Here is a 110,154-nt window from a genome sequence, read left to right as displayed (position 1 = left end):
AGACCGCGGCCCTCGGCATCAGCAACGCCGAGTGGGAGGTCCTCAAGGCCCTCGTCCTCTCCGGCGCCCCCTACCGCCTGGGCCCCAGCGACCTCGCGAAGCGCCTCGGCCTGACCCCGGCCGCCATGACCCACCGCATCGACCGCATGGTCGGCGAAGGACTGGTGACCCGGGAGCGGGACGAGTCCAACCGGGTCCGCGTCATCGTGGAGCTCACGCAGGGAGGTCGGGAGAAGTGGCTGGAGGCGATGCGCCTGGCGTCGGTCTTCGAGGAGGACCTGCTCCAGGACCTGTCCCCGGACGAGCGCACCGCGCTCGGCGAGGTCCTCACCCGCCTCCTGCGCCGGGTGGAAGACGCCCAGCCGGACGCCGGCGGCCGCCTCTCCGACCTGGACTGACGCCCGCACAAAAGATGTTGACAGGGGACGCTTGACAGCCCCCTCGCCGATCCGTAAAGTTCTTCGGGTTGCCGCGGAGCCGTAACGGTTCTGCGACAGCACTTCCGCCGCACCAGCGGCACCCAACCACTAGCAAGATCGCTCCCAACGGGGTTGATTTCGGCTTGCCCGAATTCAATTCGAATTGGGACTCGACAGACTTGATTCGGCGCCGAACGGCTCCGATTTGGGAATCGCCGAGAGAACGCGCTAAGGTTGGACACGTCGGAACGGCCCAACAGCCGCGAAGACGAACCCCGCTGACTGGGGGTCAGGTCGAGAAAAAGATCTGATAGAGTCGGAAACGCAAGACCGAAGGGAAGCGCCCGGAGGAAAGCCCGAGAGGGTGAGTACAAAGGAAGCGACCGTTCCTTGAGAACTCAACAGCGTGCCAAAAGTCAACGCCAGATATGTTGATACCCCGTCTCCAGCATCAGCTGGGACGAGGTTCCTTTGAAAAAACACAGCGAGGACGCTGTGAACGGTCGGGCCAATTCCGCCTGACCGTTCCGCTCTCGTGGTGTCGACCGGATTACCGGTAAACATTCACGGAGAGTTTGATCCTGGCTCAGGACGAACGCTGGCGGCGTGCTTAACACATGCAAGTCGAACGATGAACCACTTCGGTGGGGATTAGTGGCGAACGGGTGAGTAACACGTGGGCAATCTGCCCTGCACTCTGGGACAAGCCCTGGAAACGGGGTCTAATACCGGATACTGACCACCTTGGGCATCCAAGGTGGTCGAAAGCTCCGGCGGTGCAGGATGAGCCCGCGGCCTATCAGCTTGTTGGTGAGGTAATGGCTCACCAAGGCGACGACGGGTAGCCGGCCTGAGAGGGCGACCGGCCACACTGGGACTGAGACACGGCCCAGACTCCTACGGGAGGCAGCAGTGGGGAATATTGCACAATGGGCGAAAGCCTGATGCAGCGACGCCGCGTGAGGGATGACGGCCTTCGGGTTGTAAACCTCTTTCAGCAGGGAAGAAGCGAAAGTGACGGTACCTGCAGAAGAAGCGCCGGCTAACTACGTGCCAGCAGCCGCGGTAATACGTAGGGCGCGAGCGTTGTCCGGAATTATTGGGCGTAAAGAGCTCGTAGGCGGCTTGTCACGTCGGTTGTGAAAGCCCGGGGCTTAACCCCGGGTCTGCAGTCGATACGGGCAGGCTAGAGTTCGGTAGGGGAGATCGGAATTCCTGGTGTAGCGGTGAAATGCGCAGATATCAGGAGGAACACCGGTGGCGAAGGCGGATCTCTGGGCCGATACTGACGCTGAGGAGCGAAAGCGTGGGGAGCGAACAGGATTAGATACCCTGGTAGTCCACGCCGTAAACGGTGGGCACTAGGTGTGGGCAACATTCCACGTTGTCCGTGCCGCAGCTAACGCATTAAGTGCCCCGCCTGGGGAGTACGGCCGCAAGGCTAAAACTCAAAGGAATTGACGGGGGCCCGCACAAGCGGCGGAGCATGTGGCTTAATTCGACGCAACGCGAAGAACCTTACCAAGGCTTGACATACACCGGAAACGTCTGGAGACAGGCGCCCCCTTGTGGTCGGTGTACAGGTGGTGCATGGCTGTCGTCAGCTCGTGTCGTGAGATGTTGGGTTAAGTCCCGCAACGAGCGCAACCCTTGTCCCGTGTTGCCAGCAGGCCCTTGTGGTGCTGGGGACTCACGGGAGACCGCCGGGGTCAACTCGGAGGAAGGTGGGGACGACGTCAAGTCATCATGCCCCTTATGTCTTGGGCTGCACACGTGCTACAATGGCCGGTACAATGAGCTGCGATACCGCGAGGTGGAGCGAATCTCAAAAGCCGGTCTCAGTTCGGATTGGGGTCTGCAACTCGACCCCATGAAGTCGGAGTCGCTAGTAATCGCAGATCAGCATTGCTGCGGTGAATACGTTCCCGGGCCTTGTACACACCGCCCGTCACGTCACGAAAGTCGGTAACACCCGAAGCCGGTGGCCCAACCCCCTTGTGGGGAGGGAGCTGTCGAAGGTGGGACTGGCGATTGGGACGAAGTCGTAACAAGGTAGCCGTACCGGAAGGTGCGGCTGGATCACCTCCTTTCTAAGGAGCACTTCTTACCGATCCCTTCGGGGTGAGGTCAGAGGCCAGTACATCAGCGAATGTCTGATGCTGGTTGCTCATGGGTGGAACGTTGACTATTCGGCCGGGATTCCGGGTCGGAGGCTGCTAGTACTGCTCGTAAGAGCGTGGAACGTATGATCTTCGGACGGGAGTCGGCCGGGCACGCTGTTGGGTGTCTGAGGGAATGGATTTTTCCTCAGTCGCCGGCCCCGGTAAAAGTTCGCGTGAGCGGGCTGTGACGGGTGGCTGGTCGTTGTTTGAGAACTGCACAGTGGACGCGAGCATCTGTGGCCAAGTTTTTAAGGGCGCACGGTGGATGCCTTGGCACCAGGAACCGATGAAGGACGTGGGAGGCCACGATAGGCCCCGGGGAGTCGTCAACCAGGCTTTGATCCGGGGGTGTCCGAATGGGGAAACCCGGCAGTCGTCATGGGCTGTCACCCGCTGCTGAACACATAGGCAGTGTGGAGGGAACGCGGGGAAGTGAAACATCTCAGTACCCGCAGGAAGAGAAAACAACCGTGATTCCGGGAGTAGTGGCGAGCGAAACCGGATGAGGCCAAACCGTATGCGTGTGAGACCCGGCAGGGGTTGCGTATACGGGGTTGTGGGATCTCTCTTTCATGGTCTGCCGGCCATGAGACGAGTCAGAAACCGTTGATGTAGGCGAAGGACATGCGAAAGGTCCGGCGTAGAGGGTAAGACCCCCGTAGTCGAAACATCAGCGGCTCGTTTGAGAGACACCCAAGTAGCACGGGGCCCGAGAAATCCCGTGTGAATCTGGCGGGACCACCCGCTAAGCCTAAATATTCCCTGGTGACCGATAGCGGATAGTACCGTGAGGGAATGGTGAAAAGTACCGCGGGAGCGGAGTGAAATAGTACCTGAAACCGTGTGCCTACAAGCCGTGGGAGCGTCGGGCAAGCACTTGTGCTTGCCTCGTGACTGCGTGCCTTTTGAAGAATGAGCCTGCGAGTTTGCGGTGTGTTGCGAGGTTAACCCGAGTGGGGAAGCCGTAGCGAAAGCGAGTCCGAATAGGGCGGTGGAGTAGCACGCTCAAGACCCGAAGCGGAGTGATCTAGCCATGGGCAGGTTGAAGCGGAGGTAAGACTTCGTGGAGGACCGAACCCACCAGGGTTGAAAACCTGGGGGATGACCTGTGGTTAGGGGTGAAAGGCCAATCAAACTCCGTGATAGCTGGTTCTCCCCGAAATGCATTTAGGTGCAGCGTCGTGTGTTTCTTGCCGGAGGTAGAGCACTGGATAGGCGATGGGCCCTACCGGGTTACTGACCTTAGCCAAACTCCGAATGCCGGTAAGTGAGAGCGCGGCAGTGAGACTGTGGGGGATAAGCTCCATGGTCGAGAGGGAAACAGCCCAGAGCATCGACTAAGGCCCCTAAGCGTACGCTAAGTGGGAAAGGATGTGGAGTCGCAGAGACAACCAGGAGGTTGGCTTAGAAGCAGCCACCCTTGAAAGAGTGCGTAATAGCTCACTGGTCTAGTGATTCCGCGCCGACAATGTAGCGGGGCTCAAGCGTACCGCCGAAGTCGTGTCATTCACACAATAGGGCCAACGCCTGTGTGGATGGGTAGGGGAGCGTCGTGTGCCGGGTGAAGCAGCCGCGTAAGCGAGTTGTGGACGGTTCACGAGTGAGAATGCAGGCATGAGTAGCGATTCACACGTGAGAAACGTGTGCGCCGATTGACTAAGGGTTCCTGGGTCAAGCTGATCTGCCCAGGGTAAGTCGGGACCTAAGGCGAGGCCGACAGGCGTAGTCGATGGATAACCGGTTGATATTCCGGTACCCGCTGTGAAGCGTCAAACATTGAATCCACTAATGCTAAGGCCGTGAAGCCGTTCCGGACCCTTCGGGGAAAGGAAAGTGGTGGAGCCGCCGAACCAAGGTGGTAGTAGGTGAGTGATGGGGTGACGCAGGAAGGTAGTCCAGCCCGGGCGGTGGTTGTCCCGGGGTAAGGGTGTAGCCCGTCATCTAGGTAAATCCGGATGACATGAGGGTGAGACCTGATGCCGAGCCGATTGTGGTGAAGTGGATGATCCTATGCTGTCGAGAAAAGCCTCTAGCGAGTTTCATGGCGGCCCGTACCCTAAACCGACTCAGGTGGTCAGGTAGAGAATACCGAGGCGTTCGGGTGAACTATGGTTAAGGAACTCGGCAAAATGCCCCCGTAACTTCGGGAGAAGGGGGGCCATCACTGGTGATCCGTTTTACACGGTGAGCTGGGGGTGGCCGCAGAGACCAGCGAGAAGCGACTGTTTACTAAAAACACAGGTCCGTGCGAAGCCGTAAGGCGATGTATACGGACTGACGCCTGCCCGGTGCTGGAACGTTAAGGGGACCGGTTAGTCACTCTTCGGGGTGGCGAAGCTGAGAACTTAAGCGCCAGTAAACGGCGGTGGTAACTATAACCATCCTAAGGTAGCGAAATTCCTTGTCGGGTAAGTTCCGACCTGCACGAATGGCGTAACGACTTCTCGACTGTCTCAACCATAGGCCCGGTGAAATTGCACTACGAGTAAAGATGCTCGTTTCGCGCAGCAGGACGGAAAGACCCCGGGACCTTTACTACAGTTTGATATTGGTGTTCGGTTCGGCTTGTGTAGGATAGCTGGGAGACTGTGAAGCGCTAACGCCAGTTAGTGTGGAGTCGTCGTTGAAATACCAGTCTGGTCGTGCTGGATGTCTAACCTGGGTCCGTGATCCGGATCAGGGACAGTGTCTGATGGGTAGTTTAACTGGGGCGGTTGCCTCCTAAAGAGTAACGGAGGCGCCCAAAGGTTCCCTCAGCCTGGTTGGCAATCAGGTGTTGAGTGTAAGTGCACAAGGGAGCTTGACTGTGAGACCGACGGGTCGAGCAGGGACGAAAGTCGGGACTAGTGATCCGGCGGTGGCTTGTGGAAGCGCCGTCGCTCAACGGATAAAAGGTACCCCGGGGATAACAGGCTGATCTTCCCCAAGAGTCCATATCGACGGGATGGTTTGGCACCTCGATGTCGGCTCGTCGCATCCTGGGGCTGGAGTCGGTCCCAAGGGTTGGGCTGTTCGCCCATTAAAGCGGTACGCGAGCTGGGTTTAGAACGTCGTGAGACAGTTCGGTCCCTATCCGCTGTGCGCGTAGGAGTCTTGAGAAGGGCTGTCCCTAGTACGAGAGGACCGGGACGGACGAACCTCTGGTGTGCCAGTTGTTCTGCCAAGGGCATGGCTGGTTGGCTACGTTCGGGAGGGATAACCGCTGAAAGCATCTAAGCGGGAAGCCTGCTTCGAGATGAGGACTCCCACCTCCTAGAGAGGGTAAGGCTCCCAGTAGACGACTGGGTTGATAGGCCGGATATGGAAGCACGGTAACGTGTGGAGTTGACCGGTACTAATAGGCCGAGGGCTTGTCCTCAGTTGCTCGCGTCCACTGTGTTGGTTCTGAAACCACGAACAGCCCCATGCCATGGCCACGGTATGGTGCGGCATAGTTCCACAGTTTCATAGTGTTTCGGTGGTTATAGCGTAGGGGAAACGCCCGGTTACATTCCGAACCCGGAAGCTAAGCCTTACAGCGCCGATGGTACTGCAGGGGGGACCCTGTGGGAGAGTAGGACGCCGCCGAACAAATTTTAAAAAAGGCCCACACCTTACGGTGTGGGCCTTTTTTGTGTTTCCACGACGGTCTTTCACGACGGCTGGACCAGCTTCGTGTCGTACGCCAGGATCACCGCCTGAATGCGGTCGCGGGAACCGGTCTTCGCGAGGATGCGGCCCACGTGGGTCTTCACCGTCGACTCGGCCAGGTGGAGGCGCGTGGCTATCTCCGTGTTCGTCCAGCCCTTGCCGATGACCGTGAGGATTTCCCGTTCCCGGTCGGTGAGGGACGCGAGGCGTGGGTCTTCCTGAGGCGAGGTTTCCGCAGTCGGGTCCGTCGGCAGGTGGTGGACGTAGGCGTCGAGGAGGCGGCGGGTCAGGCTGGGGGCGACGACAGCGTCGCCGGTGGCCACCGCGCGGATGCCGGAGAGGAGCTCCTCGGGCTGGGCGTCCTTGACCAGGAAGCCGGAGGCGCCTGCGCGGAGGCCGGCGTAGGCGTACTCGTCCAGGTCGAAGGTGGTGACGATCAGAATGCGGGTGCGGTCGCCGGCAGCGGTGATGCGGCGGGTCGCCTCGATGCCGTCCAGGCCGGGCATGCGGATGTCCATGAGGACGACGTCGGGATGCAGTTCTGCCGCCATGCGGACCGCTTCACTGCCGTTCGCCGCCTCGCCCACGACCGTCATGTCGTCCTGGCTCTCCAGGAGCATGCGGGAGCCGAAGCGCTGGAGGGGTTGGTCGTCGGCGATGAGGACCGTGGTCACTGCGGGGTTTCCTCCGGGAGGTGTAGGCGGACGCGCCAGCCCTGCTCGGGGTGCGGGCGGGGGCCGGCCTCAAGTGTGCCGCCGTACAGGGCGGTTCGCTCGCGCATTCCCGGTAGTCCACGACCGTCTCGGGACGGGCTGTCGGTTCTGCTGCCGTTGCCTGTGTCCGTGATCGTCACGCTCACGGCTCCCTTGTCCTCGTAGGACAGCTCTATCTCCGCGGTGGCGCCCGCGCCGGCGTGTTTGAGGGTGTTGGTGAGGGCTTCCTGGATGACGCGGTAGACGGTGAGCTGGCGGCCTGGAGGGAGGGTGGGGTTGCCGTGGGTGGTGGTGCGGACGGGGAGGCCTGCGGAGCGGACGCCGTCGAGGAGCTGGTCGAGGTCGGTGAGGCCGGGCTGGGGGGTCAGGTCGGCCTGGTCGTGCTGTTCCTCCTCCCGCATGACGTCCAGGAGGCGGCGGAGTTCGGTGAGGGCCTGGCGGCCGGTCGTGGCGATGGCGTCGAGGGCCTGGGCGGCGCGTTCCGGGGACTTGGCGGCCGCGTATCTGCCGCCGTCGGCGAGGCCGGTGATGACGGAGAGGTTGTGGCCGATGATGTCGTGCATCTCGCGGGCGATGCGGGCGCGTTCCGCGGCGGTGGCGAGTCGCGCCTGCTGGTCGCGTTCGGTCTCCAGGCGGCGGGCGCGGTCCTCCAGGGCCTCGGTGTAGTTGCGGCGGGTGCGGACCGTGACGCCGATGAGGACGGCCACGGTGATGGACATCAGCTGGGAACCGATCTGCTGGTCCCAGGTGCCTTCCCCGTGGCGGGCGACCGATACCAGGACCGGGGCGAGCACCAGGGCCGTAGCCCACCACAGGTCGCGCAGGGCTCGGCGCAGGGCGATGTGGTAGACGACGGCGAGCTGGAGCAGGGCTGCCTGGAGTGCCGCGCCGGTCCAGGCGTTGACGAGGGCGAAGAGGGCCATGGCGGCGAGGACGGCCCGGGGGTGGGTGCGTCGCCAGAGGAGGGGGAGCGAGAGACCGAGGCTCAGGGTGAGGAGGAGCCAGCTGGGGACGTCGAGGTTGTGGGCGTTGTGGCGCCAGCCGCCGCTGACGTAGTCGATCAGGGCCGCTGTCACCCAGAAGCCGGTGATGTGCGCGTCCCACAGCAAGGGGTGGCGTCGGTCGAAGGCGCGCAGCCTGCGGGTGAGGCGGTGCGCGTACTCGGTGAGGGGCTCCGGCGCCCGGTCTTCCGTCACGGGGTTCATCGTGCGGGTTTCCGATGCCGCTTGTCAGACGTCTCGGCGTCGTAGGACCGCCGCCGCCAGCGTGAGGGTCGCCGTCGTCCACAGGATCATGGCGAGCAGGGCGGCGCCCGGGGAGGCCGTGCCGGGCAGGGGCTGGGCGGTGGTGAGGGTTTCCAGGGCCTTGCCGGGGAAGTACCGGACGGCGTCGTCGACGATCTCGTACGGGAGCATGGCCAGGACCTCCGGGACGATCATGATGAGGCCGATGAAGGCGCCGATGGCCATCGGGACCGAGCGGACCAGGGCGCCGATGCCGAGGGCGAGGACGGCGAGGAGGGTGAGACCGGCCGCGTTGCCGGCGAGGGCGCGCAGGACGCCGGGGTCGCCGAGGGAGGCGGACTGGTCGGTGCCGACGAGGAAGGACTGGGCGAGGGGGAAGGTGACCAGGTTCGTCAGCAGGGTGAGGGGGAAGGCGATCGCGGCCAGGACGGCTGCCTTGGACCAGAGGACGGGCAGGCGGCGGGGGACGGCGGTCATCGTGGCGCGGATCTGGCCCGTGGAGTACTCGCCGGCCGTGGCGAGGATGCCCAGCACGCCGAGATTGATCTGGGCGAACTGGGTGCCGAGCAGGACGAAGACGACCGTGTCCATGCCGCCTTCGCCGGTGCCGTCGTAGGCGGCGCCCAGGCCCGCGCCCATGGCGGCGGTGAGGGCGCTGGTGGCGATGAGGGTGATCCAGGTGGAGCGCAGGGTCCAGAGCTTGTGCCACTCGGAGCGCAGGACGCGGGCCGGTGTCACGCGGTAGGGGAGGGTGGCCGTGGTCATGCTGCCGCTCCTTCGAGGGTCGCCGTGTACTCCACCGCGTCGCGGGTGAGATCCATGAAGGCCTCCTCCAGGGAGGAAGTGCCGGGTGTCAGTTCGTAGAGGGGGATGCCGTGCGCGGCTGCGGCGCGGCCGATGTGCTGGGCGTCCGTGCCGCGGACCTGGAGGGTGCCGGGGGTGTCGGTGGTGATGTCGACGCCGGGTGCGGTGAGGAGGCGTACGAGGTCGGAGGCCTGCGGGGTGACGACCTTGACGGTGCCCGCGCCGGAGTCGCGGACGAAGTCGGTGACCGTGGTGTCGGCGAGGAGGCGGCCGCGGCCGATGATGACCAGGTGCTCGGCGGTGAGGGCCATCTCGCTCATCAGGTGGGAGGAGACGAAGACCGTGCGGCCCTCGGCGGCGAGGGACTTGAGGAGGGTGCGGATCCACAGCACGCCCTCGGGATCGAGGCCGTTGACGGGCTCGTCGAGGATGAGGGTGGCAGGGTCGCCGAGGAGGGCGGCGGCGATGCCGAGGCGCTGTCCCATGCCGAGGGAGAAGCCCTTGACGCGGCGGTGGGCGACGTCGGTCAGGCCGGTGAGGCCGAGGACCTGTTCGACTCGTGCGCGGGGGATGCCGTGCGTGTGGGCGAGGGCGCGCAGGTGGTGGTAGGCGGTGCGGCCGGGGTGGACCGAGCGGGCCTCCAGCAGGGCACCGACCTCCGTGAGGGGCGCGGGGTGGGTGGCGTAGGAGCGTCCGCCCACGGTGGCGTGGCCGCGGGTGGGGGCGTCGAGGCCGAGGATCATCCGCATGGTCGTGGACTTGCCGGCGCCGTTCGGGCCGAGGAAGCCGGTGACGGTGCCGGGGCGGACGGTGAAGGACAGGTCCGTGACGACCGTCCGGTCGCCGTAGCGTTTGGTGAGTTCGTGTGCCGTCAGCATGCTTCGATGGTCGTGCGGGCGGGGGCGGCGGTCGTCGGACCGGCGGCGGTAATCGGGGTGAGGGGTGTCGTACCCGGGTACTACCGTTGCCGGCATGAGCTATGTGATCCGGTCCGTCCGTGCTGATGAGTGGCCTGCGGCGAAGGAGCTGCGGCTCGCGGCGCTGCGGGACCCGGTGGCGCACCTGGCCTTCCTGGAGACGTACGAGGAGGCCGCGGCCAGGCCGGACTCCTATTGGCAGGAGCGGACGGCCGGTGCCGCCGAAGGGGCGGACGCGAGGCAGCAGATCATCGCCGAGGGGCCGGACGGGCAGTGGGTGGGGACGCTGACCGTGCTCGTGGAGGAGCCCGGGACGACGGACTGGGCCGGGTTTCCGGTGGAGCGGAAGCAGGGGCACGTGGTCGGCGTGTTCGTACGGCCCGAGGAGCGCGGGAGCGGGCTGACCGAGGTGCTGTTCGACGCGGCTCTGGAGTGGGCGTGGGGGCGGGGTCTTGAGCGGGTGCGGCTCATCGTGCACGAGGAGAACGGGCGGGCGCAGCGGTTCTATCGCCGGGCGGGGTTCCTGCCGAGTGGGCTGACCGTGCCGCTGGGGGACGCCCGGGAGTTGGAGTTCGTGCTCGAGCGGAGCTCGGCGGGGGTGCCCTTTTCAGACCGGTAGTTCGTCGTGCGGCCAGCGGGCGCGGCCCTGTTCGCGGGACCGGAGCAGGGCCAGGGTCGGCATGCCCCGGTCCGCTCCGGTGGCCAGCAGCTCCGGGAGCTGGGGGAGCGGGGCCACGGCGGCGACGTCGTCCAGGACGAGCGTGAATGGTGGGTCGAGGCGACCGGAGGATGACCGTTCGGCCATGTGCCGGCCGCGCTCGACCACGCTGGAGACGAGGGCCGTCAGGAGGGGCATCGCGCCCGGGTTCGTCCTGGGGTCCTCGATGGATTCACCCACCACATAAAGCGTGCCCCCTTCGTGGACGAAGGAATCCAGGGCGAGGGCATCAGTTCGGTTGGGTGTGCAGGCCTCGCGGATGTTGACCGTGGAGAGGGCCGCCAGGGCACGGGTCGTCAGCTGCTGGGCCATGTCCCGGCGTTCGGGGTGGGCGGTGAGGGCGCCTTCGAGTTCGCCCGCGGAGCCCGGGGCGGCCTTGGGGTTGGTACGGAGGATGCGTACGGCGTCCTGGATCTGGGTGCCCTGGGACCAGCGGTGGACGTGGCGGATGGTGCGGCCGTCGATGGCGGCGGCGTGCAGGTAGCTCCGCAGGAGGGTCTCGGCCGTGTCGCTGAGGGCTTGGTCGAGTTTGGCCGTCGGGCGGACGGGGGTGAGGAGGGCGGTTGCCCTTCCCGTGGCTGTGGCCTTGTCCTCGCAGCCGGCTGTGGGGGACCAGTGGAGGCGGGCCGGGGTGGCGCAGAGGTGGGTGGGGTCGTAGAGGTGGGTGGGGCCCAGTTTGGCCCGGGCGTCTTTCGTCTCCTGCCAGAGGGCGGGGTTCGAGGTGACGATCAGGGCTGGGCCCTCCGCGTCGCGTACCGCCTGGATGGCGGTGGTCTGGCGGGACTCCCTGGGGGCCACGAGGATCTTTTCCCAGCCGCCCACCCGTTCCCGGCCGAACAGGGAGGCCGGGGTTGTGGGCGCGGCGGCCGGGGCCGGGGCGAGGGGCGCCGTCGGCTCCAGGACGTGCGTGGGCTCGGGGACCGCACGGCGGGGGGTGGGGACGTCGTGCGGCGTGGATGCCGGCGGCAGGTGCTGCGCCGGGGTCGGCGCGCTGTGCTGCTCCGCCGCCGGCACCTCGTGCTGCGTAGGTGCCTCGTGGACGGCTCCTCCGGCGGATGCCGCGCGTTCCTCCGCGGCCGCCCGCTCCGCCCTGCGTCTCGCCCGGACCGCCCGCCACCGGGCCAGTGTGCCCATCACGAACACCGTCAGGACGACCAGGATCATCAGCTGGCCGATGAACAGGCCCCAGAACAGGCCGTAGCCGGAGAGTTCGCCGGGGGGTGTGTCGGGCCAGGCGCCGGGGATGTCGTGGGGCTGGGCGATGAGGCCGCGCATGGCCAGGGGCGTGCGGGTGAAGGTGACGCCGGACGGCCAGGAGCCGTGGGCGAACAGGGCGGCGAGGCCGGTGGCTGTCCACACCAGCAGGGTCATGCCGAGGATGAACGCGAGTATGCCGACCAGCAGGCCGTCGGGGATGCCCCCCTGGTGGTCCCGCTGGGTGCGGTCGTCCGGTCTCACGCGTCCTCCCCCTACGCCACCGTCGATTCGGAGTCGCCCAGGCGGTGCTCCACGAAGGCCGCTGCCCGTTCCTCCGCCTCGAGTTCGGCGGCGTGCAGGGCGTCGTCCTCCGCGAGGTCGGCGGAGGACTCGGTCATCGCGCGGTCGGTGAAGACCAGTGGGCGTTCGGTCTCCGTGACCAGGTGTTTGACGACCTGGACGTTGCCGTTGACGTCCCAGACGGCGATGCCGGGGGTGAGGGTCGGGATGATCTCCACCGCCCAGCGGGGCAGGCCCAGGACGCGGCCCGTCGCTCTCGCCTCGTCCGCCTTCTGGGCGTAGATCGTTCTCGTCGAGGCCATCTTCAGGATCGCCGCGGCCTCCTTCGCCGCCGCGCCGTCCACCACGTCGGACAGGTGGTGGACGACCGCCACGAAGGACAGGCCCAGTCGCCGGCCGAACTTCAGCAGGCGCTGGAAGAGCTGGGCCACGAAGGGGCTGTTGATGATGTGCCAGGCCTCCTCGACCAGGAAGATGCGCTTCTTCCGGTCGGGGCGGATCCAGGTGTGTTCCAGCCACACGCCGACGATTGCCATGAGGATGGGCATGGCGATGGAGTTGCGGTCGATGTGGGACAGGTCGAAGACGATGAGCGGGGCGTCCAGGTCGATGCCGACCGTGGTGGGGCCGTCGAACATGCCGCGCAGGTCACCGTCGACGAGACGGTCCAGGACCAGTGCCACGTCCAGGCCCCAGGCCCGGACGTCGTCTATGGCGACGTTCATCGCCTCGGCCGACTCGGGTTCGGGGTGGCGCAGCTGCTCGACGATGTCGGACAGGACCGGCTGGCGATCGACGATGGTCGCGTTGACGTAGGCGTGCGCGACCTTCAGGGCGAAGCCGGAGCGTTCGTCGAGGCCGTGGCCCATCGCGACCTCGATGATCGTCCGGAGCAGCGCGAGCTGGCCCGTGGTCGTGATCGCCGGGTCGAGCGGGTTGAGGCGGATCCCCATGTCCAGGGCGGCCATCGGGTCCAGGCGGATGGGAGTTATACCCAGCTCCTGGGCGACGAGGTTCCATTCGCCCACCCCGTCCTCGCCCTGAGCGTCCAGGACGACGACCTGGCGGTCGCGGAAGCGGAGCTGGCGCAGGACGTACGTCTTCTCCAGCGCCGACTTGCCGTTGCCGGACTCGCCCAGGACCAGCCAGTGGGGGGCGGGGAGCTGCTGGCCGTAGAGCTGGAAGGGGTCGTAGATGTAGCCCTTTCCGGAGTACACCTCGCGGCCGATGATGACGCCGGAGTCGCCGAGGCCCGGGGCGGCCGTCGGCAGGTAGACCGCCTGGGCCTGGCCCGTGGACGTGCGCACCGGGAGCCGGGTCGTCTCGACCTTCCCGAAGAGGAAGGACGTGAAGGCGTCGGTGAGGACGGACAGCGGGTCCCGCATAGGTCCTACCTCCGAATGCCGGTGGCGAAGGGAAGGGTGTTCACGAAGGCGCGGTGGTGCTCGCGGTCGCACCACTCCAGTTTCAGATACGACTTTCCCGCCGAGGCCCTTATCGTCCGCTTGTCGCGGGCGAGGGCCTCGGGGGAGCGGGAGGAGACGGTGATGTAGCCGACGAGGTTGACGCCGGCGGCGCCGCTGGCGAGGTCCTCGCCGCGCTGGTCGAGCCGGGAGTTCGCGGCCACGTCGCGCGGGTCGATGGTGCGGTTCATCTTGGCGGCGCGGGACGCCTCGGCCTCGTCGTTGGTCTTCTCCGTCAGCATGCGCTCGATGGCGACCTCGGTGGGTTCGAGGTCCATGGTGACGGCGACCGTGCGGATCACGTCCGGGGTGTGGACGAGCAGCGGGGCGAGGAAGTTGACGCCGACGGGGGTCATCGGCCACTCCTTCACCCAGGCCGTGGCGTGGCACCAGGGGGCGCGGGTGCTGGACTCGCGGGTCTTGGCCTGGAGGTAGGTGGGTTCCATGGCGTCCAGCTCGGCCGGCCAGGCATTACGTTTCGTCATCGCCTGGATGTGGTCGATCGGGTGGTCCGGGTCGTACATGGAGTGGATCAGCGAGGACAGTCTGCTCTGGCCGAGCGGCTGCCGTACGCGGATGTCGGCCTCCTGGAGGCGCGAGCAGATGTCGGTGAGCTCGCGGGCCATGACGACGGCGAGTCCGGCGTCCCGGTCGGCCTTGCCGCCGTGGGCGCGGGCGGCCCGGGCCATGGCGTTGGCCTCGGCGGCGAGATCGCGGGTGTAGTGCATGCAGGCGACCAGGTAGGCGCGGTGCTGCTCGCTGCTGGTGGACACCATCGACTGGAGCTGCTCGTACGACTGCTGGAGCCACGGCGGTGCCTTGTCGTCCCCGCGCACGGCGACGTCCTTGGCGTGGGCGTCCGGGTCGGCGGGGAGGGTGCGGGCGAGCATCTGGAGGCGGGTGACGAAGCCGTCGCCGTTGGCCACGTGCTTGAGCAGCGTGCCGAAGCGGTCGACGAGGGCCTCCTGGTCCTCGCTGTCGCGCAGGCCGACGCCGGGGCCCTCGATCTCGATGGCGGCGGTGACGGTCTTGCGGTCGGCGTGCAGCAGGACGGCGATCTCGTCGGGGCCGAAGGGGGCGGAGAGCCAGGTGATCCGGCCGATGCCCGGGGGCGGTCCGACCTCGATCTCCCGCCCGTCGAGCCGCGTTCCGGCCTCGATGACGGAGGAGCGGTAGGTGGCGCCCTGCTTCAGGGTCCGCTTGTAGCTGCGGTTGATCTCGAACCACTTGTAGAACGTGCGGTGCTTGTACGGCATGTACACGGCGGCCAGCGCCAGCATCGGGAACCCGGCGAGCAGCACGATGCGCAGGGACAGCACGGGGACGAGGAGGCCGCACATCATGCCGAGGAACGCGCCCACGACGATCAGGGCGATCTCGCCGGTCTCGCGGTTGCGGCCGATGATCGCGTTCGGCCGGGCGCGGCCGATCAGATATGTACGGCGGGGCGTGACCGGATGGGACACGTGGGACTCGGTCGTCAACGCCCTTCACCTCCCGTGCGATTGGTACTGCTGTTGCGGGTGCTGCTGGCGTGGGGAGTGTTGACGGGGCTGCTCGAACGGGGTGCGGGTGCGGCGGAGGGGACAGATCCGCCGCCGTTCGAGGTGCGCGAGCTGTGCGCGGCGACTCCGCCGGAGGCGGGGTTGCTGGGGCGGGGGGCGGAGGACTGGCTGCCTCCGCCGTTGTGGTCGGCGCGGGTGCTGTGGGTCTTGATGCCCTGCGCGACCAGGGAGGCCGGGGAGCTGATGACGGCGGCGGCCTTGCTCTCGGCGCCCTGCATGAGGCGGTTGTTGCGGGAGCCGGCGATCTCGTCGCCGAAGCCGGGGACGAAGCGGTAGATCATCGCGCTGGCGAAGATGGCGAGCAGGATGATGGCGAGGCCGGAGACGACGGCGGAGAACGCGTCCGGGCCGTCGTCGGCGGAGAGTGCGCCGGCGAGGCCGAGCACGATGACGATCACCGGCTTGACCAGGATCACGGCGATCATGATGCCCGCCCAGCGGCGGACGTGGCCCCACAGGTTCTTGTCGACGAGGCCGGCGTAGACGACGGTGCCGAGGAGGGCGCCGACGTAGAGCAGGGCGGCGCGGATGACGAGCTCCAGCCACAGCACGCCGGCGGCGAGGATGCTGACCAGGGAGACGACGATCAGCATGATCGGGCCGCCGCCGATGTCCTCGCCCTTCTTGAGGGCCTCGGAGAACGTGCCGAAGAAGGCGTCGGTCTGGTCGCCGGTGGCTTTGGCGAGGACCTCGGTGATGCCGTCGGTGGCCGATACGACCGTGTAGAGGATCAGCGGGGTGAAGGCGGAGGCCAGCACGGTCAGCCAGAGGAAGCCGATGGCTTCGGACAGGGCGGTGGTCAGGGGGACGCCGCGGACGGCTCGCTTGGCGACGGCCAGGAGCCAGAGCAGGAGCGTGAGGATCGTCGACGCGGCGAAGACGACGGCGTACTGCTGGAGGAACTTGGGGTTGGTGAAGTCGACGTTCGCCGTGTCCTTCACGGCCTCGCTGAGCTTTTCGACGGTCCAGGAGGCGGCGTCGGCACAGCCCTTGGCGAGGGAGGAGAGGGGGTCGAGGGTGGAGGTGGGGTTCAGACGGGAGGTGCCGCCGCCGGAGCCGCCGCCGCTGCCGGTGTCGCCTTCGCAGATCTCCCGGGCCCTGCCGGAGAGCAGGGAGCAGTTGTCGTTGCTGGGTGTGGGCGACGGCGTGGGGGCGGCGACCGCTCGGCCGGCGAGCAGGACGACGGCGGTCTGCACGGCTGTGAGGGTCGCGGCGAGCTTGGCTGCGCGGCGCGGGCTACCGGGCATACGTGAACCCTCCGAACTCCTCGACGGCCTTGGAGATGTCGTCCGACGTCGACACCTTGTTGTCGCCGTTGACCGGCGCGGGGCCTTCCTTCTGGGAGAAGCTGTCGACCTTCCAGTCGCCGTCGGTCCAGCGCAACTGGAGGGTCATGGTGAACCAGTCGCTGGTGACCGGGTTCTCCGAGCTCTCCCCCGTCATCCCGTAGACGCCCGTGCACCAGACCTCGACGGTGGCGGTGCTGCCTCCGTATTCGGTGACCTTGGTGCCGACGGGCATGGTGCGGGAGACGTAGGTGCTGCCCTTCGGCGCGTTGCCGCTCTCGTCGAGGCCGACCTTGTCCAGGAACGCCTTGTCGTACACCTGGTCGAGGTTTCTCTCCAGTTCGGAGACTCTGCCGGCGTCGAACACCTGACGGACGATCTCGGGGCGCCGCGCGGGCTTGAGGATGTCGGCCGAGACGAGCACCACCGCGTAGTTCGCCGCCGCGCTCTCCACCCCTTCCTGGTCCTGGGCGAAGCCCGACGGGATGCCGGCGGCTGACTTGGACTTGACGGGGCGTTGGCCGGAGGGGGCCGTTGCTGCTGTTTCCGGTTTGGTGCCGGCGTCGTCCGACGAGGAGGAATCGTCGCCACCCCGGTTCGCGAAGGCGATGGCCGCGATGAGGAGGACGACTACGCCGACCACCGTGACCAGGCTGCGGGACGACGAGCGGCGGCGGGGGGTGCCGTAGGGGTCGGCTCCGGTGTCGGGCAGGCGGGTGCGGGTCTGGCCCGTGCCGCCGTAGCCCCCGGAGGCCTCGTGCTCGTCACCGAGACTCATGCCGCGTACGCCCCCTCGACGTCGTGCGGAAACACCTCGTACCGGTCGTACTGCTCGTACTCCTCGTACGACGGTAGCCGTGCTGGTTCCCGCGCGGGCGCGGTGTGGTGACTCGACATCAGGGAAACGCAACCTTCGCCGGTGGGCACGACGGGCGGGTGGGATGGAGGGGGAGCCGGGCGTGCCCGGCCGGGGCGGGTGGGGCCCGGCCTACACGGCCATGCCGTAGACGATGGTGAAGAGCGTGCCGAGTGAGCCGATGATGAACACGCCCGTCAGGCCCGCGATGATGAGCCCCTTGCCCTGCTCCGCGCTGAAGGTGTCCCGCAGGGCGGTGGCACCGATGCGCTGTTTGGCGGCGCCCCAGATGGCGATGCCGAGGCACAGCAGGATGGCGACCGCCATCACGACCTCGATCATCACCTTGGCCTCGTTGCCCAGGCTGCCGAAGGGGCCCCAGTCCGGAGCGATCCCGCCGATGATGGTGTTGATGTCTCCCTTATCGGCCGCAAAGAGCATGTAAGTCACCGCCCCTGTTGGGTAGTTCCGCACCCTCTGCGGTCGTGCAGAGGTCAGGCCTCATTCTCGCCGACGATGACGCTGTCGGATGTCGACTTGGCGTCATTGATTGGCGGGTTTCGTACGAATACCTTGCCACCGTTCCGCGTCGACCCCTAAGGGAGGCGCCGGACGGTGTACAAAGGATCGTATGGTCACTCTGTGTATCACGGCAGGTCACGCCGGGCAATGAGGCCTGAGCGAAACCTGTCGTGTGGTTCCGTCGTTGTGCCCTTCTACGACCTGCGTCACCTTTTCGGACCGTTTCTGACGGTCAGTCGGGTGAGCGGTCGACCCCGGTGTTCTCCGGGTGAAGGCTACCTGGCGCGGCGAACGGGCCGCGGCTGGGTTGCCTCGGCCCGTTCGTCCGGCGCTTCTTCGGTGACGGTCTGTCACGAGCGGGAGGGGTCAGCCGGTGAAGGCGCCGACTCCGTTCGGGGTGCCCATCCGGTCGGACCGTCATAGCCCGTTCGGGCGGCGCGGAAGTGGCCGGCGGCACACGTTTCTCTCACCTTCGCCGGGCCCAGTGGCGCCGATGAAGCGCGTCCTCTGCATTGCCGTGGTTCTCGTCGCCCTCACCTCCGCGTCCACCGCGGTGGCCGACGACGGGGCCGGGCCCTTCGGGGTGACCGTCACCGCGGGGCCGGGCGCGGGGAGCGGCCGGGTCGGGGTGCTCGTCCCCGCCGGGCGGGCGACTCGGGCGGACGGAGGCACTTCTGTACCGCGTCCGTCGTGCGCGCTCCGTATCGGAATCTGCTCGTCACCGCCGCGCACTGCCTGGACGGGCGCGGGGAGCTCGTGTTCGTGCCCGGGTATCGGGACGGCCGTGCGCCGTACGGGATGTGGAACGTCGAGCGGGGACGGGCAGGTCGTGGGGATTCTCGGCGGCCATGAAGAGGGCGGGACGACCCCCGATGTGTCGTACAGCGTGGTGCTCGGTGCGCAGGCGGGGCGGCTTTACCGGGAGGCGGCGGGTGACCCGTGACGGGACCGTGCGCCGGTTGCCCCCCGCCGTGCAGACCCGTGCAGCCCCGTGCTCTTGGGTGTTCCCCTTTCCGCCCCGACTCTCCTTCCCGTGATCATTCCGGCGCACGGCGGCCGCCTCTACACTGACCAGGCGACGGACTCCTGGCCGGCGAGGGGCGGTTGACGGTGCGTAAGGCATGGATCGTGGCGAGTGTTGCGATCAGCTCCGCCCTGGCCTTCGTGATGCTGCTCGTCGTCGGGGTCTACATTGTCGCCGGGAACCTGGCCAACGGGGTCGGCGGTGGGGCGAAAGCCCTTGCCAAGGGGGCGGTGCCCGCCGCGTACTCCGACCTCGTGCAGAAGTGGGGCAACCTCTGCCCCGCCATCAGCCCGGCCCTGCTCGCCGCCCAGCTCTACCAGGAGAGCGGCTTCAACCCGAGAGCCCAGAGCCACGCCGCCGCCCAGGGGATAGCGCAGTTCATTCCCGGTACGTGGGCCACGCACGGCATCGACGGCGACGGGGACGGGGACCGGGACGTATGGGACCCGAAGGACGCGATTCCCTCCGCCGCGTCGTACGACTGCGAACTCGCGTCGTACGTGAAGAAGGTGGGCGGGAATCTGACCGAAAACATGCTCGCCGCGTACAACGCGGGGGCGTACGCGGTGATCAAGTACGGGGGCGTGCCGCCGTACAGCGAGACCCGGAACTACGTGAAGAGGATCACGACGCTCTCCGAGAGCTTCGCGGCACCCGTCGGGCGGGTCGACCCCTCCGAGCAGGCAGCCGGTGCCATCGAGTACGCGCAGAAGAAGCTCGGCACGCCTTATCTGTGGGGCGGCACCGGTACCGCTGAGCAGGGCGGACGGTTCGACTGCTCGGGACTGACCCAGGCCGCCTACGAGACGGTGGGCATCAAGCTGCCGCGCGTCGCCAACGACCAGTACAACGCCGGGCCGCACCCCGCGCGGGACGAACTGCTCCCGGGTGACCTCGTGTTCTTCTCGGACGACCTCACCAATTCGCGTGCCATCCGGCATGTCGGCATTTATGTCGGAGGTGGGTACATGATCGACGCGCCGCGAACGGGTGCGGTGATCCGGTTCGACCCGATCGACACCCCCGACTACTTCGGGGCCACCCGGGTGACCGAAGATGGCGCGAAAGCACTGCCCACGACTGTGTGAGCCGAGTGTGAACCCGCCCCCTGAGCTGCGAAGACGTGTCTCTCTTCGATAACGTCTGCGTGATCATTCGGTGGAGTGTGGAACGTATCAGCGGGGACCATGCGTTCCTGGTGACGTAGCCGAGCGGACGTGAGTCGGCACGTGTCACGCACGCGTGCAGCGGAAGCGGGTCTACCACCACGGGGGTGGCAGGAGCGGCGCACACACGGGTGCGCCGGGAGAGACGATGAAGGGGCCGCAGCATCATGGCTGGACTCGCCGAATCCGGGTCGAACCCCGACGTCGACCTGCTCTATGACATCAATGGCCTGGCCAAGGACGCGCCGCCGTGGTTCGACCGGGTCATGGAGTTCGTGGGCGAGTACGGGTTGTTGCTCGCCATCGTCCTGCTCGTGCTCTGGTGCTGGTGGTCCGTGCGGCGCCGGGGTGACGAGGACGCGGCGTCCTCCGTCGCGGCGCTGGTCTGGGCGCCGCTCGCGGCGGGGATCGCCGTGCTGGTCAACGTGCCGATACGGGGCTTCGTGGAGCGGCCCCGGCCGTTCCTGGACCACCAGGGGCTCGAGGTGCTCGTCAGCGGCAAGACCGACTACTCGTTCGTGAGCGACCACGCGACGATCGTCATGGCGATGGCGGTCGGGCTGTTCGTCGCGAACCGGAGGTTCGGGCTGGTCGCGTTGGTGCTGGCCGTGTTCGGCGGGTTCATTCGCGTCTACATGGGCGTGCACTACCCGACCGATGTGGTGGGCGGGTTCGCGCTGGGGACGGCTGTGGCGTTGCTGTTGTCGCCGGTGGCGATGGCGCTGTTGACGCCGGTTGTCCGGGCCGTTGAGCGGTCGCCTCGGGTGGGGTGGCTTGTGCGGGGGCGTGGGCGCGGGGTTGGTGGCGACGGGGCGGATTCGGTGGTTCCCGGGGCGCGGAGTGAGCGGGCCGGGGCCGGGGCGTCCGAGCGGGACCTTGCTGCCTAGTTCTCGGCGTTGGTGCTGAGGGCGGGGCGTTTCGCAGCCCGGCGTCGCGGGGTGCCGCTTCTTTGGGACGGGCGCCGTCCTGGGGGTACCTCCCAGGCCCTTAAGGCACTGGGGGAGGCACGACTGCCCGCAGCTCAGCCGTTCCTAGAGCGCCTGGGGATACGTGAAGAAGCGGGTCGGGTCGTACTGCTTCTTCAGTTTTGTCAGACGGGTGGCCGCGTCGCCGTAGTACGCCTTGCGCCAGTCGGTCAGGGTCGGGTCCGTGTAGTTCTGGTAGGCCGCGCCTGAGGCGTGGGGGCGCATGGACTTGTGGGCCGAGGTGAGCCAGGAGCGGGCCGTGGAGCCCGTCGTGCCCGGGCGCCAGGCGGCGATGTACTGGGCCAGCATGCGGGAACGGCGGTGGACGAAGGCCGTGGAGGTCGGGGAGACGCGGTTCACCGCTCCGCCCAGGGCGGTGAGCGCGATGCTGCCCGTGCCGCCGCGTACCGACCCGATCTGGGACAGCAGGGTGCGGATGCCGGCCGCGGACAGGGAGCGGTCGAAGAAGTCCGACGCCGCGGCATAGGTCTCGCGGCCCAGCGCGCCCTTCGGGGAACGGCCCGGAGTGGAGCCGGGCAGATGGCACTGGGCGTCCGTCGGGAACGAGGAGCAGCCGGCGTAGACCTCCATCGACTCCTCGTACGAGCGGCGCCGCAGGGAGACGTTGCTCGCCGGGGCGCCGACGCGGTCGGCGAGGCGGTCGACCGCGTTCTGGAGTTCGCCGTAGGTGCCGAGGGAGAAGGCCGCGACGGAGACGGTCGGCTTGCCGCCGGCCGCGCTCGCCAGGTGGAGGGACGACCAGATCTCGTCCGGCTGCGAGGGTCCCCACTCCTGCCAGGCCTTCACCACCGCGGCCGCCTTCGACCAGGGCCAGGACATGTACGCCGAGACGCCCTGCGGGGCCGGGTGGGTCTTGAAGCGCAGTTCCGTCACCACGCCGAAGTTGCCGTTGCCGGCGCCGCGCAGGGCCCAGAAGAGGTCCTTGTTCTCGCGGGCGTCCGCGACGAGCTGCTTGCCGTCCGCGGTGATCAGGGTGGCCTGGGTGAGGCTGTCGCAGGTCAGGCCGTAGGCACGGGAGACCACGCCGTGTCCGCCGCCGAGGGTGAGGCCGGAGATGCCGACGGTGGGGCAGGAGCCGGCGGGGATCGTGACGCCCTTCGCGGCCAGGGCGCGGTAGACGTCGATGAGTTTGGCGCCGGCACCGATCACCGCGGTGTCGCCGGAGGCCCGGACGCGGTTGAGTTTCGAGACGTCGATGATCAGGCGGCCGTCGCCGGAGGACCAGCCGGCGTAGGAGTGGCCGCCGTTGCGGATCGCCACCCGCAGGGCGTGAGCGCGGGCGTAGGCCAGGGCGGTGCGGATGTCGTCCGGGTGGGACACGTATGCGACCGCGGCGGGCTTGAGAGGGTCGAAACGGGTGTTGTAGAGCTGCCGGGCCGTCGCCCAGGCGGTGTCGCCCGGGCGGATGAGAGGTCCGTCGAGGTCACGGGCGAGAGCGGACCAGTTGGCGGCGGTGACGGTTCTCGTGGTGGTGGCGTGCGTGGTGGTCGTGGCCCTGGAGCGGGTGTCCGAATGCGTGCAGGCGGTGGTGAGGGGGGTCGCGGCCGCGGCGATGCCCGCCGTGCCGACTGCGAGGAATGTGCGCCGTTCCATGGGGCCTCCCGGTGGTTCCGTCGTGGGAGACGGGGTGCTGGGGGTGAGGGTTCCATGGGGACGGCGCCGACGCAGCAGTGCCGAGTCAGCCGGCCATGTGTCTTTCCGCGTCCGTGCGCGCCTGGCTTCTCGCTCTTCTGGCCGGGCCGCGCCAGCCGCAGGTGCAGTGGGCCATGCAGAAGTGGCCCTTCTCCTTTGTAGTCGTGCGGTGTTCGGGGAGGTTGGGGGGAGCCTCCAGCCCGTCCTGCTGCGCCACGACGACCACGTTACCCAGCGCGGGTAAAGGCTTCGTATGCCGGCTCCCGCGGGCTCGCGTGACGAGGGCACATACCGGTCGTTAACCGGAACAACAAGGGGGCCCGTGACGGACGTACCGGCTGGGGGTAGGCAGGCGATGACTGGGCGGCAGCGGGAACGGCGGCACAGGCGGACGGGTGCGGCGGTCGTCGCGGCCGGGGTCATGGCCGGGGTGGGGCTGGGAGCCGGCGGGTGCGCGGGCGGTGACGCGGTGGCCGGGGACGCTCCCGGCGGGGACGCGGTCGTCGAGCTGCACCGGGCCGCGGACCGGCTGGTGGAGGCGGGGAGTTCGAAGGCCCGTACGTCGATGGAGATGGCCACCGGCGGGACCCGGGTGACCATCCGGGGCGCGGGGGTCTACGACTACCGGAAGCGGATGGGGCAGCTCAGGGTGCTGCTGCCGCAGGATCCCGCGGGGGCCACCGAGCGCCGGCCCATCACCGAACTGCTCGCGCCGGGAGCGCTCTTCATGAAGAACCGGGGCGCCGGTGTGCCCCCGGACAAGTGGGTGCGGGTGGACATCCGGACCCTGTCCGACGGGAACCTCGTCACCGGCGGGGCCACCGATCCGTTCGCGGCGGCCGAGGTGCTGCGCGGGACGCGGTCGGCGAAGTTCGTGGGCAGGACCGAGGTCGCGGGCGCCGGCGTGCGGCACTACCGGGGGACGGCGGATCTCGGCGCTGCCGCGAGGAAGGCCTCCGAGGGCAACAAGGAGGCCTTGAAGGCGGCGGCGAAAGGGTTCGCCACCGCCGAAGTGCCGTTCGACGTCTACCTCGACGACGAGGGGCGGATCCGTAAGGTCCGGCACCGGTTCAGCTTCGTGGGCGGGCAGCAGAAGAGCCCCGTGGCCGTCGCCTCGGTCACGCTGCTCTACGATTTCGGGGCCTCGGCGCGCGTACGGCTGCCGGACGCCGACGACATCTACGCGGGCAAGATCGCCGAGGAGTGACCGGCGTGAACTAGCCCGTCCGTGCCATGCGCGGTGTGTATGCCGCTCCCTACTCTAGGAAGTCGGTAACGGCAGAGATGAGGTGATGCACGTGGCTCCGGTCGGCGGTACGGCAGTTCAGGACCACGTGGCCCTCGCCGAGATCGAGCTGTGCGGAGAGCTGATCATCGCGGCCTCGGCCGCCGACGAGGACCGGCTCAGCCTGGAGAGCATCGACGAGGTGCTGAAAGTGGCCGAGGAGCGGGGCGCCTGAGCGGACTGAGCCCGGCTCACGTCCGCAGCATGCGGGCGATCGCCTGGGTCGCCTCCTTCACCTTCGCGTCGATCTCGTCACCGCCCTTGCCGGCGGCGTCGGCCACGCAGTGGCGCAGGTGCTCCTCCAGCAGTTGCAGGGCGAAGGACTGAAGGGCCTTGGTGGAGGCGGAGACCTGGGTGAGTATGTCGATGCAGTAGACGTCCTCGTCGACCATCCGCTGGAGACCGCGGATCTGGCCCTCGATGCGGCGCAGGCGCTTGAGGTGCTCGTCCTTCTGCTTGTGGTACCCGTGCACGCCCCGGTCGTGGTCGGTCACGACATCCGCTCCCGCGGTGACATCCGTGACATCCCCGGCATTCGTAACGTCGGTCACGTCCGTCATCGCGTCCTCCTGGTGGGCTGTGAGCCGACAGATACCCCTACTGGGTATATGGTATCGAACTTTGCTGGGTATACGGGTCTTGGACCGCCCCCGTGCTCATCACTGTGCCCGATGGGCGACACTGGTGGGCGGCCCGATAGCCGTGGCCGGATGATGCGCCTAGCATCAGCCTGACCGAAACCCAAGCAAGCCGAGGACCCCACGTGCGCTTTCGTCTGACCCCCAGGGAGACGAGCTTCTACGACATGTTCGCCGCATCCGCGGACAACATCGTCACGGGCTCGAAACTCCTCATGGAACTGCTCGGGGCGGACGCTTCCGCCCGGGCCGAGATCGCAGAGCGTATGCGGGCAGCGGAACACGCAGGTGACGACGCCACGCACGCGATCTTCCACCAGTTGAACTCCTCGTTCATCACGCCGTTCGACCGCGAGGACATCTACTCCCTCGCCTCGTCCCTCGACGACATCATGGACTTCATGGAGGAGGCCGTCGACCTGGTCGTCCTCTACAACGTCGAGGAACTGCCCAAGGGCGTCGACCAGCAGATCGAGGTACTGGCGCGCGCGGCCGAACTGACGGCCGAGGCGATGCCGCACCTGCGGACGATGGAGAACCTCACCGAGTACTGGATCGAGGTCAACCGGCTGGAGAACCAGGCCGACCAGATCCACCGCAAGCTGCTCGCGCACCTCTTCAACGGCAAGTACGACGCCATGGAGGTGCTCAAGCTGAAGCAGATCGTGGACGTGCTGGAGGAAGCGGCGGACGCGTTCGAGCACGTGGCGAACACGGTGGAGACCATCGCCGTCAAGGAGTCCTGACCTCTTCATGGACACCTTTGCTCTGGTCGTGACCATCGGGGTCGCGCTCTTCTTCACGTACACCAACGGTTTCCACGACTCGGCGAACGCGATCGCCACGTCCGTGTCGACGCGGGCGCTGACGCCCAAGGCCGCGCTGGCCATGGCCGCGGTGATGAACCTCGCCGGTGCGTTCATGGGCTCCGGGGTCGCCAAGACCGTCAGCGAGGGGCTGATCCAGACGCCCGTGGGGTCGAAGGGGATGGGGATCCTCTTCGCCGCGCTGGTGGGTGCGATCACCTGGAACCTGATCACCTGGTACTTCGGGCTGCCGTCGTCCTCCTCGCACGCGCTGTTCGGCGGCATGGTCGGGGCGGCGCTCGCCGGTGGCACGACGGTCTACTGGCACGGGGTGCTGGAGAAGGTCGTCATCCCCATGTTCATCTCCCCGGTGGTCGGTCTGCTGGCCGGTTACCTGGTGATGACCGCGATCATGTGGATCTTCCGGAAGGCCAACCCGCACAAGGCCAAGCGGGGGTTCCGGATAGCCCAGACCGTCTCGGCGGCGGGTATGGCGCTGGGGCACGGTCTTCAGGACGCGCAGAAGACGATGGGCATCGTGGTGATGGCGCTCGTCATCGCGGATGTCGAGGACTACGGCGATCCGATCCCGGTGTGGGTGAAGGTCGCCTGTGCGGTGATGCTGTCGCTGGGGACGTATGCCGGTGGATGGCGGATCATGCGGACACTGGGACGGAAGATCATCGAGCTGGATCCGCCGCAGGGGTTCGCGGCGGAGACGACGGGGGCGTCGATCATGTTCACCACGGCGTTCCTGTTCAAGGCGCCGATTTCGACGACGCACGTCATCACGTCGGCGATCATGGGGGTCGGGGCGACGAAGCGCGTGAATGCCGTGCGGTGGGGCGTCGCCAAGAACATCATCCTGGGGTGGTTCATCACGATGCCGGCCGCGGCGGCGGTGGCCGCGGTGTCGTTCTGGATCGTGAACCTGGCGTTCCTGTAGGTGCTGCTCGGCGCAGCCGAGTGCGTACGCGAACGGGCCCGCCCCTGGGAGAGGGGCGGGCCCTTTTCGGCCTCGCGGTGGCACCGCCATGCAGCACCGCGAGGGGTCTCGGCGGGGGTGACTCAGCCGAAGCGGCCGGAGATGTAGTCCTCCGTGGCCTGGATCGACGGGTTGGAGAAGATGCGCTCCGTGTCGTCGATCTCGATGAGCTTGCCGGGCTGGCCGACCGCCGACAGGTTGAAGAACGCCGTGCGGTCGGAGACGCGCGCCGCCTGCTGCATGTTGTGCGTCACGATGACGATCGTGAAGCGCTCCTTCAGCTCGCCGATCAGGTCCTCGATCGCGAGGGTGGAGATCGGGTCGAGGGCGGAGCAGGGCTCGTCCATGAGCAGGACGTTCGGCTCGACCGCGATCGCCCGCGCGATGCACAGGCGCTGCTGCTGGCCACCCGACAGGCCCGAGCCGGGCTTGTTCAGGCGGTCCTTGACCTCGTTCCAGAGGTTCGCGCCCTTCAGGGACCGCTCCACGATGTCCGACAGCTCGTTCTTCTTGTAGTTGCCGTTCAGCCGCAGCCCCGCCGCCACGTTGTCGAAGATCGACATCGTGGGGAACGGGTTCGGCCGCTGGAACACCATGCCGACCTCACGGCGGACCGACACCGGGTCGATGCCCGACCCGTAGAGGTCCTCGTCGTCGAGGAGCACCTTGCCCTCGACCCGTCCGCCGGACGTCACCTCGTGCATACGGTTCAGCGTGCGCAGGAACGTCGACTTGCCGCATCCGGACGGGCCGATGAACGCCGTCACCGAGCGCGGCTCGACGGTCATCGAGATGTCCTCGATCGCCTTGTGGGAGCCGTAGTAGGCGGTCAGTCCGCTTACGTCGATTCGCTTGGCCATGTCTCTACTTCACTTCCGAAAGTCTGGGGGTCGCTGTGTGGCCCCGCGCGGCGGTAGCCGCATATTGACGCTTTAGCGACCGGTCTTCGGGGCCTTCCAGCGGGCGATCCCGCGGGCCACCAGGTTCAGGATCATCACGAAGGCGATCAGCGTGAGCGACGCCGCCCAGGCGCGGTCGTACGCCGTGACCTCGCCCGATCCGTACTGCTGGTAGATGTACAGCGGGAGCGACGCCTGCGCGCCTTCGAAGGGGTTGGCGTTGATGAACTTGCTGCCGAACACCAGCAGCAGCACGGGCGCGGTCTCACCGGCGATGCGGGCGATGGACAGCATGATGCCGGTGGTGATGCCGCCGAGCGAGGTCGGCAGGACCACCTTCAGGATGGTGCGCCACTTGGGCACGCCGAGCGCGAGAGAGGCTTCGCGCAGCTCGTTCGGGACGAGCTTGAGCATCTCCTCCGTGGAGCGGACGACGACCGGCATCATCAGGATCGCCAGGGCGAGTGACCCGGCGAAGCCGAAGGGCTGCATGTCGAACATCAGCATGAGGCTGAGGATGAACAGGCCGGCGACGATCGACGGGATGCCGGTCATGACGTCGACGAAGAAAGTGACGGCCCGGGCGAGGTTGCCGCGCCCGTACTCCACCAGGTAGATCGCGGTGAGCACGCCGACCGGCGCGGCGATCAGCGTGGCGAGGCCGACCTGCTCCAGCGTGCCGAGAATGGCGTGGTAGATGCCGCCGCCCGTCTCCGCGTCGGTGACCACGCCCATCGAGTGGGTCAGGAAGTAGACGTCGAGGACCTTCGTGCCGCGTTGGACGGTCGACCACACCAGCGAGGCCAGCGGCACCACGGCGAGCAGGAACGCGACCCACACCAGCGAGGTGACCACGCGGTCCTTGGCCTGGCGGCGGTTCTCGACCCGGGCCGCGATGACGTACGTACCGAGGACGTGCAGGATCGCGGCGATCAGCGCCCACTGGACGCTGCTGTGCAGGCCGGCGGCGGCGCTGACGCCGAGTCCGAGGGCGACGGATCCGGCGGCGATGGCCCACGGAGCCCACTTGGGCAGGTGGCCGCCGCGCAGGGTGCTGGGGCGCTTGGCGGCGAGGGAGGGTGTGGTGCTCATGCGTTGGCCCCCGAGTACTCCTTGCGGCGGGCGATGATCGCGCGGGCCGCGCCGTTGACCAGCAGGGTGATGACGAACAGGACCAGACCGGAGGCGATCAGCGCGTCACGGCCGAACTCGCTGGCCTCGCTGAACTTGCTGGCGATGTTCTGGGCGAAGGTGCCGCCGCCCGGGTCGAGCAGGCTGGTGTGGATCAGGAAGTCGGGCGAGAGCACGGTGGCGACGGCCATCGTCTCGCCGAGGGCGCGGCCGAGGCCGAGCATCGAGGCGGAGATGACGCCGGAGCGGCCGAAGGGGATGACCGCCATGCGGATCACTTCCCAGCGGGTGGCGCCGAGCGCCAGGGCGGCCTCCTCGTGCATCTGCGGGACCTGGCGGAAGACCTCGCGGCTCACGTTGGTGACGATCGGCAGGATCATGATCGCGAGCAGGATGCCCACGGTGAGCATGGAGCGCGCGGCGCCGCCCTGCCAGGAGAAGACGCCGGTCCAGCCGAGGTAGTCGTTCAGCCAGCCGAAGAGGCCGTTCATGTGCGGGACGAGGACCAGGGCGCCCCACAGGCCGTAGACGATGGACGGCACGGCGGCCAGCAGGTCGATCACGTAGGCGATGGGGCCGCGCAGCCGGCGCGGGGCGTAGTGCGTGAGGAACAGCGCGATGGCGACCGAGACCGGGACCGCGATGACCATGGCGATGATCGAGGAGACGATCGTGCCGTAGGCCAGGACCGCGATGCCGAAGACCGGCGGGGTGACACCGGTGTTCCACTCGAAGGTGGTCAGGAAGTTGCCGTCGTCCTTGCTGATGGCGAGGACGGCGCGGTAGGTGAGGAAGCCCGCGATCGCGGCCATGATCACCAGCAGCAGGATGCCCGAGCCACGGGAGAGACCGAGGAAGATCCGGTCTCCGGGCCGGGTGGCGCCACGGGCCGCGCGCTTCTGCTCGGCGGTGGTCGGCTGCGTGGGTGGAGGTGCGTCAGCTATCTGTGTTGTGTCCATCGGGTTCTCCGGTCTGCGGAACCGCACGTGCTGTGCGGCCCTTGGCGGCGGTGCACCGGACGGTGCGGTCCGGTCCCGCTGAGGGGACCGGACCGCACTCAGGTCAGCTCAGGCTCTCGACGGTCGTGCGAACCTTGGTGATGATCTCTTCGGGCATGGGCGCGTAGTCGTTCTCGGCGAGGATCTTCTGGCCGTCCTCCGAGGCCGCGTAGCGCAGGAACGCCTTGACCGCGGGCAGGGTCTCGGCCTTGTTGCCCTTGTCGCAGACGATCTCGTACGTCACCAGGACCATCGGGTAGGCGCCGTCGGCCTTGGTGCCGTAGTTCAGCTCCAGCGCGAGGTCCTTGCCGGTGCCGACGACCTTGGCCTCCGCGATCGCCTTGGTGGCGTTGTCGACGGTGGCCTCGACCGGCTCGGCGGCGCCGGTGTCGATGGCGACGGTCTTGATGCCGTCCTTGGCGTACGACAGCTCGAAGTAGCCGATCGCGCCGGCGGTCTGCTTGACCTGCGCGGCGACGCCGGAGGACTGCGGAGCGGACTGGCCGCCCTTGGCCTGCCAGGCCTTGCCGCCCTCGTAGGGGAAGTCCTTCTTGGCGGTGGCGATCAGGTACTTGGTGAAGTTGTCCGTGGTGCCGGACTCGTCCGAGCGGTGGAACGCCTGGATCTTGAGGTTGGGCAGCTTCGCGTCGGGGTTCAGCTTCGCGATCTGCGGGTCGTTCCACTTGGTGATCTTGCTGTCGAAGATCTTGGCGATCGTCGCGGAGTCCAGGACGAGCTTGTCGACGCCCGGGACGTTGTAGCCGACGGCGATCGGGCCGCCGACCATGGGCAGGTCGATGCCCTGGCCGCCGGAGCAGATCTTCTTGGAGGCCGCGACCTCGTCGGGCTTCAGCGCCGAGTCCGAACCGGCCCAGGGGACCTGGCCCTGCGTGAACGCGGTGACACCGGCACCGGAACCGCCGGCCTTGTAGTTGATCTCCACCTGGCAGGCCGCCGAGAACTGCTTCACCCAGGCGTCGACCGCGTTCTTCTGCGCGGAGGAGCCGTCGGCGAGGACCTGGCCCGAGGCGTCGTCACACTTGATGTTGCTCGGCGCGGCGGCGTTGGAGGAGCCTCCGCCCGGGTTGCCGGTCTCGTCGGAGCCGCACGCCGTGAGGGCCAGGGCGCCGGAGACGGCGAGAGCACCGAGAGCGAGGGCCCGCCGGTTCATGCGCTGAAGCTTCACTTGAGTTCCTTCCAGGAGCCGCCGTCCTGAATCGGCGGCGTGCGAAGTCTGGTGACGCTGGACGAGGCCGCGCACAACAGGCGCGGCTCGCATCTGGCACGGCCGAAATTAGACAGATCAGGTGAAGGCGCCGATGGCCACACATGAACGAGGGGTGAACCCCTGCCTAAGGTGCGGTTAGGTCACGGAACGCTTACGGGGAGAGCACGTGCGGGTTCCGCTTCCCGTACCGGAAGGGCTTAGTCCGGTCTTCCGGCCTGTTGTGGCGGGTTCAGCACGGCGAGCAGCGCGTCGATCAAGGGGCGGTCGTGGGGCTGGGTGAGGCGGGCGTGGGCGGCGAAAGGTGTCAGCCACAGCACCCGGTCCACCTCGTCCGTCGGTGAGAACGCGCAGGACGTCGCCTCGGCCGCCCAGTAGCGGACCCGCTTGGGGCGGCCGTTCGCCAGGTAGTGCTGGGTGGGCAGCTCGGCGCCCGGCTCGGCCCGGCAGCCCGTCTCCTCGGCCACCTCGCGCAGGGCGCCGGCGAGCGGCTCCTCGTCGCGCTTCAGCTTGCCCTTCGGCCAGGACCAGTCGTCGTACTTCGGCCGGTGCACGAGGCAGAGCTCCAGCCCGCCGGTGACGGGGGAGCGGCGCCACAGGACGCAGCCGGCCGCCTGAACGGTGGTGTCCTCGGGGGAGCCGGAGCTCACCGGGTGCTCACCGCCTCCGCCTCCTTCTGCCAGGCCTGCTGGAACGCGAAGCGGGCCGCCTCCACCTCGTGCCGCTGGTCGGCGTGGAGCACGCCGAGGGCGTACGCCGTGGCCGGGGCGATACGGGGGGTACGGGCCGCCTGGGCCGCCGCTGCCGCCGCCTCCGAGGCGTCGCGGTGGCGGTTCAGGGCCTGGCCCGCCGAGAGCAGGCGCAGGTCGACGACCGAGGTGCCGTCGGGTTCGCCGCGGACCGCTTCGCGGGCGTAGCGGTGCAGGCGCAGGAGCAGGCGGACCTGGTGCCAGGGGGCGTCCTGCGGGTGCGGGACCGTGTCCGGGGACAGGCCGTGGATGAGGGCGGCGGCGTTGTACGGGTGGCCTGCGGTGACGAGGGGGAGGGCGGTCACGGCGTCTTTGAGGCGGTCCTTCGCGGCGGCGGCCAGGGGGCGGAGGTCCGTGGTGGCTGCCGATCGGGTCAGGGGGACCTCGCTGGCCAGGACGGCGACCTTGTCCGCGATGGCGTGGAAGCGGCTGGAGCCGAGGGCTTGCAGGGCTGTGGAGTGGGCCCGGGTGCGGGCGAGTGTGAGCTGGCGGTCGAGAAGGGCGCCTGCTTTTGCTGCTCCGACTGTGAGGTTGCCGCGCTCCGGTGCTGAGGTCGGGGGCGTGCGCAGCCCGGCGTCGCGGGGTGCCGCTCTCTGTGGGACGGGTGCCGCCCCAGCGGCACGACTGCCCGCAGCCGAGTCGGCGTGCTTGCCCGCTGCCCCGTCCGCGCGGGCGCCGGCGGCTGCGCCTGCCGGCGGACCAGGCAACGCCGTGGAGCCCGACAAGCGGTGCAAGGCGCTCAGCAGGCGTTCCAGGCGCGCCGTGTACGCGTGTTCCATGGCCAGGGTGCCCGAGACCCAGGCCAGTTCGGGGCGCATGCCCTCGCACCAGTCCGTGTCGAGGAGGGACTGGAACGTGTGCAGGCTGGCGCTGATGCGGCGGGCCGAGCGGCGCAGCGCGCGGGCCGCGTCGACGGATCCCTCCGCGCCGTTCGCCCCGGAACCGGTCTCCCGGTGCAGGCGCAGCGCGCGGAGGAACTCCGTGGCCTGGGCCCTCAGGTAGCCCGCGAGGGCGTCCCCGGTGGGGGCAGGGCCGGCCATGGGGTCCGTCGGGTCAAGGTGTCGCTGTGCCACGCCGGCGCCTCCGGGCGTCTATGAGCATCTCCTGGACGTTGCGCAGCGGCTGGCCGTCCGCGTCGGTCGCATGCCGGGTCCACTCGCCGTCCGGGCCGAGGTGCCAGGAGGCGGTGCCGTCGGACATGCCGGTCTCCAGCAGCCGGTTCAGGGCCGCCCGGTGGGCCGGGTCGGTGACCCGGACCAGGGCCTCTATCCGGCGGTCGAGGTTGCGGTGCATCATGTCGGCGCTGCCGAACCAGATCTCGGGCTCGCCGCCGTTGCCGAAGGCGAACACGCGCGAGTGTTCGAGGAAGCGGCCGAGGATGGAGCGGACCCGGATGTTCTCCGACAGTCCCTCCACGCCCGGGCGCAGCGCGCAGATGCCGCGCACCCACACGTCCACCGGCACACCCGCCTGGGCCGCGCGGTAGCAGGCGTCGATGACGGCCTCGTCGACCATCGAGTTGACCTTGATGCGGACGTACGCGGGCCGTCCGGCGCGGTGGTGCTGGATCTCCTTGGTGATCCGGGAGACCAAGCCGTCGCGCAACGACTTGGGGGCCACCAGGAGGCGGCGGTAGGTCTCGCGGCGGGAGTAGCCGGAGAGGCGGTTGAAGAGGTCCGAGAGGTCCGCGCCGACCTGCGGGTCGGCCGTGAGCAGGCCGAGGTCCTCGTAGAGGCGGGCCGTCTTCGGGTGGTAGTTGCCGGTGCCGACGTGGCTGTAGCGGCGGAGCGTCTCGCCCTCCTGGCGGACCACCAGCGACAGCTTGCAGTGGGTCTTCAGGCCGACCAGGCCGTAGACCACGTGGCAGCCGGCCTCCTCCAGCTTGCGCGCCCACTTGATGTTGGCGTGCTCGTCGAAGCGGGCCTTGATCTCGACCAGGACCAGGACCTGCTTGCCGGTCTCGGCGGCCTCGATGAGGGCGTCGACTATGGGGGAGTCGCCCGAGGTCCGGTACAGGGTCTGCTTGATCGCCAGGACGTCCGGGTCGCCGGCCGCCTGCTCCAGGAAGGCCTGGACGGAGGTGGAGAACGAGTCGTACGGGTGGTGCAGCAGGACGTCCCGCTCGCGCAGGGCGGCGAAGATGTCCGGCGCGGACGCCGACTCGACCTCGGCGAGGTCGCGGTGGGTGCCGGCGACGAACTTGCGGTACTTCAGCTCGGGCCGGTCCAGGGAGGCGATGCGGAACAGGCCCGTGAGGTCCAGCGGGCCCGGCAGCGGGTACACCTCGGCCTCGCTGATCTTCAGCTCCCGGACGAGCAGGTCCAGGACCTCTCGGTCGATGGACTCCTCGACCTCCAGGCGCACCGGCGGCCCGAAGCGGCGCCGCATGAGCTCCTTCTCCAGGGCCTGGAGAAGGTTCTCGGCGTCGTCCTCCTCGACCTCCAGGTCCTCGTTCCTGGTGAGGCGGAAGGCGTGGTGCTCCAGCACCTCCATGCCCGGGAACAGCTCCTCCAGGTGGGCGGCGATGACGTCCTCGATGGGGACGTAGCGGCCCGGGGAGCTCTCCAGGAAGCGGGACAGCAGCGGCGGCACCTTGACGCGGGCGAAGTGCTTGTGGCCGGTGACCGGGTTCCGTACGACGACCGCCAGGTTCAGGGACAGGCCGGAGATGTACGGGAAGGGGTGGGCCGGGTCGACCGCCAGCGGGGTCAGCACGGGGAAGATCTGGTGCCGGAACAGGGTGAACAGGCGGGCCTGCTCCTTCTCCTGGAGCTCGTTCCAGCGGACCAGGTGGACGCCCTCCTCCGCGAGTGCCGGGGCGACGTCCTCGTGGTAGCAGGCGGCGTGCCGGGCCATGAGCTCGCGGGAGCGGGCCCAGATCATCTCCAGCACCTCGCGGGGCTGGAGGCCGGAGGCGGAGCGGGTGGCCACGCCGGTGGCGATACGGCGCTTCAGGCCGGCCACCCGGACCATGAAGAACTCGTCCAGGTTGCTGGCGAAGATCGCGAGGAAGTTGGCCCGCTCCAGCAGGGGCGTGTTCGGGTCCTCGGCGAGTTCGAGAACGCGTTCGTTGAACGCGAGCCAGCTGCGCTCCCGGTCGAGGAAACGTCCCTGTGGCAGCTGGGGCCCGTCGTACGGCGACTCCTCGTACGCGTCGAGGTCGGCGTCGATGTCGGGTTCGAGGTCGGAGACGGCCGCCGCGATGGTGTGCGGCCGGTGGGCTGCTATGGAGCCCACGGAGGGCTGCGCGTGCTGGACCTGTGCCTGGGTGTTCGGCTGGCTCATGGACCCATTCTTCCGCGCCGCGAGCATCACGGGCGCGTCGGAAAGCGCGGGCGGGAGCGGGGGCGTCACATGAGTGTTCCCGTTCCCCCCAGGCCCCTCTCGGGGCGGTGAAGGCTCTGGCACGGCGGGAGTCATTGGCCGAGCCTCGCAAGCCCGTCTGAATCGATGGTTACGGAGACATGACGTGTGGGATAGCGCAGGGCGGCTCGCGGGGGTCCCGGAGAGGGTGGTCGGGCCGGGCGCGCGGCCGTCCACAGGGTGTGGACGGTTCCCGCGAGCGCCCCCGGGCGGGCCGCGCGTCCACCCCCCGCCGGCAGGACGCGCGGGCCCGGCTCAGGGGAGGCGGCGGGCCAGGAGGGCGAAGGCGGTTGCCGTCCAGGAGACCTGGAAGCCCGAGCGGGGCAGTTCGATCCCGCCGCGCGACGCGGGTGATCGTCGGCCAGAGGTCCGCTCGGAAGCGTTCCAGGAGGTTGTGGAGGACCAGGGAGACGGCGAGCCGGAAAAGTCAAGCGTGCTTTCGTGAACCGTTCGAGCCGGGCGGTCCGATGAGGTGACGTGAGCGAAACGAGAAGCGACGGGGAGCTGCTGCGGGCCGTTGCCGCGGACGCCGACCGGCGCGCCTTCGAGGAGCTGTACCGGCGGTACGCGCCGTGGCTCCGCGCCCGGCTGCGGGGCCGGTGCGCCGACCTGGGCGTCGTCGACGACGTCGTACAGGAGACGTTCCTCGCGGTGTGGCGGGGCAAGGCCCGCTACCGGGAGGAGGGCGATGTGGCCGGGTGGCTGTGGCGCATCGGGTCGCGGCGGCTGGTGGACGCGCTGCGGGGCGACGGGGCGCGCGGGCGGCTGCGGCAGGCGCTGGCGCGGCTGCGGCACCGGGACGAGGTGTCGGCGGAGGAGCGCGTGCTCGCGGGGGTGGAGCACGGGGACCTCGCCGGCGCGCTGGTCCGGCTGTCGCCGGAGCTGCGGGCGGTGTTGCAGGCGACCGTCATCGACGGCCTGACGACCCGGGAGGCCGCCGTGCTGCTGGGGATTCCGCCGGGGACGGTCAAGACGCGGGCGATGCGGGCCCGGAAGCAGTTGCGGGAGGCGTTGGCATGAGCTGGCACGTGTCTGAAGAGGATCTGCGCGCCTACGCGCGCGGCGAGCTGGCGGCACCGGCCCTGTGGTCCGCCGACGCGCACCTGGGCGCCTGTGCCGTGTGCCGGGGCGTGCTCGCCGAGGTGAGCGACCCGGTCGCGCTCGACGCGGGGTGGGAGCGGCTCGACGCCGAGCTCGACGCGCCCCGCGTGGGGCTGCTGGAGTCGCTGCTGGTGCGGTTCGGGGTGGCCGGGCACACCGCGCGGCTGCTGGCGGCGGCGCCGGTGCTGCGGCGGTCGTGGCTGGGGGCCGTCGTCGTCGTGCTGCTGCTGAGCGTCGGGGCCGGGCACGCCGTGCAGGGCGGGGAGTTCCCCACGCTGTTCCTCGCGCTCGCGCCGCTGCTGCCGCTGGCGGGGGTGGCCCTGTCGTACGGGCCCGCGCTGGATCCGACGTACGAGATGGCCGTCGTCGCGCCGATGCACGGGTTCCGGCTGCTGATGATCCGGACGGTGGCCGTGCTGGGCGTGGTGCTGGGGCTGAACGGGCTCGCGACGCTCGCGCTGCCCGAGTACGGGCTGCGTGCGCTGGCCTGGCTGCTGCCCTCGCTCGCGCTCACCGCGACCGGGCTGGCGCTGACGCCCCGGCTGGGGCCGGTGCTCGCGCCGTCGCTGGCCGGCGGGGCGTGGATCGGGCTGCTGATGCTGGCCCAAGCCCTGCGGGCCGGTCCCGATGTGCCGCTCGCGCCGTTCACCGCCGCTGGGCAGGGCGTGGCGGCGCTGGTCGCCGCGCTCGCCGCCGGGCTGCTCTTCCTCTTCCGTGACCGATTCGATCTCTTCCAGGGACGTGCCGTATGACTCCGACCGTGTCCGCCTCCGGGCTCAGCCTCCGCTACGGCGGCACCCGGGCCCTCGACGACGTGTCGCTGCGGCTGACCGGCGGCGTCACCGGGCTGCTCGGGCCCAACGGCGCCGGCAAGACCACGCTGCTGCGGGTCCTCGCCACGGCCCTGCCCGCCGACCGGGGCGCCTTCACCGTGCTCGGGCACGACCCGGGCACCGCGCGGGGCAGGCAGGAGGTGCGGCGCCGGCTGGGCTATCTGCCGCAGACGCCGGGGTTCCACCCGGACTTCACCGCCTTCGAGTTCGTCGACTACGTGGCGATCCTCAAGGAGATGACCGATCGGGCAGCCCGGCACCGCGAGGTGCGGCGGGTGCTCGACGAGGTGGGGCTCGCCGACGTGCGGGGCAAGCGGATCCGCAAGCTGTCCGGCGGCATGCGGCAGCGGGTCGCCCTGGGGGCCGCCCTGGTCGGGGATCCCGGCTTCCTGGTGCTGGACGAGCCCACCGTCGGGCTGGACCCCGAACAGCGCATGCGGTTCCGGGAGCTGATCGCGGGGGCCGGGGAGGGACGCACGGTGCTGCTGTCCACCCACCAGACGGAGGACGTGGCGATGCTCTGTCACCGGGTGCTGGTGATGGCCGGCGGCCGGGTCCGGTTCGAGGGCACTCCGGCCGAGCTGACAGCGCGGGCCGCCGGGCGGGTGTGGAGCAGCAAGGAGCGCGATCCCGGCGCCAAGGCGGGGTGGCGTACGGGGACCGGGGCCTTCCGGAACGTGGGGGATCCGCCGGACGGGGCCGAGCTCGTCGAACCCACCCTGGAGGACGGCTACCTGCTCACCCTCGACGGCGACGCCGTGGAGGTGGCGGCATGACGACGGTGGTGGAGAGGCCGGTCGTGTCCGATGTGCGGCCCGGGTCCTCGGCAGCGGCCGTGGCGGCCCTGGCCCTTTTCGAGACGCGCCGGCTGCTGACGAGGCTGCCGGTGATCATCGCCTTCCTCGTGTACCTCGGCTGGACCGTGTGGCGCGGCGGGACGGACTGGGACGGCTACCCGGCCCTCCAGGATGTCGACCGCGCCACCCAGGGCGCGCCGATGCTGGTCGGCCTCGCGGTCCTGCTGTCCGTCAACCTCGCCGCGCTGCGCTCGCGACGGCACGGAACGGAGCATCACTTCTCGGTGCTGGTCCTCCCGCCGTGGCGGCGTACGGTCGCCCATGCGCTGTCGGTCGTGGCCGCGGCCCTGCTCACCGCCGTGTGCGTGGCCGCGCAGTTCGGCCGGGAGGCGCTCAGGCCCGGGGCGATCGGGCACGGTTCGGTGGCCGAACTGCTCGTGGGGCCGCTGACCGTGTTGCTGTCCGGGCTGGTCGGACTGCTCATGGCCGGGCTGGTGAGGTCGGCTCTCGCAGGCCCGCTGACGGTGGTGTTCTTCCTGTTCCTGACCCTCTTCGGTACGGGCACGAGCGACGGCTGGAGCCGGTGGCTCATGCCGGTGGTCGTCGAGCCGACCGCCAACACGCTGCCGTCCGACCTGCTGGGCCGGCCCGCCGCCTGGCACGCGCTGTACCTGGCCGGGCTGGCGCTGTGCGCGGGGCTGCTGGCGGTGCTGGCCGCCGGTGGCCGCAAGCCGGTGGTGATGGCCGGGGTCGCCGGGGCGGTGGCCATGACGCTGGTGGGCGGGGTTGCCCAGGCCGGCGGCGACTCGCCCGCGCTGGTCCGGGCCCGGGAGCGGGCCACGGTGAACCCGGGCCAGGTGCAGACCTGTGTCCCGCGGGACGGGTCGACGTACTGCGTGTTCCCCGAGTGGGGACCGCGGGTCGCGGACTGGGCCGGGGTCGTGGACCGGGTGCGGTCCCTGGCCGGTGGCAGCGCCCATGAGCAGAAGGTCGTCGTACGGCAGCGGATCGAGGCCCGTTACGGGCTCTCCGGCGATGGTGCGCTGACGCCCCTGGAGCGTCCGCACGAGGTGACGGTGGGCACCCGGTGGGGCGGAAACCGCGTCCCCGAGTTCTCGGCGGCCGTGGCCGGGGTGCTGGTCGCGGGGAACGAGAAGGCGTCCACCTCGATCTGTGACGGCCGCATGGTCACCGTCATGTGGCTGGCCGTGGGCTGGGAGTCCGACCCGGTGGCGGCCCTGCGCCGCGTCCGCCTCGACGACAGCGCGACCGGCTCGGCCTTGGTGCTCCAGCCGACGAACGGTATGTACATGACGGACGCCCAGACGGAGGTCCTGCGCGAGCTGCTGGACCGGCCCCGCGGCGAGGTCACCGCCCGGGTGAGGTCCCACTGGGCCGAACTGACCGAGCCGAAGGTGACGGCGGCCCGGGCGGCGGCTCTGCTGGGCGTGAAGGCACCCGAGGGGGACGACAAGTGCCTCGACTGAGCGGGGAGTTGGTCTTCATGGCCTGCCGGACCCTGCCGTGGGGCGTGGTCGGCACGGCCGGCGGGGCGGGACTGCTGCTCGCCGCGCTCACCCGGATCACCGGGGAGACGGGCGAACGGCTCTCCCTGCACCTGCTGCGAGCCGCGGTCCTGGCCTTCGCCGCGGGCCTGGTCTTCCTCCTGGACGACCCCGCCCGGCACACGACCGCCACCGTGCCGACCCCGCGCCCGGTCCGCATCGCGCTGCGGGTGGCCCTCGTCGTCCCCGCCACGGCGGCCTGGTGGACCGCGGCACTGCTGCTCGTGCCGACGGAACTACGGCCGCCGGTCGCCGACATCACGCTGGAGGCCGGGGCGGCGTTCGCCCTGGCGGTGGCCGGTGCGGCGGTCGCGGTGCGCTTCACCGAGGTCACGCGGCCCGGCCCCCGGGTCGCGGCCGGCCTGCTGACCTCGGCGGTACTGGTCATGGTGTGCTGGCCCGGGCGGTGGGCGCTGTTCGTGCCGGTGGGGGACGAGCGGTGGGCGGCGGCGCACGACCGGTGGGCGGTGGTGCTGGCCGGGGCCGTGCTGGTGGGGGCGCTGGGGGCGGTGGAGCCGTTGCGGCGGTGGGCATGGCCGGTGGTGCGGGGGCGGTGACATGCTCCAGGGGTGACCGGGCCGCTGCCTACGGAGGGGAGCCGCACTCGGAGGCGCTGAGGTGGTCAAGGCCGGACGGACGCCTCAGCCGGAGGCCGGCGAGCCTCGACGGCCTGCCCCGGTGGCTGCCCCGGTGCGCGGCCTAGGGGCCAGAGCTGCGCGCAGTGCCGGGGTGAGGATGTGGCGGATCTCGGACGGAGTGAGGGCGGCGGGGGTGGGGAGGGGATTGAGGTAGCGGGTGTAGATGAGGCCGCCGAGGATCGTCACCACAGCCGTGGCGCGGGCGGTCGCGTCCCGGCCGCCGAGAAATTCAACAAGCCGGGTCAGCAGCTCGCGTTCCAGGTATTCGCGGATCACCTCGGCGGCCTCGCCGCCCCGAGCGGTGAGCTGGAGGAAGTCGGCGTCCTCCCACAGGTCCGTCACCGCGTCGATCAGGCGGTCGGGGAGGGTGGCCGGGTCGCCGTCCAAGACGTCGTCCACCGTCAGCGCATTGGCGCACTGGAACTGCATCACGTCCGCGAACAGGCGCTTCTTCGAGCCGAAGTGGTACGCGATCAGCGCCGGGTCGACCCCGGCGGCCCCGGCCACCGCGCGCACGGTGGTGCGCCGGTAGCCGCGTTCCAGGAACAGCGCACGGGCCGCCGAGACGATCGACTCGCGGGTCGGCGGGTTGCCCCGGGGGCGGCCTCGGGTGCGGGCGGGGGCAGGGGCGCCGTTATTCATCAGCGTTGAGCCTGCGTTTCGTGATCGGCACAGTCAAGGGCATTCCGGGAACCACACGAAGGGATGTCCCGACACCATGCGTATCGCAGTCTTCGGCGCCAACGGACCGACCGGCCGCCACCTCACCGACCAGGCCCTCGCCGCCGGCCACGAGGTCGTCGCCGTGACTCGTCGCCCCGGCTCCCTCACCTCCGAGCGGCCCGGCCTCACCGTGGCCGTCGCCGACGCCACCGATCCGGCGGCCGTCGACGCCGCGATCACCGGGACGAACGCCGTCCTGTCCGCGCTGGGCGCGCGCTTCAGCAAGGAGAACATCACCACGTACTCGGCGAGCGCCACGGCCATCACCCGGGCCATGACCCGCCAGGGCATCAAGCGGTTCCTCGCCGTCAGCTCCAGCATCGCCGACCCGAACTGGCGCCCCACCGGCGCGCACTTTTTCAACCATGTCCTCGATCCGCTGGTGAACCGACGCCTCGGCCGCACCCTCCACGAGGACATGCGCCGCATGGAGGCCGTGATCCGTCAGACCGACCTCGATTGGACCCTCGTCCGGCCCTCGGGCCTCTTCGAACACCCCGTCGTCACGGACTACCACGCCGCCGAGACCAGCGCTGACGGCGTCTTCACCGCCCGAGCCGACCTCGCCGCGAGCATGCTGCGCGAGCTTGAGGAACGGCGGTACGTCCGTACGGCCATGGGCGTCATCACCACGGCTGTGAAGCCGAACATCGCCAAGCTGATCTGGCACGAGGGCGTGAAGAAGAAGTGAGCCGGGCGACCGTCGAACTCCCGGCCGCCGCACGGGCGTTCCTCACCAGCCCCCACACGGCCGCCTTCACCACCCTCCGTCCCGACGGCACCCCGCACGTCACCCCGGTCCGCTTCACCTTTGACGCGGACACCGGCCTGGTCCGGGTGACCACCCGGGCGGGAGCCCGCAAGGCCCGGAACGTGGCGGCGGGCGGCCCGGCGGCCCGTATCGCGCTCTGTCAGGCGGACGGCTTCCGCTGGGTCACCCTCGAAGGCCGGGCCACTGTCACCGACGATCCCGCGCGTCTGGCCGAGGCGGTCCGCCGCTACACCGATCGCTACGGCGGGGCCCCGCCCGCCCCGTTGGACCTGGTCGTCATCGAGATCACCGTCAACCGCTTCCTGAGCCTCAATCTCAATCGCTGGAGTCTGGGCGACGTCGAGCATTGAGTATTCCGTTTGGTTGTACAGATGGATGAAGAGCCCGATGGCTCCGCGTGAAAGTGGCTAGGTGCTCGTTGGATTAAGCACCCGGCCCGTTCTGAACAACAACTGCAGGTTGTTGCCCCTACCATGTCGCCGTGGACCTCAAAGCCGTACGGGCCTTCGTCGCGATCGCCGATGCCGGGCAGTTCCAGAAGGCCGCCGTGGACCTGTCGCTCACCCAGCAGGCGGTCTCCAAGCGGATCGCCGCGCTGGAGAAGGACCTGGGCGTGCGGCTGCTGGTGCGTACGCCGCGTGGTGCGGAGCTCACCATCGACGGGCAGGTGCTCCTGCCGCATGCCCGGGCCCTGCTCCAGGCGGAGGAGCGGGCGGTGGCGGCCGTGCGCCCCGGGGAGCGCGCGCTACGGGTGGACGTCCTGGGTCGCCGGGCCGCCACGGCCGGACTGGTACGGGACTTCCACCGGGCGCATCCCGAGATCCCCCTGGACGTCGTCACGCTCTTCGACGCGGATACGGCGGTGACCGCCGTGCGGGACGGGGCCGTCGACGCGACGTTCCGTGCCGTCACCATGCCCGGGCGCCGGCTCCCCGACGGCATCGAGGCCGTACCCGTCCTGGACGAGCCACTGCGCCTGTGCGTCGGCCCCGACCACGAGTTCGCCCGAGCCGCCTCGGTGACACCCGCGCAACTGGCCGGCCAGAGGATCTGGATGCCGGGCAACGCACCCGGCACGGAATGGTCGGCCTACTACGACGAACTCGCCGAGACCTTCGGCCCGTCCATCGACACGATCGGGCCCAACTTCGGCGTCGAGGCCCTCCTCGACACCATCGCGGGCTCCCCGACCCTGGCGACCTTCCTCAGTGAACGAACCCCACTGGTCTGGCCGGCCGACCACGACCTGCGCCTGGTCCCCGTGTGCGACCCGACCCCGGTCTATCCGCACTCCCTCCTCTGGCGCACGGACAATCCGCATCCCGGCCTGGCAGCACTCCGCACCCACCTGCTGGCGACGCGCCCCCGGTTGACCGAGGGGGAGGTCTGGAAACCGGCGTGGGCGACAGTCACTTCGTGACGTACGTCAGAAAGGAGGCCCACGAGCCCGACATGAACATGAGCACGGGGCCGTCCGACTGCTTGCTGTCGCGGACGGGGACTATGTGGGGGTGGCCGTCGGCGACCTCAAGGCAGTTCGTGCCACCCCCGTCGCTGTAGGACGACTTGCGCCAGACGGTCGTGCTCCTACCGAAGTCGGGGATGGGCTTCATTCCTGTGCTCCTTCAAGGATCGACAGCAATGACGCGGGCGCACTCCCGGCCGTGCGGGCCTTCTCGGCAGCGATCCTGTAGACGTTGCCGAGCACGTCCGGCGCCTTGTCGAACTCCTCGTCGCTGATGTCGGCACCGATCACCTCACGGGCGACCTTCCGGTCTGCCGCCACTTGGTCGGTCATGACTCCAGTTTGGGCGCGCCAGAACTCCAACCGGGGCGTTCGGCACCCGAGTCACCCGGAGATGTGCACAGAGCTTTCGTCCTTGACGCCAGCCAAGAACGACGCCCAGGGGCTCGCGCCGAACACGAGTATCGGGCCGTGCGGCTGCTTGCTGTCGCGGACGGGGACGATGTCGGGGTGGTTGTCGGAGACTTCGAGGCAGTTGTTGGCTCCCCCGTCGCTGTAGCTCGACTTGCGCCAGACGGCGGTAGTGAGATCCAGGGTGGGCTTCATGATCCGTACTCCTCCAGTACGCCCCTGATGAACGTCAGTGAGTCCGACGGGGACAGCGCCAGATCCCTCAACTGATCGTAGGACAAACGGTGGTGCAGGACTTCCTCTGGATCGTCCATCAAAAGGCCAAAGCTGTGGCCCTCTGTATAGGCCACGGCACTCCCGTCCTCTTGCCATAGAAGGGTCAAGGATCCCTTGCCCATGAGGTGGTGCACCCCTGCTGAGAAGGGCAGCACCTGAATGACGACGTTCGGCCACTGGGCGGCGGCCTCGATGTGCAGCAACTGGCTCTTCCAGGTGTCCGCGTTGGCGGAGGGGCGGCGCAAAGCTGACTCGTCGACGATGAAACGGGCACCGGGTGCCGGGTCCTTGCGTAGCAGGAGCTGGCGTCCCATGCGCGCGGCCACCTGCTCCTCGACCTCCTCGCCGTTGCCAGCTGTTGCCTGGGGGCCAGACAACACCTCCCTGGCGAACTCCTCCGTCTGAAGCAGTCCCGGAACATCCGGTGTGTACACGTGCAGAAGCCGCGCCGTCGCCTCCAGCCCCATGTACCTCTTGTACTTGTCCTTGAAGGCGTCGTACCGAGCGATCCTCCAGTGGCGAACCAGCAGGTCACCGCACCCGTAGTAGCTGTCCAGGTCTTCCATGACAGCCAGCTTGGACAGCCGCTCGCCTGACTCCAGTCGGCTCAAGTAGCTCTTGTCGTAGCCAGTCTCGTCGGCCAACTGCCCCAGGGTCTTCCCTGTGTGCTCCCGCAAGAACTTGAGCGTCCGCCCCAGGACAGCGCGGCCCGACTCCCCGTCTCCGTCAACAACTTGCTCCACGTCACCCCTCACCGTTGCCTGGAGCGCCAGGCAACACCTGGCCCCTTCCGCAGCGTACGCGCGAGCAGTGACGATGAAGGCACGAACGGTAATCACCGCTCGTCACACCCCTGTCGCCTGCCCTGAGAAGGGACGCTTCCGTGCGCCTGCGCATCGCCGAACTCTGCGAGTCCGCCCTGCTCCTCCTCGTGCGGATCCTGCTGCCCGCCCGGGGGCGTCACCGGGCGGCGCCGGCCCAACGGTCGTGGACCATCCCTCACTCCCCGCCGACATCCGCACCCCGACCCCTCGCCGCGGAAGAGCCCCTCGTGATGGACACCCCGCTCGTACGGCCGTACCTGCACACCGTGGAGGTGTACGCATGAGGCTGCTCCCCTGGACCGGCACCGACGGCAAGCCCTGTTACCTCTCCACCGACAACCCCGACAGCCTCCTCTCACGGCTCGCCGACGACGTCGAGGCCGCTCAGCTCGCCTCCGCCGAGCAGGTCCTCGCGGGCGCCAAGGCCGTACTCGGGGACCCCAAGGCCGGTGAACGCGCCGTGCGCTTCGCACTGGCAAGGGCGGTGGAGGCCCTGGGGGACGTGTTACGTGTCGCGGTCAGTCGTAGCCGGGAGGGCGACGGCCGATAGAGCAGGAGGCCGATAAAGCCGGATATGAAGCCCGGTCACCTGTCGATGTCCTGTCATACTCACCAGTACTGCAAACTCCTGCGCCCGTTCTGGCATCTTCACCGCCGTAACAGACCCCCACAGGAGTGAGCGACCCCCATGCGTCTCATTCGTAAGTCAACTCTCAGAAAATACGGCGTCGTTGCCGCTACCGCCGCCCTCGCGGTATCCGGTCTGCTGGCCGGCGCGGGGACCGCGACCGCCGGGCCCGCCGGGGCGACCAACATCCGGGGCGTCGACCCCGGTGACACCGACCGGATGATCGAGCGGCTCTGCGACCAGGAGGCGAGCCTGACGGGCGTCTACGGCGCCCTCAACGTCGAGACCGGTGAGTTCAAGACCCAGGACGAATACCTGCGGGACGTCTTCGGGCTGTGGAAGCCCGCCGGGCCGTGGGAGCTGTTCCGCGGCTGGTGCGGGTACGCCGAGGCCTCGACCTGGTCCATCAAGGGCGACACCGTCCGCACCTCCCGGTGGATCGGCAACCAGGGCTCCGCCGACGACAAGGAGACCTTCGTCAGCAGCTACAGCACCAAGACGTTCGCCAAGAAGAGCGTCGGCGGGACCATCAGCCTCTCCCTCGCCAAGAGCATCTTCTCCGGCACCGTCGGCGGCAGCGCCGGCTATGAGTGGGGCTGGGAGAAGGAGTCCAAGTTCGAGACCCGGAGCGAGAAGACCATCCCGCCCTGCCGACAGGTCGCCGTCACCTGGACGCCGTACCAGCGCGTGGTGCGCGTGAACCCCGTCTTCCACGTCGAGGACTACGAGTGGAACAAGGGCGACGGCGACCACACCGTGCACAGCTGGCGTGACCGGGGATACCAGACCATCTACTCCCACGGGTATTACATCGACGGCATCTCCGACAAGCTCCTCCCCAGCGGCCAGCCCGACGGCCGCGAGGACAAGATCGAGCAGAAGCTCGACCCCAACTCCTGCGTGAAGTAGAAGACATACGCAGTAAGGAACATACGCACGGCACGGCAACCTTTCCGTGCGGGGCGGCGACCCACCCCCGGATCATCCCCCCGCACGGAACGGATTCGCCGCATGAGTGAGCTGCGCAGCAAGCCCCGGCACCGCAGAAGCCGCACGGCCCTGGCGGTCGGTGTCCCGCTGGCCCTGACCGCCGCCGGCACCCTCGCCTACGGCACCGACCTCGGCGTCCTCGGCTCCACCGCCCGGCAGGCCTCCGCCGCCGCCCCGGCCTGGGCCGCCGACACCGCCGACGGGTTCGCCTCCGTCAACTCCCTCGGCCAGAAGGGGACGTACGGCGGCCGGGACGGCAAGACCGTCACCGTGAAGACGCAGGCCGACCTGGAGAAGTACGCCACGGCCGCCGAGCCGTACGTCATCGTCGTCGCCGGCACCATCAACATGAACCCGGTCGGCAAAGAGATCAAGGTGCAGTCCGACAAGACCATCGTCGGGTCCGGTACCTCCGGGCACATCGTCGGCGGTGGGTTCTTCCTCGGCCAGGGCGTGCACAACGTGATCATCCGGAACCTGACCATCCGGGACTCGTATAAGGGGGTGTGGAACGACAAGGACCACGACTTCGACGCCATCCAGATGGACGGCGCCCACCATGTGTGGATCGATCACAACGATCTGCGGCACATGGCCGACGGGCTGATCGACGTCCGCAAGGACAGCACGAACGTCACCGTCTCCTGGAACAAGCTGAGCGACAACAACAAGACCTTCGGCATCGGCTGGACCGAGAACGTCAAGACGGACATCACGATCCACCACAACTGGATCCGCGAGACCGAGCAGCGCAACCCGTCCACCGACAACGCCGCCCACGCCCACCTCTACAACAACTTCCTCGAGGACGCCCCGGGCACCGACATCAAGTCGTCGTACGGCAACTACTCGCGCGGCGCGACCAAGATGGTCCTGGAGAACTCCCTGTTCCAGGGCGTGAAGAACCCCGTCATCAAGGACAGCGGCGCCGCCGTCGTCCAGCGCGGGAACTCCTTCTCCGGCACCAGCGGACGCAACGAGAGCGGCGGGACCGCCTTCGACCCGAAGGCCTACTACCCCTACACCCTCGACAAGGCCGCCGACCTTCCGTCGATCCTCAAGTCCGGTGCCGGGCCCCGCACTTCCATCGGTACGACCGCCGCCGCCTCCACCAAGGCCGCCGCCGCGACGACCCTCACCGTGGCCAAGGACGGCAGCGGGCAGTACACGACCGTGCAGGCGGCCGTGAACGCCGTACCGGCCAACAACCCGTCGCGGGTCGTGATCGCCGTCAAGCCGGGGACGTACCGGGAACTCGTCAAGGTGCCGTCCAACAAGCCGCACGTCACCATCCAGGGCACGGGCGGCAGCCGCAAGGACACGACGATCGTCTACAACAACGCCTCCGGTACGCCGAAGCCCGGCGGCGGCACGTACGGCACGGGCGGCAGCGCCACCGTCGCCGTCGAGGCCGACGACTTCCAGGCGCGCAACCTGACCATCTCCAACAACTTCGACGAGAAGGCCAACCAGCAGCTCAGCGGGCATCAGGCCGTCGCCCTGCGGACCGCCGCCGACAAGGTGTTCCTGGACGGGATCATCGTCAGCGGCGACCAGGACACGCTGCTGCTCGACACCGCCGCGAAGGACCGGCTGGGCCGGGTCTACGTCAGCAACTCCTACGTCATCGGCAACGTCGACTTCATCTTCGGACGGGCCACGGCCGTCGTCGACAGGTCCGTCATCACGCTGAAGAAGCGCTGGGACGGCACCTCGGCCGGCTACGTCACCGCCCCGAGCACCGCCGCCAACCGCAAGGGCATTCTGATCGCCAACTCCACGGTGAACGGCGATGTGTCGGGCGGCAGCTTCTACCTCGGCCGGCCCTGGCACGCGGGCGGTGACGCCTCGCTCGACCCGCAGACCACGGTCCGCAACACCAGCCTGAGTGCCGCGATCAAGTCCACGCCGTGGACCGACATGAGCGGCTTCTCCTGGAAGGACGACCGCTTCGCCGAGTACAAGAACACCGGCGCGGGCGCGGGTGCGGCGAGCACCAACCGTCCTCACCTGACGGACGCGCAGGCCGCGAACCAGGAGGTCGCGGACTGGCTCGCGGGCTGGACGCCTTCGGCGTCCTGACGACTCCCTTCCGGGTCCGGCTGACGAGCGGCGCCGGACCCGGAAGGGCCACCATGCCTACTGCTTCCAGGCGTAGTGCAGCCGGTCCAGACCGCTCTGGTTGTTCACCGTCAGGCTGAGGTTCGTGCCCGTGCCCTGGAGCGTGGTGAGCGAGTAGGTGTCACCGTTGCGCAGGCCCGGCCAGTAGACCGAGCCCAGGCCCAGCTCCCGGATGGTGTCGGTCGCGGCCTGGATGTACGCGACCTCGTTGGAGCCGTTGACCGGCCCGTTGTAGTCCAGGCCGGTCGTCATCGAGGCGCCGAACTCGTCGAGGATCGTGCGCGAGGCGCAGTCGCCGATGCGCTCCTTGAAGTCGGCCTTCCACTGGTCGACGCTGGTCCAGTCGGTGTGCCAGAAGCCGTAGTTGTGCAGGGCGATCCGGGTGCCCTTGAGGCGCGGGTCGGCGCAGACCGGCTTGACGTCCTCGCTGTACTTGTACCCGCCGATCAGCATCCGGTCGCGGGGCACGTTGCGGTGAGTGGTCACCCACTTCGCGGCGATGTCGGTCCACTCCTGGGCGGTGTAGCCGAACGGCTCGTTCATCGGCTCGAAGTACACCTTGGAGTTGCGGGCGTAGGCGGAGGTGATCCGCGCCCACATCTGGTCCCAGGAGGCCTGGTTGTCGATCTTGCCGTCCTTGGCGTTGTCGGCCTCCCAGTAGCCCAGGATGACCTTGAAGCCCTTGGCGGTGGCGGCGTCGATCGCGCCCCGGTAGGACTTCCAGAACGGGCCGTTCACGGAGGTCGGGTTCACCGGGAGGCGGACGGTGTTGGCGCCCAGCTTGGAGAAGCCGCCGATGATCGCCCGGGACTTGGCGTAGGTCGTGGCGTAGCTGTCCGAGGTGGACAGGCCCGAGGGCACGACCGCGTCGTCGGCGTAGTTGTCGCGCGGGTCGGCCCAGTTGACGCCCTTGAAGTCGCTGACGGGCGGCGGGGCGGTGGGGGAGGCGGCTGCGGGGGAGGCGAGGGCCCCGCCGAATGCCGTGGCGCAGGCGAGCAGCGCCCCCAGACCGGCTGTCCCCCGGTGAGTCTTTCGTGACACGACGTCCCCTTCTGAGCAGTTGCGTCCGCGGAACTCGCATGCAGATCGGCGGCTCGTTGGCTCCCGCAAACTAGAAGAGAACTCGAACAGAGGTCAACACATCTGCACACCAAATCTCATCAGGAACGTAGATTGCCGACGCGCGGGGCTACGACCCCACGGTCAGCCCCGAGCCCGACACCCGCACCCGGATGCCGTCCTCCTCCACCCGCACGTCGTCCAGCCGTACGTCCCCCTGCTCCGGCTTCGGCAGTTCGAACGCCAGCGCCAGCCGGTCGGCCAGGACCGGGCGGGTCAGGCCGGACAGCTCGTCGAGGAGGTTGGGGTCGAGGCCGAGGCGGCGGAGCACCTCGGGGTTGTCCAGGGCCAGGTCGATGAGGTTGAGGCGTTCGGCCTGGCGGGCGAACTTCGGGGAGCCGGTCAGCTCGGCGAGCTTGCCGTCGTCGGCGAGGGCCTCGCGCACGGTCGCCTCGGGCACGCCCATCCGCTGCACGATGGCCGGGACCGACAGCAGCGCCTTGGCCTTGCGGGTCTCCCGGGACAGGTCGGCGCTCCCCTTGGCCGTCAGGTGCAGGCCCTCGGCGGGGCGGGTGCCGGGGCGGTAGGTGGCCAGGTCGCCGATGTCGAGCCGCATCCCGCCGATCTCCGTGGCGATGCCCCGCTCGCCCTGCCGCTGGATCCGCGCCTCGGCGCGCAGCCGCAGGTCGTGTCCGGCGACGGGCAGGGTGCCGCGGGCCCGGACGCGGTCGCGGCCCTCGCCGGTGAACGTCACCTGGGAGGCGCCCAGTTCGCGGTTGAGATCCTCGAAGGACAGCAGGACGTCCCCGTCGAACCGGGGGACGTGGGCGCCGCGCACGGACGTGAGACCGTCGGCCTCCAGCCGGATGTCGTGCGCCGTGGCCGACACCTTCGCCAGGGAGACCCGGTCGGCGGCGACGTCCGGGACGGTCACCTTCACCGACTCCAGTCGCTTGTCGGCGAGTTGGGTGAGGAAGGGGAACCCGCCGATCTCCACCTCGGGCGCCGCCGCGAGGTCGAGCCGGTCCTTGAGCGTGTCGGCGGCCCGGTGCTCGGCGTACAGCACGGCCCAGCGGTCGCCGAGGGCGACGAAGGCGGCGAGTACGACAAGCGCGACCACCGCCTTCATCGCGAGCGGCAGCCCGGCGAAACGATTCCGCCGACGCCGGCCGCCACGGCGGTGGTCGGGCGGCGACCACTGAGGTTCCTGCTCGTCCCGCCGCTCGGCGCCCTCGCCGAGGAAGTCCTCCAGCGGGGTCTCCTCCAGCGGGCCGTCGTCGAGTGCGGCGAGTTCGTCGTAGGGGTTGCGGGGCTGCTCGTCAGGGTTGCGGGGCTGCTCGGAGGGGGCGTGGGGGTGCTCGGAGCGGTCGTGGGGCAGGTCTTGCGTGTCCATGCGGTGGGGGGTGCGCATCGTCTCATCCGACCATGCGCACCGCCCCTGGCCGCAACCTGAATCCCCTGTATGCGATTTACTTCACGATCGCGATACGGTCCGCCTTCGGCGGGGCGATCGGGTTCGTGGCCGACGAGTTGGCCGTCAGGTACTGCTCCAGCGCGGTCAGGTCGTCGGCGCCGACGACGTCGTTCGTGCCCTGGCCGAGCGTGGGGAAGCCGTCGCCGCCGCCCGCGAGGAAGCTGTTCGTCGCGACGCGGTAGGTGGCCGCCGGGTCGATGGCCGCGCCGTTCAGCTTGATCGAGTCCGTGACCACGCGGTCGGCGCCGGACTTGGTGAGGTCCAGCGTGTAGGTGAGGCCGGACGACACCTGGAGGACCTTCGGCGCCGCCGCGTTCGGGCCGGTCACCTGCTCCTTGAGCACCTGGATCAGCTGGGCGCCCGTGAAGTCCTGGAGGTTCACGGTGTTGGCGAACGGCTGGACCGTGAAGCCCTCGGCGTACGTCACGACACCGTCGCCCTCACCGGCCTTGGCCGTGTACGTCAGCGGTGCCCGGATGCCGCCGGGGTTCATCAGCGCCAGGTCCGTCTCCGGGTCGAGCTGCTTGCCGTGGGCGAGCTGGGCGTCGGCGATGAGGTCGCCGAGCGGGGACTCGGTGCCGGTGTTGCCGATGTCGCCGGAGATGTGGCCGATCGGGCGGTTGCCGATCGGGGCCGCCAGGGTGTTCCACTTGCTGATCAGCTCGGTCATGTCGGGCGCCTTGGGGACGTCCCGGGTGACCACGTGGTTCGCCGACTTCACGGCCGTACGGGCGATGTCGCCGGTCCGCCGGTCGTACGTCAGCGTGGTGTCGGTGTAGAGGCGGCCGAAGGACGCGGCCGAGGTGACCATGCGGGGCTTGCCCGCCGGGTCGTCGATCGTGCACACGTACGCGTTGTGGGTGTGGCCGGTGACCAGCGCGTCCACCTGCGGCGTGATGTTCTTGGCGATGTCGACGATCGGGCCGGACACGCCGTCGCCGGCGCCCGGGGCGTCACAGTCGTAGTTGTACGACGTCGACGCCGGGAAGCCGCCCTCGTGGATGAGCGCGACGATCGACTTCACGCCCTGCCTCTGGAGCACCTTGGCGTACTTGTTGATCGTCTCGACCTCGTCCTTGAAGGACAGGCCCTTGACGCCCTCGGCGGAGACGATGTCCGGGGTGCCCTCCAGGGTCACGCCGATGAAGCCGACCTTGACGTCCTTCTTCTTCCACACCCAGTAGGGCTTGAGGATCGGCTTCTTCGTCTTCTCGTCGAGGACGTTGGCGGCCAGGTAGGGGAAGTCGGCGCCCTGGAACTTCTGGTCCGTGTAGCAGCCGTCCTTGGGGTGGCAGCCGCCGTTCTGGAGGCGGGCCAGCTCCTTGGCGCCCTCGTCGAACTCGTGGTTGCCGACGGAGGTGACGTCGAGGTCGAGCTTGTTCAGCGCCTCGATGGTCGGCTCGTCGTGGAAGAGGCCGGAGATGAGCGGGGAGGCGCCGACCATGTCGCCGCCGGCCGCGGTGATGGAGTACTTCTCGCCCTCGCGGGCCTTGCGCAGGTGCGTGGCGAGGTACTCGACACCGCCCGCGTCGATGGTCTTCGTCGTGCCGTCGTGCTGGTGTTCGGTGACCCGGCCGGAGGAACCGGTGGGCGGCTCCAGGTTGCCGTGCAGGTCGTTGAACGACAGCAGCTGGACGTCCTGGTAGCGGCCCGGCCAGTGGCCGCCCCCGCCGTGGTTCTCGCCGGCCGACGCCGACCCGGGCACCGTCGCCGCGGCCAGCGCGCCGACGGTGGCGACACCGGCGGCGAGAGCGACGAGACGGTTCCTGCGGCGTCTGTGGCGCTCCTGGTGCGCCGGTGCCGGTGAAGTGGCTGGCATACGCCCCCCTGTGGTTCTGCTGGGACAGTGGTGTCGTCCGGCGCAGCCTAGAGTCAACGCGCGTAGCGCGACAGAGCTTTCGGGTCACATCCTGATTGCTTCTTGCCGCCGATTCACCGGCAGTCCCCCGTACCCTCGTACGCATGACCAGCGACGACACCGCACGGCCCGGACGCACCCGCTCGATCGACACATATGCCGCGCTCCCGCCGGAGCAGACCGAGGCCGTCCTCGCCCTGCTCGCCGACGCCGCCGGCACCGACGGACAGCAGGCGGTCTCCGAACAGGGCCGGTTGCAGCTACGCGGCGGCGAACGCGAGGGCGTCGCCCATCTGCTGCTCACCGTCGACGGCGAACTCGTCGGGTACGCCCAACTGGAGGACACCGACCCGGTGGAGCCGCCGGCCGCCGAACTGGTCGTGCACCCCGGGCACCGGGGCCACGGGCACGGACGGGCGCTGGGCTCCGCGCTGCTGGCCGCGTCCGGCAAGCGGCTGCGGGTGTGGGCGCACGGCGGCCACTCCGCCGCCCGGCACCTCGCGCAGGTCCTCGGCCTGACCCTGTTCCGCGAACTGCGCCAGATGCGCCGCCCCTTGACCGGCTTCGACGCGCCCGAGCCGGTGCTCCCCGAGGGTGTCACCGTCCGCACCTTCGTCCCCGGCCAGGACGACGCGGCCTGGCTCGCCGTCAACGCCGCCGCCTTCGCCCACCATCCCGAGCAGGGCTCCCTCACCCAGCGGGACCTCGACGACCGCAAGGCCGAACCGTGGTTCGACCCCGCGGGGTTCTTCCTCGCCTTCCGCGGCGACGAACTCATCGGCTTCCACTGGACCAAGGTCCATGCCGAGGAGGGCCTGGGCGAGGTCTACGTCCTCGGCGTCGCCCCCGGCGCCCAGGGCGGCGGCCTCGGCAAGTCCCTCACGACGATCGGCCTGCGGCACCTGGCGGACCAGGGGGTCCCGACCGCGATGCTGTACGTCGACGCCGACAACAAGGCGGCGGTGTCGGTGTACGAGCGGCTGGGGTTCGTGACGCACGAGGTGGATCTGATGTACCGCACGGAGACGTGAGGGCGCCGGCTTCCGTCGAGCCGACGGCGTACGTCAAGCGCCTTCCATCACGCGGGAGGGGGCGGGAACCGGTACGTCACGAAGGAGGAAGGTCCTCCGGCGGTGGCACGGCCGCCCCCGGCAGTCGTACCGTCGCCACCGTGCCGCCGCCCTCGGCGTGGGACAGCGACACCTCGCCGCCCGCCTGCTGCACCGTGCGCGCCACGATCGACAGGCCGAGGCCCGAGCCGGGCAGCGCCCGCGCGCTCGGGGAGCGCCAGAAGCGGTCGAAGACGTGGGGGAGTTCGTCGTCGGGGATGCCGGGGCCGTGGTCGCGGACCGTCAGGGCGCCCTCGGACAGGCGCACCTCGATCGTGCCGCCCTCCGGGCTGAACTTCACCGCGTTGTCGAGGATGTTGACCACCGCCCGCTCCAGCGCGGACGGCTCCGCGCGCACGAACCACGGCTGGACGTCCGCCGTGATCGTCAGCTCCGGGCCGCGCAGCCGCGCCCGCCGCAGCGCCGAGTCGACGATGTCGTGCCAGGCGACGATCTGCGTCCGGCCCGAGTGCTGGCCCGTGTCCGGGCGGGACAGTTCTTGAAGGTCGCCGATGAGCGCGGCCAGTTCCGTCATCTGTGCCTTCACCGACGCGAGGAGCGCCTTGCGGTCGGCCTCGGGGATGGGGCGGCCCGTCTCCTCGCTGCGGGTGAGGAGTTCGATGTTGGTGCGCAGCGATGTGAGCGGCGTGCGGAGTTCGTGGCCGGCGTCCGCGATGAGCTGTTGCTGGAGGTCCCGGGAGCTGGCCAGGGCCGAGGTCATCGAGTTGAAGGAGCGGGAGAGGCGGGCCACCTCGTCCTCGTCGGCGTTGTCCACGGGGATGCGGACGTCCAGGTCCTCCGTGCGGGCCACGTGCTCGACGGCTTCCGTGAGTTTGTCGACCGGGCGCAGACCGGCCCGGGCCACCATGAGCCCGGCTGCCCCGGCGCCCACCACCCCTACGCCCGACACCAGCAGGAGGATCAGCGCCAGTTCGTTGAGCGTGGACTCCGTGCCCTTGAGAGGGACCGCGATGACCAGCGCGTAGTCGGTGACCACGCCCTGCTGAAACGGCCCGTCTTTCACCACGACCGCCGTGGTCAGCACCCGCACCGAGTTGCCGTCGCTGTCGGTGCCGTTGCGCAGCCTGGCCGTCCTGGGATCGGGGTCCTTCGCGACGGCCTTGTCGCCGCTCGTGACCTTGACCTGAGGCATCAGGCTGCTGAACAGGCAGACCTTGCCGTCGACCCTGACCACCTGAGCGTAGGTCTGCGGCCGGGGAGCCCCGCCGAGCGTGTTCGAAGGCTTCTGCGGACAGGTCTTCGTCAGCGCGTCGAAATCCTCGGCCTCGATGGTCCGGGACGCCGACTTCAGGTCACCGTCCACCTGGTCGTACAACTGGCCCTGCACGATGAACCAGCACGTCACCGAAACCGCCGCCACCGCGAACGCCACCGCCGCCGCCACCAGCAGCGCCAGGCGGGACCGGATCGGCAGGGAGCGGAACCGGCGTACGACCTTGTTCACTCCGCGCCGCCCTGCCGCAACACGTATCCCACACCCCGAACCGTGTGGACGAGGCGCGGCTCGCCACCGGCCTCGGTCTTGCGCCGCAGGTACATCACATACACGTCGAGGGAGTTCGACGACGGCTCGAAGTCGAAGCCCCAGACCGCCTTCAGGATCTGCTCCCGGGTGAGGACCTGGCGCGGGTGCGCCATGAACATCTCCAGCAGGGTGAACTCCGTGCGGGTCAGTTCCACCGGGCGGCCGCCACGCGTGACTTCGCGTGTCGCGAGGTCCATGCGCAGGTCGGCGAAGGCGAGGACGTCCTCGCCGTCCGGAGAGCCCGCGCCGACGGCCGCCGCGTAGGAACTGCGGCGCAGCAGGGCGCGGATGCGGGCGAAGAGTTCGTCGAGTTCGAAGGGCTTGACCAGGTAGTCGTCGGCACCGGCGTCCAGTCCCGTGACCCGGTCGCCGACGGTGTCACGAGCGGTCAGCATCAGGATGGGTGTCGTGTCGCCGGTGGAGCGGATGCGGCGCGCCGCCGTCAGGCCGTCCATGCGGGGCATCTGGATGTCGAGGACGACCAGGTCGGGCCGGTACGCCGCGGCCTTCTCCAGCGCGTCCGCGCCGTCCACGGCGACCTCGGTCCCGTACCCCTCGAAGGCGAGGCTGCGCTGGAGTGCTTCGCGTACCGCCGGCTCGTCGTCGACGATCAGGATGCGCTGGGGGTCACGGTCGCCGTCTGCGGGGCTCATGGGTCGGGGTCCTCGCGTGTGGTGTGGTGGGGCGGGACGGGGTGTCGCTGACGCTCTCAGCCTCGCATGTCGGCGGGGCGGGCCGGGAGAAGGATCAGCCCCGGACCAGCCGTGGATCGGCCCCGGCTCAGCCTCGTACCTTGCGGCGACGGGCGGCGGCGGCCCGGCGGGTGGCGGCCTTGCGCGCGGGCCGGGCCCCGGCCGCCGCAACCTCGGGCGCTCGCGTCGCCGATGCCGAGGCCGACGCCGGTGCCGCTGCCGGTGCGTGGAGTTCGGACGCCACCGCCAGTGCCAGCGCGACCCCCGCCGGGTCGGCCCCCGGCACCGCGTGCGGAACTTGCTGGATCATCGCCGTACTCCTACTCGGAGGGACTCAGTCGGTGGCGCCGGCCCGCAGCTTGGCGAGGTCGGCCTTGACGGTGTTGACCGGGATGGCGAAGCCCAGGCCGACGCTGCCCGCGTCGGAGGACGAGGAGGCGGCGCCCGCCGGCGAGTACATCGCGGAGTTGATCCCGATGATGTTGCCGTTCATGTCGATCAGCGCGCCGCCGGAGTTGCCCGGGTTGAGGGACGCGTCGGTCTGGAGCGCCTTGTACGTCGTGGTGTCCGAGCCGGTGTCGCCGTTGAACTGCCGCCCGCCGAACTCGAACGGCCACCCGTCGCCCTGCGGGGACTGCTGCTGGCCCTGGTCCTCGTCGGTCGGGACCGTGACGTCACGGTCGAGGGCGGAGATGATGCCGCTGGTGACCGTGCCGGACAGGCCTTCGGGGGAGCCGATGGCCACGACCTGGTCGCCGACCTGCAACCCGGAGGAGTCGCCGAGCGTGGCCGCCTTCAGGCCGGAGGCGTTCTCCAGCTTGATCAGCGCCAGGTCCTTCTTGCTGTCGGTGCCGACGACCTTGGCGGAGTACGACTTGCCGTCGTTGGTCGTCACCTTGATCTGCGAGGCGCCGGAGACGACGTGGTTGTTGGTGACGATCTCGCCGTCGCTGGTGATGATCACGCCGGAGCCGGTGGAGGAACCGGCGTTGGAGTCGGCGCTGATCTCGACGATGCTGGGGCTGACCGCCTTGGCGACCCCGGCGACCGTGCCCTTCTGGCTGGACGGCACCACGTTGGTGCTGGTGGAGCTGGTGGCGACGGTGTCGTTGCCCGTCAGCTCCTGTATGCCGTAGGCGGTGCCGCCGCCGATCGCCGCGGCGACGATCGCCACGGCGGCGAGCAGGGCGACGGTGCCACGGTTGCGCTTCTTCGGAGCGGGTGCCGGGGTGTACGCCGGCGGAGGCGGCCACTCGGGGTTCACCGGGGCCTGCTGCTGACCCTCGTAAGGGTTCTGGTACTCGCCACTGCGGTGGAAGCTCTCGGTCATGTCTCAGAGCTTGGAGCCCGACCATGAGAGCTTCCTGAGTCCTCCCTGAGAAGCCCGACAGAACCTCGTATGCCCGATATAAAGGCGCCTCACGAAGGTGCCTCGGCAGGGGCCGTGCAGCCCCCGGAAGGGACTACGCGCAGCCGCAGGAGTGCCGTACGACCAGCCGCGACGGGAACACCTTCAGCCGCTCCCGCCGGGCCCCCGCCACACGCACACCGTCGTCGAGGACGAGGTCCACCGCCGCGCGGGCCATCGCCGAACGGTCCGAGGCGATCGTCGTCAGGGGCGGGTCGGTCAGCGCCGCTTCCTTGATGTCGTCGAAGCCGGCCACCGCCAGCTCGCCGGGCACGTCGATCCGCAGTTCGCGCGCGGCCCGCAGCAGGCCGATCGCCTGGTCGTCGGTGGAGCAGAAGATCGCGGGCGGGCGCTCGGGACCGGAGAGGATCTTCAGGGCGGCCTGGTAGGCGTCGTAGCGGTTGTAGAGGGCCTCGAAGAGACGGCCCTCCGTGGAGATCCCGGCCTCGTCCATCGCGCGCCGCCAGCCCTCCACGTGGTCGGAGACCGGGTCGCCGACGGCCGGGGTCTCGGCTATGCCGCCCATACAGGCGACGTACTCGTAGCCGTGCTCCAGCAGGTGCCGTACGGCGAGCTGGGCGCCGCCCAGGTCGTCCGTGACGACGGCGACGTCGTCGATGGCCTCGGGCCGCTCGTGCAGCAGCACGACCCGGGCGTCCCAGGCCTCGATCTCGGCGGCGGCGAGGTCGTTGAGCGCGTGGCTGACGAGGATCAGGCCCGAGACCCGCATCCCCAGGAAGGCGCGCAGGTAGTGGACCTCGCGCTCGCCCACGTAGTCCGTGTTGCCGACGAGCACCATCTTTCCGCGCTCGGAGGCGGCCTGCTCGACCGCGTGCGCCATCTCCCCGAAGAAGGGCTGGCGGGCGTCCGGGATGATCAGGCCTATGAGGTCGGTACGCCGGGACGCCATCGCCTGCGCGACCCGGTCGGGGCGGTACCCCAGCTCCTTGATCGCGGCGAGGACACGCTCGCGCGTGGCCGGGGCGACCGGCCGGGGTCCGTTGTTGATGACATAACTGACCACGGCAGTGGAAGTCCCTGCCAGTCGCGCCACATCATCCCGAGTCACCTTGGCCACGCGCGGAGTCTACGCGGATATACCCGCTCTGGGCAGGGCGTAAAGGAGCTTCCGTACGATATTCCGACCGCCGTCCGGCGCCCGCCCGCGCGCTCCGTGCGGAGAGCGATGCCCAGGCGGGCACCGCCATACGCCTCTTTACGCCTTGGTGCGCGCCTCGGCGGCGTCCAAAACAGCCGACTCGTCCCCGTTGTCCGGGTTTCCCTTGGCCGCCTTGGCCTTCGCCTCCTCGGCGGCGCGCTCCACCTTCTCCGGCGTAACGAATCGATAACCGACGTTCCGGACGGTGCCGATCAGCGACTCGTGCTCGGGGCCGAGCTTGGCGCGCAACCGCCGTACGTGCACGTCGACCGTACGGGTGCCGCCGAAGTAGTCGTAGCCCCAGACCTCCTGGAGGAGCTGGGCGCGCGTGAAGACGCGGCCGGGGTGCTGCGCGAGGTACTTCAGGAGCTCGAACTCCTTGAAGGTGAGGTCGAGGACGCGGCCCTTGAGCTTGGCGGAGTACGTCGCCTCGTCGACCGACAGGTCGCCGTTGCGGATCTCCATCGGGGAGTCGTCGCTGACGATCTGCTGGCGGCCCATGGCCAGCCGCAGCCGGGCCTCGACCTCGGCGGGGCCGGCGGTGTCGAGCAGGACGTCGTCGATGCCCCAGTCGGCGGTGACGGCGGCGAGGCCGCCCTCCGTGACGACGAGGACGAGCGGGCAGCCGGGGCCGGTCGAGCGGAGCAGCTGACACAGGCTGCGGACCTGCGGCAGGTCGCGGCGGCCGTCGACGAGGATGACGTCGGCGCCGGGGGTGTCGACGAGGGCGGGGCCCTCCGCGGGGGCCACCCGCACGTTGTGCAGGAGCAGGCCGAGGGCGGGGAGCACCTCCGTCGACGGCTGGAGGGCATTGGTCAGGAGCAGCAGAGAACTCATACGTCTGGTTCCTCCTCGGTCCCTGCGAGGACGTCTGTTGGTACAGCACTTGGCTCTGCGATCCCGAAGGCCCGTACACCTGCGGTTTCCCGCCTCGTATACAACGCTTCCGAAAGCACAAAAGGACCCGGGGGCTACGCTGCCCGAGTCCTCTGCCCAGCAGAATAGCCCACATGAGCTCTGGTTCGGCAGGTCATGTGGCGCGTTCCACCGTTCGTCCGCACTCCGAGACGACCCGGGGAACGCCTGTGCGGACGCAATTGCGGACGTTTCTGCGCACGTCCGACGGTGTGACGATCGATGCCGTATACGACCCGGGTGCGGTTGTATACGACGCCTCCCCGACATCTGCCGATCACCCCGTGTTCGTCGTCGCCCACGGCTTCACCGGTGCCGTGGACCGGCCGCACGTGCGGCGGGTGGCGCGGGCCCTGGCCCGGTTCGGGGCCGTCGTCACGTTCTCCTTCCGGGGCCACGGGGCGTCCGGCGGGCGGTCGACGGTCGGGGACCGGGAGGTGCTCGACCTGGCGGCGGCGGTGCGCTGGGCCCGGGAGCTCGGGCACGCGCGCGTGGGGACGGTGGGATTCTCCATGGGCGGCTCGGTGGTGCTGCGGCATGCGGCGCTGCACCCACGGCAGACCGACGCGGTGGTGTCGGTGAGTGCCCCCGCACGCTGGTACTACCGGGGAACCGCTCCCATGCGCCGGCTGCACTGGCTGGTGACGCGGCCGGAGGGCCGGGTGGTGAGCCGCTACGGGTTCCGTACCCGCATCCACCACCGGGACTGGGACCCGGTTCCGCTCTCGCCGGTGGAGGCGGTGCCGAGGATCGCGCCCACGCCCCTGCTGATCGTGCACGGCGACGCCGACGGCTACTTCCCCGTCGACCACCCCCGCATGCTGGCGGCGGCCGCCGCCGACCAGGGCGAACTGTGGCTGGAGCCGGGCATGGGGCATGCCGAGCACGCGGCGAGCGACGCACTGCTGGGGCGGATCGGGGAGTGGGTCGTGGCCCGGGCGGGCTAGCCTGACGGAGTTCACCGACAAGCAGATCGAGGAAGCAGATGCCAAAGGTCACGGTGCGCTACTGGGCCGCCGCCAAGGCCGCGGCCGGGGTGGCCGAGGAGCCGTACGAGGCGGCCACGCTCGCCGAGGCGCTCGACGGGGTGCGTGAGCGGCACCCCGGCGAACTCGAGCGCGTGCTGCGGCGGTGCTCGTTCCTCGTGGACGGTGACCCCGTGGGCACCCGCGGACATGAGACGGTACGGCTGGCCGACGGCGGCACGGTCGAGGTGCTCCCGCCGTTCGCAGGAGGGTGAGCGATGACCAACCAGCCGTACGACGGCTATGACCCCTACGGGCAGCAGCCGCAGGCCCCGCAGACGCCGCAGGGGTGGCCCGGGCAGGGGCACCAGCAGGGCTATCCGCAAGGGCAGCAGGGGCAGCAGGGGCATCAGGGGTACGAGGATCCGTACGCCGCTCAGCAGTACACGCAGCAGTGGCAGGGGCAGACCTGGGAGACGCAGTCGCAGGCGCCGGTGTCCGCGCAGGTGACGGCGGCGGAGGAGACGGCGTATCTGCCGCCGCAGGGGTACGAGCCTCCTGCTCCGGCTCCCGCTCCCACCCCTGCTTCCGCCGCCGAGTACGGCCCGGCCACCGTCGCCGGGAACGCGCGCATCACGGACGCGCAGCGGGCGCGGGCGGAGGGGCGGTCGCCGATCATCGAGCCCGGGATGCAGCCGGCCGCGCTGACGGCGCTGCTGGGGCTGTTGCTGGCGGGTGCGGCGGCGGTCGGCACGTATGCGCTCCTGGTGCCGCTCGTCGTCCTCCAGGCCGTCACGGCGGCGGGCTGGTTCCGGCTGAACGGGATGTGGCCGGCGCGGCAGGGCATCGCGCTGGGCTTCGCGGGCGCGCTGGCCGCGGACGCGGCACTGCTGGCGTCGGACCGCTCGCCCTCGGCGATCCTGGGCACGCTCGGGGTGTGGGTGCTGCTCGCGCTGGTGCTCCAGCTGCGGTCGCACGCCGACCCGGACGAGCGGATGTACGGCCTGATGGCGACGGTCGCGGCATCGGCGCTGGCGATCGTGGCGGGCGGGTACCTCGCGGCCGAGGCGGACGCGGTGACCGTGGGCGCGATCGCCGTGGCGGTCGCGGTCCTGGCCCGCGCCCTGCCGCTGCCGACCCCCGCCTCGGTGGTGGTCGCGCTGCTCGCGGCGGCGGGCGGCGGTGCGGCGGCCGGCTCGATGACGGGCCTGGGCACGTCGGGCGCCCTCCTGGGCGCGGGCGCGGCAGCCTGCGCCCTGATCGGCCACCGAGTCGCCAGTTACGACTACCCGTCCCGCTTCGTCCACTTCACGGCGGGCGTGGCCCTGCCGTTGTCCGCGGCGGCCCCGGTGGTCTATGTGCTGGGGCGGGCGCTGGTCTAGCGCACCCAGCTGCGGGCAATCGTGCCGCTGGGGCGGCACGGGTGGGCGCAGCGGCACCCTGTTCCGCCGGGTTGCGCAACGCCCCGGCCTCAGCACCGGTGCCGGGTGCCTGGCCTGTCACAGATGATCGACAAACCCGGGACCGAACCACCCACGGAGTTACCCTCACGCAAGGACGGCCGCTCGGTCGTCGAACACCGGACCGCCGTCCAACCGCCTAGGTGGGGGAAACACCGCATGCGCGCACTGCGAATACTGCTGATCGTCGTCGTGATCCTGGGCGGGCTCTTCGTGATCGCCGACCGCGTCGCCGTGAACTTCGCCGAGGGCGAGGCCGCCGACCGGCTGAAGACCACCGAGAACCTCTCCGCCACCCCGGACGTGTCCATCAAGGGCTTCCCGTTCCTCACCCAGGTCGCCGGCGGATCCCTGGACGACATCGAGGTCGGGATCAAGAACTACGAGGCCGCCGCGGGCAACGGCGCCCAGAAGATCCGTATCGACGATCTCCAGGCCGACATGCAGGGCGTCGAGTTCTCCGGTGACTACAGCTCCGCCACCGCCACCAGCGCGACCGGCACCGCGACGATCGCCTACGACGAGCTGCTGAAGACGGCGAAGTCCGAACCGACCCAGGTCGCGCCGGGCGTCACCGCCAACGTCGTCGGCCTCTCGGACGGCGGCAACGGCAAGATCAAGGTGACCGTCGAGGCCACCGTCCTCGGCACCAAGCTGCCGGAGCCGGTCTCCGTGCTCAGCTCGGTGACGGTGGTCGACGGCACGGTGCGGGTGAAGGCCGACGGCCTGCCCAAGTTCGGGGGTGTCGAGCTCGCCGAGAACCGGGTCCGCGCCATCACCGACTTCCAGCAGAAGATCGACGGCCTGCCCGGCGGCATCCAGCTGGACAAGGTCCAGGCCGCGCCGAACGGCGTCGAGATCACGGTGAAGGGTTCCAACGTCCGCCTGGCCGGGTAGGAAAGGCGCCAGACGGACCGGACCTGCGGTGTCCGGTGGGCGAGACGGTGACGTCCGTAGCTCAGCTGTGACGGCGGATACATTCGGGCACAACCCTTGCCCCACGCCCCTCCGAGGCCCCTCGATCCCACATCGTGGATTTTCTCGTCTCAGTATGCGACACGCCGGTGACACGCGTGCCTGACCGTCCCTACGATCGACGGCATGAAGCGACAGGCGGATCTCACGAAGCGGCGGGCAGTAGACCTGTGCCGCGTCGCCGCCATGCTCTGTCGCACCTTCTGAGCGACCGCGTCGGCCCATGCGCCGGCGCGCGCATCCCCGCCGCCCTGCATCAAGGGCACTCGTGCGCCGCCCTCGTCATGGGCGCGCGCCCCGCAGATCTCGCACGCCCCGCCGCAACTGCCCCGGAGGAGAAAGAGCATGAGCCGCAGCGACGTCCTGGTCGACGCCGACTGGCTCCAGGAGCACCTGGACGACCCGACCATCGCCATCGTCGAGGTGGACGAGGACACGTCCGCCTACGAGAAGAACCACATCCGGAACGCGATCCGCATCGACTGGACCCAGGACCTCCAGGACCCGGTCCGTCGTGACTTCGTCGACCAGGAGGGCTTCGAGAAGCTCCTGTCGGAGAAGGGCATCGCCAACGACCACACGGTGATCCTGTACGGCGGCAACAACAACTGGTTCGCCTCGTACGCGTACTGGTACTTCAAGCTGTACGGCCACGAGAACGTCAAGCTCCTCGACGGCGGCCGCAAGAAGTGGGAGCTCGACGCCCGCGAGCTGGTCCCCGGCGACGAGGTGCCCGAGCGCCCGAAGACCGACTACAAGGCCAAGGCGCAGGACACGTCGATCCGTGCCTTCCGCGACGACGTCGTGGCGGCCATCGGCTCGCAGAACCTCGTCGACGTGCGCTCGCCCGACGAGTTCTCCGGCAAGCTGCTCGCCCCGGCCCACCTGCCGCAGGAGCAGTCCCAGCGCCCCGGCCACGTGCCGAGCGCCCGCAACATCCCGTGGTCCAAGAACGCCAACGACGACGGCACCTTCAAGTCGGACGACGAGCTCAAGGAGCTCTACGCCGCGGAGAGCGTCGACCTGGCCAAGGACACCATCGCCTACTGCCGCATCGGTGAGCGCTCCGCGCTGACCTGGTTCGTGCTGCACGAGCTGCTCGGTGTGGAGAACGTCAAGAACTACGACGGCTCCTGGACCGAGTACGGCTCCCTCGTCGGTGTGCCGATCGAGCTCGGCGCCAACAAGTAAGCGAACCGACCGACCTTTCAAGACCTCTCTTCAGGAGTACGACATGTGTGGAGCGAAGGCCGGCGGCCCGGACGCCTCGACGATCAAGCCCGGTGAGACCACGATCCAGGGTCAGGTGACCAAGGACGGCGAGCCCGTGACCGGCTACGTCCGTCTGCTGGACTCGACCGGCGAGTTCACGGCCGAGGTGCCGACCTCGGCGACCGGACAGTTCCGCTTCTACGCGGCCGAGGGCACCTGGACCGTCCGTGCCCTCGTGCCCGGCGCCACCGCCGACCGCACGGTCGTCGCCCAGCAGGGCGGCCTGGCGGAGGTCGCGATCGCCGTCTGACGGCGACAGTGCCAGGAGGGGCCGCATCCCACGGGTTGGACGCCTGGGGCGCGGCCCTTCGGCATGCCCGGACCTACCCTGGGGGTATGTACGCACGACGGCGGCGCACGTACTTCGCGATGATGGGCGGCTGCATCGGGCTCTTCGTCCTGGCCTGGGGCGTCGTCCGCCTGTGGTCCGTCCCCGTCGCCGTCGGGATGTGCCTCGTCGCCATGGTCATCCCGCCCGTAGCGGCCATGGTCGCGAACCGCCGGGGCCCGGACGACCGCTGGTGGGACGACCCCTCCGGCGACCCCAAGAGCGACGAGTGGTGGGACGAGCTGGACGGCAAGAAGCGCCGGTACTGAATCGACGAGGGGGAGGAACCGTGCGCCTGACGGCGGCGACCCTGGACGCTCCGAACGCCCGTGAGCTGGCCGCCTTCTATCTGCGGCTGCTGCCCGGCTGGCGGGTGTGGCGCGGGGAGGACGGGCAGGACTGGGTGCACATCCGGCCGCCGGACGGCGGTACCGGACTGTCCTTCCAGACCGAGCCCGCCTACCGGCCGCCCGTCTGGCCGAGCACGCCGGACGGGCAGCAGATGATGATCCACCTCGACATCGAGGTCGACGACCTGGAAAGCGAGACCGCGCGGGCGCTGGCCGAGGGCGCGCGGCTCGCCGCGTACCAGCCGCAGGACGGCGTCCGGGTGCTCCTGGACCCTGTGGGCCACCCCTTCTGCCTCTTCACGGAGGCCGCGGAGGCGTCTCAGTAGACGAGCGCCTGGGCGTCCTCCGCCATGGCCTCCTGGACGAAGACCTGGGCGCCGGCGATGCGGACGCCCTTGATGACGTCCTGCTCCGTGATCTCGCGGCGGGCCGCGCACTGCGTGCACAGGGTGACGCGTCCGGCCGCCAGGACCGAGTCGAGCAGGTCGGGGAGCGGGGCCGCGTGCGGCAGCTCGAACTCGGCGGCGCGGCCGGGCACGGCGAACCAGGCGGACTCGCCGGTCAGCCACAGGGAGACGTCCACGCCACTGGCGACGGCCACCGCCGCCACCGTGAACGCCTGGGAGCACCGCTCGGGGGCGTCCGCCCCCGCCGTCACCTTGATCACCAGCTTCTTCGCCATAGCCGGAATCGTAGTCCGGAATCGTAGGGCCGAAGGGGCCCGCGTAAGCTGGGCCCGGCCCCGTGCACACATCCGCAGCCCGCTCAAGGAGCACCCCGTGGAGCTTTTCTTCGAAATCCTGTTGGTCCTGGTCGCCGTCGGCGTCCTCGCCTTCGCCGGACTGACCGTGAAGAAGCTGTACCAGGGCCAGCGCTGACCCACGTCTAGGAACCTCTCATGATCGAGATCCCGTCCGACCTCCACAAAGACCTCGTCCCGCTCGCCTTCCTGCTCGGCAACTGGGCCGGTGCCGGGGTGCACGACTTCCCCGGCTCCGAGAAGTGCAACTTCGGGCAGGAGGTCGCCTTCAGCCACGACGGCCGGGACTTCCTTGAGTACCGCTCCCACAGCTGGGTGCTGGACAAGGACGGCAACAAGGTCCGGCCGCTGGAGTCCGAGCACGGCTTCTGGCGCATCGACGCCGACCGCAAGGTCGAGGTGACGATGACCCGCGACGACGGCGTCATCGAGATCTGGTACGGCGAGCTGGCCGACAAGAAGCCGCAGATCGACCTCGTGACGGACGCGGTGGCCCGCACCGCCGCCTCCCAGCCGTACACCGGCGGCAAGCGGCTGTACGGCTACGTCAAGAGCGACCTGATGTGGGTGGGCGAGAAGCAGACCCCCGAGGTCGAGCTGCGCCCCTACATGTCGGCCCACCTGAAGAAGGTCGTCACCCCGGAGGAGGTCGAGCGCTGGGCCAAGGCCCTGCCCGACGACATGCCGGACGACGGGATCGCTTTCTTCAAGTAGTTCTAGACTGGCCGGTGTGGTGAGCACCGACTGGAAGAGCGATCTGCGGCAGCGCGGTTACCGGCTGACCCCGCAGCGGCAACTCGTGCTCGAAGCCGTGGACACCCTGGAGCACGCGACCCCCGACGACATCCTCGTGGAAGTGAGGAAGACGGCGTCGGGGGTCAACATTTCCACGGTGTACCGGACGCTGGAGCTGCTGGAGGAGCTCGGCCTGGTCAGCCACGCCCATCTGGGGCACGGCGCGCCGACGTACCACCTCGCGGACCGGCACCACCACCTCCACCTGGTCTGCCGTGACTGCCAGAACGTCATCGAGGCGGATGTGGCCGTGGCCGCCGAGTTCACCGCGAAGCTGCGGGAGACGTTCGGCTTCGACACCGACATGAAGCACTTCGCGATCTTCGGCCGGTGCGAGGACTGCACTCTCAAGGCTTCAACTACCGAGTCGTAGGCTTACGCATATGAAGAGCCCCCTGCTGACCCTGCCCGGCGCCGTCCCCGCCGAGGGCGTGGACGAAGGCGTCGCCGCCCACTACGGCGATCTGTTCCGCGAGCAGCGTGCGCTCGCCGACGGCACCGGTTTCGTGGACCTCTCGCACCGGGGCGTCGTCACCGTCACCGGCGACGACCGGCTCGCCTGGCTGCACCTGCTGCTCACCCAGCACGTCAGCGACCTCCCGGCGGGCCAGGCCACCGAGGCGCTGATCCTGTCCGCGAACGGCCACATCGAGCACGCCCTCTACCTCGTCGACGACGGGGAGACGGTCTGGGCCCATGTGGAGCCGGGCACCCAGGAGGCGCTGATCGCGTACCTGGAGTCGATGAAGTTCTTCTACAAGGTCGAGGTCGAGAACCGGACGGCCGACATCGCGGTGGTGCACCTGCCGGCCGGCTCCATCGCCGAGGTGCCTCAGGGCGTGGCCGTACGGGAGACGCCGTACGGACGGGACCTGTTCCTGCCGCGCGCCGACCTGGAGGCGTACGCCGGGCAGGCCGGGCCCCCCGCCGGGATCCTCGCCTACGAGGCGCTGCGCGTGGAGCAGCACCGGCCCCGGCTCGGCTTCGAGACCGACCACCGCACCATCCCGCACGAGCTGGGCTGGATCGGCTCGGCGGTGCACCTCCAGAAGGGCTGCTACCGGGGCCAGGAGACGGTCGCCCGGGTGCAGAACCTGGGCAAGCCCCCGCGCCGTCTGGTCTTCCTGCACCTGGACGGCAGCGAGGTCCACCTGCCGGTGGCCGGCACCGAGCTCCGGCTCGCGGACGACGGGCCCGACGGCCGGAAGATCGGCTTCATCACGACCTCCGTACGCCACCACGAGCTGGGGCCGGTCGCCCTCGCGCTGGTGAAGCGGAACGTGGCCCTGGACGCCCCGCTGGTGGCCGGTGACACGGCCGCGGCCCAGGAAGTCGTCGTCGAGCCGTAGAGCTTGTAGTTCTTTCGGGTCAGATCTCGATCAGCACGGTGAACGGGCCGTCGTTCGTCAGTGATACGCGCATGGCCGCGCCGAAGCGGCCCGTGGCCACCGTCGCGCCCAGCGAGCGCAGCTGGGCGACCACCTCGTCGACGAGCGGCTCGGCGACGTCGCCGGGGGCGGCGGCGTTCCAGGTGGGGCGGCGGCCCTTGCGGGCGTCGCCGTAGAGGGTGAACTGGCTGATCACCAGGAGTGGGGCGTCGATGTCGCTGCACGACTTCTCGTCGTGCAGCATGCGGACCGACCAGAGCTTGCGGGCCAGCTGGGCCGCCTTCTCCTTGGTGTCCTCGTGCGTGACGCCGACGAGGACGCACAGCCCCTCGCCCTCGATCGCCCCTACGGTCTCGCCGTCCACGACGACGCTCGCGCCGTCCACCCTCTGCACCACTGCTCGCATACGTCCATCATGCAGGGCGGTGAACGCGCGGCCGCCGGTGGTTCGCGCATGGCCCGAAAGGGTGGTTTGCGCGAGGCGCCAACAGACCGCGCACGGCCGTATTTTGCTGCTTAACCGCCCATCTGGGGTCTATCGGGGGCACTCGTTCCCATAGCGGCCAGTTGGGGTGGCACGATGCATTCACACACCGGTCGAGGGGACGGTTGAGGCACATGAGCACATCGAGTACGGGACATCCGCTGGGGGCTGTCTGGTCGAGCCAGACGGGGATCGAGGCGTCGGAGTACCACCGGCCCCCCACACAGCGCACCGACAGTCCGCCGCTGCCCTCGGACGCACCAGAACGCGAGCTGGCCGCGCTGAGCCTGCCCGAGCTGCGCACGCTGCGCCGCGAGGCCCAGCGCGACGAAGCCGACCTCAGTTACCTGCGGCGGCTTCTCCAGGGGCGGATCGACATCCTGCGGGCGGAGCTGAGGCGGCGCACCCCGGTGGCCTCGGCGTCCGTCGCCGCGCCCGCGGAGGCGTCCGTGGTCGAGCGGCTCGCGGAGATCCTGCTGGACGCCCCGGCCCGCCACCGCTCCTCCGCCCGCCACGTGACCCTGGGGACGCCGCAGGGCGAGGAGTACCGGCGGCTGGCCGCGGAGATGCTCGCCGAGGTCGAGCTGTCCGACCTGGACGCACGGACGGACCTGGAGCTGAACACCGCGATGGGGCGGCTCGTGCGCTACGAGCAGCAGGTCTCCCGGCGGCGGCAGCGGCTCCAGCGCACGGCCGACGAGTGCAGCGCGGAGATCACGCGCCGGTACCGCGAGGGCGAGGCGCAGATCGACGACCTGCTCGTGTGAGTCGCTCGGGGCCTGGGGGAGGGCCGGTCGGATATTTGCGCGACACCGACCGGCCCTCCGCCTAGCGTGATGCCATGACCGCCACTCCCCGCGCCGACGGCATCGACGTACGCCCCATCACCGAGACCGAGTTCACCGACTGGCTGCGTGCCGTGAACACCGGCTTCCTGCGGGTGCCCGCCGTGTCCGAGGAGGAGATCGAGGGCCGCCGTGAGCGGTTCGTCCCGGGCCGCTACCTCGGTGCCTTCGACGGCGGCCGGTGCGTGGCGACCTTCCGGTCCTTCGACCAGGAGCTCACGGTGGTGGGCGGGGCGAGGGTCCCGGCCGACGCCGTCTCGGGCGTCACCGTCCACGCCACCCACCGCCGCCGCGGGCTGCTCAGCCGGATGATGGCGCGGGACCTGGCGGCCGCGAAGGAGCGCGGGGACGTCGTCGCGACGCTGATCGCCGCCGAGTACCCGATCTACGGCCGGTACGGCTTCGGGCCGGCGACGTGGATGGCCGAGTGGACGGTCGACGTGCCGCGCGCCGGCCTCGACGTCCGCTGGGCGGGCCCGGCGGACGGCGGGCGGATCGACCTGGTGGACGGCGAGGACGTCCGCAAGCTCGGCCCCGACCTGCACGAGCGGCTGTGCCGTCTGCAGCCCGGCGCCATCGACCGCGACGAGCTGTGGTGGAAGTGGAACACCGGCGCCGTACGGGTCGACCCGTCGTGGAAGCAGCCCTTCTTCGCCGTGTACCGCTCGGCGTCCGGCGAGGTCGAGGGCATGGCCGCCTATGACGTGGACGACAACTGGGGCGATGGCAAGCAGCCCTTGAACACGGCGACCGTGAGGTGGCTGATCGGCGTCACGCCGGCCGCGGAGCGCGCCCTGTGGCAGTACCTCTGCTCGATCGACTGGGTCGTGAGGGTCAAGAGCGGCTGGCGTGCCCCCGACGACCTGCTCCCGCACGTCCTGCCCGATCCGCGGGCGGCCGGGATCACGTCCCTGGCGGACTGGCTCTGGGTGCGGATCCTCGACGTCGTACGGGCGCTGGAGGCGCGGACGTACGAGGGGGAGGGGACGCTGGTGCTGGAGGTCACCGGCGTCGACGGTCTGACCGGCGGACGCTACCGGCTGGAGGCCTCGGCCGCCGGGGCGTCCTGTACGCCGACCACCGAGAGTGCGGACATCACGCTCGGGCTGGTGGAGCTGGGGGCGCTGTGGCTCGGGGACGAGTCGGCCGTGCGGCTGGCGGCGCTGGGCCGGGTGCGGGAGGAACGAGCGGGCGCCGCCCGGAAGGCCGACGCCCTGCTGCGTACGCCCAGGCGGCCTTGGTGCCCGGACCTGTTCTGAGCCGCTCCCTTCCGCCGACGACAGGGACCTCGTACCCGTAGCGCGCTGTCCGGGGCTCCCGGCTCCCCTCCGGAAGGGAGCCCCATGAGGGACGGCCAACCCCTTGAAGGACTGACCATGTCACCCAAGTTGGCTACCAACTCTCTCTACTTATCTCCGCTTGGAAGCGGCTCATAACCACCTGGTGCTGAACTGCCCAAAGATGGCGGGAAGTTGTACTGTTCGGGTTGTGGACCCGGAATACGCCTCCGTCAATGGACGGAAGAGGTCGCAGCGGCCACAGAGAACACATCACGAGGTGGCCGACGAACTGCGCGCCCGGATCAGGTCAGGAGCACTGCGGCCGGGCGAACGCATGCCCACCCAGGCCCAGCTGGCCCACGAGTTCGGCGTCGAGCGCGGTGCCGTACGCCAGGCCCTGCGCATCCTCCAGTCCGAGCGGTTGCTCACCAACGTGTCCAAGGGCAGCCCGGCGACCGTCGCCCCCGACCCGGACAGGGCGCTGACCGGCCCGCAAACACCGCCGCTGCCCACCACGGTGGCCCTGGCTCCGCGGATCGCGGCGGCCTTCGCGGCGGAGCACGTCGAGATCGACGCCGTGTGCCTGACCTCCGTCTCCCTCACGCTCGCCATCGGTGAGCCGCTGCGGCAGATCCACGCCGGACGGCTGAAACCGGCCAAGGTCGACGTCCGGGTCCTGCTGCCGAGCCGGGACATCGACCTGGCCTTCCCGGTGCCGGTCGAGGGGCGCGGTGACGACTGGGTGCACGACCGGTGGCTGGCGATGCGCAACGCCCAGGGCCAGGTCCTCCGGCACAACCTCCTGGCTCTGCGCGCCACGCACGGCATCGACGTGCGCGTCACGTTCCGGGCGCTGCCCTTCACCCCGCCGGTGAAGCTGTACCTGCTCAACAACACGGAGGCGCTGTTCGCGTACTACACGCTGATGCGCCGGGAGGCCGAGATCGACCACGAGCACCTGGAGATGTACGACGCCCAGGGCACCCGGTCGATGCTGTTCTCCTTCCGGCAGGGGCCCGGCCCGCGTGACACGACGTTCGTCGAGCAGTCGCACCTGTGGTTCAACGCGCTGTGGGAGACGATCAGTTCGGAGCTGGTGCTCACGAACTGATGTCTCCCAGGGTGGGTTGAACCGGGATGGTGCGGTGACTCATCGGGCGGGGCCCGCCATCAGCAGCGCGAGCACGACCGCTCCGGCGGAGCTGACGGCCGGGCTCTTGGCCTTGATGCCCACGGTGAGAAGGATCAGGCCGACGATGCCGGCCGGACCGTACTTCCACTGGACGAGCTGCTCGAAGGCGACGACGAAGGCGGCGGAGAGGAGAGCGAGGGCGGGCATCGGAGTTCCCCCTTCGGAAGTTCGGAAGCAAAACTTCCGCCAACTCTGAGAAGTTGGCAACCAACTCTGATTAAGTTGTCCCCACTTGGCCCCTACTTATAAACAACTTTCAAACAACTCCCGCCAGATGGATCAAAGTTGTAGCGTTTGGTCGTGACCCAGGAGAACGTGGCAGTGAACGGCAGCAGCAGGCTCTCGCCCCAGGAGATCGCCGACCACCTGCGCACACGCATCCGCGCCGGCGAGCTCAAGCCGGGAGACCGCCTGCCCACCCAGGCGGAACTCGCGGAACAGTTCGGTGTGGAGCGCGGCGCCGTGCGCCAGGCCCTGCGGGCACTCCAGGAGGACGGCCTGCTCACCAACGTCAGCAAGGGCAGCCCGCCGCGCATCGCCGCACCGGCCCCGGCCCGGGACGAGCCCCAGCCCACGATGGTGGGCCTGGCACCGCGACTGGCGGAGGCGTTCTCGACGACGGCCGTCCATGTCGACGTGGTCTGCCACACGTCCGAGACCTTGATGGTGGCCCTCGGGGAGCCGTTGCGCCGCATCCACGGGGGCGGGAGCCGCCCCGAGTCGATCGACCTGCGTGTGCTGCTCCCCTCCCGGGACATCAATCTGGCCTTCCCCCGCCTCGTCGAGGAGCAGGGGGAGGACGACCCCGTGCACCAGCGCTGGCTGGAGATGCGCAATGCCCAGCTCCGGGTCCTCGAACACAACCTGCTGACCCTGCGCGCCACGCACGGCATGGACGTACAGGTCCGCTTCCGGGCGCTGCCCTTCACCCCGCCCATGAAGCTGTACGTGCTCAACGGCCAGGAAGTGCTGATGGGGTACTACATGCTGACCCGGCGAGAAGAGGCGTGGGGCAGCCGAACCCTGGACATGTACGACGCGCTCGGCTCCGAGTCCCTCCTCTTCTCGTTCCTGAAGCAGGCCGGGAACCGCGACGCCCGGCTCGTGGAGGAAACCCAGAAGTGGTTCGACGCCCTCTGGGAAACCATCACGACGGACCTGACACTCTCCTAGTGACTCCTGATACGAAGCAGACTGATGCGGTGAGAATCGCGACCGAAGGTGATCCGGACGAACTCCGCAATCTGATCAGACGTGCCCGTGTCGTGCTGTGGGACTTCGACGGACCCATCTGTCGCCTGTTCGCGCGCCACTCGGCAGAGGGGGTGGCCCGCGACCTGGTGTCCTGGCTGGAGGGCCGCGGTCTGCACGGCGTGCTCACGGGGGCCGAGCGCGAGTCCCTCGATCCCCATGTGATTCTGCGCGCCGTGGGCCACCGGTACCCCGGCAGTGACCTGGCCGTGGAGCTGGAGGAACGCCTCACCCAGGAGGAGTTGCGGGCCGCGGCCACCGCACTGCCCACCGCGTACGCGGACCCGCTGATCCGCACCTGGACGGCTGTCGGTGCCCGCCTGGCCGTCGCCAGCAACAACTCCCCGCGGGTGATACGGCAGTACCTCACCGGCCGTGACCTGCTCCCCTGCTTCTCTCCGCATGTCTACGGCCGGACCGCAGACCTCCAGCTGCTGAAGCCGGACCCGCACTGCCTCAACCGGGCGCTGAACGCCATGGGCGCCGCACCGCCCGACGCCCTGATGATCGGTGACACCCCTACCGACTGCCTTGCCGCGAAGGAAGCGGGCGTACCGTTCCTGGGGTACGCGCGCAGCGACCCGGCGATCACATCGCTGCGGGCTGCCGGTGCCGAGGTCGTCCTGCCGTCGCTGGAGCCGTTGCTGGAGCTTCTGCGGCGCTGAGGCCCCGCCGCGGCTCAGCGGTTCGTCATGAGAAGCAGCAGGATCTGACCATGACCAGCTCAGCGCAGAAGGCAGGCGCCGGCCGCAGGTTCTTGCAGGGACCACCCGTTGGCCTATCCCCGGGCGTGGACCCGGACGACGCTCGGATCCACCGGCGTAGGCGGACGATGGCGCGCCGGTACGCCAGGGACGTGGGCCAACTGGTCGCCCGGCTCGAGGAATGTGGAGTCGATGCCCGCCTGGAGATCAAGCGTGTACCGCTGACGCAAGCGTTCTGGGTTCAACGGGACGGCGAGAGAAATGAGACCCGCCGGCACAGAGCGTGAAGGGGGTTGTCCATATAGTGACACGCGGTGAGTCCCACCCGGCGTCGTACTACTCTGTGCGCTCATGTCGTCCCCTCTGCACCGCAGAGCGTTCCACTCGTTGGTGCGCCGACTCGCGGAGGCAAGGCGCCGCAGCCCCGACGGGGAGGTGGTTTCCGGCCATCACAACACGAACCTCGTCCTGCCCCTGGGAACTCCGCTGGCCTTCCTGCTGCGGCAGCGGTCGGGAGACGTTCTCGCCAAGTTCCGCACGCCCAGGCAGGCGGTCGAAGTAGTGCCGCGGCTGTGGCGACGGGAGTCCGAGCTGCTGAGGGTGCTCGACGGCCGGGTGCGTCATGTGCCGCGTTGCCTGGTGGACTTCGAAGAATGGTCTCTGCACGAGTATCTGCCGGGCCCCACTCTCGCCGAGGTGGCTCCCGCGGGGCAGCGGATCGGCCCGGACCGGCTGGCCGCGCTCGCCGGATTCTTCGCGGAGCTGGCCGGGGTGCCCGGGGGAGATCTGCCTCCGCTGCCCGTGGACTGGCCGGACGACGGCGACAGCGAGGGTTTCCTGAGGTGGCTGGCCGGTTTCACCGAGCAGCGGGTGCACCAGGCCAATCGGCCGCGTTTCGGCATGCTGTTCGACGCCGTGGGCATTCCCCGCGACGCCGTGGAACGCTTCCTGGACACCCTTCGCACCCCGGCCCAGCGCCCCTTCGCCCTGTTGCACACGGACGTCCACCGCGCCAATGTGCTGGTCCTGCCCGGGGCCGACGGTGAGCGCCTGGCAGTGATCGACTGGGAACTCGCCCTCTACGGCGACCCGTTGCACGACCTCGCGACGCACTTGGTCCGGATGGACTACGCCAAGGAGGAGCGCGAGGTGATGGTCGACCTGTGGACCCAGGCGATGCGCAGCACGGGCCACGGCGAGATGACCGCCGACCTGGACCGGGGCCTGGGCGCCTACCGCGACTTCGAGTACGTCCAGTCGCTCTACCCGGACGTGATGCGGGCCGCCCTGTACCTGTCCGAGCGTCCCGCCGAACACGAACTGTCCCAGGCGGCCGCCCGGGTGTGCCGCGCGCTGCGCCGAGCCTGGCAGCCGCTGAGACTCACGGATGATCCCCGGGACGAGAGCGAGGTCCGTGAAGCACTGCGCCGGTGGCATGCCGCGGACCGGGAATGGCGTACGGCCGCGGAGCCGCCCGGTGGTGACGGGCTGAAACAAGAACACATAACCCGGCGTCCTCAGGGGCAGCGGCTTCGTGTCCGGCGGCCCCGTCCGGCCGCCGCGGAGCGCAGGGAACCGACGGGCATGCGGGGCTGAGACGGGCCGAGGCGGGAAGGCGGGCGGATACGGCAATGGCTGTCGACGTCGACGTGTTCACGGACGTGAGCAGAGCGCTGGCCGGGGCCCGCTGTGTGCTCTTCGACTTCGACGGGCCGATCTGCCGGCTCTTTCCCGAGGACAGGTCGAAACCGATCGCCGACGAACTCCGGCGTGAGATCGAGGCCTTCGGCGTCTCTCACGTCCTCGGTGCGGCGGAGCGGGCCCACAAGGATCCGCATGTCGTCCTGGGCGCGGTGCATCGAGCCCTGCGGGCGGGGGCGCCCGGCCTGCGAGAGCTGCTGCGCGTCCTGGAGGAACGGGTCACGGCCGGAGAACTCGCCGCCGCCGAACTCGTCGCCGCCCACCACGAGTGGCACACCCCGTACGCGGACGCACTCATCCGCAAACTCGCGCGCCGGGGAGCGGCTCTGGCCGTGGTCACGAACAACTCTCCCCTGGCGGCCGAGGCGCATCTCGACCGGCGCGGACTGCTCCCGTACTTCACCACGGTCCAGGGCCGCCGCGCCGACGACCCGGGCCTGATGAAGCCACACCCCGACGTCCTGTTCCGCGCCCTGCGTGTGCTCGGCCTCGGTCCCGGCGACGCGGTGATGATCGGCGACACACCTACGGACGTGGAGGCGGCCGCGCGGGCGGGCGTGGAGTTCGTCGGCTACGGACGCAACGAACGCAAGGTCCGCGCGCTGTGCCAGGCGGAGGCCCCGACGGTGATCACCTCGTACGGGCCGTTGATCGAGGGGGAGTGGGGGCCCGGGGCGTGACGCCGTGGTGCCGTGCCGCCGCCGGCGGACGCGGACCGTAGGCTCGCCGCATGAGCGAGATCGGGCTGCGGGAGCGCAAGAAGCAGCGGATGTACCAGGTCGTTTCGGACATCGCCATCCGGCTCTTCCTGGAGAAGGGGTTCGACGCGGTGTCCGTCGCCGAGGTGGCGGCGGCGGCCGAGATCTCCAAGCCGACGCTGTTCCGGTACTTCCCGGCGAAGGAGGATCTGGTCCTGTACCGGATCGCCGACCACGAGGGGGAGGCCGCGCGGGTGGTGACGGAGGCGGAGGGGGAGCCCGTCGAGGCCTTGCGGCGGCACTTTCTGGAGGGGCTGGAGCGGTCCGATCCCGTGACCGGGCTGAACGACGATCCCCGGGTGCTCGCCTTCCACAAGCTGCTCTACGGGACGCCCTCCCTGGTCGCCCGGGCGTACGCGCACCAGGAGCGGGCCGAGGCCGCGCTCGCCGAGGTGCTCGGGGGTGATCTGGACGCGCGGCTCGCGGCCGGGCAGATCATGGCCGTGCGGCGGATCCTCGCGATGGAGAACTGGCGGCGGATCGCGGCCGGGGAGCGGATGGCGGACGTGCGGCCCGACGCGGTGGCGGCGGCGGAGCGGGCCTTCGGACGGCTGGCGGCGGGGCTGCCGCCGCGGGTCCGGGCGGGCCGGCCCGGCAGCGACACCGAGCAACAGATACCGAGTGACAGATACCGAGTGACAGATACTGAGTAACAAATTTAACTCGGTTACATTCTTTCGGTACGCTCGGTGGAATGACGCCGACCGAACCCGCCCTCCAGCACGCTCTCAGCCGTGAACGCGCCCACCACGACCGCTGCCGGGCCGCCCTCGCCGCGATGGTCGAAGGGGCCGACGAGCAGGTCGTCACCGGCGAGGACGTCTCCGCGTCGGGTGCCGACGCGGAGGTTCTCGGATACCGGCTGCGCAGCCAGGCCAAGGCACTGCGCGAACTGCCCGAGGGGCCCTTGTTCTTCGGGGCCTTGCGGGGTGAGCAGGGCGAGTTGCACATCGGGCGGCTGAGGATCAGCGAGCACCCGGCCGAACCGCCGCTCGTCGTCGACTGGCGGGCACCCGTGTCGCGGGCGTTCTACCAGGCCTCCGCGCGTGACCCCCAGGGCGTCGCCGTGCGCCGGCGGTTCGGGTGGGCGCCCGGCAGCCGGGGTGACGCCGGCGACCTGACCGGCCTGGAGGACGAGCACCTGGGGGAGGGCGAGGCGCGGACCAGCGAGATCGTCGCCCGGGAGATCGAACGGCCCCGCGTCGGGCCCATGCGGGACATCGCCGCGACCATCCAGCCCGAGCAGGACGACCTCGTACGCGGCGACCTGGCGGTGTCGGTCTGCGTGCAGGGGGCGCCCGGCACCGGCAAGACCGCCGTCGGGCTGCACCGGGCCGCGTATCTGCTCTACACGCACCCGCAGCGCATCCGGCGCGGCGGTCTGCTGATCCTCGGGCCCAACCGCACCTTCCTGTCGTACATCGCGGAGGTCCTGCCGTCCCTCGGCGAGACCGGGGTGCGGCAGTCGACCCTGGCCGAGGAGATCGCACGGCATCCGGTCGCCGGCCGCGACGAACCCGCGACCGCCGCCGTCAAGCACGACGCCCGGATGGCCGAGGTGCTGCGGCGGGCGCTGTACGCGCGCGTGCGCGCCGGCGGCGGCGACGGTGACGGGCTCGCCGTGCCCGACGGGGCGTACCGGTGGCGGGTGCCGGCGGCGGAGCTGGCGCGGATCGTGACCCGGGTGCGGGCGGAGGAACCGCCGTACGGGGTCGGCCGGGAGCGGGTGCGGTCGCGGATCGTGCGGTCGGTGCGCGAGCAGGCCGAGCGGCGGGCCGGGCCGCAGCCCAACGCCTGGGTGCGCCGGGTCGAGCGGGCGCGGCCGTTGTCCGCGTACGTCGACGCCGTCTGGCCCCGGGTGCGGCCCGAGGAGATCGTGGCCGAACTGCTCGGCGAACCCGGGGTGTTGGCGGAGGCCGCCGACGGGCTGCTGGACCCCGGCGAGCAGCGGGCGCTGCTGTGGCGGAAGCCGCCCCGGTCGTGGAAGTCGGCGCGCTGGTCGGCCGCCGATCTGGTGCTCCTCGACGAGGTCGCCGGGCTGATCGAGCACCCGGAGGGCTACGGGCATGTCGTCGTCGACGAGGCGCAGGACCTGTCCCCGATGGAGTGCCGGGCCATCGCCCGCCGGGCGCCCTTCGGCTCGCTGACGGTCCTGGGCGACCTGGCGCAGGGGACGACGCCGTGGGCGGCGCGGTCGTGGCACCCCGTCCTGGCGCACCTGGGGAAACCGGACGCGGCCGTGGTCGAGCTGACCACCGGCTTCCGCGTGCCGCGGGCGGTCGTCGGCCTCGCCAACCGACTGCTGGAGCGGCTGGACGTGGACGTACCGGCGGCCCGTTCGCTGCGCGGCGACGGGGAGATGCGGATGCGGGAGACGACCCCGGACGGCGTGCCCGGAGCGGTCATGGAGGCCGTACGGGACGCACTGGGGCGGGAGGGCTCGGTCGGGGTCGTCGCGGCGGACGCGGACGTGCCCCGGGTGCGGGCGGCCCTGGACGCGGCCGGCATCGGGGCGGCGGGCCCGGAGGAACTCGGCGCGCGGGTGTCCCTGGTCCCGGCGAGCGTCGTCAAGGGACTTGAGTACGACCATGTCGTGGCCGTGGAACCGGCGGCGATCGCCGAGGCGGAGGAACGGGGGCTGCACCGGCTCTACGTGGTGCTGACGCGGGCGGTGTCACGGCTGGAGGTGGTGCGGGGGAGGCCGTTGCCGTTCTAGGCCGGGCGGACCAGGGCCTGTCCGGCGGATCGTGCAACGCGCGACGCCGCCCGGGCCGAGCCGGCCGGGGAGGCCCGGCCCTCCTGGGCTCACTCCCGCCCGATGACCTCCGCGATCCGGATGAAACCGTCCGTCCCGTGCCCGAGCCCGATCGCGCGGCGGGCCATGCCCTCGGCCGCGCGCATGACGCCGGCGTCGATGCCGTGGGACTCGGAGACGTGGACGATGTGGGCCATGGACGACACCGCCGACGTGAGCGGGTTGCCCTCGCCGGAGTACGTGCCGGCGTCGGCGTCCGCCGCGGTCTCGGCGAACACCGGCGGCAGGATCGCGCCGATGCCCTGGGCGAAGGGCGCCAGCTCGCCGGCGGTGACGCCCTCGGCGCGGGCCACCGCCAGGGCGTGCGCGTAGCCCGCCATCGCCGTCCAGAAGATGTCGAGCAGGGCGATGTCGTAGGCGGCGGCCCGGCCCGTGTCCTCGCCGAGGTGGGTGTGGGTGCCGCCCAACGCGCGGCGGACGGGCGCCAGTTCCTCGTAGAGGTCCGCCGGTCCGCTGTGCAGGAACACGGCGTCGGGCGTGCCGATGGTCGTCGTCGGGGTCATGATCGCGCCGTCCAGGTAGCGGACGCCGTGCGCGGCGGCCCAGTCGGCGGTGTCGCGGGCCCGGGCCGGGGTGTCCGCGGTCAGGTTCACGACCGTACGGCCCTTGAGGGCGGTGGCGACGTCGTCCTGGCGCAGGACGGCGTCGACGGCGTCGTAGTTCACCACACAGACGACGACCACCTCACCGGCGGCGACTGCCTCGGCCGCCGAACCGGCACCCACCGCCCCACGTTCGACGAGTTCCCGGTCTCTGCCCGGGGTGCGGTTCCAGACCGTGGTCGGCAGTCCCGCGTCCAGGAGGGCACCGGCCAGCGCACGGCCCATCGGGCCGAGACCGAGGAAGGTGACGGCGGGCCGCGCGGAATGTTCCGAGGACGAGGAGGTGCTGTACGTGGACACGCTTGAACTCCCTTGCAGGCATGCGCAATTGATGATGAATGGGGCAAAGGATGACGCGTCGGCGCCAGGACCCGAACGTCTGCGGTGTGACCGCCGCGATCGCCGTGATCGACGGCAAGTGGAAGACGACCCTGCTCTGGCTGCTGGAGTCGGGCCCGCACCGCCCGGCGGAACTGCGCCGGCGGCTGCCGGGCCTCACCGAGAAGGTGCTGACCGAGGCAATGCGGGAGATGGAGACGGACGGGCTGGTGCGCCGGGAGGTGTACGACGTGCTGCCGCCGAAGACCGTCTACTCCCTGACCCCGTTCGGCCGCGAACTCGCCGAGGCACTGGCCCCGCTGTCCGACTGGGGCCACCGGCGCCTGGAGAAACTGGCCGGGACGCAGGCCACCCGGTCGGCCTCCTGACGCCCACGTTCACCTCCGTCCCTCCGGGATCCGGCGCCTCACCGACGGCCCACCACCAGGTTCGCCCCAGCCCGGCCCGCTGCCAAGTACGCACATTAAAGTGGATGTTGGGCCCTGTCCGACTCGTCAGCCGGTCAGATGCCCCGGCACCGCGCAGTGGGGGTCGGCGAACAGCCGGGCCAGGGCCGCCGGGTCGTCACCGACGAGCAGGCCGTCGGCCGGGCGGATCTCCTTCTCGGCGATCCGCTCCTCGGGGAGTCCGAGCCGAGCGGCGTCCACAGGGTGTGGAAGCCGCCGCGCCGGGTCATGAGCCCGGGGCGAAGGGGCCGCCTCCGGTGAAGACCAGTTCGTGGAAGCGTTCGCCGATGTGGCGGTGGGTGGCCGCGTCCGGGTGGACCTCGTCGGGGAGGGGGTGTTCGGCCGCGTCGGACTCGCCGTAGAGGTCGAGGCCGTCGAGGTAGTGGATGTTCGGGTCGTCCGCGGCGCGCTGCCGCACGATGCGGGACAGTTCCTCCCGGATGACGGTGAGCGTCAGCTTCCCGGCGGGCACCTCCGCCGGGTCGCCCATCGCGGCGAACCGCAACCGGCCCTCGGCGAGCCCGCTGAGGTCCGGGGCCGTGGGGCCGGGCGTGTCCTCGTGGATGGAGCAGTGGACGGAGGAGACGACCAGCAGCGGGGTGCCGGGGTGCCCCTCACGGATCGTGTCGAGGAAACCGTGCACGGCCGGACCGAACGCGCGCAGCCGCATCACGTCCCCATTGACGATGTTGATGCCGATCTTGACGCTGATCAGGTCGGCCGGGGTGTCCCGCATGGCGCGCGCGGTGAACGGGTCGAGCATCGCGCTGCCGCCCAGACCGAGGTTGACCAGTTCCACGCCGCCGAGCAACGAGGCGATCGCGGGCCAGATGGCGGTCGGGCTCGCGGCGTCGGAGCCGTGGCTGATCGAACTGCCGTGGTGCAGCCACACCCTGCGGCCCTGGTCCGGCACCGGCTCCACGGGCGCGTCGGTGCGCAGGGCGACGAGCTCGGTGGTCTCGTTGTGCGGCAGCCAGATCTCGACGTCCTTCTCGCGCGCGGGCAGGCCGGTGAAGCGGACGGTGCCGACCGGGCCCGGGGTGACCTCGCCTTCCCAGGTGGCCATGTCGATCGTGAGGACGTTGCCGCCGGTCCCGGGGGCCTGACCCGCCGGGCGGCCGTCGACGAGCAGGTCGTACAGGCCGTCCGGCCGGGGCGGGAAGCCGGTGTAGTCGCGCTTGGTGCGCAGCGTGTCCAGCTCGACGGCGGTCGCGGCGGTACGGAACGCCAGCCGTACGCCGGACGGCTGGGCCTCGGCCATGGCCAGCTGGGCGTTGATGTTCTGCGCGCGGGCCCGGGCGGGCAGCCGGTGCGGGAGCAGCCCGTGTTCGGTGCGCTCCACGTCGAGGGCGCCGCGCAGCAGGTCCGCCGTGAGGGGGGTGGTGATCCAGTCGTGCTCGATGTGCATGGTGTCAGCCTCGGAGGTCGGTGGGGGGCGCGGGCCAGTTCCGCAGCAGCGTGTCGAGGGCGTCGAGGATCCGGGCCCAGGTGGCGTCGGTGTCGGGGGCGCTGTGGCTGAACCCGCCGCCCATCTCCAGGCTGACGTAGCCGTGGAAGACGCTGCCCAGCAGCCGGACCGCGTGGGTCTGGTCCGGTTCCGTCAGGTCGTAGCCGCGCAGCAGCGCCCGGGTCATCTGCGCGTGCCGGACGCCGGCGCTCGCGGCCGCCGTCTGCGGGTCGAGCCGCAGCTGGGCCGCGGCGTAACGGCCCGGGTGCTCCCGGGCGTAGTCGCGGTAGACGTTCGCGAGGGCGGCCAGGGCCTCCTTGCCGGACCGCCCGGCCAGGGCGTCGGCGGCCCGGTCGGCGAGTTCCGTGAGCGCGAGCAGCGCGATCCGGGTTCTGAGGTCCTGGGAGTTCTTCACGTGCGAGTACAGGCTCGCGACCTTGACGTCGAACCGGCGGGCGAGCGCCGAGACGGTCACCTGGTCAAAGCCGACCTCGTCGGCCAGTTCGGCACCCGCCTGGGTCAGGCGTTCCGGTGTCAGTCCTACGCGTGCCATACGGCCACTCCCTTCTACCTAAAGCGAGTGTGCATCTGCCTAATGACTTTAGGCAAATCGTATGGGCACTTGTGTGTCTCAGGCGTCCTGCAGAGCACGCCGAGCGGGCTCCCGCACTCTCCTGCCCCGCCTGGTCGGCCCCCAGGGCTTCAGGACGGAGATCACGGTCATGAAGACGTAGGCGGACAGCGAGACGACCGGCCCGAACAGGACGTCACCGGCGTCGGGCAGGGGCCCGCCGGCGGCGACGGCGGTGACCGCGGAGTTCACCCCGGGGCGCAGGGCGAACACCGTGGCGGTGGTCGTGGCGAGGGTCAGCCAGAACTTCGTGCAGACCCAGCGGTACCCGACGAGTCCCCACGGTGTGCCCAGGGACAGCACCAGTCCGCTGAGCAGCGTGAGGAACGCGACGGGGAGCAGGAGCCAGTCGGCGAAGAGCTTCATGGCCCGGACGGACGCCTCCACGGTCACGGCGGAGCCGGTGCCGGCCGCGGTGGTCCCGAGCGCGAGCAGCCCGAGCGTGAGCCCGAGCCAGCTCGCGGAGGCGGTGACATGGACGACGAGAACGGCCCGGCGTGCCGGGCGGCCGAGTTTCGGAATCGGGTGGGGCTTCTGCTTCGGCTTCACGCTGCCACCGTGCCGGGAGGGGATGGCGAAGGCGTCTTACGGCGGGAGTAAACCGGTGTACTGGCGTCGGCGTACGAGCGGGGTACCAGCGTGGACTCGCCCGGCGTGACGGCCCGGCACTGTCGGCGCCGTCGTCTAGCTTCACGGCATGACCGAACCCTCCCACGTCACCGCCGCCCGAGAGTCCTACGACACCGTCGCCGCCGACTACGCCCGGCTCGTCAAGGAGCCGGCCGAGCTGGACCCGGTGTCGCGCGCGATGCTGGCCGCCTTCGCCGAGCTCGTACGGCCGCCGCACCCCGGACCGGTGGCCGACCTGGGCTGCGGCCCGGGCAAGGTGACGGCACACCTGGCCGCGCTGGGAGTGCAGGTGTTCGGCGTGGACGTGTCGCCGGAAATGGTCGAACTGGCCCGGGCGGCGTACCCGGATCTCCGCTTCACCGTCGGCTCGATGACCGCGCTGGAGATCGGCGACGGCGAACTCGGCGGCATCCTCGCCTACTACGCCACCCACCACACCCCGCCGCATTGGCTGCCGACCGTGTACGCCGAGTTCCACCGCACCCTCGCGCCCGGAGGCCGGCTGATGCTGGCCGGCCCGGTGGGCAGCGGCGAGCACCTGCGTCCGTCGCACGCCTACGGTGACCATCCGGTGTCCTACGAGTCGTACCTGCTGCCGCCGGACCGGATCGCCGAGCTCCTCCACAAGGCCGGACTGGTCGTCACGACGCGTGTGGTGCAGGAGCCGGACGAGGGGACCAAGAGGCAGATCGGCACGTTCCTGGCGTACAAGCCGCGGTAGCGACAGGCGGGCCCCTCCGTCACCCGCCGTGCAGCCACACGCGCAGCGGACCGACCGGCTCGAAGCCGTACCGGACGGCGGTCGCCAGGTCGTCACCGCTCTCGTAACCGACCACGGGCAGGGTGGGGAAGAGCCGGTCGAGCGCGTGCAGCACGACCGGCCAGGCGGTGTCGGGCCCGCCGTCCGGCCCGAAGACGTTGGAGACGCCGACCACGTGTTCGCTGCGGCCGGCCACCGCTCCGGCGACGACCCGTCCGTCGCCGGACCGTCCCGTGATCACGAAGGTCTCCGGGTCGGCGAGCAGCTCGTCCCGGAACAGGCCCGCGTTCCCGGCGCCGCCGTCCCAGGCCACTGCCCAGGCGCGCAGCGTCTCCGGATCGCCCGCCACGTCCCACGTGAGGTCCGCCGGCCCGGGCGGGCCGGCGGGCGCGACCGCACCCGCCGGACGGTGGATCCACTGCGCCTCGAACAGCACCCGGAACCCGGCCTCCGTCAGGTCGAGATCGGCGAAGCTGTCCTTGACCGAGGCACCGGGCGAGCCCGTGTCGATCCGTGCCACGAGCGCGTCCGGGCCGGCGCCCGGCTCCAGCGTCACGGCGTCGGGGTAGTAGAGCGGCGCCCGCTCCGCAGCGGCCCACGCCTCGCCCCCGAACTCACCCGCCACACCGTGGGCCCGGCACATCACCGCGCACCACTCGGCGTTGTTACGGGCGGCGGCACGGACCAGGGACTGCTGCGAAGTCGTCACGAGTACGGATCATGACCGGCCGGGCCCGGCTCGTCGAACGGTTTGACGACCGGTCACTTCTCGGTCACTTCTAGGGTGATCGCGAGAATGTCCACCCAGTGACCGGCCTGGAGGCTGCATGTCCGTACGGCTGAAGTTGAGCGCGATAACCCTGGACTGCCCCGATCCGCTCGCGCTGGCGGCGTTCTACCAGGCGGCCACCGGCCTCGAACCGCACCCGAGGTCGAACGCCGAGTTCGCCGGCCTCAACCGCGAGGACGGCCTCCTTCTCGGGTTCCAGCGGGTCGACGACTACCGGGCTCCGAGCTGGCCCGGCCAAACCGTTCCCCAGCAGCTTCACATCTGCTTCGAGGTCGGAAAGGACTTGGACGAAGCCGAGGCCCGCCTGCTGGAGCTGGGCGCGGGCAAGCTGGAGCACCAGCCTCACGATGCCGCCAGGGCGCGGGTTCTGACCGACCCGGCCGGACATCCCTTCTGCATCGTCGCGCGCTGAGGGGCAGGGGGGATCGGGCGAGGCGTGCTGCTACACGGGCCGCGTGCCTGCGGCCCTCTCCGCACAGCCGCGGGCGACGGTGTCGGCGAAGACCCGGGCGAGTGGGGTGAGGGCGTCCCAGCGGCGGACGGCCCAGCCGACCGGGAGCGGGGGCAGATCGGGGACGGGGACGAGGCGGAGGGGGCCGTCACCGGGCACCTCCCAGCCGGGCAGGACGGGCACGACGGCGTGTCCGAGGCCGAGCTCCGCCAGCAGGAGGGCGGTGTCCCAGTCGGCGACGCTGGTGTCGGAGCTGGTCCGGACACCGAGCTCGGCGAACGCGGCGTCGAGGCGGGCGCCTGAGCTGGAGTTCCGGGGGAGCCGGATGAGGCTGATGTCGCCGAATTCGGCCGGGTGGACACAGGGCCGGTCCGCCAGCGGATCGTCGGCGCGGACCGCCAGCACCCAGGGCAGGGTGACGACGGGGCGCTGCTCGATACCGCGCACCGGGCCGCCGATCGTGACCCAGGCGAGGTCCAGGTCGCCGGCGGTGAGGGCGTCGAAGCAGCCGCGGCTGGAGGTCTCCGTCCGGAACTCCAGACTGACCTTCGGGTAGCGCTGCCGGAAGCTGACGACGGCCTCGGACATGAAGTGCCGCACGGTGGTTCCGCCCGTGGTGACACGCACCGAGCCGCTGTCGCCGTTGACCAGGTCCCCGAGACGCCGCAGGGCCAGGTCCAGACCGGCGATGCTGTCCGAGGCGGCATCGCACAGGACCCGCCCCGCGTGTGTGGGCACGACACCTCGGGGCCTGCGCTCCAGGAGGCTCATACCGGCCTCCCGCTCCAGCCGCTTGACATGCTGGCTCACCGCTGACTGCGTGCGGTCCAGCTCCCGGGCGACGGCGCTGAGGCTTCCCGCCCTGCACACGGCCACGAAGACGCGCAGGTCCTCCAAAGTCATAACTCCCAAGCTACAGCTTGGAGATGGTGAGAAATCCATAGGATTGACTGGGGTCACGGTGGGCCACGATCATCAGTGCTGGGCCCAGGCGGCAACCCGTCCGGCGCCTTCGCGGGTCCGGACCACAGGCGAAGGCGCGGACGGGTGCCGACCCCGAGCGACGGAAGGACACCGCCCTTGGCCGCCTCTCCTGCCGCTGCCGACCGGGCCGTGGTGCTGCTGCGCGAGCTCGGTGCCGCGGACATCGCCCACCCGGGCGGCACTCTCGTCGCCCATCTCCAGCGCGTCCAGGGACAACTCGCCGTATGGGGCGCCCGCCCCGCCCTCCAGGTCGCGGGCCTGTGCCACGCCTTCTACGGCACCGACGGCTTCCCCACCCCCTTGCTGTCTCCGGACAGCCGCGCCGCACTCGTGGAGGTGATCGGTGCCGAGGCCGAAGCCATCGTGTATCTCTACGCGTCGTGCGACCGGAAGGCCACCTATCCGACGCTCGCGGATGCCGACGGGGCCTTCCGGGATCGGTTCACGGGCCGTCTCCACACTCCGGAGCCGCACCTTCGGCGGGACTTCGCGGAGTTGTCCGCCGCCAACGAACTCGACCTCGCCCGCATCGACTCCGCGTTCCGCGAGAAGTGGGGAGCCGAACTCCTCGCCCTGTTCACCCGATTCCGGCCCCTGCTGAGCCGACCGGCGTGGTCGGACTGCCGTACGGTGCTCGCCGCCGGGGTCCGGTGACGTCAGCCGAGCAGCGGCGCGACCATGTCTCTCAGCTGTCCGAAGCGTTGGTAGTGCAGGCCGGTGAGGCCTGCCGCCCTGGCGTTGGAGACCAGGACCACCGGCACTCTCCCGCGGAGTGCGGCGAGCAGTTCGACGACGTCGGCGTCGATCCGGCCGGTGAGCCCGCTCCACGCCCCGACCAGGTCCTGGGCCCGGGCGAGCGATCCGCAGACGGGTGCCAGGACCTCCGCGACCCGGTGCCGCCACTGCTCGTCGCTGAGCCGGCCCGTGACGGCTGCCTGAAGAAGCTCGCCGTCGAACGCCGCGCCGGCCAGGGTGCCCTCGGCCAGTGGCGGGCGAGCCTCAGCCCTTGACGTCCTCCGCGATCCGCTGGGCGGCCTGGGCGGGCGTGAGGTGCGTGGTGTCGACGACCTCGGCCTCGGCGTGCAGCCACGTGCGGGCCGCCTCGGCGTAGGGCTCGAGGTAGGCGAGACGGAACGAGGAGGGGCCGAGAACGGTGTCCCCCAGGATGCGCCCGCGGAGGGTGTCCTGGTCGGCATGGAGGACGAAGTGCCGTACCGGGATGTCGTGTTGGGCGAGGCCCGAGCTGATCTCGCGCCAGTACTGCTCGACCAGGACGGTCATCGGCATCACCAGAGTGCCGCCGGTGTAGTCGAGCACCCGGCGGGCGGTCTCGACCACGAGCGGCCGCCACGGCGGCCAGTGCTGGAAGTTGTCCGTCTCGGGCAGCCCCGGCCTGATGTCCATGAGTGTCTCGCCGACCTTCTCGGCGTCGAACACCCGTGAATCCGGGATCAGCCGCTGCACGAGTGCACTGGTCGTCGTCTTGCCCGCGCCGTGGGTGCCGTTGATCCATACGATCATGGGACCTCACGCTAGCGCTGTGCGGGCCGCGGAAACGGGTACTTGATGTCCTGTCTCGCTGAAGGTGAGGCAGGGCGGCGCTCTGACCTGGGGTGCTTCAGGTTAAGCGAGACGTTGGGTGTTCGTCGGGTCTCGCTCAACCTGAGGCTTTCCGTCACGATTTCCTGGGCTTGTCGGCCAGGCAGAAACCCTGCTGCCCTGTTAGCTGTCGGTGCACGAGGGCCAGTGGTCTGCCGCCCACTCCGGCCAACCTGGCCAGCCCGCCGGCGGGTTGGGGATCTCCCTCCCGGCGAGTTCGGCGGCGTCAGGCACCTGGAACTGCTCGCGCCATTGGTCTACGTCGGTCTCGCTCATGGGAAATGTCTGATGCGGTGTCGTCGCCTGGCGGTGCGCGATGCGGGCGAGCTGGACGTCCTTGTCCACGGGCACGTAGACCACCTGACATGCTGCCCCGGCCGAGCGTGCCAGCCAGCGCAGTGCCGACCGTTCATCCCGGCCCCAGAGCCCGTAGTCGAGCACGACGCTGGTCCCCAGCCGCAGCGCCTGGAGGGCGACCGAGATGAGCCGTCCTTCGAGCACCCAGCGCTTTCCGTCGGCCATCGAATCGCCGAACAGCGGGATCATCCAGTGGTCTGGGGTCAGCCGCAGTGCCCGGTGCGTTGCGGCGAGCTCTTTGGCCCGGGTGGTTTTCCCGGCTCCGGGGAGTCCGACCATCAGGAACAGGGTGGCGACAGGCGGATCCTGCGCGACGATGGGGCCGGCTCTATGCGGGCAAGGGGATGGGGTTTCGTGCTGTGAATCGAAGCGCTGCGACTGAGACATAACTCCCCTGATCAGGCAGGATGGCCCGGCAGCAGAGCAATAAGCGAGTGGCTGCCGGCAGGACACTGATCCGGCGGTACGTCGTGGCACTGACCCCGGCCGGGGTCAGCAACGAGGCCTCGGTTATGGGCAACCGCGGGTACCGCCGCTAGGCGGCGGTACGGGTGGTCATGGCAGCGCAGCAACACATGCCTTCACCATAGCCGACAGCGTCGGCGGACCATTTCGTGGGATGATCACGAAGATCGGAATTCGCTGCCACGATGGATCAGCCGACCGCGCAAACAGGAACTCAGGGTTTCACGCTCACATCGGATGTACGGACCATCTGGGCGCCCAAGATGAGGCCAGCCTGCTCATCAGGTGGTTGACGTGTTCAGGGGACACGGACTGCCGATTGAGTTAGGGCTGTCGGTGTGCAAAAAGGACCGCCCCTGGAGTGCTCTCGTCAAGGTCGAGAAGCAGGTGGGCCTTGACCGTGAAGCCAGCATCGCGAAGCCAGGTTGTCACTTGGTCAGGCTGGCGGCGGTGGACGTAAACGTTCATCGGGTGACCGCCGTAGCCCTGCGTCTTCAGCCTCGACTCGTCGCCGACGTGAAAGCCGAGCAGCAGTGGTCCGCCAGGGCGTAGCACCCGGTGGAAGTGGCTGAAGACCGTGGGGACGGCATCGTCGGGGACGTGTATCAACGACCAGAAGGCGAGCAGGCCGGCGAGCGAAGCGTCGGCGAGGTGGAGATCCGTCATCGAGCCGACTTCGAACCGCAGGCTGGGGTGGTCGCGCCGAGCGAGGTCGATCATCGCGGGTGAAAGATCGATGCCGAACGCGTCCACGCCCAGCTCGTGCAGGTGAGCGGTGACGTGTCCAGGTCCGCAGCCCACGTCCGCCACCGGCCCGCCGCCGGTGGCGTGCACCAACTCGGCGAACAACGCCAGAGATGCTCGAAGGTAGGGCTCACCGGCCAGAGCCTCGCGTAGTTGGTCGGCATAGCTGACCGCGACCGTGTCGTAGGACGTGCGGGTGTCTGCTAACCACTGGTCCGTTTTCATGCCTCGACACAGTAGCCCCAGTGATCAGGATGTCGTGCAGAGCCGGGGTGACGGATGATCACCGCTGACGAACCTCAACAACTCCGTGCGGTCCTTTCGTCCCTGACGCCGGGCAGGTAGCGCCTCGACCTCGACCGCGTGGTGTTTCACCGTGCATGAGAGGGGGTGCGTCGCAGAAGTCTGCGCATGATGAGTGGAGGCCACCACTCTGGCGTGCCTGGTGCAGCCGACGCCACCCGCATCAGTTGACGTTCCTGTTCGTCCATCCGTTCATTGATCCTTTCCGCGACCAGTGTGATTTCGCTTGTGAACCATGGGATGGTGGTCGTTCTCAGCCGTCGTTCGGGAGGCAACCGTCGCTCGAACTCTCGGTGAAAGAGCTGAACATCGCGGGGGCTGCCGAGAGCTCGGTGGCGCCAGACCGGAGATGTGTAGATCCCCAGGACTTCGACGAGGTCTGGCAGGAGAGCGGCCTCGCGCATCGCGTAACTTCGGCGAGCAAGGGGCTCGTCGGGAGCAATGAGGTCGAGAAGGCGTTCGGTCCTGTTGACGGCATATCCGTGCTTGGCCAGCTCGCGCCAGAAGTCGACGCATTCCTGGTAGGCGGCCAGAACCCTTCGGGGTGTCCGCCGCCGAAACAGCCGATGGAGCCTCCGCTGCGCGTGGACGATCTCAGGGGCCCGGTTGAGGCTGAACTGGCCGTCGATGGGGCCGGCGAAGTTGGCCATGTAGTGCCCGTGGTGGGTGCCCGTCCATGGCGGTGTTTAACACAGAGGTGATGGTGTCCATTGATGACCCAAATTTCGACTTTCCAGTCGTCCCGTCCGGTGCGGGCCGCAACGCAGGGATGGCAGGCCCAGCTGCGGGCGAGACCTTCGTACTGCTCGTGGGGCCAGGGGCCTGGAGTGGCCAGCTCGGGTAATTTCCGCATCAGCAGAAGAGGGGCCTGCCCGCTGCGCGATGCTAGGAGTTTCACGTTGTCCAGGGGCGATTCCGCTGTGTAGAAGCGGCGGAATATGCGTTCGGGCGGAAGCCTGTTGAGCAGGGCGAGCCGTGCAATGTAGGACCGCAGGGTCTCGTTCGGGAAGGGGGCGGTGGTGAGGGGGAGCGGCCAGACTGGTCCGTAGAGGTCCGCGGAGGGGGTCATGCCGATGTCCTGTAGGCGCTCTCACTGGCGTGGTCGACGTGAATGGTGTGCAGCTGGCGGCGGGTGATCCGCTCACTGCCGTCGAGGATTGCCGAGATGGCGGCGGCCCGGATGAGGTGGGAGAGGCTGCCGATCATGCCACCGGTGCGTTGGTGGAGGTAGGCGTGCAGCTTGGTCAGGGTTCCTGGAGTGTGGTGATGCAGGCGGAGGGTGTCCTCCATGGTCGCCACCAGCCCTTCCCATTCGGCTCCGGGCGGGAAAGGGCCGGTGTGCAGGAGTGTGCAACGGCCAGCGATCTGGCCGCCCCGGATTCCGGTGAACAACCCGGAATGCTCGACGTCGATGCCCGCATAGACAAATGTGGCGGGCAGGTGCTCGGTGAAGTACTTCAGGTGGTCGGACAACTCCTCACCCGCGATGGTGGCGAGGTTCATCAGGTGGATCTCATCGACCAGGACGAGATCGGTGCGGGCCTCCGTGAGTACTTGGCAGACGGAGCTGGTGATGTCGGCGGTGTTGTGCCTGGGGGAAATGGTCGGGAGCTTGAGGAATCGGGCGAACTCCAGCGCGAGCTTGCGGGCCGAGCCCTTGGGCGGGGCCGTCACGTAGACCACCGGGATGCGTCGGCTGTCTCTGTAACGCTGTCGGATGCGAAGCTCGTGTAGGCGGCCGAGTTGCCGCAGTGCGGTGGTCTTCCCGGTGGTGCGCTCCCCGGAGATGATCAGGCCGCGGCGGGCGCCGTGCTCGCGCCGGTTCAGCAAGGTCAGAAGGCGCCCTTATTGGGCGACTTCTTTGACGGTGGATGTGCGCACGACCTGGAGTTCGGAGTGGTAATCGATGCGAGCCTCGTCGTAGTCGGCGCGCGCTTCGTCGTCCATGGCCTCCCAGCGTTTGGGTGGGGCGAGATCGAAGGTCGCGGGGTCCTTCTCGACGAAACGGCGCCAGCCGCTCAGGGAAGTGGGCGGTTCGATCCGTTCGTCGTCGCCCGTCAGTGGTTCGCGTTCGTCGGGCGTGTTCACCACCATCGTTTTGCCTCCTCACGGGCGTCGAAGATGCCCAACGGCACCACCTTGGCCACCTCTTCGTTCTCCTCGGCGGCTTCGGGGCCCGGGTCCGGTTCGGGCGGGAGTGCCCGGTTGGCCGACGGCGGTTCGGGACGGGGCCAGGTGGGGGTGCTGGTGGCACGGGTGCGGGCAGCGACCTTGCGGTCGCGCCGATTGACCGCCCGGCGCCTTCCCTGGCTCTGGACTGCGGACCGCTCGGCTCCGCCTTCGGGACCGTCGGCCGCGCGGTCCAGCAGATTGGCGGCGGCCTGTGCGATTTCCTCCTCGTGCGGTCGGCGTCGTTCGCGTTCGGTCAGCACCTGGTGGGCTCGGTCGAAGACCAGCTCACCCATCGGGACCGGAGAAGTGCGCAGGTGGCGCCAGGTCGTGGTGATCCACCCTTGGCCGCGGTGGTTGCGTACCCAGACGCAGGAGATGTCGTAGGGGTCGTAGTGCACTTCCCATCTCTTGCCGTCCGGCCCCGCCCCGGACGGCTGTCTCCGGTAGGGGCTGAGTTCGCGGGCGTCGTAGGTTCGGTTGTTGATCCGCACCCCGCCGGCGCCGATGACCCGCCACTCGCGCGGCATGAGCTGGATGTACTCCTCTGGGCTGAGTGCGACTGGGACGTATCCAGCCGCCGACACCAGCGCGGCGTACTTCTCGTTCGGAGTCAGCGGACGGTCCGGCATCAGCGGGTCGCTCTTTGCCGCGCATTTCCGCGCTGCGGCCGGTGTAGCCGGCCACGTACTGGGCGAACATCGTCGCCACCGAGCCCAGCGTCCGCTCGACGTGCGGTTTGTCGGTCGGGGTGTTCGGGTGCGCGGGCTGGAACGAAATCCCCAGGTGGCGGCAGGCGTTGCGGAAGTTGTCCGAGATGTATGCCTTGCCGTGGTCGCTGACCACCGTCTCCGGGACGATCACTGGTTTCGCGGCGGCCTGGGTCAGCCGCTCGTCCAGCGGCAGAAGCGAAGCGTAGGGCAGCACCGAGCGCGACATGTGCAGGGCGTCCGACCAGCCCGGCCGCATCGGCTCCGGTGTCATCGCGCGCGCCAGCAGGAGCGCGGCGTCCACCGCCTTCGTCGACGGCCGCAGCACCACCGCCGCCAGTGTCCTGGTGGCCACGTCCACCAGCCCGGTCAGCTCGCAGCGGTCCACCTCGCCGTCGTCGTGGATCACCATGACGTCCAGCGGCGTGGAGTCGATCTCCATCACCTCGCCCGGCCGGGCCGCCGTCAGCTGTCCGAACATCCGCTTCGGCTGCTTGCCCAGCGAGCGGCGGGTGCGGGCCGACCCCAGCAGATGCCGTCCCGTCGAAACCGCCTCCAGCAGCCGGTAGAACGCGGCCCGCGACGGCATCGCCACCGCTCCGGCGCCGTGCTCGGCCGCCAGGAGCCGTTCGACCTTGCGCCGCAGCACCTGCGCGGACACCGTCGCTTCATCGGTCCGGCTGTTCACGACCTGCTCGATCGCGGCCACCACCCGCGGATCCGCCCGGCTCGTGCCGGTGGAGGGCTTGACCAGCCGCCGGTCCACCAGCCCCGCCACCCCCTCGCGCTCGAAACGGGTGCGCAGCCGCTGCAGAGTGCTCAAAGACACCTCCTCACCGGCCTCGCGCAGCTCGGCCAGCTTGGCCAACTCCCGCTGGCGCACCGAGCGCACCTCCGGGTCGTACTCCCGCCTCACAGCCGTGCCAGGAGTCGCGTCCGGGCGGCCCGTCATCAGCTCGGTCAGGTGCCGCTGCCACCACCGGGCCCGCTCTGCCGCCTCCTCGGGCAGCCCGTCCAGCACTCCTTCCTCGGGCAGCGGCGGGCGGGCCGGGCCGACGCTGAGCACCGCGAAGCCCTTCGAAGCCAGCAGATGCCCGAGCAGCACGACGCTTGCGGCCTGGGCGTCATCGACCAGGCGAACCGATGTGCCGTGCAGGGCGGCGACGGTGTGCTCACGCCCGTCGTAGTGGACCCGGTCACCCAGCGACAGCAGCCGCGGACGCGTCGGCATCCCAGCCCACCTCCTTCACCGCCGCAGGCACCAGCCGCACCAGCGACGCGGCTGACAAGCGCTCCGTCCGCAGCTCCGTCGTCAGCTCGTGGTGCCAGAGCAGGTGATAGAGCACCGGCAGCACCGCGAGAGGATCACCGACCGCCCGAGCCCCCGCCAGCAGCCCCAGTGGCTCGCTGAACACCGCCAGCAGAGCGTCCGCCACCGGTTCCCGCCAAACTCTGGGATGCCGGTAGCCCGACAGCCACCGCAGGTTCGCCACCGACACCGGATCAAGCACTCCGACCCGTTCATAACCCCAGCCGACCCGGGTGCAGGCAGCAGCCGTCGCTGCGAACTTCGCTGCGTCCTCGGGCTCGATGCGCTCGTCCGGACGCACGTCCAGCACCACGGCAGTGCCGTCCCGCCGGCGTACGAAGTAGTCCGGCGTGTGCTTGATCCGCCGACCCCGGCCGCCGTACCGCCACGACAGCCGGAATGGTTGCGAGGCCACTGCCGCCACGTCTGGCTCGGCATCCAGCCGCATCAGGTGCCCGAGTTCCACCCAGGACTCGTAACCCACCAGCTCGGAGCAGGTCGCAGCCCAGTACCAGCCGGGGAAGTTCCGCTGCCCGCGGTACGACGGGAACGCACGCACCTGCCCGGCCGCCTCGAACCGGGTCGGCCACATCGCCTCAAGCGGCCCGCCATGCACCTCTCCTCGGGCGTCGGTGTACTCCAGCCAGAAGTCCTCCGCCTCCACCAGCCACCCCCACTCGGCGCTGACCAGGTGGAACGACCGTAGGGGGCGGAAGAAGCCAGCACCTCAGATTGATCGAGACGTCCCACCAGATGCCCGAGATTGAGCGAGACGTACGGGCGGATGCCTCGCGATGACCGGCACTGCCTCAACTTCGCAGAGACAGGTCACGGGCCGCGGAAACGGGTACTTGACGGCACAGACCCCCCGGCGCGTGGCGTGGCGCACTATTGCAAGCGGGTGCTTGCAATAGTTAGCGGGGTGCGGCACTGTGGAGTCATGGCATCGCTCAACGTCGGCAATCTCGGTGACTACCTGCGCGAACAGCGGCGCAACGCGCAGCTGTCGCTTCGGCAGCTCGCCGACGCCGCCGGGGTGTCCAATCCGTACCTGAGCCAGATCGAGCGCGGGCTGCGCAAGCCGAGCGCGGAGGTGTTGCAGCAGGTCGCCAAGGCCCTGCGGATCTCCGCCGAGACGCTGTACGTCCGGGCCGGCATCCTCGACGCCGAGCGGGACCGGGACGAGGTGGAGACGCGCGCCGTCATCCTCGCGGACCCGGCGCTGCACGAGCGGCAGAAGCAGGTGCTGTTGCAGATCTACGAGTCCTTCCGCAAGGAGAACGGGTTCGGGACCGGCGACGGCTCCGCGGTCGTCGAGCTCGTGGTCGCGCAAGACGAGGCGGACAGGGACGGGGACGCACCCGACGGCGGCACCGGGATACGACGGACCCGCACGGCCGACGGCGGCAGCGCCGAGCGCCGTACCCGCGACATCGACGGCGGTGCGTCCGCGTCACCGTCGGCGACCCGCCGCACGCGCAAGGAAGACAGCGGTACGTCCCCGTCGCCCGCCCGTCGTGCCCGCAAGGGCACCGGCGGTACGTCCGCCGCCCGCCGGGCCCGCAAGGACACCGGCGGCAGTGACACCGACCCGCAGCAGACGGCCGGCTGAGCCGGACCAGGGCACCGGCCGTACCGCCGCGGATCACACAACCCTCAGCCGAACCCTCAAGCGAAAAAGAATCCGGGAGGACCATCACCATGGCCATCACCGACGACCTGCGCAAGACCCTCAGCGACCCGACGCCGCTCTACTTCGCCGCAGGCACCGCCGACCTCGCCCTTCAGCAGGCCAAGAAGGTGCCGGCCCTGGTGGAGCAGCTGCGCTCCGAGGCCCCCGCGCGGATCGAGGCCGTACGCAACACCGACACCAAGGCCGTCCAGGAGAAGGCCACCGTCCGGGCCAAGGAGGCCACCGCCCGCGTCAAGGAGACGCAGCAGACCCTCCAGAACAAGGTCACGGAGTTCATCGGCTCCATCGACGTCGACATCAAGAAGCTCGGCAGCACGATCGACGCCGACCTGAAGAAGATCGGCGAGACCGCCCAGGACGTCGCGCTGCGCAGCGTCGGCGTGGCCGCCGAATACGCCGTCAAGGCCCGGGAGACCTACGAGAAGGTCGCCGAGCACGGCGAGCAGGCCGTGCGCACCTGGCGCGGCGAGGCCGCCGAGGGCATCGAGGACGTCGCCGAGGGCGTGGAGGAGCTCGCCATCGCCGTCGAGCCGAAGGCCGAGCCGGTCGAGGTCAAGGCGGAGCCGGCGAAGCCGGCCGGCACCACGACCGCGGCCGCCCCGGAGAAGAAGGCTCCCGCCAAGAAGGCCCCGGCCCGCAAGACCACCACCGCCAAGAAGAGCACGCCGCCGGCCAAGTAGGACCGCGGAGGCCGCAGAGCGACGGCAACGGGCCGGGCACCCTGGGGGTGTCCGGCCCGTTGTGCGGGTACGGTGACCGCGTAGGGACGAGCCGAGTCAGGTGGTGGACGTTGTGCTGATGCAGGGCTTCGCAGGGTTGATGTGGCTTCTGAGCATGGCCCTGATCGTTTTCAGCGGCTTCGCGTTGATCGACGCGGCCGTACGGCGGGAGGACGCCTACCGCGCCGCCGACAAGAAGACCAAGCCGTTCTGGCTGATCATCCTCGGGCTCGCCTTCGTGGTGAACCTGCTCTTCCCGATCCTGTCGTTCCTGCCGATCATCGGGCTCATCGCGACGATCGTGTACATGGTCGACGTGCGCCCCGCCATCCGGGCGCTCCCCGGCGGCGGCCGCAGCCAGCGCGGCTCCAGCAGCGACGGCCCGTACGGCCCCTGGAACGGCGGCCGGTAAGACCCCCGGCAGCCCTGGAGCCGAGTGGAGCCGGGGCTACGGCACCCGGTCCAGCAGCAGTACCGCCACGTCGTCCGTCAGCTCGCCACCGTTGAGGTCGCGCACCTCGTTCACCGCTGCCCGCAGAAGCTGCTCGCCCCGCAGCCCCTCGGCGATCTGGCGGCGCACCATCGCCGTCATGCCGTCCTGGCCGAGCCGCTCCCGGCCCTCGCCGACATGGCCCTCGATCAGTCCGTCGGTGTAGAGCATCAGGCTCCACTCGGCACCCAGCTCCACCTGCATACGCGGCCAGCGGGCACCCGGCAGCAGCCCGAGGGCCGGCCCGTTGTTGTCGTACGGCAGCAGGCGGGCCGGCTTGCCCGGGCTGGCCAGCAGGGGCGACGGGTGACCCGCCAGGCACAGGCCGGCGCGGCGGCCGTCCGGCGCGATGTCCACCGTGCACAGGGTCGCGAAGATCTCGTCGTCGGCCCGTTCGTGCTCCAGCACCTGCTGGAGCGTGCCCAGCAACTGGTCACCGCACAGGCCCGCCAGCGTCAGCGCGCGCCATGCGATCCGCAGCTCCACGCCGAGGGCGGCCTCGTCCGGACCGTGACCGCAGACGTCACCGATCATGGCGTGCACGGTGCCGTCCGGCGTGCGCACGACGTCGTAGAAGTCGCCGCCGAGCAGGGCGCGCGAGCGTCCTGGGCGGTAGCGGGCGGCGAACCGGAGCGGGGAGCCGTCCAGCAGCGGGGTCGGCAGCAGACCGCGCTCCAGGCGGCGGTTCTCCTGGGCGCGCAGCCGGCCCTCGGCGAGCCGGCGCTCGGCCGACTCGGAGCGCTTGCGCTCCACGGCGTAGCGGATCGCCCGGCTCAGCAGCCGGCCGTCCAGCTCGTCGCGGAAGAGGTAGTCCTGGGCGCCCACGCGCACCGCCTCCGCGCCGCGCTCGGCGTCGCCCGAGGCGGTCAGCGCCAGGACGGCATGCCGGGGCGCGAGCTCCAGCACGTGCTTGAGCACGGCGAGCTCGTCGTCGGTGTCACTGCGGCCGGGCGCGGGCAGCGCGAGGTCCAGCAGGATGCAGTGGACGTCGTCGGTCAGCAGCCGCCCGGCCTCGGTGAGGTTGCGGGCCGTGCGGACACGGATCGGCTTGCCCGCCTGGTCGAGCATGTCGGGCACGATCGGCGAACCGGCCGGATCGTCCTCGATCAGCAGCAGGGTCAGGTTGGTGTGGGCGGTGTTGTTCTCCACCTTGTCCGTGGTGTTCCCGGCTGTGTCCGGCGTGCGCGGAGCCGTCGCCGAGGCGTCCTTGACGGACTGCTCGGCGGGGCGGTCGCACGGGGACTCGGCCTGCGCCTGACCACTCTCCGCGGCCGGGATCGCTCTCTGCCGCGGTATGGGTACGGGCATCGTCTTGGGTTCCTTCCCTCCCCCCGAGGGCACGGCGGGGGCGAGGGACCTCGACCCACCGACGGGGACCATAGCGGGTGTCGGCGCCGCATTGGAATGGTGTGAGCCACGCCGCTGCGCCATCGGCCAGTGTCATATGCCGCGATATGCACCCCAGTTGGACACCGCCGGGATGCTGTGGGGATGACGAACGTCACGTCAGCACGTGGTCGGGTGGCGGTTTCGGGGTGGGCTGGGTCACGTGTCCCAGGTCACCGGCAGGGGTGCCGCGGCCTGTTGTCCGATATTCGGTGCCCGGTCGGCGCTTGCCCGGTCGGCGTCGGCGTCCGTTCAGTCGGTGTCGGCCCCGCTCGGTCCGTGTCGGCCTGGGCGTCGGCTCAGTCCGTGTCGGCCTCGGCGTCGGTGTCCGGCCGTACCACCCCGAGGATGGGCATCGTCCCCGCCCCCGCGAGGGTCACCGTCCGCCCCGGCCGCGGCGCGTGCACGATCGCCCCGTCGCCGACGTACATCGCGACATGGCTGGCGTCGTCGAAGTAGATGATGAGGTCGCCGGGCCGCATGTCCTCGATGTCGATGTGCCGCAGCCGCTTCCACTGCTCCTGCGAGGTGCGGGGAATGCCCTGACCGGCGGACATCCAGGCCTGTGAGGTCAGTCCGGAGCAGTCGTAGGTCTTCGGGCCCTCGGCGCCCCACTGGTACGGCTTGCCGATCTGGGCCGTGGCGTACGCGACGGCCTTCTTGCCCTGCTCGGAGGCCTTTCCGCTGATCTCGTCGAGGATGCCGGAGTCGAGCCAGGCGGTCTGCGCCTTGCCCGCCGCCTCCTTCTCCAGCTCCGCGAGGCGCTCCTGCTCCTCCTTCTGGAGCTCGGACTCGAGCTTCTCCGCCTGCGCGATCTGCTGCTCGATCTTCTTCTGCGCGGTGGCCTTGGCCTTCCGGCCTGCCTCCAGTTTCTTCCACTGGGCGGAGGCGTCCTTGGCGTACTGCTCCAAGTCCTCCTGGGTGCGGGCCAGTTCGCCGATCAGGCCCTTGGTCGCGTGCTGGCCCTGGCGCACCCGGCCCGCCCCGTCGAGGAACTCCTGCGGATCGTCGCTGAGCATCAGATGGGCCTCGGGCGGCAGTCCACCGCCGCGGTACTGGGCGGCGGCCGAAGCGCCCGCGCGGTCCTTCAGCTTCGCCAGCTTCTCCTTGCCCTTGACGATCTTCTTGGCCAGCTTGACGATCTCGGCGGACTGCTTGTCCGCCTTCTCCTCGGCGGCGTTGTACTCGTCGGTGGCACGGGCCGCGGCGCGGTAGAGCTTGTCGAGCTTCTTGCGTACGGCCTCGAGGTCCTTGCCGGGCGCGAGCGTCGGGCCCGCGCTCGGGGTGGGGGTGGGACTTGGGCTCGCGAACGCCGTGCCCGGTGCCGCCAGCACGGTGACCGCGCAGACCACGGCCACGGCCGTCGCGATCAGGCCACGCTTGCCCGTACCCATACCTCAGCCCCCAAACTGATTAACCGTCAGTAACGTCCGGCTCGCCTGGGGATGCTGCCATGTCGGCGCGCGAAGCGACAGGGGTAGTTCTTCCCGCACTCCCCTCCCCGATATGCCTCCGGCATGACGATCTCCCCGCCTGTGTGACGAACGACTCAAAGAGATCGTTCCCCGCGGGAAGCGCCGAGGAGCTTCCACCGCGCGGCCCGGGAGGTCAGCCCCGCGGCGCCAACGCCTCCCACCGCACCGTCACTTCACCCTGCCGCCACCGCACCGGCCCGTCCGCCACCGGCCAGTCGGCGGTCAGGTCCCGTACCGCCCGCATCCAGCGCTGGCGGGCGCCGTAGGAGGCGTAGGGCGCGGCGGCGGCCCAGGCGCGGTCGAAGTCGCGCAGGAAGGCGTGCACCGGCTCGCCCGGGACGTTGCGGTGGATGAGCGCCTTCGGCAGGCGTTCCGCCAGGTCCGAGGGGCGCTCCAGGGAGCCGAGCCGGGTCGCGAAGGTGACCGTGCGCGGTCCCTCCGGCCCGAGCGCGACCCAGACGTGCCGGCGTCCGATCTCGTCGCAGGTGCCCTCGACCAGCAGTCCGCCGCGCGCACCGGTCGCCGGATCGGCGGGCGCGAGCCGTCCGCACAGCCGGTGCCAGACGGCGGCCACCTCCCCCTCGTCGTACTGCCGCAGCACGTTCGCCGCGCGGACCAGCAGGGGCCGCTGCGGGATCGGGATCTCGAAACCGCCGTGCCGGAAGACGAGGCCCGCCCGCTCGTACGGCAGCGCCGCCGCGACCCGGGCCGGCTCGATCTCGACGCCCACCACGCGCGCGCGTGGCGCGACCGTACGGAGGCGGTGCAGCAGCTCGACGGCCGTCCAGGGGGCGGCACCGTACCCGAGGTCGACCGCCACCGGGTCGGCGGCACGGCGCAGCTCGGCGCCGTGCGTGGCCGCGATCCAGCGGTCCATGCGGCGCAGGCGGTTGGGGTTGGTCGTCCCGCGCGTCACTGTTCCCAAGGGGCGGGTGGCTGCGCGGGAAGTCATGCGTACGAGGTTAAGCGGCTCGTGGGGTCGTACGGCCCTCGGTGTTGACCAGCCCCTGACTCCCGGCGCCACCCTCACCCCCGCCCCCGTACGTCCCGAACCCCGGAGCCCCCGCCGTCTCGAACACATGCACCGACAGGCCCCCCGGCGTCGTCCGGTGCTCGGCCAGCCGCAGCCCGGCCGGTGCGCCGCCGTCCGGGAAGAGGCGGCGGCCCTGGCCGACCACGACCGGGGCGATCACGAGCCGCAGCGTGTCGATCAGCCCGGCGGCCAGCAGGGACTGGGCGAGCCGGGCGCTGCCGTGGATCTGGAGCTCCCGGCCCGGCTGCCGCTTCAGCTCCGCCACCTGGGCGGGGACGTCGCCGGACAGGATCGTGGTCGGGTCCCAGCCGGCCGTGGTCAGGCTCCGGGAGGCGACGTACTTCGGCAGGCCGTTCATGATCCCGGCGAGGGGATGGTCGGTCATCGCCGGCCAGTCCCGGGCGAAGTTCTGGTACGTACGCCGCCCGAACAGCAAGGCGTCCGCCTCACCGAGCCAGCCGCCGGCCAGCCGCTCGAACTCCTCGTCCAGATGCGGCACGAACCAGCCGCCCCGCTCGAAACCGTCGCTGGTGTCCTCCTCCGGGGCGCCCGGCCCCTGGGAGACACCGTCGAGCGACAGGAACTCCTGCACTACGAGTTTCATCGTGACCCTCTCCTCTCCTCAGTGGATCAGACGCCCCGGGACGCGGAAACTCATCGGCCTCGACCCCGGCCGGGGGAGCCGTCAGTCCTGACGGACGATGTTCCTGCCCGGGCCGCCGGAGAGCGTGTCCGTGCCGGGCCCGCCGTACAGCTCGTCGTCGCCGCTGTTCCCCCACATGCGGTCGGCGCCGCCGTTTCCGTGCAGGATGTCGTTGCCCCTGCCGCCGTGGAGCTCATCGTCGCCGTCCCCACCGAAGACCGTGTCGTCGCCGTCGTCGGCGCGCAGGATCTGGTCGCCCGCGCCGCCGCGCAGGAGGTCGTCGCCCGCGCCGCCGTCCACGATCTCGCCGCCCGCGCCGGCACCCGCGTGGAGTGTGTCGTCGCCGTCACCGCCCCCGGCGTACCCCATCGCGCCCGCCGTGATGACGTCGTCACCCGCGCCGCCCCGCACGGAGCTGCCGTCGACCCGCCTGCCGGTGGCGCCGGTCCAGCGGTCGGCGCCGTCGCCCAGCTCGATCGTGTTGAAGTAGTAGATCTGGTCGGTGGCGTTGTCGAAGGAGGCGGTGTCGTCGCCGTCGGCGAGGTCCATCTCCATGGAGTCGAGCGGGGACTGGCTCTCCGGGGCCTCGACCGTGCAGGAGATCCGGGTGCGGTCCGAGCTGTCGGGGTGGCCGCAGCGGTTCCCGGCGTCGATCGGGACGACGTCGTCGATCACATAGGTGAACTGGGAACGGTCGGCGGTGAAGGACTGGGTGACGGTCACCTTGTTGGCCTGCCCGGGGGCGGCCGTGTAGGTGAGGTGCCAGCCGTACTCGTTCACCGCGGCGGTGGCTGTCGGCTCCGCGGCATGGGCCGTTCCCGTCAGGGCGACCGGGACGGCCAGCCCTGTGGCGAGAACCGGCGTGAGAACCGATAAGGCGCGGGACACTCGGCGGCTGAGGCGCGGAGAGCGCATTGCATGACCTCCATGAGGCGGTGGGGATCCTTCCGCGTGGTGGGACCGGCGGGGCAGGAGCCCGGTTGCCCCAGGCGCCGGGGTGCGTTTGCCTTTCACCGCGGGGCCAGTGCCAGTGACCTTCGAATTACGGTCCCGTTCACCTGGCCGGTTCGCGTCCCGCACGCTCACTGCCCTCGAACGGTTGAGCGAGAAGCGGTAATGATTCGGTAAAACTCGCGAATCGGGAAATGGAGTCATCCCCTCCGGTGTTCCACCCCTGGAGGGCACGTGCGCCCTGCAAAGGCATGCCCGGAGCGAGGAGGAACGCCACGTGAGCCAGTACATCGGCAGGCTCGGGCGGCGCTCCGCGTCCGCGCCCGCGCGCCTCCGGCTGCACCGCCGGCCCCGCCGGATCGCCATGCTCTCCGTGCACACCTCCCCGCTCCACCAGCCGGGCACCGGCGACGCCGGCGGCATGAACGTCTACATCGTGGAGCTCGCGCAGCGCCTCGCCGCGATCAACATCGAGGTCGAGATCTTCACGCGCGCGACCTCGGCCGCCCTCCCGCCGACCGTCGAGCTGGCCCCCGGCGTCCTCGTCCGGCACGTCGACGCCGGCCCCTACGAGGGCCTCAACAAGGAGGACCTCCCCGCCCAGCTCTGTGCCTTCACGCACGGCGTGATGCAGGCCTGGGCCGGCCACCGCCCCGGCTACTACGACCTGGTCCACTCCCACTACTGGCTCTCCGGCCACGTCGGCTGGCTGGCCGCCCAGCGCTGGGGCGTCCCCCTGGTGCACGCCATGCACACCATGGCCAAGGTCAAGAACGCCAACCTGGCCGACGGCGACACCCCGGAACCGGCCGCCCGCGTCATCGGCGAGACCCAGATCGTCGGCGCCGCCGACCGCCTCATCGCCAACACCACCGAAGAGGCCGACGAACTCGTACGGCACTACGCGGCCGACACCGACAAGGTCGCCGTGGTCCACCCGGGCGTGAACCTCAGCCGCTTCTCGCCCGCCGACGGCCGCGCCGCCGCCCGGGCCCGTCTCGGTCTGCCCCAGGACGCGCTGATCCCGCTCTTCGCGGGCCGCATCCAGCCGCTGAAGGCCCCCGACGTGCTGCTGCGCGCTGTCGCCGTCCTCCTCGACGAGCGCCCCGAGCTGCGTTCGCGCATCCTCGTCCCCGTCGTAGGCGGCCCCAGCGGCAGCGGCCTGGCCAAGCCCGAGGGCCTCCAGAAGCTGGCCGCACGCCTCGGTATCGCGGACGTCGTACGGTTCCACCCGCCGGTCGGCCAGGACCAGCTCGCGGACTGGTTCCGCGCCGCTTCCGTCCTGGTCATGCCCTCCTACAGCGAGTCGTTCGGCCTGGTGGCCATAGAGGCGCAGGCGGCGGGCACGCCGGTGCTGGCGGCAGCGGTCGGCGGCCTGCCGGTCGCCGTGCGCGACGGCCACACCGGCTTCCTGGTACGCGGCCACAATCCCGCCGACTACGCGCGCGTGCTGCGCGACTTCGCCGACGACCCGCGGCTGTCGCCCCGGCTGGGCGGGCAGGCCGCCCGCCACGCCCAGTCCTTCGGCTGGGACACGGCGGCCGCCACCACCGCGGACGTCTACACGGCCGCGATGCAGGCACACCGCCGTCGCGTACGCTCGCAGCATGGGTGAAACCGATCTGGAACAGCGTGCGGCACAGGTCATCGAGGGAGTGCTGAAGGACGCCGACCTGGAGTGGGAGAGCCCGGAACCCGGCACCTACGTGGCGCAGCTCCCCGGTACCCGCAAGCTCAAGACGACGGTCTCCCTGATCGTCGGCCGCCACTCCCTCTCGCTCAACGCCTTCGTCATCCGCCACCCCGACGAGAACGAGCAGGGCGTCCACCGCTGGCTCCTGGAACGCAACCTCAAGCTCTACGGCGTGAGTTACGCCGTCGACCAGCACGGCGACGTCTACGTCACCGGCCGGCTCTCCCTGTCCGCCGTCACGGCCGACGAGATCGACCGCCTGCTCGGCCAGGTCCTGGAGGCCTCCGACGGCAGCTTCAACACCCTCTTGGAACTCGGCTTCGCCTCGGCGATCCGCAAGGAGTACGAGTGGCGCGTGTCCCGCGGGGAGTCGACACGCAACCTGGACGCGTTCGCGCACCTGACACAGCGCCCGGAGCGCTGACCCGCCCGGAGCGCTAACCCGCCCGGTAACGCCCCGGTGGGACACCCACCAGCTTCCGGAAGTGCCGGGTGAGGTGGGACTGGTCGTAGAACCCGGTCGCCGCGGCCACGTCACCCGGTGAGCGCCCTTCGAGGAGCAGCCGCCGGGCGCGTCCCACGCGCAGTGAGGTCAGGTACTGGTGCGGGGCGATGCCGTAGGCCGCGCTGAACGCCCGTACGAGATGGGCGGGATGGGCCCCCACGAGCGCCGCGGCCTCACGCAGCCCGATGCCCTCGACGACCCGCTCGTCCAGCAGCTCCCGCAGCCGCCGCGCGAGGACGGGATCCGCCGGCCGGGGCTTGTCGCCGTCGCCCCGCAGGTGGCCGCGCAACCGCTCCCCGACGAACATCAGCCTGCTCTCGGCCTCCAGTTCCTCACCGGGCCGCAGCAGCGCGCCGTGCACCTGCCCCACGCGCTTGCGCAGCAGCGGATCGCGCAGATCGGGCCGGTCGACGGCGGCCCCGATCAACTCGTCCCCGAGATACGTCCCGTCGAGATACAGCACCCGCTTGCGGAAGCCGTCCGGGGTGACGGGGGAGCCGTTGTGCGGAACATGCGGCGGCAGCAGCGACACGGTGTCGTGCGGGGTGCCGTGCTCGTGCCGGTCGAGGTCGTACCGCACGGCACCGGTGTCGACGATCAGCAGCGTCCAGGCGTCGTGGACGTGCATCGGGTACGCGTACTCGGTGAAGCGGGCGTGGAAGACCTCGACGACACCGGGCACGGCGGGCCGCCAGGCGGAGACGATCCGGGCGGGCTGTGAGGCCATGCAAAGAACGTACAAGACGTTCGCAGGGGCCGCCGGGCACGCTCGCATCATGAACACGCACACCGAACCGGCTCCGGAGCCGATCCGCTTCGACACGAAGATCGCCGTACTGCTGCGCGCCGACCTGGAGACCTGGCAGCGGCTCAACGTGACGTCGTTCCTGGTCAGCGGTCTGGGAACGCAGCTCCCCGAGGTGATCGGCGAGCCGTACGAGGACGCGGACGGCGTGCCCTACCTCCCGATGTTCCGCCAGCCGGTGATGGTCTTCGAGGCCACCAAGGAAACCCTGACCACCGCCCACACCCGCACCCTCTCCCGCTCCCTGCCCCGTGCGATCTTCACCTCGGACCTCTTCACCACGGGCAACGACCGCGACAACCGCGCGGCCGTACGGTCGGTGCCGACGGCGGACCTCGACCTGGTCGGCCTCGCGGTCTACGGCCCGAAGAACGCGGTGGACAAGGTGGTGAAGGGGGCGCGGATGCACCCGTGAGGCGGGATGCCGCCGTGAGGCGGACCTGGTCATGACGCTGGAGGTGACCGTGAGGGGGGACGCGGTCCTGCCCAACGACCAAAGTCGCGGACGCGTAGACCAACGGCTGACGACAGCGCATGCCCCGCCCGACGAGACTCGCCTCATGGAGGACGCGAGGAACGTTCAGATGGGGAAGAAGCGGGTGCCGCAGGCGGGCGCGGGCAAGGACACGGAACTGGCCGAGTCGGCCTGGGTGATCATCCTCTTCTGCGTGGCCTGCGGCGCCGGCATCGGTGCCGTGCTCCCGTTCCTCGCCCGCTTGCTGCTGAAGCTGCCGTGGGCACCGCTGGAAGGCCCGGCCGAACTGCTGACCACGGTCCCGGAACCCGCCCTCACCCTCGGCACGGTCGCGGTGGGCGCACTCGGCGGTCTGCTGCTGGGCCTCTTCGCCGTGCACGAGTCGCTGTCGGTCCGCGTCTCCGACACCCACCTGGCGCTGACCATCAGGGACAGCACACAGGAGTTCACCCGCGAGGAGATCGCGGTGCTGTGCAGGGACGGCAAGCAACTCGTGGTGCTGGCCCCGGACGGCATGGAACTGGCCCGGGAGCACTCCGGCCTGCCCTGGCAGCGTCTGGCCGACACCCTCGCCGAGCACGGCTACCGCTGGGCGGAGGAGGACCCGTACCGTGCCGAGTTCCGCCGCTGGGTCCCCGGCACCCCGGGCCTCCCGGAGGGCGCGGACGCCCTTCTGCGGGCCCGCGCGAAGGCCCTGAAGAGCGACGACGACGCCAAGGACGCCCGTGAGCTGCGCCGCGAGCTGCTGCGGCTCGGCGTGGTCGTACGGGACGAGGAGAAGCGTCAGTACTGGCGGCCGGCCCGCCAGAACTGAGCGGCCGCAGCACTCACGGAGTACAGGCCTCGGCGATCGACAAGCTGTTCTCGTAGAGGTGATGCCGGGTGATCCGGCCGTCCTCGACGGTGAGGCGCAGCGCGAACGGCCCCTCGAAGGACTTCCCCGTCGCCCGTACGCTCCCCGACAGGTGCCCCATGAGCACGGCGTCGGCGCCGTCGACGAGAAACGCGTCGAGGGAGGCGCGGGCGTCCTCGGGCACGGTGTGCTCCATCAACTCGTCGAACTGCGCGGCGCATTCGGCGGCGGTGGACCGAGGCCGGATCCAGGGGACACCTGGATTGTCGGCGAGCACCCAGTCCACCTCGTCGGCGAACAGCTCGACGAGCCGCTCGGTGTCCCCGGCGAGCCGCGCGGCGAGGAACTCCTGCACGACGGCCCGGGGGGACTGGGCAACGGAAGTCGTGGTCAGCGGGCTGGACTCGACGGACATGGCACTCTCCTCGCGACTGCGGCCGTCCGGATCCCGGACGGGCTCCGTGGGAACGCGTCCGATCCTGCCGGGGACGGCCGAGCCCGGTCGATTACCCGAGGGGTAAGGGCCGACAGCCGGGCCACTTCCACGGCGTCGTCGTCATTGCCCGACCCGGCCGTCGATCAGCTCGCGCAGGAGATCGGCGTGCCCGCAGTGGCGCGCGTACTCCCCGACATGTGCCACCAGGACGTCACGAAGCTGGAGCTGCCCGCCGGGCTCGGCCCCGTAGTCGGAGTACCCGGCGTTCAGGGTGGAGAGGTCGGTGACACCGGCCAGATACCGGTCGGTGAGTTCCACCTCGGTCCGCCACTGCCGCCACGCCGCCTCCACGACCGCCGGGTCCGCTACCGCACCGTTGAAGTCACCGTCCCGGTCCTCCTCGGTGCGGTACAGCTTCGGCGCGTCCTCCCCGGCCATCACCCGCCGGAAGTGCCGCTCGTCCTCGGTCAGATGCCGCACGAGCCCGAGCAACGACATCGTGGACGGCGCCGCCGACCGCCGTGCCATCTGCTCCGCGTCCAGCCCCGCGCACTTCATCTCCAGCGTGAGGCGATAGTGACGGAGACTCTCCAGCAACGCGCTGCGCTCATCGACGACTTCGATCACCCCGGTCTCGCGCGGGTCGTCGTCCGGGTCCACCCACATGTCGGGATAGACGGTCGCCGTCGTCCAACGAGTCACGGCTGGTTCACTGGTGCGCTCATCCGGGGCCATGGGGGGATGGTGGACGGTGGGGGAAGGGTTCCGCCACTGAATATCGAACGCCCGAGGTCGCTCTACGACGAGATCGACGACGTCGTCTACCCGGACTTCGCGCGTCAGTCGTTGGTGGTGCCGGGGCGGGGATCGGCCGACCGGATGCAGTCACCGAGGGCGGGATAGCGCACAGGTGGACCGGCCGCCGCGCGAACCGCGCCCAGGCTGACACTGTCCGTGCCCTGGGTGGCGAGCGCTGGGTGGGGGAGTACGTAGAACTCCCACTGCGCGGTGTCGAGCGGGTTGTAGACAGCGTGGTCACGGGCGGTCTGGACCGCGAAAACGTAGACGTCGGCGTTGTACGACTTCGCCTCCGAGTAACCGCCATCAGGTGACCACGTGCGAGCGCGCAACCCACTGAAGCGGATTGGGGATGGTGCTCGTTGATCCCAGGCTTGCAGGTATGCGCCTGCCTTGACTTCGATGCGCAGCCCGTCGTCGGTCTCGACATCGTGGCTTGCCCATTCCACACGGGGCTTGTGGGAGCCGACCGCCTGGTGAACCAGAAACTCGGCGAACAGGCCGCGTGTGTTGTTCATACGGAGGTCCGGCATGGCGAACCGCCAGAAGTCGACCACGGTCGCGTCCGGAACACCGACGATCGACTCGTCGCCGCGGAGCGGGGGCAGAGCACGCGGGGTCAAAGGCAGACGACCTGACTGCTTCATGGGCCGCAGTCTGCCAGGCCGGTGAGTTGTGGGCTCTTACGTATCTGCTGCCGACAGCCCTGGCCAGGGCGCTGGTTGGGTAGCCCTGGGTGTTGTCGGGGATCTTGGGGAGCTGGGCTTTTGCTGGTCAGGCCAGTGCTCACGGGCGGCCGAGTGGTCGTCGTTGGCCACCATCGAGCGGCCTCGGACGGCCCCGCTGGGCACGCCCCGCACACCCAGACACGGCCCAGCCTTTCCGGTTCGGGGAGGCGTTCGGTCGACGACGGAGAGGAGTCGAACGCGCCCAGCGCCGTGCCGGGACCGAGCTGCGATCTTGCCTGGACTCGACCTACCATCAGTTCTGCGCGCTGGAGTGCAACATCTTGCGCGTAGTCGAAGCCCGATGTCACGCAGTTAGACGCTCATGTGGGGTCTGGCGGAGTAGTGCCGGGCCGAGCTGACATCTGTGGTGCGGCTGCCGCCCTAGGCCATGCTCTCGTTTCAGGTCGCTCTCCTCAATCGCCTAAGCCGCTACTCAAGCCACCGAGTCGTCGCCAGAATGACTGATATGACGTCATTGCTGGCCTCACTGGCGGCCCCAGTCGGGGCAGTGCTGACCACACTGATTGGCGTGTTCGTCGGGAGCGTGGTCAGTAGAAGAGCTCAAGACCGTCACTGGATCAGGGAGCAGCAGGCGGCAGCGTGCGTTCGCGTGTTACGGGAATCATCTTCAGTGCTCGTAGACCTCAGCGACATGGACCGTGACCGCCCTGACGACATCCCTCAAGGCGTGCTGATCCCCACGACAGTCGACTGGCGCCCCTGGGGTGAGGCCCTCGGCAGCATCAATCTCGTTGCCAGCAAGGACATTGCAGCAGCCGCGCACGCCATTGACGAGCAGATCTGGCGCTTTCACATCGCAGTCCGGCGGGGTCTGACTCCAGAGGAGAACTGGATGGAGCTCAGAGGGAGAGTCGTCGCAGCACAAGGGCACTTCATAGCCGTCGCACGTCGGCATCTCTCGCTCACCGGAGAAACCCTTCAGCGCCTGGACGGACGCCCCGCACCCGACGACCCGATCTGGCAGACGGGGCGGCTCTGAAGCCCAGCCTGACCGAGTGACAGACGTGGGCGCGCTGCAATGCGAACGACGGTGAGCACGAAGTTGGGACGCGACTCGCCGGAGCGGCCCCGCAAAGCCGTGGCTGCTGTCTTCGACGCACCCAAATCGTGCGCCATGACGGCCGAGGGCTCGTACGCTCCGAACCGGAGAGGGCGGGGAGGGCAATGGCGGACGAGTACTTCTCGCTGGTGTGCGACGACGTGCCCCATGACGTCTTGCTCACTGACCCTGGTGTCCGCGTGATGGACGTGGTCCAGGTCGTGCGCCGGCTGACGGGGCTGAGCCTCTGGCGCAGCCAAGGTCTGGCGACGCAGGTTCCCGCCGTCGTTCTCGCCTGCGTGCCCGAGGAAGACGCGGCGGCAGCCGTCTCGGCCCTCCGTGATGCGGGAGCCCGGGCAGAGACAAGAGAACGGCCGGAGTCGGACTCCTGAAGCACTGAGCACGGTCCGGTCAACCGGCTGATGGCCCAGGGCCGGTCGGCGCACATCGAAAAGCCCCCTACCCACGGAGAACCCGCAGGCAGGAGGCCTCTTCAGCTCTGTCTACTTCTTCTTCCCCTGGTTCTTGACCGCCTCGATAGCCGCCGCAGCCGCGTCGGGGTCCAGGTACGTCCCGCCCGGGTTCACCGGCTTGAAGTCGGAGTCGAGTTCGTAGGACAGCGGGATGCCCGTCGGGATGTTGAGGCCCGCGATGTCCGCGTCGGAGATGCCGTCCAGGTGCTTGACCAGGGCGCGCAGGCTGTTGCCGTGGGCGGCGACCAGGACCGTGCGGCCGGTGAGCAGGTCGGGGACGATCGCGTCGAACCAGTACGGGAGCATGCGGACGACGACGTCCTTGAGGCACTCCGTCTGCGGGCGCAGCTCCGGCGGGAGGGTCGCGTAGCGCGGGTCGGAGAACTGGGAGTACTCGGCGTCACGGTCCAGCGCCGGCGGCGGGGTGTCGTAGGAGCGGCGCCACAGCATGAACTGCTCCTCGCCGAATTCGGCGAGCGTCTGGGCCTTGTCCTTGCCCTGGAGGGCGCCGTAGTGGCGCTCGTTCAGGCGCCAGCTGCGGTGGACCGGGATCCAGAGGCGGTCGGCGGACTCCAGGGCGAGCTGCGCGGTGCGGATGGCGCGCTTCTGGAGGGACGTGTGCACGACGTCGGGGAGCAGGCCGGCGTCCTTCAGCAGCTCGCCGCCGCGCGTCGCCTCCTTCTCGCCCTTCGCGGTGAGGTTGACGTCCACCCAGCCGGTGAACAGGTTCTTCTCGTTCCACTCGCTCTCGCCGTGGCGGAGGAGGATCAGCTTGTACGGTGCGTCGGCCATGCCCCAGAGCGTAATCCACGCATTCGCCCGTTCGCGTGGC

The 110,154-nt window shown here is 69.9% G+C and carries 118 protein-coding genes, 3 rRNA genes and 1 pseudogene (1 of these 122 only partly in view); 59 read left to right on the top strand and 63 right to left on the bottom strand.

Annotated features, from left to right (window positions below):
- The 4 genes from CP976_RS20820 to rrf form a co-directional block, all read left to right on the top strand.
- A protein-coding gene (locus tag CP976_RS20820; RefSeq protein WP_150481748.1) for a MarR family winged helix-turn-helix transcriptional regulator crosses the window boundary here: on the top strand, positions 1-398 show its 3' portion. It extends 151 nt beyond the left edge of the window; 398 of the gene's 549 nt are visible here — the last part of the coding sequence; its start codon lies off the left edge, out of view; its stop codon occupies positions 396-398.
- Between the two features lie 584 nt (positions 399-982).
- Positions 983-2,509, top strand: a 16S ribosomal RNA gene (locus tag CP976_RS20810).
- Between the two features lie 310 nt (positions 2,510-2,819).
- Positions 2,820-5,939: ribosomal RNA gene (locus CP976_RS20805) — 23S ribosomal RNA — on the top strand.
- 95 nt (positions 5,940-6,034) lie between these two features.
- Positions 6,035-6,151 (top strand): 5S ribosomal RNA (gene rrf, locus CP976_RS20800).
- The 16S, 23S and 5S rRNA genes sit together here, the layout of an rRNA operon.
- Before the next feature lie 62 nt (positions 6,152-6,213).
- On the opposite strand, the gene CP976_RS20795 is transcribed toward rrf, so the two are convergent.
- From CP976_RS20795 to CP976_RS20780, 4 genes are read right to left on the bottom strand one after another with little or no spacing between them, the layout of a single operon-like run.
- A complete protein-coding gene (locus CP976_RS20795) occupies positions 6,214-6,885 on the bottom strand; it encodes a response regulator (protein ID WP_150481747.1) in 672 nt (223 codons plus the stop codon).
- Positions 6,882-8,129 (bottom strand): sensor histidine kinase, encoded by a 1,248-nt coding sequence (locus tag CP976_RS20790; protein ID WP_150481746.1) that lies wholly within the window; start codon positions 8,127-8,129, stop codon positions 6,882-6,884. Before CP976_RS20790 ends, CP976_RS20795 begins: the two co-directional genes overlap by 4 nt.
- Positions 8,130-8,153: 24 nt before the next feature.
- Positions 8,154-8,933 carry an ABC transporter permease gene (locus CP976_RS20785; protein ID WP_150481745.1) on the bottom strand — a complete coding sequence of 260 codons (780 nt, stop codon included), beginning with the start codon at positions 8,931-8,933 and terminating at the stop codon, positions 8,154-8,156.
- Positions 8,930-9,850, bottom strand: a complete 921-nt coding sequence (locus tag CP976_RS20780; protein ID WP_150481744.1) for an ABC transporter ATP-binding protein — start codon at positions 9,848-9,850, stop codon at positions 8,930-8,932. The genes CP976_RS20785 and CP976_RS20780 overlap by 4 nt, the downstream gene beginning before the upstream one ends.
- A 94-nt stretch (positions 9,851-9,944) precedes the next feature.
- Between CP976_RS20780 and CP976_RS20775 the strand changes: the two genes are divergently transcribed.
- Positions 9,945-10,508: a GNAT family N-acetyltransferase gene (locus CP976_RS20775; RefSeq protein WP_150481743.1), complete on the top strand. Its 564-nt coding sequence runs from the start codon at positions 9,945-9,947 to the stop codon at positions 10,506-10,508.
- Here CP976_RS20775 and CP976_RS20770 read toward each other — a convergent pair.
- The 7 genes from CP976_RS20770 to CP976_RS20745 form a co-directional block, all read right to left on the bottom strand.
- The gene (locus CP976_RS20770; protein WP_150481742.1) at positions 10,497-12,065 is read right to left on the bottom strand and encodes a type IV secretory system conjugative DNA transfer family protein; all 1,569 of its coding nucleotides are present in this window, start codon (positions 12,063-12,065) and stop codon (positions 10,497-10,499) included. The genes CP976_RS20775 and CP976_RS20770 overlap by 12 nt on opposite strands.
- A gap of 11 nt (positions 12,066-12,076) precedes the next feature.
- Entirely contained in the window at positions 12,077-13,489 is a 1,413-nt protein-coding gene (locus CP976_RS20765; RefSeq protein WP_086847929.1) for an ATP-binding protein, read from the bottom strand.
- Positions 13,490-13,494: 5 nt separating this feature from the next.
- Complete coding sequence (locus tag CP976_RS20760; protein ID WP_150481741.1) at positions 13,495-15,051, bottom strand: SCO6880 family protein; 1,557 nt, start codon at positions 15,049-15,051, stop codon at positions 13,495-13,497.
- Positions 15,048-16,379: a hypothetical protein gene (locus tag CP976_RS20755; protein WP_150481740.1), complete on the bottom strand. Its 1,332-nt coding sequence runs from the start codon at positions 16,377-16,379 to the stop codon at positions 15,048-15,050. The genes CP976_RS20760 and CP976_RS20755 overlap by 4 nt, the downstream gene beginning before the upstream one ends.
- A complete protein-coding gene (locus CP976_RS20750) occupies positions 16,369-17,196 on the bottom strand; it encodes a DUF8175 domain-containg protein (protein WP_150481739.1) in 828 nt (275 codons plus the stop codon). The genes CP976_RS20755 and CP976_RS20750 overlap by 11 nt, the downstream gene beginning before the upstream one ends.
- Positions 17,193-17,315: a hypothetical protein gene (locus CP976_RS44360; RefSeq protein ID WP_268250144.1), complete on the bottom strand. Its 123-nt coding sequence runs from the start codon at positions 17,313-17,315 to the stop codon at positions 17,193-17,195. The genes CP976_RS20750 and CP976_RS44360 overlap by 4 nt, the downstream gene beginning before the upstream one ends.
- A 91-nt stretch (positions 17,316-17,406) precedes the next feature.
- Complete coding sequence (locus CP976_RS20745) at positions 17,407-17,715, bottom strand: hypothetical protein (protein WP_003991275.1); 309 nt, start codon at positions 17,713-17,715, stop codon at positions 17,407-17,409.
- A 1,185-nt stretch (positions 17,716-18,900) separates the two neighbouring features.
- On the opposite strand from CP976_RS20745, the gene CP976_RS20735 reads away from it, so the two are divergent.
- Positions 18,901-19,908: a bifunctional lytic transglycosylase/C40 family peptidase gene (locus CP976_RS20735; RefSeq protein WP_229875712.1), complete on the top strand. Its 1,008-nt coding sequence runs from the start codon at positions 18,901-18,903 to the stop codon at positions 19,906-19,908.
- Positions 19,909-20,153: 245 nt separating this feature from the next.
- On the top strand, positions 20,154-20,873 hold the full coding sequence (locus CP976_RS20730; RefSeq protein ID WP_150481737.1) for a phosphatase PAP2 family protein: 720 nt from the start codon (positions 20,154-20,156) through the stop codon (positions 20,871-20,873).
- Between the two features lie 144 nt (positions 20,874-21,017).
- On the opposite strand, the gene CP976_RS20725 is transcribed toward CP976_RS20730, so the two are convergent.
- Complete coding sequence (locus tag CP976_RS20725) at positions 21,018-22,565, bottom strand: FAD-binding oxidoreductase (protein ID WP_150481736.1); 1,548 nt, start codon at positions 22,563-22,565, stop codon at positions 21,018-21,020.
- Between the two features lie 394 nt (positions 22,566-22,959).
- Here CP976_RS20725 and CP976_RS20720 point away from each other — a divergent pair, with 394 nt between their 5' ends.
- Positions 22,960-23,811 carry an SCO4651 family lipoprotein gene (locus CP976_RS20720; RefSeq protein WP_150481735.1) on the top strand — a complete coding sequence of 284 codons (852 nt, stop codon included), beginning with the start codon at positions 22,960-22,962 and terminating at the stop codon, positions 23,809-23,811.
- A gap of 91 nt (positions 23,812-23,902) precedes the next feature.
- Positions 23,903-24,064: a hypothetical protein gene (locus CP976_RS42975; protein WP_167537230.1), complete on the top strand. Its 162-nt coding sequence runs from the start codon at positions 23,903-23,905 to the stop codon at positions 24,062-24,064.
- Between the two features lie 16 nt (positions 24,065-24,080).
- On the opposite strand, the gene CP976_RS20715 is transcribed toward CP976_RS42975, so the two are convergent.
- Positions 24,081-24,449, bottom strand: a complete 369-nt coding sequence (locus CP976_RS20715) for a metal-sensitive transcriptional regulator (RefSeq protein ID WP_150481734.1) — start codon at positions 24,447-24,449, stop codon at positions 24,081-24,083.
- A gap of 203 nt (positions 24,450-24,652) precedes the next feature.
- Here CP976_RS20715 and CP976_RS20710 point away from each other — a divergent pair, with 203 nt between their 5' ends.
- Together CP976_RS20710 and CP976_RS20705 are read left to right on the top strand one after the other, a co-directional pair.
- Complete coding sequence (locus CP976_RS20710) at positions 24,653-25,273, top strand: DUF47 domain-containing protein (RefSeq protein WP_059418711.1); 621 nt, start codon at positions 24,653-24,655, stop codon at positions 25,271-25,273.
- Positions 25,274-25,280: 7 nt separating this feature from the next.
- Positions 25,281-26,279 (top strand): inorganic phosphate transporter, encoded by a 999-nt coding sequence (locus CP976_RS20705; RefSeq protein ID WP_150481733.1) that lies wholly within the window; start codon positions 25,281-25,283, stop codon positions 26,277-26,279.
- Positions 26,280-26,401: 122 nt separating this feature from the next.
- On the opposite strand, the gene pstB is transcribed toward CP976_RS20705, so the two are convergent.
- The 7 genes from pstB to CP976_RS20670 all read right to left on the bottom strand — a co-directional run bounded on the left by pstB (position 26,402) and on the right by CP976_RS20670 (position 34,740).
- Complete coding sequence (gene pstB / locus CP976_RS20700; RefSeq protein ID WP_150481732.1) at positions 26,402-27,178, bottom strand: phosphate ABC transporter ATP-binding protein PstB; 777 nt, start codon at positions 27,176-27,178, stop codon at positions 26,402-26,404.
- Between the two features lie 72 nt (positions 27,179-27,250).
- The gene (pstA, locus tag CP976_RS20695) at positions 27,251-28,309 is read right to left on the bottom strand and encodes a phosphate ABC transporter permease PstA (protein WP_150481731.1); all 1,059 of its coding nucleotides are present in this window, start codon (positions 28,307-28,309) and stop codon (positions 27,251-27,253) included.
- Positions 28,306-29,307 (bottom strand): phosphate ABC transporter permease subunit PstC, encoded by a 1,002-nt coding sequence (gene pstC / locus CP976_RS20690; RefSeq protein WP_150481730.1) that lies wholly within the window; start codon positions 29,305-29,307, stop codon positions 28,306-28,308. The genes pstA and pstC overlap by 4 nt, the downstream gene beginning before the upstream one ends.
- Positions 29,308-29,410: 103 nt before the next feature.
- Positions 29,411-30,532 carry a phosphate ABC transporter substrate-binding protein PstS gene (pstS, locus tag CP976_RS20685; protein ID WP_150481729.1) on the bottom strand — a complete coding sequence of 374 codons (1,122 nt, stop codon included), beginning with the start codon at positions 30,530-30,532 and terminating at the stop codon, positions 29,411-29,413.
- 239 nt (positions 30,533-30,771) lie between these two features.
- Positions 30,772-31,221, bottom strand: a complete 450-nt coding sequence (locus tag CP976_RS20680; RefSeq protein WP_150481728.1) for an NUDIX hydrolase — start codon at positions 31,219-31,221, stop codon at positions 30,772-30,774.
- Positions 31,218-32,393, bottom strand: coding sequence for a CHAD domain-containing protein (locus CP976_RS20675; protein WP_150481727.1), 1,176 nt, complete (start codon positions 32,391-32,393; stop codon positions 31,218-31,220). The genes CP976_RS20680 and CP976_RS20675 overlap by 4 nt, the downstream gene beginning before the upstream one ends.
- Complete coding sequence (locus CP976_RS20670) at positions 32,374-34,740, bottom strand: RNA degradosome polyphosphate kinase (RefSeq protein WP_150481726.1); 2,367 nt, start codon at positions 34,738-34,740, stop codon at positions 32,374-32,376. Before CP976_RS20670 ends, CP976_RS20675 begins: the two co-directional genes overlap by 20 nt.
- A gap of 420 nt (positions 34,741-35,160) precedes the next feature.
- Here CP976_RS20670 and CP976_RS20665 point away from each other — a divergent pair, with 420 nt between their 5' ends.
- The 5 genes from CP976_RS20665 to CP976_RS42970 are packed head-to-tail and all read left to right on the top strand — an operon-like array spanning position 35,161 to position 39,536.
- On the top strand, positions 35,161-35,703 hold the full coding sequence (locus CP976_RS20665) for an RNA polymerase sigma factor (protein WP_086602341.1): 543 nt from the start codon (positions 35,161-35,163) through the stop codon (positions 35,701-35,703).
- Positions 35,700-36,536: a zf-HC2 domain-containing protein gene (locus CP976_RS20660; protein ID WP_150481725.1), complete on the top strand. Its 837-nt coding sequence runs from the start codon at positions 35,700-35,702 to the stop codon at positions 36,534-36,536. Before CP976_RS20665 ends, CP976_RS20660 begins: the two co-directional genes overlap by 4 nt.
- Positions 36,533-37,393, top strand: a complete 861-nt coding sequence (locus tag CP976_RS20655) for an ABC transporter ATP-binding protein (protein ID WP_150481724.1) — start codon at positions 36,533-36,535, stop codon at positions 37,391-37,393. Before CP976_RS20660 ends, CP976_RS20655 begins: the two co-directional genes overlap by 4 nt.
- A complete protein-coding gene (locus CP976_RS20650) occupies positions 37,390-38,901 on the top strand; it encodes an ABC transporter permease (RefSeq protein ID WP_150481723.1) in 1,512 nt (503 codons plus the stop codon). Before CP976_RS20655 ends, CP976_RS20650 begins: the two co-directional genes overlap by 4 nt.
- Complete coding sequence (locus tag CP976_RS42970) at positions 38,889-39,536, top strand: ABC transporter (protein WP_167537377.1); 648 nt, start codon at positions 38,889-38,891, stop codon at positions 39,534-39,536. Before CP976_RS20650 ends, CP976_RS42970 begins: the two co-directional genes overlap by 13 nt.
- An 84-nt stretch (positions 39,537-39,620) precedes the next feature.
- Here CP976_RS42970 and CP976_RS20640 read toward each other — a convergent pair whose 3' ends face one another.
- Positions 39,621-40,259, bottom strand: coding sequence for a TetR/AcrR family transcriptional regulator (locus CP976_RS20640; RefSeq protein WP_150481722.1), 639 nt, complete (start codon positions 40,257-40,259; stop codon positions 39,621-39,623).
- Between the two features lie 76 nt (positions 40,260-40,335).
- Between CP976_RS20640 and CP976_RS20635 the strand changes: the two genes are divergently transcribed.
- From CP976_RS20635 to CP976_RS20625, 3 genes are all read left to right on the top strand, one after another.
- Positions 40,336-41,031, top strand: a complete 696-nt coding sequence (locus tag CP976_RS20635; protein WP_150481721.1) for an NAD(P)-dependent oxidoreductase — start codon at positions 40,336-40,338, stop codon at positions 41,029-41,031.
- A complete protein-coding gene (locus CP976_RS20630; protein ID WP_150481720.1) occupies positions 41,028-41,462 on the top strand; it encodes a pyridoxamine 5'-phosphate oxidase family protein in 435 nt (144 codons plus the stop codon). Before CP976_RS20635 ends, CP976_RS20630 begins: the two co-directional genes overlap by 4 nt.
- A 131-nt stretch (positions 41,463-41,593) precedes the next feature.
- Entirely contained in the window at positions 41,594-42,532 is a 939-nt protein-coding gene (locus tag CP976_RS20625; RefSeq protein ID WP_150481719.1) for a LysR family transcriptional regulator, read from the top strand.
- On the opposite strand, the gene CP976_RS20620 is transcribed toward CP976_RS20625, so the two are convergent.
- From CP976_RS20620 to CP976_RS20605, 4 genes are read right to left on the bottom strand one after another with little or no spacing between them, the layout of a single operon-like run.
- Positions 42,522-42,725 (bottom strand): DUF397 domain-containing protein, encoded by a 204-nt coding sequence (locus tag CP976_RS20620; RefSeq protein WP_150481718.1) that lies wholly within the window; start codon positions 42,723-42,725, stop codon positions 42,522-42,524. The two genes, CP976_RS20625 and CP976_RS20620, sit on opposite strands and share 11 nt — an antisense overlap.
- Positions 42,722-42,910 (bottom strand): hypothetical protein, encoded by a 189-nt coding sequence (locus CP976_RS20615; RefSeq protein WP_150481717.1) that lies wholly within the window; start codon positions 42,908-42,910, stop codon positions 42,722-42,724. The genes CP976_RS20620 and CP976_RS20615 overlap by 4 nt, the downstream gene beginning before the upstream one ends.
- 51 nt (positions 42,911-42,961) lie before the next feature.
- A complete protein-coding gene (locus CP976_RS20610; protein ID WP_150481716.1) occupies positions 42,962-43,183 on the bottom strand; it encodes a DUF397 domain-containing protein in 222 nt (73 codons plus the stop codon).
- Positions 43,180-44,007, bottom strand: a complete 828-nt coding sequence (locus tag CP976_RS20605) for a helix-turn-helix domain-containing protein (RefSeq protein ID WP_229875777.1) — start codon at positions 44,005-44,007, stop codon at positions 43,180-43,182. Before CP976_RS20605 ends, CP976_RS20610 begins: the two co-directional genes overlap by 4 nt.
- A 140-nt stretch (positions 44,008-44,147) precedes the next feature.
- Here CP976_RS20605 and CP976_RS20600 point away from each other — a divergent pair, with 140 nt between their 5' ends.
- The 4 genes from CP976_RS20600 (at position 44,148) to CP976_RS20585 (ending at position 47,788) form a co-directional block, all read left to right on the top strand.
- Positions 44,148-44,372: a hypothetical protein gene (locus CP976_RS20600; protein ID WP_150481714.1), complete on the top strand. Its 225-nt coding sequence runs from the start codon at positions 44,148-44,150 to the stop codon at positions 44,370-44,372.
- Positions 44,369-44,638, top strand: a complete 270-nt coding sequence (locus tag CP976_RS20595) for a hypothetical protein (protein WP_150481713.1) — start codon at positions 44,369-44,371, stop codon at positions 44,636-44,638. Before CP976_RS20600 ends, CP976_RS20595 begins: the two co-directional genes overlap by 4 nt.
- A gap of 138 nt (positions 44,639-44,776) precedes the next feature.
- On the top strand, positions 44,777-45,625 hold the full coding sequence (locus CP976_RS20590; protein WP_150481712.1) for a hypothetical protein: 849 nt from the start codon (positions 44,777-44,779) through the stop codon (positions 45,623-45,625).
- A gap of 102 nt (positions 45,626-45,727) precedes the next feature.
- A complete protein-coding gene (locus tag CP976_RS20585) occupies positions 45,728-47,788 on the top strand; it encodes a pectinesterase family protein (RefSeq protein ID WP_150481711.1) in 2,061 nt (686 codons plus the stop codon).
- A 57-nt stretch (positions 47,789-47,845) separates the two neighbouring features.
- Here CP976_RS20585 and CP976_RS20580 read toward each other — a convergent pair whose 3' ends face one another.
- From CP976_RS20580 to CP976_RS20570, 3 genes are all read right to left on the bottom strand, one after another.
- Positions 47,846-48,868: a glycoside hydrolase family 5 protein gene (locus tag CP976_RS20580; protein WP_150481710.1), complete on the bottom strand. Its 1,023-nt coding sequence runs from the start codon at positions 48,866-48,868 to the stop codon at positions 47,846-47,848.
- 148 nt (positions 48,869-49,016) lie between these two features.
- Positions 49,017-50,297 carry an LmeA family phospholipid-binding protein gene (locus CP976_RS20575; RefSeq protein ID WP_150481709.1) on the bottom strand — a complete coding sequence of 427 codons (1,281 nt, stop codon included), beginning with the start codon at positions 50,295-50,297 and terminating at the stop codon, positions 49,017-49,019.
- A 58-nt stretch (positions 50,298-50,355) separates the two neighbouring features.
- The gene (locus tag CP976_RS20570) at positions 50,356-52,179 is read right to left on the bottom strand and encodes a bifunctional metallophosphatase/5'-nucleotidase (protein ID WP_150481708.1); all 1,824 of its coding nucleotides are present in this window, start codon (positions 52,177-52,179) and stop codon (positions 50,356-50,358) included.
- A 143-nt stretch (positions 52,180-52,322) separates the two neighbouring features.
- Here CP976_RS20570 and mshD point away from each other — a divergent pair, with 143 nt between their 5' ends.
- A complete protein-coding gene (mshD, locus tag CP976_RS20565; protein ID WP_150481707.1) occupies positions 52,323-53,249 on the top strand; it encodes a mycothiol synthase in 927 nt (308 codons plus the stop codon).
- Positions 53,250-53,325: 76 nt separating this feature from the next.
- On the opposite strand, the gene CP976_RS20560 is transcribed toward mshD, so the two are convergent.
- The 6 genes from CP976_RS20560 to CP976_RS20535 all read right to left on the bottom strand — a co-directional run bounded on the left by CP976_RS20560 (position 53,326) and on the right by CP976_RS20535 (position 58,969).
- Positions 53,326-54,792, bottom strand: a complete 1,467-nt coding sequence (locus CP976_RS20560) for a sensor histidine kinase (protein WP_150481706.1) — start codon at positions 54,790-54,792, stop codon at positions 53,326-53,328.
- A complete protein-coding gene (locus CP976_RS20555) occupies positions 54,789-55,526 on the bottom strand; it encodes a response regulator transcription factor (protein WP_150481705.1) in 738 nt (245 codons plus the stop codon). The genes CP976_RS20560 and CP976_RS20555 overlap by 4 nt, the downstream gene beginning before the upstream one ends.
- Before the next feature lie 127 nt (positions 55,527-55,653).
- Positions 55,654-55,875, bottom strand: coding sequence for a hypothetical protein (locus CP976_RS20550; protein WP_150481704.1), 222 nt, complete (start codon positions 55,873-55,875; stop codon positions 55,654-55,656).
- A gap of 24 nt (positions 55,876-55,899) precedes the next feature.
- Positions 55,900-56,895 carry a S1C family serine protease gene (locus tag CP976_RS20545; RefSeq protein WP_150481703.1) on the bottom strand — a complete coding sequence of 332 codons (996 nt, stop codon included), beginning with the start codon at positions 56,893-56,895 and terminating at the stop codon, positions 55,900-55,902.
- A 133-nt stretch (positions 56,896-57,028) separates the two neighbouring features.
- Complete coding sequence (locus CP976_RS20540) at positions 57,029-58,051, bottom strand: LacI family DNA-binding transcriptional regulator (protein ID WP_150481702.1); 1,023 nt, start codon at positions 58,049-58,051, stop codon at positions 57,029-57,031.
- A gap of 138 nt (positions 58,052-58,189) precedes the next feature.
- Complete coding sequence (locus CP976_RS20535) at positions 58,190-58,969, bottom strand: response regulator transcription factor (RefSeq protein WP_150481701.1); 780 nt, start codon at positions 58,967-58,969, stop codon at positions 58,190-58,192.
- A gap of 173 nt (positions 58,970-59,142) precedes the next feature.
- Between CP976_RS20535 and CP976_RS20530 the strand changes: the two genes are divergently transcribed.
- The 9 genes from CP976_RS20530 (at position 59,143) to CP976_RS20490 (ending at position 64,723) form a co-directional block, all read left to right on the top strand.
- The gene (locus CP976_RS20530; protein WP_190146917.1) at positions 59,143-59,994 is read left to right on the top strand and encodes an alpha/beta hydrolase; all 852 of its coding nucleotides are present in this window, start codon (positions 59,143-59,145) and stop codon (positions 59,992-59,994) included.
- 38 nt (positions 59,995-60,032) lie between these two features.
- Positions 60,033-60,287: a MoaD/ThiS family protein gene (locus tag CP976_RS20525; RefSeq protein ID WP_010036212.1), complete on the top strand. Its 255-nt coding sequence runs from the start codon at positions 60,033-60,035 to the stop codon at positions 60,285-60,287.
- Between the two features lie 3 nt (positions 60,288-60,290).
- Complete coding sequence (locus CP976_RS20520) at positions 60,291-61,394, top strand: hypothetical protein (protein ID WP_150481700.1); 1,104 nt, start codon at positions 60,291-60,293, stop codon at positions 61,392-61,394.
- Positions 61,395-61,631: 237 nt separating this feature from the next.
- Positions 61,632-62,369 carry an LmeA family phospholipid-binding protein gene (locus CP976_RS20515; RefSeq protein WP_150481699.1) on the top strand — a complete coding sequence of 246 codons (738 nt, stop codon included), beginning with the start codon at positions 61,632-61,634 and terminating at the stop codon, positions 62,367-62,369.
- 204 nt (positions 62,370-62,573) lie between these two features.
- The gene (locus tag CP976_RS44680) at positions 62,574-62,654 is read left to right on the top strand and encodes a putative leader peptide (protein WP_350310325.1); all 81 of its coding nucleotides are present in this window, start codon (positions 62,574-62,576) and stop codon (positions 62,652-62,654) included.
- A 138-nt stretch (positions 62,655-62,792) separates the two neighbouring features.
- On the top strand, positions 62,793-63,638 hold the full coding sequence (locus tag CP976_RS20505) for a sulfurtransferase (protein WP_150481698.1): 846 nt from the start codon (positions 62,793-62,795) through the stop codon (positions 63,636-63,638).
- Positions 63,639-63,681: 43 nt separating this feature from the next.
- A complete protein-coding gene (locus CP976_RS20500; protein WP_054243838.1) occupies positions 63,682-63,969 on the top strand; it encodes a DUF1416 domain-containing protein in 288 nt (95 codons plus the stop codon).
- An 86-nt stretch (positions 63,970-64,055) separates the two neighbouring features.
- Positions 64,056-64,316, top strand: a complete 261-nt coding sequence (locus CP976_RS20495; RefSeq protein ID WP_059418779.1) for a DUF3099 domain-containing protein — start codon at positions 64,056-64,058, stop codon at positions 64,314-64,316.
- A gap of 20 nt (positions 64,317-64,336) precedes the next feature.
- Positions 64,337-64,723, top strand: coding sequence for a VOC family protein (locus CP976_RS20490; RefSeq protein ID WP_150481697.1), 387 nt, complete (start codon positions 64,337-64,339; stop codon positions 64,721-64,723).
- On the opposite strand, the gene CP976_RS20485 is transcribed toward CP976_RS20490, so the two are convergent.
- Positions 64,717-65,079: a DsrE family protein gene (locus CP976_RS20485; RefSeq protein WP_150481696.1), complete on the bottom strand. Its 363-nt coding sequence runs from the start codon at positions 65,077-65,079 to the stop codon at positions 64,717-64,719. The two genes, CP976_RS20490 and CP976_RS20485, sit on opposite strands and share 7 nt — an antisense overlap.
- Before the next feature lie 216 nt (positions 65,080-65,295).
- Here CP976_RS20485 and CP976_RS20475 point away from each other — a divergent pair, with 216 nt between their 5' ends.
- The 3 genes from CP976_RS20475 to ygfZ are packed head-to-tail and all read left to right on the top strand — an operon-like array spanning position 65,296 to position 67,301.
- The gene (locus tag CP976_RS20475) at positions 65,296-65,871 is read left to right on the top strand and encodes a heme-binding beta-barrel domain-containing protein (RefSeq protein WP_150481695.1); all 576 of its coding nucleotides are present in this window, start codon (positions 65,296-65,298) and stop codon (positions 65,869-65,871) included.
- Positions 65,872-65,887: 16 nt separating this feature from the next.
- Complete coding sequence (locus CP976_RS20470) at positions 65,888-66,325, top strand: Fur family transcriptional regulator (RefSeq protein WP_086602096.1); 438 nt, start codon at positions 65,888-65,890, stop codon at positions 66,323-66,325.
- A 10-nt stretch (positions 66,326-66,335) separates the two neighbouring features.
- Positions 66,336-67,301 carry a CAF17-like 4Fe-4S cluster assembly/insertion protein YgfZ gene (ygfZ, locus tag CP976_RS20465; protein WP_150481694.1) on the top strand — a complete coding sequence of 322 codons (966 nt, stop codon included), beginning with the start codon at positions 66,336-66,338 and terminating at the stop codon, positions 67,299-67,301.
- A gap of 19 nt (positions 67,302-67,320) precedes the next feature.
- Here ygfZ and dtd read toward each other — a convergent pair whose 3' ends face one another.
- A complete protein-coding gene (gene dtd, locus CP976_RS20460; protein ID WP_010036184.1) occupies positions 67,321-67,746 on the bottom strand; it encodes a D-aminoacyl-tRNA deacylase in 426 nt (141 codons plus the stop codon).
- 212 nt (positions 67,747-67,958) lie between these two features.
- On the opposite strand from dtd, the gene CP976_RS20455 reads away from it, so the two are divergent.
- From CP976_RS20455 to CP976_RS20445, 3 genes are all read left to right on the top strand, one after another.
- The gene (locus tag CP976_RS20455; protein WP_150481693.1) at positions 67,959-68,591 is read left to right on the top strand and encodes an RsiG family protein; all 633 of its coding nucleotides are present in this window, start codon (positions 67,959-67,961) and stop codon (positions 68,589-68,591) included.
- A gap of 74 nt (positions 68,592-68,665) precedes the next feature.
- Positions 68,666-69,928: a GNAT family N-acetyltransferase gene (locus CP976_RS20450; protein ID WP_150481692.1), complete on the top strand. Its 1,263-nt coding sequence runs from the start codon at positions 68,666-68,668 to the stop codon at positions 69,926-69,928.
- 202 nt (positions 69,929-70,130) lie between these two features.
- Complete coding sequence (locus CP976_RS20445) at positions 70,131-71,060, top strand: FadR/GntR family transcriptional regulator (RefSeq protein ID WP_150481691.1); 930 nt, start codon at positions 70,131-70,133, stop codon at positions 71,058-71,060.
- Positions 71,061-71,099: 39 nt separating this feature from the next.
- On the opposite strand, the gene CP976_RS20440 is transcribed toward CP976_RS20445, so the two are convergent.
- Positions 71,100-71,288 (bottom strand): hypothetical protein, encoded by a 189-nt coding sequence (locus CP976_RS20440; protein ID WP_086849255.1) that lies wholly within the window; start codon positions 71,286-71,288, stop codon positions 71,100-71,102.
- A 147-nt stretch (positions 71,289-71,435) separates the two neighbouring features.
- On the opposite strand from CP976_RS20440, the gene CP976_RS20435 reads away from it, so the two are divergent.
- The 6 genes from CP976_RS20435 (at position 71,436) to CP976_RS20410 (ending at position 78,271) form a co-directional block, all read left to right on the top strand.
- Positions 71,436-72,314, top strand: coding sequence for a winged helix-turn-helix domain-containing protein (locus tag CP976_RS20435; RefSeq protein WP_150481690.1), 879 nt, complete (start codon positions 71,436-71,438; stop codon positions 72,312-72,314).
- A 29-nt stretch (positions 72,315-72,343) separates the two neighbouring features.
- The gene (locus tag CP976_RS20430) at positions 72,344-73,057 is read left to right on the top strand and encodes an HAD family hydrolase (RefSeq protein ID WP_229875718.1); all 714 of its coding nucleotides are present in this window, start codon (positions 72,344-72,346) and stop codon (positions 73,055-73,057) included.
- Between the two features lie 390 nt (positions 73,058-73,447).
- Positions 73,448-74,692, top strand: coding sequence for a phosphotransferase family protein (locus tag CP976_RS20425; protein WP_229875720.1), 1,245 nt, complete (start codon positions 73,448-73,450; stop codon positions 74,690-74,692).
- Positions 74,693-74,727: 35 nt separating this feature from the next.
- Complete coding sequence (locus CP976_RS20420; protein ID WP_150481688.1) at positions 74,728-75,477, top strand: HAD family hydrolase; 750 nt, start codon at positions 74,728-74,730, stop codon at positions 75,475-75,477.
- 50 nt (positions 75,478-75,527) lie between these two features.
- Positions 75,528-76,208: a TetR family transcriptional regulator gene (locus tag CP976_RS20415; RefSeq protein WP_150481687.1), complete on the top strand. Its 681-nt coding sequence runs from the start codon at positions 75,528-75,530 to the stop codon at positions 76,206-76,208.
- 41 nt (positions 76,209-76,249) lie between these two features.
- Entirely contained in the window at positions 76,250-78,271 is a 2,022-nt protein-coding gene (locus CP976_RS20410) for a HelD family protein (protein WP_150481686.1), read from the top strand.
- A gap of 89 nt (positions 78,272-78,360) precedes the next feature.
- Here the strand turns inward: CP976_RS20410 and CP976_RS20405 are convergent, their stop codons facing one another.
- A complete protein-coding gene (locus CP976_RS20405; RefSeq protein WP_208838939.1) occupies positions 78,361-79,272 on the bottom strand; it encodes an NAD(P)-dependent oxidoreductase in 912 nt (303 codons plus the stop codon).
- A gap of 50 nt (positions 79,273-79,322) precedes the next feature.
- Here CP976_RS20405 and CP976_RS20400 point away from each other — a divergent pair, with 50 nt between their 5' ends.
- Complete coding sequence (locus CP976_RS20400; protein ID WP_150481685.1) at positions 79,323-79,679, top strand: winged helix-turn-helix transcriptional regulator; 357 nt, start codon at positions 79,323-79,325, stop codon at positions 79,677-79,679.
- A 126-nt stretch (positions 79,680-79,805) separates the two neighbouring features.
- Here the strand turns inward: CP976_RS20400 and CP976_RS42965 are convergent, their stop codons facing one another.
- From CP976_RS42965 to CP976_RS20385, 4 genes are all read right to left on the bottom strand, one after another.
- Positions 79,806-79,958 carry a hypothetical protein gene (locus CP976_RS42965; protein WP_167537376.1) on the bottom strand — a complete coding sequence of 51 codons (153 nt, stop codon included), beginning with the start codon at positions 79,956-79,958 and terminating at the stop codon, positions 79,806-79,808.
- 25 nt (positions 79,959-79,983) lie between these two features.
- Entirely contained in the window at positions 79,984-81,165 is a 1,182-nt protein-coding gene (locus CP976_RS20395; RefSeq protein WP_150481684.1) for a GDSL-type esterase/lipase family protein, read from the bottom strand.
- 4 nt (positions 81,166-81,169) lie between these two features.
- Positions 81,170-81,757, bottom strand: a complete 588-nt coding sequence (locus tag CP976_RS20390) for a TetR/AcrR family transcriptional regulator (RefSeq protein WP_150481683.1) — start codon at positions 81,755-81,757, stop codon at positions 81,170-81,172.
- Positions 81,758-81,835: 78 nt separating this feature from the next.
- On the bottom strand, positions 81,836-82,384 hold the full coding sequence (locus CP976_RS20385) for a DUF2269 domain-containing protein (protein ID WP_190146918.1): 549 nt from the start codon (positions 82,382-82,384) through the stop codon (positions 81,836-81,838).
- A 148-nt stretch (positions 82,385-82,532) separates the two neighbouring features.
- Between CP976_RS20385 and CP976_RS20380 the strand changes: the two genes are divergently transcribed.
- On the top strand, positions 82,533-83,186 hold the full coding sequence (locus CP976_RS20380) for a class I SAM-dependent methyltransferase (protein WP_150481682.1): 654 nt from the start codon (positions 82,533-82,535) through the stop codon (positions 83,184-83,186).
- Between the two features lie 19 nt (positions 83,187-83,205).
- On the opposite strand, the gene CP976_RS20375 is transcribed toward CP976_RS20380, so the two are convergent.
- On the bottom strand, positions 83,206-83,934 hold the full coding sequence (locus tag CP976_RS20375) for a hypothetical protein (protein ID WP_150481681.1): 729 nt from the start codon (positions 83,932-83,934) through the stop codon (positions 83,206-83,208).
- Positions 83,935-84,052: 118 nt separating this feature from the next.
- Here CP976_RS20375 and CP976_RS20370 point away from each other — a divergent pair, with 118 nt between their 5' ends.
- Positions 84,053-84,427 carry a VOC family protein gene (locus CP976_RS20370; RefSeq protein ID WP_150481680.1) on the top strand — a complete coding sequence of 125 codons (375 nt, stop codon included), beginning with the start codon at positions 84,053-84,055 and terminating at the stop codon, positions 84,425-84,427.
- Between the two features lie 30 nt (positions 84,428-84,457).
- Here the strand turns inward: CP976_RS20370 and CP976_RS20365 are convergent, their stop codons facing one another.
- Positions 84,458-85,369 carry a LysR family transcriptional regulator gene (locus CP976_RS20365; RefSeq protein WP_150481679.1) on the bottom strand — a complete coding sequence of 304 codons (912 nt, stop codon included), beginning with the start codon at positions 85,367-85,369 and terminating at the stop codon, positions 84,458-84,460.
- A 177-nt stretch (positions 85,370-85,546) separates the two neighbouring features.
- Here CP976_RS20365 and CP976_RS20360 point away from each other — a divergent pair, with 177 nt between their 5' ends.
- Complete coding sequence (locus tag CP976_RS20360; protein ID WP_150481678.1) at positions 85,547-86,104, top strand: DUF6817 domain-containing protein; 558 nt, start codon at positions 85,547-85,549, stop codon at positions 86,102-86,104.
- Entirely contained in the window at positions 86,101-86,460 is a 360-nt protein-coding gene (locus tag CP976_RS20355; protein ID WP_150481677.1) for a hypothetical protein, read from the top strand. Before CP976_RS20360 ends, CP976_RS20355 begins: the two co-directional genes overlap by 4 nt.
- On the opposite strand, the gene CP976_RS20350 is transcribed toward CP976_RS20355, so the two are convergent.
- From CP976_RS20350 to CP976_RS20320, 9 genes and pseudogenes are all read right to left on the bottom strand, one after another.
- A complete protein-coding gene (locus CP976_RS20350) occupies positions 86,450-86,971 on the bottom strand; it encodes a P-loop nucleotide/nucleoside kinase family protein (protein WP_150481676.1) in 522 nt (173 codons plus the stop codon). The two genes, CP976_RS20355 and CP976_RS20350, sit on opposite strands and share 11 nt — an antisense overlap.
- Positions 86,972-87,172: 201 nt before the next feature.
- Positions 87,173-87,685: a P-loop nucleotide/nucleoside kinase family protein gene (locus CP976_RS20345; protein ID WP_229875778.1), complete on the bottom strand. Its 513-nt coding sequence runs from the start codon at positions 87,683-87,685 to the stop codon at positions 87,173-87,175.
- A 510-nt stretch (positions 87,686-88,195) separates the two neighbouring features.
- Positions 88,196-88,840 carry a class I SAM-dependent DNA methyltransferase gene (locus CP976_RS20340; protein WP_150481674.1) on the bottom strand — a complete coding sequence of 215 codons (645 nt, stop codon included), beginning with the start codon at positions 88,838-88,840 and terminating at the stop codon, positions 88,196-88,198.
- Between the two features lie 146 nt (positions 88,841-88,986).
- Entirely contained in the window at positions 88,987-89,568 is a 582-nt protein-coding gene (locus CP976_RS20335; RefSeq protein WP_150481673.1) for a hypothetical protein, read from the bottom strand.
- Between the two features lie 415 nt (positions 89,569-89,983).
- Entirely contained in the window at positions 89,984-90,754 is a 771-nt protein-coding gene (locus CP976_RS20330; protein WP_373304878.1) for a TniB family NTP-binding protein, read from the bottom strand.
- A gap of 9 nt (positions 90,755-90,763) precedes the next feature.
- Positions 90,764-91,012, bottom strand: coding sequence for a hypothetical protein (locus tag CP976_RS43780; protein WP_229875724.1), 249 nt, complete (start codon positions 91,010-91,012; stop codon positions 90,764-90,766).
- The gene (locus CP976_RS43775) at positions 91,003-91,383 is read right to left on the bottom strand and encodes a hypothetical protein (RefSeq protein WP_229875799.1); all 381 of its coding nucleotides are present in this window, start codon (positions 91,381-91,383) and stop codon (positions 91,003-91,005) included. The genes CP976_RS43780 and CP976_RS43775 overlap by 10 nt, the downstream gene beginning before the upstream one ends.
- 96 nt (positions 91,384-91,479) lie before the next feature.
- Positions 91,480-91,617, bottom strand: a pseudogene (locus CP976_RS43770) (Mu transposase C-terminal domain-containing protein); the annotation flags it as partial.
- Between the two features lie 1,376 nt (positions 91,618-92,993).
- Positions 92,994-93,770, bottom strand: coding sequence for a TnsA-like heteromeric transposase endonuclease subunit (locus CP976_RS20320; RefSeq protein WP_150481672.1), 777 nt, complete (start codon positions 93,768-93,770; stop codon positions 92,994-92,996).
- Positions 93,771-94,046: 276 nt separating this feature from the next.
- On the opposite strand from CP976_RS20320, the gene CP976_RS20315 reads away from it, so the two are divergent.
- From CP976_RS20315 to CP976_RS20305, 3 genes are all read left to right on the top strand, one after another.
- The gene (locus CP976_RS20315; protein WP_150481671.1) at positions 94,047-94,718 is read left to right on the top strand and encodes a helix-turn-helix domain-containing protein; all 672 of its coding nucleotides are present in this window, start codon (positions 94,047-94,049) and stop codon (positions 94,716-94,718) included.
- 89 nt (positions 94,719-94,807) lie between these two features.
- Complete coding sequence (locus CP976_RS20310; RefSeq protein ID WP_150481670.1) at positions 94,808-95,479, top strand: hypothetical protein; 672 nt, start codon at positions 94,808-94,810, stop codon at positions 95,477-95,479.
- A gap of 118 nt (positions 95,480-95,597) precedes the next feature.
- Positions 95,598-95,930 (top strand): DUF2516 family protein, encoded by a 333-nt coding sequence (locus CP976_RS20305; protein ID WP_030243067.1) that lies wholly within the window; start codon positions 95,598-95,600, stop codon positions 95,928-95,930.
- Positions 95,931-95,966: 36 nt separating this feature from the next.
- On the opposite strand, the gene CP976_RS20300 is transcribed toward CP976_RS20305, so the two are convergent.
- From CP976_RS20300 to CP976_RS20280, 5 genes are all read right to left on the bottom strand, one after another.
- Positions 95,967-97,316, bottom strand: a complete 1,350-nt coding sequence (locus tag CP976_RS20300) for a PP2C family protein-serine/threonine phosphatase (RefSeq protein ID WP_150481669.1) — start codon at positions 97,314-97,316, stop codon at positions 95,967-95,969.
- 377 nt (positions 97,317-97,693) lie between these two features.
- The gene (locus tag CP976_RS20295) at positions 97,694-98,788 is read right to left on the bottom strand and encodes a C40 family peptidase (protein WP_150481668.1); all 1,095 of its coding nucleotides are present in this window, start codon (positions 98,786-98,788) and stop codon (positions 97,694-97,696) included.
- A gap of 214 nt (positions 98,789-99,002) precedes the next feature.
- Positions 99,003-99,821, bottom strand: a complete 819-nt coding sequence (locus CP976_RS20290; RefSeq protein ID WP_150481667.1) for a class I SAM-dependent methyltransferase — start codon at positions 99,819-99,821, stop codon at positions 99,003-99,005.
- Between the two features lie 10 nt (positions 99,822-99,831).
- Positions 99,832-100,506, bottom strand: a complete 675-nt coding sequence (locus CP976_RS20285; RefSeq protein ID WP_150481666.1) for a dihydrofolate reductase family protein — start codon at positions 100,504-100,506, stop codon at positions 99,832-99,834.
- Between the two features lie 81 nt (positions 100,507-100,587).
- Positions 100,588-101,460: a calcium-binding protein gene (locus tag CP976_RS20280; RefSeq protein ID WP_150481665.1), complete on the bottom strand. Its 873-nt coding sequence runs from the start codon at positions 101,458-101,460 to the stop codon at positions 100,588-100,590.
- A gap of 313 nt (positions 101,461-101,773) precedes the next feature.
- Between CP976_RS20280 and mshA the strand changes: the two genes are divergently transcribed.
- The gene (gene mshA, locus CP976_RS20275) at positions 101,774-103,111 is read left to right on the top strand and encodes a D-inositol-3-phosphate glycosyltransferase (RefSeq protein WP_190146919.1); all 1,338 of its coding nucleotides are present in this window, start codon (positions 101,774-101,776) and stop codon (positions 103,109-103,111) included.
- Positions 103,104-103,613 carry a type III secretion system chaperone family protein gene (locus tag CP976_RS20270; RefSeq protein WP_059419662.1) on the top strand — a complete coding sequence of 170 codons (510 nt, stop codon included), beginning with the start codon at positions 103,104-103,106 and terminating at the stop codon, positions 103,611-103,613. The genes mshA and CP976_RS20270 overlap by 8 nt, the downstream gene beginning before the upstream one ends.
- A gap of 13 nt (positions 103,614-103,626) precedes the next feature.
- Here the strand turns inward: CP976_RS20270 and CP976_RS20265 are convergent, their stop codons facing one another.
- Positions 103,627-104,421, bottom strand: coding sequence for a helix-turn-helix transcriptional regulator (locus CP976_RS20265; RefSeq protein WP_150481663.1), 795 nt, complete (start codon positions 104,419-104,421; stop codon positions 103,627-103,629).
- 49 nt (positions 104,422-104,470) lie between these two features.
- Between CP976_RS20265 and CP976_RS20260 the strand changes: the two genes are divergently transcribed.
- Together CP976_RS20260 and CP976_RS20255 are read left to right on the top strand one after the other, a co-directional pair.
- Positions 104,471-104,914, top strand: a complete 444-nt coding sequence (locus CP976_RS20260; RefSeq protein WP_150481662.1) for a DUF2000 domain-containing protein — start codon at positions 104,471-104,473, stop codon at positions 104,912-104,914.
- Positions 104,915-105,083: 169 nt separating this feature from the next.
- Entirely contained in the window at positions 105,084-105,788 is a 705-nt protein-coding gene (locus CP976_RS20255) for a YqeB family protein (RefSeq protein WP_150481661.1), read from the top strand.
- Positions 105,789-105,801: 13 nt separating this feature from the next.
- On the opposite strand, the gene CP976_RS20250 is transcribed toward CP976_RS20255, so the two are convergent.
- The 3 genes from CP976_RS20250 to CP976_RS20240 form a co-directional block, all read right to left on the bottom strand.
- Positions 105,802-106,242: a nuclear transport factor 2 family protein gene (locus CP976_RS20250; RefSeq protein WP_150481660.1), complete on the bottom strand. Its 441-nt coding sequence runs from the start codon at positions 106,240-106,242 to the stop codon at positions 105,802-105,804.
- 141 nt (positions 106,243-106,383) lie between these two features.
- The gene (locus tag CP976_RS20245) at positions 106,384-106,998 is read right to left on the bottom strand and encodes a DinB family protein (RefSeq protein ID WP_150481659.1); all 615 of its coding nucleotides are present in this window, start codon (positions 106,996-106,998) and stop codon (positions 106,384-106,386) included.
- Between the two features lie 104 nt (positions 106,999-107,102).
- Positions 107,103-107,708 carry a hypothetical protein gene (locus CP976_RS20240; RefSeq protein WP_150481658.1) on the bottom strand — a complete coding sequence of 202 codons (606 nt, stop codon included), beginning with the start codon at positions 107,706-107,708 and terminating at the stop codon, positions 107,103-107,105.
- Positions 107,709-108,255: 547 nt separating this feature from the next.
- Here CP976_RS20240 and CP976_RS20235 point away from each other — a divergent pair.
- On the top strand, positions 108,256-108,789 hold the full coding sequence (locus CP976_RS20235; RefSeq protein WP_150481657.1) for a hypothetical protein: 534 nt from the start codon (positions 108,256-108,258) through the stop codon (positions 108,787-108,789).
- 185 nt (positions 108,790-108,974) lie between these two features.
- The gene (locus CP976_RS20230) at positions 108,975-109,241 is read left to right on the top strand and encodes a ribosomal protein L7/L12 (protein ID WP_150481656.1); all 267 of its coding nucleotides are present in this window, start codon (positions 108,975-108,977) and stop codon (positions 109,239-109,241) included.
- A 111-nt stretch (positions 109,242-109,352) separates the two neighbouring features.
- Here the strand turns inward: CP976_RS20230 and CP976_RS20225 are convergent, their stop codons facing one another.
- Positions 109,353-110,114, bottom strand: a complete 762-nt coding sequence (locus CP976_RS20225) for a phosphoglyceromutase (protein WP_150481655.1) — start codon at positions 110,112-110,114, stop codon at positions 109,353-109,355.
- Positions 110,115-110,154 lie beyond the last annotated feature (40 nt).

It is taken from the genome of Streptomyces coeruleorubidus (assembly GCF_008705135.1).
Classification (GTDB): Bacteria; Actinomycetota; Actinomycetes; order Streptomycetales; family Streptomycetaceae; genus Streptomyces; species Streptomyces coeruleofuscus.
The sequence above is the reverse complement of the archived record's forward strand: the minus strand, read 5'-3'. Positions and strand labels throughout refer to the sequence as shown.

Coding starts and splice junctions, on each gene's coding strand:
- CP976_RS20425 (WP_229875720.1), top strand. CDS start 73,448: ATGTCGTCCCCTCTGCACCGCAGAGCGTTCCACTCGTTGGTGCGCCGA.
- CP976_RS20450 (WP_150481692.1), top strand. CDS start 68,666: ATGACCGCCACTCCCCGCGCCGACGGCATCGACGTACGCCCCATCACC.
- CP976_RS20415 (WP_150481687.1), top strand. CDS start 75,528: ATGAGCGAGATCGGGCTGCGGGAGCGCAAGAAGCAGCGGATGTACCAG.
- CP976_RS20530 (WP_190146917.1), top strand. CDS start 59,143: ATGAGCTCTGGTTCGGCAGGTCATGTGGCGCGTTCCACCGTTCGTCCG.
- CP976_RS20590 (WP_150481712.1), top strand. CDS start 44,777: ATGCGTCTCATTCGTAAGTCAACTCTCAGAAAATACGGCGTCGTTGCC.
- CP976_RS20635 (WP_150481721.1), top strand. CDS start 40,336: ATGCGTATCGCAGTCTTCGGCGCCAACGGACCGACCGGCCGCCACCTC.
- dtd (WP_010036184.1), bottom strand. CDS start 67,746: ATGCGAGCAGTGGTGCAGAGGGTGGACGGCGCGAGCGTCGTCGTGGAC.
- CP976_RS20785 (WP_150481745.1), bottom strand. CDS start 8,933: ATGACCACGGCCACCCTCCCCTACCGCGTGACACCGGCCCGCGTCCTG.
- CP976_RS20775 (WP_150481743.1), top strand. CDS start 9,945: ATGAGCTATGTGATCCGGTCCGTCCGTGCTGATGAGTGGCCTGCGGCG.
- mshD (WP_150481707.1), top strand. CDS start 52,323: ATGACCAGCGACGACACCGCACGGCCCGGACGCACCCGCTCGATCGAC.
- CP976_RS20235 (WP_150481657.1), top strand. CDS start 108,256: ATGACGTCATTGCTGGCCTCACTGGCGGCCCCAGTCGGGGCAGTGCTG.
- CP976_RS20615 (WP_150481717.1), bottom strand. CDS start 42,910: ATGACCGACCAAGTGGCGGCAGACCGGAAGGTCGCCCGTGAGGTGATC.
- CP976_RS20755 (WP_150481740.1), bottom strand. CDS start 16,379: ATGCCCGGTAGCCCGCGCCGCGCAGCCAAGCTCGCCGCGACCCTCACA.
- CP976_RS20440 (WP_086849255.1), bottom strand. CDS start 71,288: ATGCCCGCCCTCGCTCTCCTCTCCGCCGCCTTCGTCGTCGCCTTCGAG.
- CP976_RS20745 (WP_003991275.1), bottom strand. CDS start 17,715: ATGCTCTTTGCGGCCGATAAGGGAGACATCAACACCATCATCGGCGGG.
- CP976_RS20395 (WP_150481684.1), bottom strand. CDS start 81,165: ATGCACATCGAGCACGACTGGATCACCACCCCCCTCACGGCGGACCTG.
- CP976_RS20280 (WP_150481665.1), bottom strand. CDS start 101,460: ATGCGCTCTCCGCGCCTCAGCCGCCGAGTGTCCCGCGCCTTATCGGTT.
- CP976_RS20650 (WP_150481723.1), top strand. CDS start 37,390: ATGACGACGGTGGTGGAGAGGCCGGTCGTGTCCGATGTGCGGCCCGGG.
- CP976_RS20230 (WP_150481656.1), top strand. CDS start 108,975: ATGGCGGACGAGTACTTCTCGCTGGTGTGCGACGACGTGCCCCATGAC.
- CP976_RS20585 (WP_150481711.1), top strand. CDS start 45,728: ATGAGTGAGCTGCGCAGCAAGCCCCGGCACCGCAGAAGCCGCACGGCC.
- CP976_RS20225 (WP_150481655.1), bottom strand. CDS start 110,114: ATGGCCGACGCACCGTACAAGCTGATCCTCCTCCGCCACGGCGAGAGC.
- CP976_RS20640 (WP_150481722.1), bottom strand. CDS start 40,259: ATGAATAACGGCGCCCCTGCCCCCGCCCGCACCCGAGGCCGCCCCCGG.
- CP976_RS20400 (WP_150481685.1), top strand. CDS start 79,323: ATGACGCGTCGGCGCCAGGACCCGAACGTCTGCGGTGTGACCGCCGCG.
- CP976_RS20300 (WP_150481669.1), bottom strand. CDS start 97,316: ATGCCCGTACCCATACCGCGGCAGAGAGCGATCCCGGCCGCGGAGAGT.
- CP976_RS20500 (WP_054243838.1), top strand. CDS start 63,682: ATGTGTGGAGCGAAGGCCGGCGGCCCGGACGCCTCGACGATCAAGCCC.
- CP976_RS20535 (WP_150481701.1), bottom strand. CDS start 58,969: ATGAGTTCTCTGCTGCTCCTGACCAATGCCCTCCAGCCGTCGACGGAG.
- CP976_RS20310 (WP_150481670.1), top strand. CDS start 94,808: ATGGCCATCACCGACGACCTGCGCAAGACCCTCAGCGACCCGACGCCG.
- CP976_RS20610 (WP_150481716.1), bottom strand. CDS start 43,183: ATGAAGCCCACCCTGGATCTCACTACCGCCGTCTGGCGCAAGTCGAGC.
- CP976_RS20525 (WP_010036212.1), top strand. CDS start 60,033: ATGCCAAAGGTCACGGTGCGCTACTGGGCCGCCGCCAAGGCCGCGGCC.
- CP976_RS20410 (WP_150481686.1), top strand. CDS start 76,250: ATGACGCCGACCGAACCCGCCCTCCAGCACGCTCTCAGCCGTGAACGC.
- CP976_RS20520 (WP_150481700.1), top strand. CDS start 60,291: ATGACCAACCAGCCGTACGACGGCTATGACCCCTACGGGCAGCAGCCG.
- CP976_RS20705 (WP_150481733.1), top strand. CDS start 25,281: ATGGACACCTTTGCTCTGGTCGTGACCATCGGGGTCGCGCTCTTCTTC.
- CP976_RS20260 (WP_150481662.1), top strand. CDS start 104,471: ATGAACACGCACACCGAACCGGCTCCGGAGCCGATCCGCTTCGACACG.
- CP976_RS20315 (WP_150481671.1), top strand. CDS start 94,047: ATGGCATCGCTCAACGTCGGCAATCTCGGTGACTACCTGCGCGAACAG.
- CP976_RS20270 (WP_059419662.1), top strand. CDS start 103,104: ATGGGTGAAACCGATCTGGAACAGCGTGCGGCACAGGTCATCGAGGGA.
- CP976_RS20485 (WP_150481696.1), bottom strand. CDS start 65,079: ATGGCGAAGAAGCTGGTGATCAAGGTGACGGCGGGGGCGGACGCCCCC.
- CP976_RS20720 (WP_150481735.1), top strand. CDS start 22,960: ATGACTGGGCGGCAGCGGGAACGGCGGCACAGGCGGACGGGTGCGGCG.
- CP976_RS44360 (WP_268250144.1), bottom strand. CDS start 17,315: ATGTCGAGTCACCACACCGCGCCCGCGCGGGAACCAGCACGGCTACCG.
- CP976_RS20305 (WP_030243067.1), top strand. CDS start 95,598: ATGCAGGGCTTCGCAGGGTTGATGTGGCTTCTGAGCATGGCCCTGATC.
- CP976_RS44680 (WP_350310325.1), top strand. CDS start 62,574: ATGAAGCGACAGGCGGATCTCACGAAGCGGCGGGCAGTAGACCTGTGC.
- ygfZ (WP_150481694.1), top strand. CDS start 66,336: ATGAAGAGCCCCCTGCTGACCCTGCCCGGCGCCGTCCCCGCCGAGGGC.
- CP976_RS20725 (WP_150481736.1), bottom strand. CDS start 22,565: ATGGAACGGCGCACATTCCTCGCAGTCGGCACGGCGGGCATCGCCGCG.
- CP976_RS20715 (WP_150481734.1), bottom strand. CDS start 24,449: ATGACGGACGTGACCGACGTTACGAATGCCGGGGATGTCACGGATGTC.
- CP976_RS20575 (WP_150481709.1), bottom strand. CDS start 50,297: ATGCGCACCCCCCACCGCATGGACACGCAAGACCTGCCCCACGACCGC.
- CP976_RS20495 (WP_059418779.1), top strand. CDS start 64,056: ATGTACGCACGACGGCGGCGCACGTACTTCGCGATGATGGGCGGCTGC.
- CP976_RS20285 (WP_150481666.1), bottom strand. CDS start 100,506: ATGAAACTCGTAGTGCAGGAGTTCCTGTCGCTCGACGGTGTCTCCCAG.
- CP976_RS20750 (WP_150481739.1), bottom strand. CDS start 17,196: ATGAGTCTCGGTGACGAGCACGAGGCCTCCGGGGGCTACGGCGGCACG.
- CP976_RS20655 (WP_150481724.1), top strand. CDS start 36,533: ATGACTCCGACCGTGTCCGCCTCCGGGCTCAGCCTCCGCTACGGCGGC.
- CP976_RS20345 (WP_229875778.1), bottom strand. CDS start 87,685: ATGGTCGGACTCCCCGGAGCCGGGAAAACCACCCGGGCCAAAGAGCTC.
- CP976_RS20730 (WP_150481737.1), top strand. CDS start 20,154: ATGGCTGGACTCGCCGAATCCGGGTCGAACCCCGACGTCGACCTGCTC.
- CP976_RS20380 (WP_150481682.1), top strand. CDS start 82,533: ATGACCGAACCCTCCCACGTCACCGCCGCCCGAGAGTCCTACGACACC.
- CP976_RS20295 (WP_150481668.1), bottom strand. CDS start 98,788: ATGGGTACGGGCAAGCGTGGCCTGATCGCGACGGCCGTGGCCGTGGTC.
- CP976_RS20290 (WP_150481667.1), bottom strand. CDS start 99,821: ATGACTTCCCGCGCAGCCACCCGCCCCTTGGGAACAGTGACGCGCGGG.
- CP976_RS20780 (WP_150481744.1), bottom strand. CDS start 9,850: ATGCTGACGGCACACGAACTCACCAAACGCTACGGCGACCGGACGGTC.
- CP976_RS20390 (WP_150481683.1), bottom strand. CDS start 81,757: ATGGCACGCGTAGGACTGACACCGGAACGCCTGACCCAGGCGGGTGCC.
- CP976_RS20790 (WP_150481746.1), bottom strand. CDS start 8,129: ATGAACCCCGTGACGGAAGACCGGGCGCCGGAGCCCCTCACCGAGTAC.
- CP976_RS20455 (WP_150481693.1), top strand. CDS start 67,959: ATGAGCACATCGAGTACGGGACATCCGCTGGGGGCTGTCTGGTCGAGC.
- CP976_RS20240 (WP_150481658.1), bottom strand. CDS start 107,708: ATGAAGCAGTCAGGTCGTCTGCCTTTGACCCCGCGTGCTCTGCCCCCG.
- CP976_RS20570 (WP_150481708.1), bottom strand. CDS start 52,179: ATGCCAGCCACTTCACCGGCACCGGCGCACCAGGAGCGCCACAGACGC.
- CP976_RS20550 (WP_150481704.1), bottom strand. CDS start 55,875: ATGATCCAGCAAGTTCCGCACGCGGTGCCGGGGGCCGACCCGGCGGGG.
- pstA (WP_150481731.1), bottom strand. CDS start 28,309: ATGAGCACCACACCCTCCCTCGCCGCCAAGCGCCCCAGCACCCTGCGC.
- CP976_RS20595 (WP_150481713.1), top strand. CDS start 44,369: ATGAGGCTGCTCCCCTGGACCGGCACCGACGGCAAGCCCTGTTACCTC.
- CP976_RS20555 (WP_150481705.1), bottom strand. CDS start 55,526: ATGAGCCCCGCAGACGGCGACCGTGACCCCCAGCGCATCCTGATCGTC.
- CP976_RS20245 (WP_150481659.1), bottom strand. CDS start 106,998: ATGGCCCCGGATGAGCGCACCAGTGAACCAGCCGTGACTCGTTGGACG.
- CP976_RS20515 (WP_150481699.1), top strand. CDS start 61,632: ATGCGCGCACTGCGAATACTGCTGATCGTCGTCGTGATCCTGGGCGGG.
- CP976_RS20335 (WP_150481673.1), bottom strand. CDS start 89,568: ATGGCCAACTTCGCCGGCCCCATCGACGGCCAGTTCAGCCTCAACCGG.
- CP976_RS20475 (WP_150481695.1), top strand. CDS start 65,296: ATGATCGAGATCCCGTCCGACCTCCACAAAGACCTCGTCCCGCTCGCC.
- CP976_RS20365 (WP_150481679.1), bottom strand. CDS start 85,369: ATGACTTTGGAGGACCTGCGCGTCTTCGTGGCCGTGTGCAGGGCGGGA.
- pstB (WP_150481732.1), bottom strand. CDS start 27,178: ATGGCCAAGCGAATCGACGTAAGCGGACTGACCGCCTACTACGGCTCC.
- CP976_RS20765 (WP_086847929.1), bottom strand. CDS start 13,489: ATGCGGGACCCGCTGTCCGTCCTCACCGACGCCTTCACGTCCTTCCTC.
- CP976_RS20660 (WP_150481725.1), top strand. CDS start 35,700: ATGAGCTGGCACGTGTCTGAAGAGGATCTGCGCGCCTACGCGCGCGGC.
- CP976_RS20545 (WP_150481703.1), bottom strand. CDS start 56,895: ATGACCGAGAGCTTCCACCGCAGTGGCGAGTACCAGAACCCTTACGAG.
- CP976_RS20420 (WP_150481688.1), top strand. CDS start 74,728: ATGGCTGTCGACGTCGACGTGTTCACGGACGTGAGCAGAGCGCTGGCC.
- CP976_RS20620 (WP_150481718.1), bottom strand. CDS start 42,725: ATGAAGCCCATCCCCGACTTCGGTAGGAGCACGACCGTCTGGCGCAAG.
- CP976_RS20265 (WP_150481663.1), bottom strand. CDS start 104,421: ATGGCCTCACAGCCCGCCCGGATCGTCTCCGCCTGGCGGCCCGCCGTG.
- CP976_RS20250 (WP_150481660.1), bottom strand. CDS start 106,242: ATGTCCGTCGAGTCCAGCCCGCTGACCACGACTTCCGTTGCCCAGTCC.
- CP976_RS20445 (WP_150481691.1), top strand. CDS start 70,131: ATGGCGGGAAGTTGTACTGTTCGGGTTGTGGACCCGGAATACGCCTCC.
- CP976_RS20255 (WP_150481661.1), top strand. CDS start 105,084: ATGGGGAAGAAGCGGGTGCCGCAGGCGGGCGCGGGCAAGGACACGGAA.
- CP976_RS43775 (WP_229875799.1), bottom strand. CDS start 91,383: ATGGGTGAGCTGGTCTTCGACCGAGCCCACCAGGTGCTGACCGAACGC.
- CP976_RS43780 (WP_229875724.1), bottom strand. CDS start 91,012: ATGGTGGTGAACACGCCCGACGAACGCGAACCACTGACGGGCGACGAC.
- CP976_RS20670 (WP_150481726.1), bottom strand. CDS start 34,740: ATGACTCCCGCCGTGCCAGAGCCTTCACCGCCCCGAGAGGGGCCTGGG.
- CP976_RS20370 (WP_150481680.1), top strand. CDS start 84,053: ATGTCCGTACGGCTGAAGTTGAGCGCGATAACCCTGGACTGCCCCGAT.
- CP976_RS20340 (WP_150481674.1), bottom strand. CDS start 88,840: ATGAAAACGGACCAGTGGTTAGCAGACACCCGCACGTCCTACGACACG.
- CP976_RS20505 (WP_150481698.1), top strand. CDS start 62,793: ATGAGCCGCAGCGACGTCCTGGTCGACGCCGACTGGCTCCAGGAGCAC.
- CP976_RS20350 (WP_150481676.1), bottom strand. CDS start 86,971: ATGATCGTATGGATCAACGGCACCCACGGCGCGGGCAAGACGACGACC.
- pstC (WP_150481730.1), bottom strand. CDS start 29,307: ATGGACACAACACAGATAGCTGACGCACCTCCACCCACGCAGCCGACC.